This is a genomic window from Agrobacterium sp. DE0009 (assembly GCF_007680755.1).
Lineage (GTDB): Bacteria > Pseudomonadota > Alphaproteobacteria > Rhizobiales > Rhizobiaceae > Agrobacterium > Agrobacterium tumefaciens_B.
Genome location: NZ_VEIU01000007.1, coordinates 115,343 through 230,163, shown reverse-complemented (window position 1 = coordinate 230,163; position 114,821 = coordinate 115,343). Strand labels below are relative to the sequence as shown.

At 57.9% G+C, this 114,821-nt stretch carries 101 protein-coding genes and 2 pseudogenes (1 of these 103 cut by a window edge); 57 read left to right on the top strand and 46 right to left on the bottom strand.

Features of this window, described 5'->3' with window-relative positions:
- The first annotated feature begins 432 nt into the window (after nucleotides 1-432).
- Both FS804_RS21030 and FS804_RS21025 read left to right on the top strand, forming a co-directional pair.
- The gene (locus FS804_RS21030) at nucleotides 433-723 is read left to right on the top strand and encodes a DUF6516 family protein (RefSeq protein ID WP_144578785.1); all 291 of its coding nucleotides are present in this window, start codon (nucleotides 433-435) and stop codon (nucleotides 721-723) included.
- On the top strand, nucleotides 720-1,088 hold the full coding sequence (locus FS804_RS21025; protein ID WP_004444360.1) for a hypothetical protein: 369 nt from the start codon (nucleotides 720-722) through the stop codon (nucleotides 1,086-1,088). Before FS804_RS21030 ends, FS804_RS21025 begins: the two co-directional genes overlap by 4 nt.
- A gap of 117 nt (nucleotides 1,089-1,205) precedes the next feature.
- On the opposite strand, the gene FS804_RS21020 is transcribed toward FS804_RS21025, so the two are convergent.
- From FS804_RS21020 to FS804_RS21000, 5 genes are all read right to left on the bottom strand, one after another.
- Complete coding sequence (locus FS804_RS21020) at nucleotides 1,206-1,472, bottom strand: type II toxin-antitoxin system prevent-host-death family antitoxin (RefSeq protein ID WP_144578798.1); 267 nt, start codon at nucleotides 1,470-1,472, stop codon at nucleotides 1,206-1,208.
- 145 nt (nucleotides 1,473-1,617) lie between these two features.
- Nucleotides 1,618-2,277, bottom strand: coding sequence for a hypothetical protein (locus tag FS804_RS21015; RefSeq protein WP_144578784.1), 660 nt, complete (start codon nucleotides 2,275-2,277; stop codon nucleotides 1,618-1,620).
- A gap of 98 nt (nucleotides 2,278-2,375) precedes the next feature.
- Entirely contained in the window at nucleotides 2,376-2,582 is a 207-nt protein-coding gene (locus FS804_RS25040) for a hypothetical protein (protein WP_155737591.1), read from the bottom strand.
- Between the two features lie 140 nt (nucleotides 2,583-2,722).
- Nucleotides 2,723-3,643: a nucleotidyl transferase AbiEii/AbiGii toxin family protein gene (locus FS804_RS21005; RefSeq protein ID WP_144578797.1), complete on the bottom strand. Its 921-nt coding sequence runs from the start codon at nucleotides 3,641-3,643 to the stop codon at nucleotides 2,723-2,725.
- Nucleotides 3,630-4,460: a type IV toxin-antitoxin system AbiEi family antitoxin domain-containing protein gene (locus FS804_RS21000; protein ID WP_063951797.1), complete on the bottom strand. Its 831-nt coding sequence runs from the start codon at nucleotides 4,458-4,460 to the stop codon at nucleotides 3,630-3,632. The genes FS804_RS21005 and FS804_RS21000 overlap by 14 nt, the downstream gene beginning before the upstream one ends.
- Before the next feature lie 103 nt (nucleotides 4,461-4,563).
- On the opposite strand from FS804_RS21000, the gene FS804_RS20995 reads away from it, so the two are divergent.
- The gene (locus tag FS804_RS20995; RefSeq protein ID WP_186376941.1) at nucleotides 4,564-4,857 is read left to right on the top strand and encodes a hypothetical protein; all 294 of its coding nucleotides are present in this window, start codon (nucleotides 4,564-4,566) and stop codon (nucleotides 4,855-4,857) included.
- Between the two features lie 252 nt (nucleotides 4,858-5,109).
- Here the strand turns inward: FS804_RS20995 and FS804_RS20990 are convergent.
- Nucleotides 5,110-5,559 (bottom strand): annotated as a pseudogene (locus FS804_RS20990) (HEPN domain-containing protein); the annotation flags it as partial.
- Nucleotides 5,511-5,822 carry a dienelactone hydrolase family protein gene (locus FS804_RS20985; protein ID WP_330220097.1) on the bottom strand — a complete coding sequence of 104 codons (312 nt, stop codon included), beginning with the start codon at nucleotides 5,820-5,822 and terminating at the stop codon, nucleotides 5,511-5,513. The gene FS804_RS20985 and the pseudogene FS804_RS20990, both read right to left, overlap by 49 nt.
- A gap of 242 nt (nucleotides 5,823-6,064) precedes the next feature.
- Between FS804_RS20985 and FS804_RS20980 the strand changes: the two genes are divergently transcribed.
- The gene (locus FS804_RS20980; RefSeq protein WP_144578782.1) at nucleotides 6,065-6,487 is read left to right on the top strand and encodes a hypothetical protein; all 423 of its coding nucleotides are present in this window, start codon (nucleotides 6,065-6,067) and stop codon (nucleotides 6,485-6,487) included.
- A 102-nt stretch (nucleotides 6,488-6,589) separates the two neighbouring features.
- Here the strand turns inward: FS804_RS20980 and FS804_RS20975 are convergent, their stop codons facing one another.
- Nucleotides 6,590-6,823, bottom strand: a complete 234-nt coding sequence (locus FS804_RS20975) for a hypothetical protein (RefSeq protein WP_063951794.1) — start codon at nucleotides 6,821-6,823, stop codon at nucleotides 6,590-6,592.
- 465 nt (nucleotides 6,824-7,288) lie between these two features.
- On the opposite strand from FS804_RS20975, the gene FS804_RS20970 reads away from it, so the two are divergent.
- Nucleotides 7,289-7,639, top strand: coding sequence for an MbcA/ParS/Xre antitoxin family protein (locus tag FS804_RS20970; protein WP_022563984.1), 351 nt, complete (start codon nucleotides 7,289-7,291; stop codon nucleotides 7,637-7,639).
- 6 nt (nucleotides 7,640-7,645) lie between these two features.
- Nucleotides 7,646-8,143 (top strand): RES family NAD+ phosphorylase, encoded by a 498-nt coding sequence (locus FS804_RS20965; RefSeq protein ID WP_035210585.1) that lies wholly within the window; start codon nucleotides 7,646-7,648, stop codon nucleotides 8,141-8,143.
- Nucleotides 8,144-8,372: 229 nt separating this feature from the next.
- Here FS804_RS20965 and FS804_RS20960 read toward each other — a convergent pair whose 3' ends face one another.
- The 3 genes from FS804_RS20960 to FS804_RS20945 form a co-directional block, all read right to left on the bottom strand.
- On the bottom strand, nucleotides 8,373-8,750 hold the full coding sequence (locus FS804_RS20960) for a hypothetical protein (protein ID WP_081093215.1): 378 nt from the start codon (nucleotides 8,748-8,750) through the stop codon (nucleotides 8,373-8,375).
- Nucleotides 8,751-9,574: 824 nt separating this feature from the next.
- Nucleotides 9,575-10,024 (bottom strand): hypothetical protein, encoded by a 450-nt coding sequence (locus tag FS804_RS20950; RefSeq protein WP_063951793.1) that lies wholly within the window; start codon nucleotides 10,022-10,024, stop codon nucleotides 9,575-9,577.
- A 50-nt stretch (nucleotides 10,025-10,074) separates the two neighbouring features.
- Nucleotides 10,075-10,713, bottom strand: coding sequence for a hypothetical protein (locus FS804_RS20945; protein ID WP_144578780.1), 639 nt, complete (start codon nucleotides 10,711-10,713; stop codon nucleotides 10,075-10,077).
- A gap of 356 nt (nucleotides 10,714-11,069) precedes the next feature.
- Here FS804_RS20945 and FS804_RS20940 point away from each other — a divergent pair, with 356 nt between their 5' ends.
- On the top strand, nucleotides 11,070-11,348 hold the full coding sequence (locus FS804_RS20940) for a hypothetical protein (protein ID WP_144578779.1): 279 nt from the start codon (nucleotides 11,070-11,072) through the stop codon (nucleotides 11,346-11,348).
- 246 nt (nucleotides 11,349-11,594) lie between these two features.
- On the opposite strand, the gene FS804_RS20935 is transcribed toward FS804_RS20940, so the two are convergent.
- The 5 genes from FS804_RS20935 to FS804_RS20920 form a co-directional block, all read right to left on the bottom strand.
- On the bottom strand, nucleotides 11,595-12,050 hold the full coding sequence (locus tag FS804_RS20935) for a hypothetical protein (RefSeq protein ID WP_246665916.1): 456 nt from the start codon (nucleotides 12,048-12,050) through the stop codon (nucleotides 11,595-11,597).
- A 94-nt stretch (nucleotides 12,051-12,144) separates the two neighbouring features.
- Nucleotides 12,145-12,747 (bottom strand): hypothetical protein, encoded by a 603-nt coding sequence (locus FS804_RS20930; protein WP_246665918.1) that lies wholly within the window; start codon nucleotides 12,745-12,747, stop codon nucleotides 12,145-12,147.
- Nucleotides 12,748-12,814: 67 nt separating this feature from the next.
- The gene (locus tag FS804_RS25235) at nucleotides 12,815-13,072 is read right to left on the bottom strand and encodes a hypothetical protein (RefSeq protein ID WP_246665917.1); all 258 of its coding nucleotides are present in this window, start codon (nucleotides 13,070-13,072) and stop codon (nucleotides 12,815-12,817) included.
- Between the two features lie 59 nt (nucleotides 13,073-13,131).
- Nucleotides 13,132-13,275 carry a hypothetical protein gene (locus tag FS804_RS25230; protein ID WP_246665915.1) on the bottom strand — a complete coding sequence of 48 codons (144 nt, stop codon included), beginning with the start codon at nucleotides 13,273-13,275 and terminating at the stop codon, nucleotides 13,132-13,134.
- Nucleotides 13,272-13,544, bottom strand: coding sequence for a helix-turn-helix domain-containing protein (locus FS804_RS20920; RefSeq protein WP_144578777.1), 273 nt, complete (start codon nucleotides 13,542-13,544; stop codon nucleotides 13,272-13,274). Before FS804_RS20920 ends, FS804_RS25230 begins: the two co-directional genes overlap by 4 nt.
- 417 nt (nucleotides 13,545-13,961) lie before the next feature.
- On the opposite strand from FS804_RS20920, the gene FS804_RS20915 reads away from it, so the two are divergent.
- On the top strand, nucleotides 13,962-14,282 hold the full coding sequence (locus FS804_RS20915) for a hypothetical protein (RefSeq protein WP_144578776.1): 321 nt from the start codon (nucleotides 13,962-13,964) through the stop codon (nucleotides 14,280-14,282).
- Between the two features lie 124 nt (nucleotides 14,283-14,406).
- Nucleotides 14,407-14,535 (top strand): hypothetical protein, encoded by a 129-nt coding sequence (locus tag FS804_RS25405; protein ID WP_022562570.1) that lies wholly within the window; start codon nucleotides 14,407-14,409, stop codon nucleotides 14,533-14,535.
- 102 nt (nucleotides 14,536-14,637) lie between these two features.
- Here FS804_RS25405 and FS804_RS20910 read toward each other — a convergent pair whose 3' ends face one another.
- A complete protein-coding gene (locus FS804_RS20910; protein ID WP_144578775.1) occupies nucleotides 14,638-15,102 on the bottom strand; it encodes a hypothetical protein in 465 nt (154 codons plus the stop codon).
- Nucleotides 15,099-15,404 (bottom strand): hypothetical protein, encoded by a 306-nt coding sequence (locus FS804_RS20905; RefSeq protein WP_144578774.1) that lies wholly within the window; start codon nucleotides 15,402-15,404, stop codon nucleotides 15,099-15,101. Before FS804_RS20905 ends, FS804_RS20910 begins: the two co-directional genes overlap by 4 nt.
- 144 nt (nucleotides 15,405-15,548) lie before the next feature.
- Between FS804_RS20905 and FS804_RS20900 the strand changes: the two genes are divergently transcribed.
- The 6 genes from FS804_RS20900 (at nucleotide 15,549) to traA (ending at nucleotide 22,901) form a co-directional block, all read left to right on the top strand.
- The gene (locus FS804_RS20900; protein WP_186376940.1) at nucleotides 15,549-15,788 is read left to right on the top strand and encodes a helix-turn-helix domain-containing protein; all 240 of its coding nucleotides are present in this window, start codon (nucleotides 15,549-15,551) and stop codon (nucleotides 15,786-15,788) included.
- A 186-nt stretch (nucleotides 15,789-15,974) separates the two neighbouring features.
- Nucleotides 15,975-16,541: an AAA family ATPase gene (locus tag FS804_RS20895; RefSeq protein WP_144578773.1), complete on the top strand. Its 567-nt coding sequence runs from the start codon at nucleotides 15,975-15,977 to the stop codon at nucleotides 16,539-16,541.
- Between the two features lie 23 nt (nucleotides 16,542-16,564).
- A complete protein-coding gene (locus tag FS804_RS20890) occupies nucleotides 16,565-17,176 on the top strand; it encodes a histidine phosphatase family protein (RefSeq protein WP_144578772.1) in 612 nt (203 codons plus the stop codon).
- Between the two features lie 105 nt (nucleotides 17,177-17,281).
- Entirely contained in the window at nucleotides 17,282-17,665 is a 384-nt protein-coding gene (locus FS804_RS20885; RefSeq protein ID WP_144578771.1) for an ester cyclase, read from the top strand.
- 208 nt (nucleotides 17,666-17,873) lie between these two features.
- Complete coding sequence (locus FS804_RS20880) at nucleotides 17,874-18,533, top strand: outer membrane protein (protein ID WP_144578770.1); 660 nt, start codon at nucleotides 17,874-17,876, stop codon at nucleotides 18,531-18,533.
- 1,119 nt (nucleotides 18,534-19,652) lie between these two features.
- Nucleotides 19,653-22,901 carry a Ti-type conjugative transfer relaxase TraA gene (traA, locus tag FS804_RS20875; protein ID WP_144578769.1) on the top strand — a complete coding sequence of 1,083 codons (3,249 nt, stop codon included), beginning with the start codon at nucleotides 19,653-19,655 and terminating at the stop codon, nucleotides 22,899-22,901.
- Between the two features lie 468 nt (nucleotides 22,902-23,369).
- Here traA and FS804_RS20870 read toward each other — a convergent pair whose 3' ends face one another.
- The 5 genes from FS804_RS20870 to arcD form a co-directional block, all read right to left on the bottom strand.
- Nucleotides 23,370-23,873, bottom strand: coding sequence for an Hsp20/alpha crystallin family protein (locus FS804_RS20870; protein WP_144578768.1), 504 nt, complete (start codon nucleotides 23,871-23,873; stop codon nucleotides 23,370-23,372).
- A gap of 120 nt (nucleotides 23,874-23,993) precedes the next feature.
- Nucleotides 23,994-25,232, bottom strand: coding sequence for an arginine deiminase (locus tag FS804_RS20865; RefSeq protein ID WP_144578767.1), 1,239 nt, complete (start codon nucleotides 25,230-25,232; stop codon nucleotides 23,994-23,996).
- On the bottom strand, nucleotides 25,229-26,188 hold the full coding sequence (gene arcC, locus FS804_RS20860) for a carbamate kinase (RefSeq protein WP_144578766.1): 960 nt from the start codon (nucleotides 26,186-26,188) through the stop codon (nucleotides 25,229-25,231). Before arcC ends, FS804_RS20865 begins: the two co-directional genes overlap by 4 nt.
- Before the next feature lie 5 nt (nucleotides 26,189-26,193).
- Entirely contained in the window at nucleotides 26,194-27,198 is a 1,005-nt protein-coding gene (locus FS804_RS20855) for an ornithine carbamoyltransferase (RefSeq protein ID WP_144578765.1), read from the bottom strand.
- A gap of 82 nt (nucleotides 27,199-27,280) precedes the next feature.
- Nucleotides 27,281-28,774, bottom strand: coding sequence for an arginine-ornithine antiporter (gene arcD, locus FS804_RS20850; protein WP_144578764.1), 1,494 nt, complete (start codon nucleotides 28,772-28,774; stop codon nucleotides 27,281-27,283).
- A gap of 222 nt (nucleotides 28,775-28,996) precedes the next feature.
- Here arcD and FS804_RS20845 point away from each other — a divergent pair, with 222 nt between their 5' ends.
- Nucleotides 28,997-31,666 (top strand): HAD-IC family P-type ATPase, encoded by a 2,670-nt coding sequence (locus FS804_RS20845; protein ID WP_144578763.1) that lies wholly within the window; start codon nucleotides 28,997-28,999, stop codon nucleotides 31,664-31,666.
- Nucleotides 31,667-31,728: 62 nt separating this feature from the next.
- On the opposite strand, the gene FS804_RS20840 is transcribed toward FS804_RS20845, so the two are convergent.
- Complete coding sequence (locus FS804_RS20840) at nucleotides 31,729-32,127, bottom strand: hypothetical protein (protein ID WP_144578762.1); 399 nt, start codon at nucleotides 32,125-32,127, stop codon at nucleotides 31,729-31,731.
- Between the two features lie 460 nt (nucleotides 32,128-32,587).
- Here FS804_RS20840 and FS804_RS20835 point away from each other — a divergent pair, with 460 nt between their 5' ends.
- From FS804_RS20835 to FS804_RS20820, 4 genes are all read left to right on the top strand, one after another.
- The gene (locus FS804_RS20835) at nucleotides 32,588-33,802 is read left to right on the top strand and encodes an NAD-dependent epimerase/dehydratase family protein (protein WP_144578761.1); all 1,215 of its coding nucleotides are present in this window, start codon (nucleotides 32,588-32,590) and stop codon (nucleotides 33,800-33,802) included.
- Nucleotides 33,795-35,378, top strand: a complete 1,584-nt coding sequence (locus FS804_RS20830; RefSeq protein ID WP_144578760.1) for a hypothetical protein — start codon at nucleotides 33,795-33,797, stop codon at nucleotides 35,376-35,378. The genes FS804_RS20835 and FS804_RS20830 overlap by 8 nt, the downstream gene beginning before the upstream one ends.
- Nucleotides 35,372-37,210 carry a glycosyltransferase family 2 protein gene (locus FS804_RS20825; protein ID WP_144578759.1) on the top strand — a complete coding sequence of 613 codons (1,839 nt, stop codon included), beginning with the start codon at nucleotides 35,372-35,374 and terminating at the stop codon, nucleotides 37,208-37,210. Before FS804_RS20830 ends, FS804_RS20825 begins: the two co-directional genes overlap by 7 nt.
- Before the next feature lie 230 nt (nucleotides 37,211-37,440).
- Nucleotides 37,441-38,178 carry a response regulator gene (locus tag FS804_RS20820; protein WP_144578793.1) on the top strand — a complete coding sequence of 246 codons (738 nt, stop codon included), beginning with the start codon at nucleotides 37,441-37,443 and terminating at the stop codon, nucleotides 38,176-38,178.
- 12 nt (nucleotides 38,179-38,190) lie between these two features.
- Here FS804_RS20820 and FS804_RS20815 read toward each other — a convergent pair whose 3' ends face one another.
- On the bottom strand, nucleotides 38,191-38,898 hold the full coding sequence (locus FS804_RS20815; protein ID WP_186376939.1) for a helix-turn-helix domain-containing protein: 708 nt from the start codon (nucleotides 38,896-38,898) through the stop codon (nucleotides 38,191-38,193).
- Between the two features lie 329 nt (nucleotides 38,899-39,227).
- Here FS804_RS20815 and aspT point away from each other — a divergent pair, with 329 nt between their 5' ends.
- The 3 genes and pseudogenes from aspT to FS804_RS25225 form a co-directional block, all read left to right on the top strand.
- Nucleotides 39,228-40,910: an aspartate-alanine antiporter gene (aspT, locus tag FS804_RS20810; RefSeq protein WP_144578757.1), complete on the top strand. Its 1,683-nt coding sequence runs from the start codon at nucleotides 39,228-39,230 to the stop codon at nucleotides 40,908-40,910.
- 11 nt (nucleotides 40,911-40,921) lie between these two features.
- Nucleotides 40,922-42,562: a bifunctional aspartate transaminase/aspartate 4-decarboxylase gene (locus FS804_RS20805; protein ID WP_144578756.1), complete on the top strand. Its 1,641-nt coding sequence runs from the start codon at nucleotides 40,922-40,924 to the stop codon at nucleotides 42,560-42,562.
- 243 nt (nucleotides 42,563-42,805) lie between these two features.
- A pseudogene (locus FS804_RS25225) lies at nucleotides 42,806-42,943 on the top strand (TetR family transcriptional regulator); the annotation flags it as partial.
- A gap of 98 nt (nucleotides 42,944-43,041) precedes the next feature.
- Here FS804_RS25225 and FS804_RS20795 read toward each other — a convergent pair.
- Nucleotides 43,042-44,421, bottom strand: coding sequence for a hypothetical protein (locus FS804_RS20795; protein WP_144578792.1), 1,380 nt, complete (start codon nucleotides 44,419-44,421; stop codon nucleotides 43,042-43,044).
- 704 nt (nucleotides 44,422-45,125) lie between these two features.
- Here FS804_RS20795 and ggt point away from each other — a divergent pair.
- Nucleotides 45,126-46,889: a gamma-glutamyltransferase gene (gene ggt, locus FS804_RS20790; protein WP_144578755.1), complete on the top strand. Its 1,764-nt coding sequence runs from the start codon at nucleotides 45,126-45,128 to the stop codon at nucleotides 46,887-46,889.
- A 538-nt stretch (nucleotides 46,890-47,427) separates the two neighbouring features.
- Here ggt and FS804_RS20780 read toward each other — a convergent pair.
- Nucleotides 47,428-49,779, bottom strand: a complete 2,352-nt coding sequence (locus FS804_RS20780; RefSeq protein WP_186376937.1) for a LuxR C-terminal-related transcriptional regulator — start codon at nucleotides 49,777-49,779, stop codon at nucleotides 47,428-47,430.
- 135 nt (nucleotides 49,780-49,914) lie between these two features.
- Between FS804_RS20780 and FS804_RS20775 the strand changes: the two genes are divergently transcribed.
- The 10 genes from FS804_RS20775 (at nucleotide 49,915) to FS804_RS20730 (ending at nucleotide 62,618) form a co-directional block, all read left to right on the top strand.
- Nucleotides 49,915-50,943 carry an ABC transporter permease gene (locus FS804_RS20775; protein WP_144578754.1) on the top strand — a complete coding sequence of 343 codons (1,029 nt, stop codon included), beginning with the start codon at nucleotides 49,915-49,917 and terminating at the stop codon, nucleotides 50,941-50,943.
- Complete coding sequence (locus FS804_RS20770) at nucleotides 50,943-51,824, top strand: ABC transporter permease (protein WP_006698626.1); 882 nt, start codon at nucleotides 50,943-50,945, stop codon at nucleotides 51,822-51,824. Before FS804_RS20775 ends, FS804_RS20770 begins: the two co-directional genes overlap by 1 nt.
- A 4-nt stretch (nucleotides 51,825-51,828) precedes the next feature.
- Entirely contained in the window at nucleotides 51,829-53,478 is a 1,650-nt protein-coding gene (nikE, locus tag FS804_RS20765; protein ID WP_144578753.1) for an ABC transporter ATP-binding protein, read from the top strand.
- Between the two features lie 14 nt (nucleotides 53,479-53,492).
- A complete protein-coding gene (locus tag FS804_RS20760; protein ID WP_144578752.1) occupies nucleotides 53,493-55,049 on the top strand; it encodes a hydantoinase/oxoprolinase N-terminal domain-containing protein in 1,557 nt (518 codons plus the stop codon).
- Nucleotides 55,042-56,175, top strand: coding sequence for a DUF917 domain-containing protein (locus FS804_RS20755; protein WP_144578751.1), 1,134 nt, complete (start codon nucleotides 55,042-55,044; stop codon nucleotides 56,173-56,175). Before FS804_RS20760 ends, FS804_RS20755 begins: the two co-directional genes overlap by 8 nt.
- Nucleotides 56,176-56,217: 42 nt before the next feature.
- Nucleotides 56,218-57,813, top strand: coding sequence for an ABC transporter substrate-binding protein (locus FS804_RS20750; RefSeq protein WP_186376936.1), 1,596 nt, complete (start codon nucleotides 56,218-56,220; stop codon nucleotides 57,811-57,813).
- 117 nt (nucleotides 57,814-57,930) lie between these two features.
- Nucleotides 57,931-59,007, top strand: a complete 1,077-nt coding sequence (locus tag FS804_RS20745; protein ID WP_003524597.1) for a DUF917 domain-containing protein — start codon at nucleotides 57,931-57,933, stop codon at nucleotides 59,005-59,007.
- On the top strand, nucleotides 59,004-60,542 hold the full coding sequence (locus FS804_RS20740) for a hydantoinase/oxoprolinase N-terminal domain-containing protein (protein ID WP_144578749.1): 1,539 nt from the start codon (nucleotides 59,004-59,006) through the stop codon (nucleotides 60,540-60,542). The genes FS804_RS20745 and FS804_RS20740 overlap by 4 nt, the downstream gene beginning before the upstream one ends.
- A 45-nt stretch (nucleotides 60,543-60,587) precedes the next feature.
- On the top strand, nucleotides 60,588-61,532 hold the full coding sequence (locus tag FS804_RS20735) for an isoaspartyl peptidase/L-asparaginase family protein (RefSeq protein WP_144578748.1): 945 nt from the start codon (nucleotides 60,588-60,590) through the stop codon (nucleotides 61,530-61,532).
- A gap of 195 nt (nucleotides 61,533-61,727) precedes the next feature.
- Complete coding sequence (locus FS804_RS20730; RefSeq protein ID WP_144578747.1) at nucleotides 61,728-62,618, top strand: LysR substrate-binding domain-containing protein; 891 nt, start codon at nucleotides 61,728-61,730, stop codon at nucleotides 62,616-62,618.
- A gap of 7 nt (nucleotides 62,619-62,625) precedes the next feature.
- Here the strand turns inward: FS804_RS20730 and FS804_RS20725 are convergent, their stop codons facing one another.
- Nucleotides 62,626-62,892 carry a cyclic nucleotide-binding protein gene (locus tag FS804_RS20725; RefSeq protein ID WP_144578746.1) on the bottom strand — a complete coding sequence of 89 codons (267 nt, stop codon included), beginning with the start codon at nucleotides 62,890-62,892 and terminating at the stop codon, nucleotides 62,626-62,628.
- Between the two features lie 232 nt (nucleotides 62,893-63,124).
- Between FS804_RS20725 and FS804_RS20720 the strand changes: the two genes are divergently transcribed.
- The 5 genes from FS804_RS20720 to FS804_RS20700 all read left to right on the top strand — a co-directional run bounded on the left by FS804_RS20720 (nucleotide 63,125) and on the right by FS804_RS20700 (nucleotide 70,166).
- Entirely contained in the window at nucleotides 63,125-64,687 is a 1,563-nt protein-coding gene (locus FS804_RS20720; protein ID WP_144578745.1) for an ABC transporter substrate-binding protein, read from the top strand.
- A complete protein-coding gene (locus tag FS804_RS20715; protein WP_144578744.1) occupies nucleotides 64,687-65,634 on the top strand; it encodes an ABC transporter permease in 948 nt (315 codons plus the stop codon). Before FS804_RS20720 ends, FS804_RS20715 begins: the two co-directional genes overlap by 1 nt.
- Nucleotides 65,631-66,455: an ABC transporter permease gene (locus FS804_RS20710; protein ID WP_063951786.1), complete on the top strand. Its 825-nt coding sequence runs from the start codon at nucleotides 65,631-65,633 to the stop codon at nucleotides 66,453-66,455. The genes FS804_RS20715 and FS804_RS20710 overlap by 4 nt, the downstream gene beginning before the upstream one ends.
- Nucleotides 66,452-68,065, top strand: a complete 1,614-nt coding sequence (locus FS804_RS20705; protein WP_144578743.1) for an ABC transporter ATP-binding protein — start codon at nucleotides 66,452-66,454, stop codon at nucleotides 68,063-68,065. The genes FS804_RS20710 and FS804_RS20705 overlap by 4 nt, the downstream gene beginning before the upstream one ends.
- 97 nt (nucleotides 68,066-68,162) lie before the next feature.
- On the top strand, nucleotides 68,163-70,166 hold the full coding sequence (locus FS804_RS20700) for a CocE/NonD family hydrolase (protein WP_144578742.1): 2,004 nt from the start codon (nucleotides 68,163-68,165) through the stop codon (nucleotides 70,164-70,166).
- A 137-nt stretch (nucleotides 70,167-70,303) separates the two neighbouring features.
- Here the strand turns inward: FS804_RS20700 and FS804_RS20695 are convergent, their stop codons facing one another.
- Entirely contained in the window at nucleotides 70,304-71,053 is a 750-nt protein-coding gene (locus FS804_RS20695) for a GlxA family transcriptional regulator (protein WP_246665914.1), read from the bottom strand.
- A gap of 478 nt (nucleotides 71,054-71,531) precedes the next feature.
- Between FS804_RS20695 and FS804_RS20690 the strand changes: the two genes are divergently transcribed.
- Complete coding sequence (locus FS804_RS20690) at nucleotides 71,532-72,368, top strand: alpha/beta fold hydrolase (RefSeq protein WP_144578741.1); 837 nt, start codon at nucleotides 71,532-71,534, stop codon at nucleotides 72,366-72,368.
- A 105-nt stretch (nucleotides 72,369-72,473) separates the two neighbouring features.
- Here FS804_RS20690 and FS804_RS20685 read toward each other — a convergent pair whose 3' ends face one another.
- Together FS804_RS20685 and FS804_RS20680 are read right to left on the bottom strand one after the other, a co-directional pair.
- A complete protein-coding gene (locus FS804_RS20685; protein WP_144578740.1) occupies nucleotides 72,474-73,424 on the bottom strand; it encodes a D-2-hydroxyacid dehydrogenase family protein in 951 nt (316 codons plus the stop codon).
- Nucleotides 73,421-74,446 (bottom strand): NADP-dependent oxidoreductase, encoded by a 1,026-nt coding sequence (locus tag FS804_RS20680; RefSeq protein ID WP_144578739.1) that lies wholly within the window; start codon nucleotides 74,444-74,446, stop codon nucleotides 73,421-73,423. The genes FS804_RS20685 and FS804_RS20680 overlap by 4 nt, the downstream gene beginning before the upstream one ends.
- Nucleotides 74,447-74,825: 379 nt before the next feature.
- Here FS804_RS20680 and FS804_RS20675 point away from each other — a divergent pair, with 379 nt between their 5' ends.
- On the top strand, nucleotides 74,826-75,344 hold the full coding sequence (locus FS804_RS20675; protein WP_063951779.1) for a hypothetical protein: 519 nt from the start codon (nucleotides 74,826-74,828) through the stop codon (nucleotides 75,342-75,344).
- A 24-nt stretch (nucleotides 75,345-75,368) separates the two neighbouring features.
- On the opposite strand, the gene FS804_RS20670 is transcribed toward FS804_RS20675, so the two are convergent.
- From FS804_RS20670 to FS804_RS20650, 5 genes are all read right to left on the bottom strand, one after another.
- Nucleotides 75,369-76,730: an FAD-containing oxidoreductase gene (locus FS804_RS20670; RefSeq protein ID WP_063951778.1), complete on the bottom strand. Its 1,362-nt coding sequence runs from the start codon at nucleotides 76,728-76,730 to the stop codon at nucleotides 75,369-75,371.
- Nucleotides 76,727-77,188, bottom strand: a complete 462-nt coding sequence (locus FS804_RS20665) for a DUF4126 family protein (RefSeq protein ID WP_063951777.1) — start codon at nucleotides 77,186-77,188, stop codon at nucleotides 76,727-76,729. The genes FS804_RS20670 and FS804_RS20665 overlap by 4 nt, the downstream gene beginning before the upstream one ends.
- Nucleotides 77,189-77,365: 177 nt before the next feature.
- A complete protein-coding gene (gene fhuF, locus FS804_RS20660; protein ID WP_246665913.1) occupies nucleotides 77,366-77,980 on the bottom strand; it encodes a siderophore-iron reductase FhuF in 615 nt (204 codons plus the stop codon).
- Between the two features lie 140 nt (nucleotides 77,981-78,120).
- On the bottom strand, nucleotides 78,121-78,954 hold the full coding sequence (locus FS804_RS20655; protein ID WP_063951775.1) for an iron-siderophore ABC transporter substrate-binding protein: 834 nt from the start codon (nucleotides 78,952-78,954) through the stop codon (nucleotides 78,121-78,123).
- Nucleotides 78,955-78,989: 35 nt separating this feature from the next.
- Nucleotides 78,990-81,185, bottom strand: coding sequence for a TonB-dependent siderophore receptor (locus FS804_RS20650; protein WP_063951774.1), 2,196 nt, complete (start codon nucleotides 81,183-81,185; stop codon nucleotides 78,990-78,992).
- Nucleotides 81,186-81,468: 283 nt separating this feature from the next.
- On the opposite strand from FS804_RS20650, the gene FS804_RS20645 reads away from it, so the two are divergent.
- The 5 genes from FS804_RS20645 (at nucleotide 81,469) to FS804_RS20625 (ending at nucleotide 87,750) form a co-directional block, all read left to right on the top strand.
- Nucleotides 81,469-82,215 carry a helix-turn-helix domain-containing protein gene (locus FS804_RS20645; protein ID WP_063951773.1) on the top strand — a complete coding sequence of 249 codons (747 nt, stop codon included), beginning with the start codon at nucleotides 81,469-81,471 and terminating at the stop codon, nucleotides 82,213-82,215.
- Entirely contained in the window at nucleotides 82,212-83,069 is an 858-nt protein-coding gene (locus FS804_RS20640) for an ABC transporter ATP-binding protein (RefSeq protein WP_144578737.1), read from the top strand. Before FS804_RS20645 ends, FS804_RS20640 begins: the two co-directional genes overlap by 4 nt.
- Nucleotides 83,066-85,045, top strand: a complete 1,980-nt coding sequence (locus FS804_RS20635; protein ID WP_144578736.1) for an iron ABC transporter permease — start codon at nucleotides 83,066-83,068, stop codon at nucleotides 85,043-85,045. Before FS804_RS20640 ends, FS804_RS20635 begins: the two co-directional genes overlap by 4 nt.
- A 169-nt stretch (nucleotides 85,046-85,214) precedes the next feature.
- Entirely contained in the window at nucleotides 85,215-86,051 is an 837-nt protein-coding gene (locus FS804_RS20630) for a DUF1206 domain-containing protein (protein WP_144578735.1), read from the top strand.
- Between the two features lie 115 nt (nucleotides 86,052-86,166).
- Nucleotides 86,167-87,750, top strand: a complete 1,584-nt coding sequence (locus FS804_RS20625) for a Na+/H+ antiporter (protein ID WP_144578734.1) — start codon at nucleotides 86,167-86,169, stop codon at nucleotides 87,748-87,750.
- A 76-nt stretch (nucleotides 87,751-87,826) separates the two neighbouring features.
- On the opposite strand, the gene FS804_RS20620 is transcribed toward FS804_RS20625, so the two are convergent.
- The 3 genes from FS804_RS20620 to gnd form a co-directional block, all read right to left on the bottom strand.
- Nucleotides 87,827-89,230: an O-antigen ligase gene (locus FS804_RS20620; protein ID WP_144578733.1), complete on the bottom strand. Its 1,404-nt coding sequence runs from the start codon at nucleotides 89,228-89,230 to the stop codon at nucleotides 87,827-87,829.
- Nucleotides 89,231-89,377: 147 nt separating this feature from the next.
- Nucleotides 89,378-90,748: a glucose-6-phosphate dehydrogenase gene (gene zwf / locus FS804_RS20615; protein WP_186376935.1), complete on the bottom strand. Its 1,371-nt coding sequence runs from the start codon at nucleotides 90,746-90,748 to the stop codon at nucleotides 89,378-89,380.
- An 11-nt stretch (nucleotides 90,749-90,759) separates the two neighbouring features.
- Nucleotides 90,760-91,764 (bottom strand): phosphogluconate dehydrogenase (NAD(+)-dependent, decarboxylating), encoded by a 1,005-nt coding sequence (gene gnd, locus FS804_RS20610; protein WP_144578731.1) that lies wholly within the window; start codon nucleotides 91,762-91,764, stop codon nucleotides 90,760-90,762.
- A 439-nt stretch (nucleotides 91,765-92,203) separates the two neighbouring features.
- Here gnd and FS804_RS20605 point away from each other — a divergent pair, with 439 nt between their 5' ends.
- On the top strand, nucleotides 92,204-93,973 hold the full coding sequence (locus tag FS804_RS20605) for a diguanylate cyclase (protein WP_144578790.1): 1,770 nt from the start codon (nucleotides 92,204-92,206) through the stop codon (nucleotides 93,971-93,973).
- Between the two features lie 40 nt (nucleotides 93,974-94,013).
- Here FS804_RS20605 and FS804_RS20600 read toward each other — a convergent pair whose 3' ends face one another.
- The gene (locus tag FS804_RS20600; protein ID WP_144578730.1) at nucleotides 94,014-95,957 is read right to left on the bottom strand and encodes an ABC transporter ATP-binding protein/permease; all 1,944 of its coding nucleotides are present in this window, start codon (nucleotides 95,955-95,957) and stop codon (nucleotides 94,014-94,016) included.
- A 224-nt stretch (nucleotides 95,958-96,181) separates the two neighbouring features.
- Between FS804_RS20600 and FS804_RS20595 the strand changes: the two genes are divergently transcribed.
- Nucleotides 96,182-97,390 carry an MFS transporter gene (locus FS804_RS20595; RefSeq protein WP_063951765.1) on the top strand — a complete coding sequence of 403 codons (1,209 nt, stop codon included), beginning with the start codon at nucleotides 96,182-96,184 and terminating at the stop codon, nucleotides 97,388-97,390.
- Between the two features lie 46 nt (nucleotides 97,391-97,436).
- Here FS804_RS20595 and FS804_RS20590 read toward each other — a convergent pair whose 3' ends face one another.
- The 5 genes from FS804_RS20590 to FS804_RS20570 all read right to left on the bottom strand — a co-directional run bounded on the left by FS804_RS20590 (nucleotide 97,437) and on the right by FS804_RS20570 (nucleotide 103,822).
- Nucleotides 97,437-98,246: an inositol monophosphatase family protein gene (locus FS804_RS20590; protein WP_144578729.1), complete on the bottom strand. Its 810-nt coding sequence runs from the start codon at nucleotides 98,244-98,246 to the stop codon at nucleotides 97,437-97,439.
- Between the two features lie 26 nt (nucleotides 98,247-98,272).
- Nucleotides 98,273-99,334, bottom strand: a complete 1,062-nt coding sequence (locus FS804_RS20585; protein ID WP_063951764.1) for an ABC transporter ATP-binding protein — start codon at nucleotides 99,332-99,334, stop codon at nucleotides 98,273-98,275.
- Nucleotides 99,331-101,562, bottom strand: a complete 2,232-nt coding sequence (locus FS804_RS20580) for an iron ABC transporter permease (protein ID WP_144578728.1) — start codon at nucleotides 101,560-101,562, stop codon at nucleotides 99,331-99,333. Before FS804_RS20580 ends, FS804_RS20585 begins: the two co-directional genes overlap by 4 nt.
- Before the next feature lie 77 nt (nucleotides 101,563-101,639).
- Nucleotides 101,640-102,665 carry an ABC transporter substrate-binding protein gene (locus FS804_RS20575; protein ID WP_063951816.1) on the bottom strand — a complete coding sequence of 342 codons (1,026 nt, stop codon included), beginning with the start codon at nucleotides 102,663-102,665 and terminating at the stop codon, nucleotides 101,640-101,642.
- A 98-nt stretch (nucleotides 102,666-102,763) separates the two neighbouring features.
- Nucleotides 102,764-103,822, bottom strand: a complete 1,059-nt coding sequence (locus FS804_RS20570; protein WP_186376934.1) for an ABC transporter substrate-binding protein — start codon at nucleotides 103,820-103,822, stop codon at nucleotides 102,764-102,766.
- A gap of 183 nt (nucleotides 103,823-104,005) precedes the next feature.
- On the opposite strand from FS804_RS20570, the gene FS804_RS20565 reads away from it, so the two are divergent.
- Nucleotides 104,006-104,755: a response regulator transcription factor gene (locus FS804_RS20565; protein WP_371417897.1), complete on the top strand. Its 750-nt coding sequence runs from the start codon at nucleotides 104,006-104,008 to the stop codon at nucleotides 104,753-104,755.
- Nucleotides 104,752-106,848: an ATP-binding protein gene (locus FS804_RS20560; RefSeq protein WP_144578726.1), complete on the top strand. Its 2,097-nt coding sequence runs from the start codon at nucleotides 104,752-104,754 to the stop codon at nucleotides 106,846-106,848. Before FS804_RS20565 ends, FS804_RS20560 begins: the two co-directional genes overlap by 4 nt.
- Nucleotides 106,849-106,967: 119 nt before the next feature.
- On the opposite strand, the gene FS804_RS20555 is transcribed toward FS804_RS20560, so the two are convergent.
- A complete protein-coding gene (locus FS804_RS20555; RefSeq protein WP_063951759.1) occupies nucleotides 106,968-108,056 on the bottom strand; it encodes a hypothetical protein in 1,089 nt (362 codons plus the stop codon).
- A gap of 511 nt (nucleotides 108,057-108,567) precedes the next feature.
- Between FS804_RS20555 and FS804_RS20550 the strand changes: the two genes are divergently transcribed.
- The 7 genes from FS804_RS20550 to FS804_RS20520 all read left to right on the top strand — a co-directional run.
- The gene (locus FS804_RS20550; protein WP_144578725.1) at nucleotides 108,568-109,008 is read left to right on the top strand and encodes a hypothetical protein; all 441 of its coding nucleotides are present in this window, start codon (nucleotides 108,568-108,570) and stop codon (nucleotides 109,006-109,008) included.
- A 139-nt stretch (nucleotides 109,009-109,147) separates the two neighbouring features.
- Nucleotides 109,148-109,657, top strand: a complete 510-nt coding sequence (locus tag FS804_RS20545) for a cytochrome P460 family protein (RefSeq protein ID WP_144578724.1) — start codon at nucleotides 109,148-109,150, stop codon at nucleotides 109,655-109,657.
- A gap of 152 nt (nucleotides 109,658-109,809) precedes the next feature.
- Nucleotides 109,810-111,585, top strand: a complete 1,776-nt coding sequence (locus tag FS804_RS20540; RefSeq protein ID WP_186376933.1) for a cytochrome c biogenesis protein DipZ — start codon at nucleotides 109,810-109,812, stop codon at nucleotides 111,583-111,585.
- Nucleotides 111,586-111,630: 45 nt separating this feature from the next.
- On the top strand, nucleotides 111,631-112,389 hold the full coding sequence (locus FS804_RS20535) for an alpha/beta fold hydrolase (protein ID WP_144578722.1): 759 nt from the start codon (nucleotides 111,631-111,633) through the stop codon (nucleotides 112,387-112,389).
- Between the two features lie 204 nt (nucleotides 112,390-112,593).
- Complete coding sequence (locus tag FS804_RS20530; protein ID WP_144578721.1) at nucleotides 112,594-113,640, top strand: alpha/beta fold hydrolase; 1,047 nt, start codon at nucleotides 112,594-112,596, stop codon at nucleotides 113,638-113,640.
- A 95-nt stretch (nucleotides 113,641-113,735) separates the two neighbouring features.
- Nucleotides 113,736-114,476: a response regulator gene (locus tag FS804_RS20525; RefSeq protein ID WP_144578720.1), complete on the top strand. Its 741-nt coding sequence runs from the start codon at nucleotides 113,736-113,738 to the stop codon at nucleotides 114,474-114,476.
- On the top strand, nucleotides 114,473-114,821 hold the start of the coding sequence (locus FS804_RS20520; protein ID WP_144578719.1) for a HAMP domain-containing sensor histidine kinase. 968 nt of this gene lie beyond the right edge of the window; 349 of the gene's 1,317 nt are visible here — the first part of the coding sequence; its start codon is at nucleotides 114,473-114,475; the stop codon falls past the right edge of the window. The genes FS804_RS20525 and FS804_RS20520 overlap by 4 nt, the downstream gene beginning before the upstream one ends.

Below are 114,821 nucleotides of genomic sequence, written 5' to 3'. Positions count from 1 at the left end.
ATCAGATTCCCTCTCTGCTCCACCAATAAATAATTCATCCTTCATGCAAAAACCTATATAAATCACTTGATTGCAGGCAGTTCAAATTGCCCGCCCGTACAACAAGCCAAATCCGCCAATCAAACTCCCCACTTTTCACAGCAACAGTCTACTTAAACTATTTATATGTTTTAGCGCCACGCCTACATAAATTATATGTTTGCGAGTGACACTCCCCTGCCTCAAACCAATAGCGCGCCGCGATCGTTCACATAAGTTAATAACGGTAATTTATTCCTTGCATCAAGTATAAAAATAATCATATATGTATTTAAAGCCGATAAATCAGTAAAATATTCCAAGCATAAACATCCTGCAACCTGCCGCCAAAACAACCTCAAAGCTGCGTTGGCATCCTTGACAACAGCGTGTTGTGATGGCATAAACGACAACATGATTGCCGCGGTACTTGTGGAACGTTCGAAAACTGTTTTGCCAGATGGTGCGATTGTCGAGATCGTCGTGTGGAAGGTGCCAGAACCCGTTCCCGGTAGCGCGCACCTGTTCAAGTATCGACTGTTTTTTGGCAAGGATGGTCGGCGCATCGTCGGTTTCGACAACGAACGCGGCAAAGGCGATCATTGCAATCTCGACGGCGACGAGCATCCTTACATGTTTACAACGACCGATGCCCTCCTGTCCGACTTTCGGAAGGAGATAATCAAGAGGAGGAAGAAGCCATGAGAGAAGCCTTGATTCAAATCAGAGCAGACAGCGAAGCTGCCCTCAATGAGGTTTTTGAAAGGGCAACGAACGCCATGCGTTCAGGCAATCCCTCAGAACCCGTGGCAGTCTTCACCTTTTCGTCGCCCGCACAGCTTTTTTCTGTCATCACCCCCAAAAGGTGGGAATTGATTGAACATCTTCAGAAGATCGGTCCATCGAGCATACGCGGACTTGCCCGATCCGTCGAACGTGACGTTAAGCGTGTCCACGAGGACGTGTCCGCATTGTCGGACTGGGGTATATTCGAACAAACCGAAGACGGAAAGGTTCACGTACCCTACGAAGTCATCCACGCGAATTTCGACCTCAGAGCGGCAGCCTGATCAGGGGCCGCAACGCAAACCATCACCGCTTCGAGCCTTCAGTTTCACCGCGGGAAGCCTCCCTCCACAGATAGGGGTAGCGGATTACGCCTGCAGTCTCGATCTTATCGAAACCGTTCACCGAACCGTCTCTTCAGTTTCCGCATAAGTGTCGGCTGCGGCCTCAAATTCCTCTAGCAAAGCGTCAGACATATTATCAATAGTGCCAACCGCACGCAGATCAGACTGCCGCATCAAACGTTCATAATCCTCGATATTAAGAAGAACCAGACGAGGCTTGTTGCGCTGGGTGACCGTCACCGGATGACGAAGCGCCTCAGCGATAATATCACCCGACTTCCTGGAAAGATCACTCGTGGTGTAGGAATTACCTGAACCTGCTATCAAACACACTCCCGTCTTGAATCGCGAGGATAGACGGTCACAAAAGTAAATCCATAAAATACAGCAATCCTGTAAATGCTGAATTAATTGAGCGCTGTGATAAATTTCACCCCTTTCACTGAATCTCAGCCCACAGGTCTTCCCTCTATGGTCTGACAGGTGAAGCTGTACCCTCCAACGCCCGGAGAAAAGCATTTGCAGCCTTGTGCTTGTACACCGGCTTCAATGCCGTAAAATCCTTACGTCGCAATCCGAAAAGGGCATCTTCCTCAATCCTCATACCAATCGTCAGCCATTCAAGCCCGCTCCACTCCACCTTGCGGAGCGCTACCAGATCCATAAGCGCACGAAGAGGCCTAGCAACGAACGCAATCGATCCGTTGAGCGGGACACGGTCAACACTCGTCATGAACCGATAATCGTTGATCGCCAGAGGATGATAGCTGAAGGACCCGAACCCGGGCGTCGAAAAATCCTGGCTTTTCCGTCCAGGTGAAACACTGGACGTAACAAACACCGCCTCTGGAATCCATCCATGAAATGACAGTGCTGTTTCGAAAGAGATATAGCTGCCCGGCACGAGGTTTTGGGCGACGGCAAACGGATGAACCGGGTCACGTCGATAGCGTCGCGCCAGCACATAACAACCACGCTTCAGGCGGATGAGGGACCCGTCTTTCAAAGCGCGGTTGACAAGGCCATAACGGCGCGCGCCACTGCCGCCCAGCAACTCGGCGAGTTGCCGGTGATTCAGAAAACGATCAGCCAATCCGGCTGCAGAAATCTGGTCAACCAACGAAGACATAATTCTTGATCCTTCCAATTCATGAAAGTTTCAGGATTTTTTATACAGGTGCCGGAACCCGTTCGCGGTAGGACGCACCTGTTCGAGTATCGAGTGTTTTATGGCAAGGACGGCAGGCGTATCGTCGGTTTCGACACGAACGCGGCAAAGGCGATCATCGTCATCTTCACCTTTTCGTCGCCCGCACAGCTTTTTTTGTCATCACCCCCTAAAGGTGGGAATTGATTGAACATCTTGAGAAGATCGGTCCATCGAGCATACGCGGATTTGCCCGATCCGTCGAACGTGACGTCAAGCGTGTCCACGAGGACGTGTCCGCATTGTCGGGCTGGGGTATCTTCGAACAAACCGAAGACGGAAAGGTTCATGTCCCCTACGACGTGATCCACGCGAATTTCGACCTCAGAGCGGCAGCCTGATCAGGGACCATACCGCAAAGCTCCTATCACTTTGTGCGCCTTTCAAGGGAGGCCCGCAGCAATTCAACCAGGTCGGATCGTTGGTCGGGATTGAGTTTATCCAGATTGCGCTGCCGCCAGCGTATCGCCGGAAGTTCCGCGACATAGCTGATCCTCAATAATGACCAGTCCGGTTCACCGAGCTCAAAGCCGATCAAAAATGCGCGGTGATGATCAGGCATTCCTCCGATCAGTGTCTCTATCATTTCATGCTGCGTCTCGATAAGTTCTTCTATGGCAATAACCTCCTCGGTCATGCCCTCAAAGCCGTTGCGGTATTCATTCGCAAGGTCTTTGACGCGGCCCGACAGCACTTCACCCATCGGGCGATTGTGGCTAAGCAGATAAATAATGAACGCTTCGCGAAGTTCATCGCTCAGGCCCTCATGGGTAAGCAAACCCCGCACATCGAAAAGGTCGCGCGGATGTTGGCGGTCCAGCGCGGCAACAAGCTTGCCCGCAAAAAGGTCTTCGAATGAAACGACATTGGTTTCCGCAAAGCCGAACACCTCTTCAACGGCTTCGGTGACGGGGGCGATGAACGGTTCGTGAACGACACCCCGCAGGACGGGTGAGACTTCGATCTTCACCTGCGTTCCCTCTGCCATCACAAGAAGCCGCAAGACAGCGCCATCATGCACGTTTTCGGTGACGCGTGCGCCGCGCAGATCTGTCAATGCGGAAGTCTTGATGCGTTTCATGGCAGCGTCGATTTCCACCAGCGCCTCAGACCTTTCGTGCATGGGCAAATACATTAGATCGATATCAACGGAGAGACGCGGCAGGTCTCGCACAAACAGATTGATCGCCGTACCGCCCTTTAGAGCAAAGCATGTTTCACGGGCAACGATGGGAATGAGGCGCATCAGCAGCCGGACCTGGGCTTGGTACTGGTCACGAAACGGCATCGAGATCCTCTGGTACGGTGATGAGATAGGCCGAATCAAGCTTGCCGCCAGGGACAAGCATACGTTTACCCTTGCCCAGATCGATTGCCGTCTTATCCAGACGCTTGAGCCAGGCATGGCTGTGGCGATCAGCAAAGAAGAAGAAAAGCCGCTTGACCTTCACGCTGTCGCAATCCTTCAGCAGTTTTTGCAGCCGCCTTGGACTGAAATTTGCAGCATTTTGCATGATCATGTCGGCCTGATGAAAACTCTCGTGGCGCGGCAGTTCGTCGAGCATTTCGAGATAGGCCCGTTCGGGCCGTGAAAGCATCAGCGGCCAGTCCCAATGCCCCCACCCAACAGTGGTCAGGCCACTTCCTTGTCCATCGGCGGTATGCCATGCAAGGCCGCCTGGCCCTTGGCTGGTCGGATCGTTGGGGAACAAGGTCGCGCTGTTGTGATAAACAAAGCGCTGGGAAAGGTTCAGCTTGCCCAGCCAGGCAGGTGGCTTTTCAATACCGTAAAGGTGGACAGTCTTCATCTCATAAGAGAGGTAATGCGCATAGCCCTGTAGCTCCAGCGCAGTGCGGCCGCCAACGTGAAGCGGCATTCTCGAAAGCAGAGTCTGGAGCGATATGACCACCTGCTGCCAGTTCAGTTCGCCGCGCGGTTTTCTATAAACGCTGCGCACTGGCTGTTCCAACCAATCGTTCTTGACATAATAAGCGCGCAGATTGCTGGCTATGCCACGCTCCTCAAGCCATGCGGCATCTACGACCAGTCCCTCGGGAAGATCTCGTTCAAGCCGGTTTAAAAGTGACGTGCGTTGCTCAGCCATACTGAGCATAATAATGCATATTCAAACCTGATTCAAGTTTACAAAAAACATCATAAACTCAGTCAAACTGACTTAATAACCAAAATGTCAAACTGATTTGTCTTTGTCTCGCACTGCGGCGGACAAGAGTGGTGATCCGTATATCGCAAACGAGAAATCCACACTGACCTTCAGCAGGACGAAGGATTTCACCGGTTTCACAACGGACGAGCTGGCACATCTATCCGCAAAAGCCAACCTGGCCAAGAGGCTCGTCCTCGACACCGCCAACGAAACCGTTGCTCTATTCATGGAAAGATGGGAGACCGAAAAGACCAATCTTCCCATGCACAATGATGTTGTCGGGGCCATCGACAGGCATCTTACGACTTTACCGATTGTCACCGGCAAAGAGTGAAACGATCCCGCCTAACGCGCCTTCGATCTCATTCAGAATGCCTACTCATTGTGCCGTCACAGCAAGAATCACGCCTGTCCTTCCGCTCACTTCGGCGCTATAGGGGAGCGCGTTCCCGTCCAGACAGGCTCGACCATCACGTCCCATATTCCATTGCAGTGGTTGTCTATTCCCGGGGCTTGCTGACCCTATGGTTCAGGACGCTGCGGTGGCTGCTGCGTGAGCTCAGGATTATTCTGCCACCCGTGAACCTCAGTCGCTGGAAATTGCGGCTTGTTCCGCGGCGTGTTTGAGCTTTTCTATGTGCTCACGGCAGAGCGTCTCAACCAGCCTGTGAAGTTCCGCCGTCCGCACCTGAAGCCAGGTCAGCGCCTCTTCAGAAACTTCGAAACGCTTCGAATAGCGTGCCTTGACGTAGGCCTCATTCAGGATGTTGTACCATGTGGTAAATCGCTGACGGTCGCGCGGCCAGATGTCGATCAAACGGTGATCCCGATCCTCTGAAAGTCCACGCAGGAATTTGAGGTTGTGTGAGGCCGGCGTGTAATTTGTGTGTGTCAGCAGATAGCAGGAGTAGGCTGTTTCGACTGATTGATGGAGATTGAATGTTGCGAGGTTGATGTTTTCTTCCTGCACAAAGAACTTCGAACCTTTCAGAAAATCGACTGCGTTCCTAAACTGCTTTTCAAAATGCTCTTCGGCAAACTGTCGACCGCAAGGACCACGTAGCCATGCGAGACCAGGCGACCCGCAACATCGTTCTTCAGCCTTGGTCCAAGTCCACCGCACCCGTGCAGGACCACTATCGCCGGGAAGGGACCCGCGCCTTTAGGCCGGCTCAGATAGCCCACCAGCGGAGTGCCTGCTTGGGACGGAATAGCTTCCCCCCTTTGCTCGGCAAGCCTTTCACGTAAGGCGCTGAGCTTCACCGGTTCACTTGAAAAGTGGACCTCTTCAGCGGCCATGGCAGAGACATGAGCCATCACGATCAGGTTCGCAGCCGCCATCAACGCGGTGAAGGCCTTGGAAAACAATGATCCTACCTCCGGACTGAAGAGATACTAAGTAAATGCGATCAGATCGACAATGGACCGTTTTTGGCGCATTTGCGTCCTAACGACCTCCGGCCCCTTATCTCAGTTCTTTCATCACTTTGAGTTCTCTCCGGCGACTTTTCGGGAGTTAGAATGTCAGCTAGAAAGGTAACATGAGCGCATCAGAAGCCATCCACCCTACATTGGACGATCTCAAGTTCGAGATTGGACAGGTGCTGGTTTGCTGGTGTTTCCTCGAAAACAAGATTAGAGAACACTTGAAGCGAGCTGGACCTCAAAACCAGATCTTGAAGGGCCCGGTGTTTTCCCACTGGCGGACATACATTCAGTCTAATTATCCAGAGCGAGCCCATGAGCTCCTCGAACCAATCGAAAAAGTCGCTCGCGTCCGAAACCTTCTCGCGCACTGTATCTATTCGCTGCACGCGGATCCATGGACCGAGGGCAGTGCGGTGATCGCTTGTGAAGCTCCTGACGGCACACGCCATTCTTTCAGCATTGCCGATCTTCGGGCCACGTGCACCGAACTTTCGAAGCTCAAGGTGATACCGGTCCGCTTGTCTGCCGCTCGTTGACGCTGATTGCAAGCTCTTCACGACCGCTGTTGGCGCGAAGCGGAAGACGCCTCTCGGCCCTAAGCGGCCATCCCCGCAATTTGAGGGATGGCCGAAAGGAGTTCAGCGCAAGGGATGCCGATTGGTAAGTCGCTCCCTGTCGACACAGAAAGTTTTTCCGTCAAATAGACCAAAAGATTCCCACCCATCATCAGTAATCTCGCCGTATAAAATACGGACAAGAACGGAGCCGTTACCAAAATCCTGAATGATAGATACAGTAAAGATTCCGCCCCTGTCGGAACTGACGTCAAAGACGTCTCCGCCGACAAGCGGCGTGATCGCGATAGCTCGCATAAGTGCTCCAAATGCTCGATAAACTTCGGGCTTGGCGCACAAGCGAAAGGATAAACTCGCGCTTATGCGCTTAGAGTTCGATCTGCCCCATAATGTTCCTCCTTTAGAAGTAGCGGCCGGATACCGGCTAATTTTTCGTGGCACAACTATTAGGTTTCGTCAATTGATTGGTAGGACAGAGCCCAAGGGTCGGCCTGACCGCTTGTGGCGCAAAAATGATCATCGGGCATCGCCGAAAATCCTGTTCGTTGCCACTTTCGACCGCATGGCGGGGGCTTCCTACTGCGGCTGCGGAACACGGTTTCGTCCCGGTGCCCTACTTGGAGGCAACCGCTGCACGAACGTTCATGGCGACGGCATCCAGCATGAAGATATAGCGACTTGCAGCTATAAGGGACACCTTGAATGCCTGTAATTTTGACGCTATATTGCGTCAGTATCTTTGGTAAATTTGAGGAGGCGAACATGGCTCTCGCACAATATGCTGACAACGGGCTGTTCGCGCCGGGAAAAATCGCCGACGTTCTTCATACAACAAGCGACGATATCGCGCGCAGTGCCGGGTTGGGCAAAGATGCGGTACAGCGCAAAGAACGCATCAAGTCGGACAAAACCCAACGGCGACTGCGCGAAATGATCGAAGTCATCAACAAGGTTGAGGCCCGTTTCGGTTCTGCGCTCATGGCATATGCCTGGTATCGTTCAGAGCCTCTCTCAGGCTTTTCTGGCCACACAGCAATGCAGCTTGTTCGAGACGGGCGCGCTCACGAAGTACTCGAATACATCGACGCGATCGACGCTGGCGTACATGCATGACCCTTGATGAAGTACCAGGGCAAGCTCTACCGAGCCCTTAATCCGGTTTACGCTCGTGAGCCGCTCTCCGGGCGAGGTGCCGAGCTTTATGGCGGCAGATTCAATCCAAAAGGCATGCCTGCACTCTACACGTCAGTGACAGTCATCACGGCATTGAAGGAAGCAAATCAGGCAGGCAGCTTACAGCCCACAACTCTCGTCTCCTACGATGCGGACATCACACCGCTGTTTGATACTCGCGATGGCGCCCTGCTTCATGATCATGGTATTGACGCTCAAACTCTCAGCACCCCGACTTGGCGAGACGACATGAATGTGTTCGGTGAAGCCCCCACACAACGTCTTGCCCGGTCTCTGAAAAACGAGGGCTTTTGCGGTTTGATCGTCAGGAGCTTTGCTCCGGGGGCGACTGATATCGACCTCAACGTCGTCCTTTGGACATGGGGAGACACCGTCCCACATCAGTTGATCCTGATTGATGATGAGCAGCGCTTGTCACGCTGAAACCGCTGTGAAATCTCCGCGGGCGGCAAGAATGCGTCTAAAACACCCATTATAATGGGTCAATTAATTGAAAATCCGCCGTAAATGACCCACTGAAATGGGCCAATATAGGCAGGCTGACGCTCATGCTGCGCGACGGCGGACATCTAGTCCGGCTCGCCACTGCATCCAATGACAGGAGCGAAGATGACGGCGCGGAAACGAGTCTGGCGCCGCCTTGCCCGTTCTATCAAGACTTCATATTCAATAATTCAGGAAACTCGTAATACCTCAGCCGCTTGTCACGGCAGCGGTAATCGTTCTTTGAGGAGTCCACGCTCACGTTGTGTTTTAAGGCTACGCCGATATAGGACCAATCCGGGTTGGAACGTTCTGCCGTCCGAGTACAAAAAGCATAAATCCGCCTCTCAGGATCGAGTAGCACCACACTTGAAATCTGGGCTTTCGTGAAATCTCCAGGTTTGATGGTTCCGCGCAGCGCGTCCACATAGTCGCGTTTAATCGATCTGGACGGAGGACGCTGCGTGTCCAAAACCGATTGGGGCGCCGAAGTCTGGCAGCCAGCCAACGCCATCGCGGCGGCACAAAGAAGCAAAGCCGTCTTCATTCAATTCAATCCCCAAAATCAAAGCACAACACGAACAATGTATCTTGCAACCATTGAGATAAATACGCGTAAAGCAAATGTATCCACAGCCCAAAATCGCACGGTCACCTTTCGATAAACCGTGCAAACGGGTTGGGGCACATTTTTCGGCAGATGCCGGATCAAACCTACTCCAGTTCACTGGCATCAATGATGGTCATTGCATACCTCCGTGGGTGGGCAGCCGAGCCGAAAGAAATCAAACTAGTCGGCCAGACCGTCAAGCGTCGATCCGCGTCGCTCGTTGCGCACCAGTCGCGATTTCAAGGCAAAGCCAAAGGAGATCGAAACCCTTCGCAATTTCGAGGCAAACCCATTCTCGTATATGATAGAAGGCACGGCGGCTCGCCGGGTAATCGGTGACAAACGAGAACTCATGGCCCGAATGCGGAGCACTACGTTCGCAGTATCCGCTCACCTTCGGCATCGAGCTCATCATGCCGCGCCGGTAAGTGAGCGAGTTGGGCGAGAATTTCGCGGTCTTCAACGTTCAGTTCTCGCTATCATTTCCCCACCGGCCCGCCGTCGTCGCACTTCAATCGTCCAAGGCACGCAGGTCAGAACCTCGTTGGATTGGGTCTCCCGTGTGCCGCCAATGACTCTTTCACACGGAGCATGCGGGTATTCCCGTCACCGACCACGATGTGTCCCGAACATCTTTGCGAAAAGAGAATGCCGCGGCGCGCAGCGTATGCGTTGAGACCGCGAACCGCGTCAACCATTGAACCGAGCGCACATGCCAGGGATTACCGGGGTCTTAACCTCGAACTTGCGCAGCCAGCTGTTCAGGCGAACTCGAAATTCAGATCTGCCCAATAGTCGAATAAAGCCCTGACCTGCCTCTTAGGTTCGACTGTGCCGCTGCGCACGAGGGAAGAATATGTCTTCCCGCCGGGGGCCGATTTTTCAGTGATCAACGTTGCAAGACGCTCGCTCGATGCGGCAACGAGGTAAACATCGCGATCATCGCTTACATAAACAAACGCGTCATTAGGTGAGAGAATATACTTGTCGCCATCGACAAATTCACTCTCCAGTTTCACAGCCTCGGAAAACGAGGAGGCGGGTGATTGCTCAAGTGGTTTATCCCCGCTTGAGACGAACAATTGACGCGAGCCGAAAAATGCCTTGAAGGCTTCAAATTCGGCGTCATCCAGCCAATCCACCCCAAAGAAGATCCTAAAACCGTTCCTGCGGCAGAATTCTTTGTCTATTCCATATCGATCGGATTTCATCGTTGCCTCATGTCGACGGCCTGCCGGGATATGGGAAGACATATTCGTTTTTATTTCGGCTCTTTGATCACCGCACGGTCTATTTGACTATCACTGAGCCGATGTACGACAAATCCCTCACCCACGATTCTGTCGGCGCCAATATTCATTATTTCGTTGGATGACATTCTGACCGATCGGCTAAAACTCTCATCAACGTCCGACCCATAGATGTGGATCGTTGAAACTTCGCCCCAGTCCCCCCGCGTTCCTGTCTTTTGATCGGTATAATATCCGCTGCCCACCAAAATGCGCTTCGTGCGCAGGGCAGACGGCCTAGTGTTATCGCCGGGAACCAGATTAAACCCGTAAGTCCCATCGGCTGGATAATCGAACTCAACAACGGAAACCTTACTGGAGACCCTCACCTCCAGCAATCTATCCTCGTCCCCGATCACCCGAGATTTCGGATTATTCCGAAGCAGAGAATTTTCCGGTCGCTTGGGCAGTCTATCCCAAGCGTCCCGGGAGACTTTTTGGGGCACCACGAGAACCGTTCCGCCGGTTTGAAGCACAGCATTATCGACGATTATCGTGACATGAGTTTTTACTAGCTTTATTACCTCAACATTCGCCGCTGCCCCGGACGTCTCCAAAAAAGCAGACAATGCAGCCGCAAGTATTACTACTCTAACAAACACGCCAATCATATTAAATTCATTTCTATTTTTGCTGATAAAATCCCGATTTTCTCGTCTTCCTCGACGAAAATTTTCTGATCTTTGCTTTTACAGTTCCGTCTACCTCCTTCAGGCGCAATCCGATGCTCTCATATACAACGTCACATGACAGTTTATTCCTGTGTCCGCAGCGAGCTCGTGGAAGCCCATCTTCCGCCTGTCCGAAATACAACGCCACATCATTGTCAGATACTGGACGAAAAAATCGACATTGCTTAGTTTTTAAAGACAACTGCATCCATTGAAGCGGTTTGGCACTTCGTCTCCCACGTTTAGATTCAAACCCGGATAGGTCGCCGTTTCAACAGATCGCACAGGAGAAACGCTTGCTGATACTCAAGATAGTCATTTTTTCTGCGGCTCTTATCGCGGTTGGCCTTCTGGCTGTGCAACAGATTATCGCGCAGGTTCGGGAGTATAATTTCTACAAGAAGAATGGTGGTGATTTTTCTGTCGATAGCGAAATGGATCACGTCAAACTTGACAGGTCAATACACTACAACGACCTCCGCCTCACGAACTGGCAGCGATTTTATCTCTTCCGCCCGGCCTGCATCGCCATGCTCGTCTTTTTTTGGGCCATGATGATTGTCTCTCTGCTTTAACTGAAGCGCCGAGCTTCTATGTCAGCGGAATGGCGAACAAGCCTTCTTCTGCGGAGGTGTCGCTTGATGCAGACCAGCTCACGCTGGTCGAACATCTCAAAATATGCATTCAGGCACAACACGATTGGATAGTTAGGCGTCGCCTTCAAAAATGTTGTGCTTTGGTTACCCTTGTGCCGGCCAGCGAACATATTCCCGGACCCTTCCAGCGCATCCATGAGCCGCCCTCAGCGGGCTCGCCCGCAATTACCCGATCGTATAGTTCGATGCTACGCCGCGAAGATGTGTGACTGTCGCTTGCGACAACAATCCACTGCCCAGATATTCAGCAAAGCTGTATGAGAATATGTCACTTCGTTCTATCGCCTGGACCGAATTGCTATCACCAAAGACAACGAGGTATTCGTGATCCTCCGGCGCCCAGATCCAGAGATCATGACCTGAAAAATGGATCAGAAGGTTATAGGGCGAATTTTCAAATAGCGCATCAAGCACCGACCCGACCGGTTGCGGTGAAAATTGGCACGCAGGCTGACCGAACTCGTAAGCAGCGAAATCAATTTCGTCACTACCGATACGCGCGGCGACAAGGGCGACTTCCTCCCCACTTGGAAATTCGGGATAAATCCTCGCCGCAAAATTCCTGTTTCGGATGGCCAGATGGTCGAGCGTGCAATCTTTCCCAATGAACTCTGAAATCACGAGAATCCTCTTCAATCGCCCTGGAGGCCAGTACCACCCAGACCAATATCTCTCCTATTGAGACGAAATGACAGCGTCACCGGGAGCAACTGGCTCATTTGGAATCCCTCACAAAGGTTTCGATCGCGCTCCGGGATAACGATGAAACACGGCCCGCAGGGAAACGCTCGATGGAAACGGCAGCTTTATCCTCGCTATTGAAAGCCAGATCGAAAGTGGAAGCGAATATCCGCGCCCATCCCTCATTATAGGTGGCACCTTCAACATAAATGACGCTCATCGAGGGCCAACTCACCCGCTCTTTGGTTTCCGGATCGGCTACCTCAGCGCTGCCAGTTAAAACCTCCCGAGTTTTAAGGGGCGGTGCGTTGCTGCCAGGAGGAGATTGAAACTTAAAACTGTAGGTTCCGCTCTCAGGGTAAACAAAATCCACGATAGAGGCAGGCGACGACACGCTTATATGGAACGCCTTTTCGCTTGCCTCCCCAGGTGCCGAATCCGCAGCTAGGGCGCGCCATTCATCATCAGGCACCTGACGACCAGATATGATTACCGCCCCACCTTCTTTATTCAGCGGCTCATCAACGGATATAATCAAACGAGTCGAGAATTTCGGCGCCTTCGCCTGGCTTGAAGGCGATGATACAGCCAAAGCAAAAAAGACGGCTAACCTGATAGCATTCTTCACGATTCTCATCCCTTTTTGCGCAGCAGTGGGGAACACGAAATACCACCTGCCTTCATGGGGAAAGAGACTACATCTCTCAAGCCCTCAATAAAAAGCAGTCTCTGTGGCCATTCCCTTTCTGTTGCACAAGCATCGACACCGCGCTCTCCGACCAGAAAAGGTTTGGCAGGAAGTTCATCGAGAATACGCTCCAGCGCCTGCTCATCCGGCACGGGCTGGAGGTTGACACCCGCTTTCCGCGGTTCGCCGATAAACAGCGCCCCGCCGTGTCACGTCCGATATGACCAAGCAGACCGACAATGTCCTGCGGAGAAACCTTGAGGCGCTGTCCGATCTCGGCAAAATGTGTTTCCGGAAGCAGATTGGCAAGCCAGGGTAGCAGCTTGGCAGCACCTACGGCCCCAGCGCAGCGGCATGGTGAGCGACACCGGAAAAGGGCGTGCGGCGTGCTTCCCAGCCCGGATCATAGTCCAACGTCCATTCGCCATCAAAAGTCAGATGGGCGACAGGCACGGTCTCGTAGTAGATCGTTGTCATCGATCAGCACCAAACATCGGCAAAAAGCCAAGGTCATCGTCCGGCGCGGCTGGCACAGCCTGGACCGTATTGAGATCGCCGATCTCAATGCCGACGGTGCGCGCGACGATCAGGGCTTTTTCGAGCTGGCAACTCGGCTTGCCCGATTCAAGCTCGACGATGAAGCGTTCACCCGTTCCGGAACGGGCAGCAAGCCCGGTTTGCGTCCAGCCAAGAGATTTGCGTTTCTCCCTGATAGCGGCGCCGAAATCGCGTGCGGACCTGAACATCGTCAACCTCCATCTCTTGACTAACCGTATCGGAAGTTTTCAAAAAAACCAGGCATCACTTCCCGATCGGTAAGTCCTCACTCGATCGCACCAAATCATCCCGATCGGGAATTTATCTAGGATCTCACCAGCAGGAGCAAATGTCTTTTCCTCGTACAAGGAGGCTATTGTTTCATCAACATTGCCAGATAAATTACTACACCGGCACCCACAATAGGATTAATTTTATACATTAGAAATATAACATAAACCTATGATATTTATAAATATTGTATCACAATGTCGCGGAATAATATTGTTCACCGCGCGTACCGCCCTGATGCACCGGCATCACAGTAACGCCCCAAAACCGCAGTCCAAAGGCCGCGCTGCCGGGCTTCCATTGACGCCCGTTAGCCGATCCGGCAACCTCATACAATGACCGTGACCAACAGTTTCATTGCCGAACTCGTCCGCGACGCCAACAAGCTCGACCATCTCGATGACTATCAGAAGCGGCGAATGCTCGAACGGGCCGTCACAACAATCCGCAACATGCGCGAAACAATCGGAATTCCACCCGGCCCCGGTCGTGACAGTCTCCTCGACATCCACACCGTTGCCCTTTCTATCGAACGGGGATGGCATAGCGATGGAGAGATCCGAAACGCTCTGCTGCTCGCGGCCGGCATGATCCGCGACCTGCATATCGTCCTCGACAGCAAAACCGACATCAGCATCGTCAGACCTGCCGGTTGACGGTCGACGCCTTCTTCGGAAGGCCAAATGCCAAATCATACCGACAACTTTCCCACTGCGCAGATTAGTACTTCATTAACCATACGGGACCACCCTTCTCTCACAGCAACGATGGAGGTTGGCTTTGGCTTACGACTGGGACCGCAATGAACGCGACGGCCGGTTCGATGAACTGGCGGCAGGACTGATATTCTTCACAATAATCACCCTGCTTCTGCTGTCGGCTTATCTGGTAACGGGCCTTGCCGCATAGGCAGGGCGTGCTTCTGTCTCGCCGTCACAGGGCGGCGAAGACCTGGCGACGAACCTGTTCACCAAAGACCGTTGCCGCGCCCTACCGAGCCCTTCACGCCGCTTACACGGCGATCCTGCCCCTTTCCTCCTGAAACGGTGTTTCGCGCGTCTTCGGCCGCAGCAGGCGGATACGCGACTGCGGCTCAATCACAGACCAGTAAGGCTGGATCAGTTCACGCAGCATGCGTCGCAGTTCCGGCCAGGGGGTCTCTTCCTTGCGAAGCTTCGGATCGTACATCACCAGCATGCAATGAAGCTTGGCGGCGATATCGTGGATGTAATAGGGCTGCAGCGAAATCAGGACGCGCCCGGCAATGCCCTCGAACCGGGCAAGATCCTGCGCCTTCGCAAGGCTTGCGCTGGAGCCGATACGACGGTCGGCCGCATTCCATCTCCGTCTCAGCCTCAGCAACTCCAGACGTGCGCTCTCTGCCGCATCGGCGCCAATCCGCGGCGCCAGTTCCCTGATCTCCTCGAAAGAGGATACGGTACCGACCGACGTCCCGCCATCGTCGACGGTTATCACGACGGAAGGACGACCACCGGTTTCTTCCAGCAGTCGCGCCTCGAGTTCCTGGCATTCGCGTTAGGCGGCAAGGCGCTGCCGATACATGTGTACCAGTCCGGCCACAGCTCCTTGGCATGCACCGGTGCGGCAATGGTGCGCGAGGGAAGATCGTTAAGCAGCATCGGCAGGATCCGTGCCGCCAGCGGCAAAAGATTGCGCCGGTTGATCACGCTTGGCAGGTTGTCGACAAACGTCTCATTGGGGAATGCATTTGCGCACGAAATTTTAGGTAAAGTTCTGCTATTCTCAGAATCAGCCATGATCCAAGCTCCAGCTAGCTAGATTGTGGTCAGGTCGAGTGAGGCGGTAGGACGCCTGACTCCGCCGCCCGCATAACGCAGACATCTGATAGTAACTGGAATTGATAGCGAAGCAATATTTTTCGCTAAATTATGGCGATTTTCATGTTTTCTGTTCAAGTGAGGATGGCGCGTGCCGCTTTAGGATGGGGAATTGTCGAACTTGCGGAACATGCCGGAATATCGACAAACACCCTAGTCCGCCTAGAAAAAGGTGAGGACCTCAAGCAATCAACGATCGAGAATATACGCTTTGTTTTAGAGCAAGCCGGCGTGAAGTTCGTCGACAACGACGCCACGTTTGGTGTTCTCGTCAACAAAGACGATTACATTCCGTTGTCGTAAATCGCCTACACCTATAACAGCGAGTTACGGTACCCAGCGAGCATCGTCGCTAAAGATCGAAATCGCACCTGATCCTTTCCCAAAATTGCGCAATATCAGACTTTCGAGCGCAGCTCTTTATCACGCGAACAGCGAGATCGGCAGCAGGCGGTTGACGATCGATCCGGCAGCATGAACGATTGTGCCATGACCATTCATGACAACCATTCCGGCCACATACTCCTTCTCTCCGGCCATCCCGGCTCCGGCAAATCGACCGTCGCCGAAGCGCTCGCGCATTTGCCTGGTGTGCCAAAAGTGCATTTCCACAGCGATGACCTATGGGGATATATCAAGCATGTCCGCATCGATCCATGGCTACCGCAATCCCATCAGCAGAACCGCATGATCATGCAAATTGCCGCCGACGTTGCCGGTCGTTACGCCAAAGAAGGCTACTTCGTCATCCTTGACGGCGTCGTGCGACCAGACTGGCTTCCGGCCTTCACGGCACTTGCCCGGCCACTACATTACATCGTTCTGCGCACAACACCGGCAGAGGCAATCGAACGCTGTGTGGCCCGGGGTGGCGACAGCCTGAGCGACCCCAATGTCGTGGCCGATCTCCACTCGCAGTTTGCCGATCTCGGCGCCTTTGAGCACCACGTCCTACAAGTATCAGGCATGGACAAGGATCAGACTTTGCAGTCGGTCATCAATGCGCTGCAATCGGGACGTTTCCGTATCGATGCTTTGAATGAAAGCAATCGATAACGAACGTGCAGGATGAAACAAGCGTGGCTCTACCGACCATCTACCTCCTTCGTCACGGCGAAACCGTCTGGAACTCTCTTGGCCGGTTTCAAGGGCAACTGGATTCACCGCTCACGCAGCGTGGCATCGAGCAGGCGGATCATGTAGCTCACCTGCTCCGCGACACGCTCTGCAACGATGACCAGTTGTTCCAGATGCAGATCAGTCCGCTTGGGCGCGTGCGCCAGACCGCGGACCGCGTACAGGCCAAGGTGCCGCTCCCGTATATAGAAGATGACCGACTGGTTGAGGTTACGACCGGCTCCTGGGACGGGATGACGCGATTTGAGATCGACAACGAATTTCCCGGCCATCTTAACGGGTCAAACGCGTTCGACTGGTATTTCAGGGCGCCAGACGGCGAAAGTTTCGATGACGCCTGCAAGCGCGCGACATCATGGATCTCGGATATCCGGCATCCGACAATTGTCATTTCCCATGGTCTGTTCGGGCGGATCCTTCGCGGCGTGTTTCTCGGACTTTCAAAGCGGGAGATGCTCGCACTTCCCGTTCCCCAGGACGGCTTCTGGCGACTGCATGACAGCAGTTGCGAACTCGTTACCGTTTCCCCGTCCATAGCTGCGCCTGATCAGTGACGAGGCACAGTTCGCTGTCGTAACGGACCGCGAGCTTCGCGCAAACTGCTGACTTCGACCCCGGCGCCGAAACACGCTTAACCCTCGATCGATACGGAGAAACACATGCCGACACTTCAGGACATCTATCTGGCTTACCTCGACTGCCTCAACCGACAGGCTTTCGATGAACTCGGCACCTTCGTCGCCGACAATGTCGAACACAATGGCCGGCCCTTCGGGCTGTCGGGCTATCGCGACATGCTGGTGAACGACTTTACCGACATTCCCGACCTGCGGTTCGAGGCAGAGATCCTTGTCAGCGACGCGACACGGGTTGCCGCCCGGCTTTCGTTCGATTGCACGCCCAAATCCACCTTCATGAGCCTTGCGGTCAATGGCAGGAGGCTTCAGTTCTGCGAGCATGTGTTCTACGAATTTGAGCACATGAAAATCCGCAGGGTCTGGTCGGTCATCGACAAGCCCGCAATCGAACGTCAGCTTGGCTGAGAGCCCTCGCTTTGCAAAGACATCGGCGGCCGGGAAAGGTCCGTAAAATTACCCTGACGCGCGCGAGCGCAAGCGACTTCCCACCGCGCCCGGGCAGCCTCGAATTTATGCAGACCGCTGCACGGATCGCAGCCGTTGCACAAAGGTTACATCATTTTTGAGGCAAAAGGCATATGAATGATCTCTCATGTAAGGGAGTTCAGAGACTATGAAGAAAATCGTATCGACTATCGCATTCGTGCTCGCGGCATCGACTGCAATGGCGGCCGATGCCGTATCAGAAGTTCCTGCAGCCCCGGCAGCAGAGGTTGCGCCGCTGTTCAGCTGGACTGGATTTACCGCCGGTGTGCAGGCTGGTTACGGTTGGAACAACAATGACGCTTCGATCGTCGGCTTTCCCGGCGAAACGTCCGCAGACTTCGACGGCGCTCTCGCCGGCGGTTTCGTCGGCTTCAACTATGACCTTGGCAACAGCTGGGTCGTTGGCCTTGAGGCTGACTTCGAAAAGAACTGGGGCGATGATTCCGCCACCATTCTCGGCACGGGCTTTGACTACGGGTTTGACTGGCAGGGTTCGGTTCGTGGCCGCGTCGGCTACGCATTTGACCGTGCCCTGGTATACGGTACCGCAGGCTGGGCCTATGCTCGCGGCTACGCGGAAGTTCCGGGCATTGCCGACGTGAAGGAAACCTTCAACGGCTACACCGTCGGCGTTGGTCTCGACTATGCATTTACCGACATGGTATTCGGACGCGTCGAGTACCGTTACACCGACTTCGGCGACAAGGATTTCAGCTTCGGTGGCTCTGCTATCAATGCGGATGTCGACCAGCATGCAATCCGCGTCGGCCTCGGCGTGAAGTTCTGATCCAACGGACAGCAACAGCAAAAGCCCGGCCATCGTGCCGGGCTTTTTCGTCATGGACGATGACTTATCATGCAGGTCAGGTCAGGTCAGGTCTGGTCTGGTCTGGTCAGCTCAGGACCGGACCCGGCCTGACACGTTCCTTCTGCCGCTTGCAACGCTCAACCAGTCTCATCCGTGGTTCTCCCGTTGAGCAACTCCTCAAGCAGTATTCGATCGTCACGTAGCGCCATCTCTGACAGGTGACGCCCCAAGAGATCCCGCAGAACCTGCGCGTCCGGTTCCGCGATTGCTTTCCGAAGTTCGCTGATCACCCACGTGCCCGGCAGCATCTTGCGTCGCACATTAAGCCGTTGTTCCTGAGCCCCAGGCCTTGCAGCGAACGCTTGCATGCCTCCAGTGCCTCGATCCGAAGGGCAACCGGTTTACGCGCCATCACGGGTTTCTTCGTACGCGGCGCTGCCATTCTTCTTCGCCTGCCTCACGCTCACCAGATGACCGCCCCCGCCACAGCGCCTGAGGTTGACGACCGGGCAAGCCTCAACGAAACCGCCTGGTCGTGCAAAACCGAAGTGGCGCGGATCAAGGCCCGGCTCATGAGGCACGCCAGAGACCGACCTTTGCCCAAGGCGACCAGCCATCCTCTTCATTGCCGGCAGCCATAGCCTCTTCCATCGTCACCTGCATTGCCTTGAGGCATCGTCGGAGACATCTGTTTCCCTGCCGGCGGTTTGCTCTGCCTGTACTATTGTGGCGACGATCGGCATTGCTAGCCTTGGGCTTTCACAGCCCCTGATACTGACGGAGTTTGTGTGCCCCGGCCTGGCTCCCGCTCTTGCCTTCACCCTTCCAAACCTGCCCGCATGCATCACGCTGTCCAACGCTCTCTTGCCTTCGAGACAGGGTAGCGAAGATCAATTCGCGGCACGTCCCGGTGCAGATCTGCAGATAGCCAGCCGTCACCGTCCCGCTAGACTGAATTCGATAAGGGCGCACTTACGAGTTGCACCCTCGTTGCAAGCAAAACCGCCTCCTTGCGGGAGGGATCTGCGCCGAAGTTGGCGACCGAGCCCCGGCTCCAGCGCAGGGTTCTTTTGCCGGCGCATTTTATCTGGAGACGGCATGGCGATCTATCACTTCAGTGTAAAACCGATTGGCCGCAATGCCGGCAAAAGTGCGGTCGCCGCCATCGCCTATCGCACCGCCAGCAGGATCCTCAATGAACGTGAATGCATTACGCACGACTTCACCGCAAAGAAGGGCGTCGTTCATGCGGAAATCGTCCTGCCCGATGGTCTCGATGCCCCCTGGGCGCGGGATCGTGCCCTGCTCTGGAACGCGGCAGAATTTGCCGAACGCCGCTGCGATGCCCGTGTCGCCCGCGAGTTCGAGATCGCCCTTCCATATGAACTGTCCGATGCCGGACGGCTGGCGCTGACACGGGCCTTTGCCACCGATCTTTCCAATCGTTTCGGCGCTGCCGTCGACTTCGCCATTCACGTGCCGCAGGGCAAGAGCGACGAGCGCAACATCCACGCCCATGTCGTCATGACCACCCGGGCGATCGCGGCTGACGGCCTTGGAGAAAAGACCTTGATCGAGCGCGAGAACAGATGGCTGCTCGACCGGAGCCTGCCGACCACACAGATGCAGGTCAAACAGATCCGCGAGGCCTTTGCCCGTCTCGTCAACCGTCATCTCCTGCATGCCGGTCTCGACCGCCGTGTCGATCACCGTTCGCATCTGTCGCGCGGTCTTGCCATAGAGCCGACTGGCCATATGGGCGTGCATGCCGCGCAGATGAAGCAGCGTGGTGTCGATGTCTCCCGCAGCCGCATCGACGACGACGCGGCACGGCGGAACGCCGAACTCATCCGCCGTCGTCCCGAACAGGTGCTTGCCCTCATCACATCGGGACAGAGCGTCTTTACCCGTCACGATATCGCCAGAACGATCGGCCGCTACATCACCGATACGGCTGCCTTCCACAATGCCCTTGCAGCCGTCATGGCATCACCGCAACTCGTCCTTTTGCAGCAGGAACAGAAACACCGGCCGGCCCGCTATTCCACACGGGAAACGATCGAACTCGAACAGCTGATGGCACAGAGCGCGATCAGGATGGCGGAGCGATCGGCTCATGCTGTGAGAGCGGCGACGGTCACAGACGCCATGGCAAGGCAGGACAGGGAATTGTCCGGACAAGGCCTCAGTGACGAGCAGATACGCGCCGTCCTGCATGTCACCGGACCCGAACAGATTGCAGCCGTGACCGGCTTTGCCGGTGCCGGCAAGTCGACCATGCTGACGGCCGCACGGCGGGCATGGGAAGCCGACGGTTATCGTGTCCACGGTGCTGCCCTTGCCGGCAAGGCGGCGGAGGGATTATCCGCGTCCTCGGGCATTGCCTCGCGCACGCTGGCGTCGTGGGAGCTTGGCTGGGAGAATGGCAGATCGATGCTCGGCCGGAAGGACATTCTCGTCATCGACGAGGCCGGCATGATCGGCAGCCGGCAGCTTTGCCGTTTCGTGAAAGAGGTCGAGGCACGCGGCGCCAAGCTGGTGCTGGTCGGCGATCACGAGCAGCTGCAGGCGATCGGTGCGGGCTCGCCCTTTCGTGCCATTGCCGAGCGGACCGGCGCCATCGAACTGACCGAAATCCGTCGCCAGCAACACGACTGGCAACGACAGGCCTCGATCGCCCTTGCCACCCGCCGCACCTCTGAAGCACTGGCACGATATCATGAACAGAGCGCCATCCGCTTTGCCGACGATCGACAACAGGCATTTGCCGATCTCGTGCGCGATTATCTCGCTGACCGGCGCGACAATCCGCACCGGTCCCGCATCGCCCTGGCCCATCGCCGTGTCGATGTCCGCGCCATCAACGACGCCATCCGCGAAGGCCTTCAGGCCGAGGGTATTCTTGCAAAAGGCAGCAGCCAGTCCGTCACACGGGACGCGACATCTGTCCCCGAGGACGAGGTGGGGCGGACGGGTGGAGAGATCGTCTATCGGACCGTCAACGGCGCCCGTGCCTTTGCCGCCGGTGACCGTATCGTCCTGCTGCAGAACGACCGCGACCTCGGGGTAAAGAACGGCATGCTGGGGACGGTGGAGGCCGTCGAACCGGACGCAATACATTTGCGGCTCGACGGCAGTTCAGGCGGACAGGAAACCGGCCGCAGGCTCACTATCCCCCCGAAACATTACCATTCCCTCGATCACGGTTACGCCACCACCATTCACAAGGCGCAAGGCGCCACCGTCGACCGGTCCTTCGTCATGGCGTCCGCCACCATGGACCGGCATCTCACCTATGTCGCCATGACCCGTCATCGTCATCAGGCAATGCTTTATGCCGCTCGTGACGAGTTCAGGGATATCAGCGCCCTCACCGCCAGCCTCGGCCGCTCCGGGCTCAAGGAAACCACGCTCGACTATACCGATACCTTTGCCGAACGGCGCGGGCTGAACGAACCCCGGGACGAAGATATCCGCCAGCAGCGGGCGATGAGACAATCTGCTCCGCGACAGACGATGGAGGGACAGCGACAACGCATGGAGGCTGGCGGGATGGTATCGGGCAAACTGCACCATCAACAGGAGGCGCCCGTCGTCCCTCCACCGCTTATCCCCGCCGTCGTCAGCTACGACAGGACGATCGAGGAGATCGCCCGCAAGAATGCCCGGCCGGAACTGGAGCGCGGCATGGAGGAACTACGAGGCGTTGCAAACCTTGTCTATCACGATGCCCGCGCAGCCTGTGACGCGATAAAGCAGCATGTTGTCGATCCCGGTACGGATCCCGCCATTCTGGCAAGGGCGATCCGCGAGCGTCCCGACCAGTTCGGAGCGTTACGCGGCAAGTCCGGCATCCTCGGTGACAACAGGGAGAGGAAAGAGGCGCTGCACTACGCCCGGTCGGTCGCATCGCTGGCCCAGACGGCCGCCAGAACATGGGAACGGCAGTTGGAGCGCGAACGCAACTCCGAAACATGGAAGCGTGAGAGATGCGATGTCGTCGAGGTCCCCGCCCTCACAGTGCGCAGCCAGGAAATCCTCGCGCACCTCGACGCCCTGCCATATAGCGAAAAGCCAGGTTACGTGAAGCAGATGATGAACTCTGCAGAAGGCCGCAAGGCGCTGGAGGAAGCGCAAGATATCGACAACGCCCTGCAAACACGGTTCGGAACGGCAAACCTGCGCAACGAGCATCTGGACAGGCTCCGAATTACGGCAGACGCGCATGTCTCCGTCGAACGGATCAAACAGGTGGCCGGACTGGTGGAGCGGGCGCATCGCGCTGCACTGGTCGAAAGGCAGACCCTCATCCTTGGCCAGACGCAAAGGCTCGGCCTGCGGATGTGAAAAACGTCACTCGCAAGCGAAAAAACAGGGACCATGGAGGATGGCGCAGCCTGTCCTCACGATCTGCTGACAGGGGATCAAAAACAGCGTGAGAATGCAGATCCCTGCGAATATTCCGGACCGTCGTGGAACCGTTCCCCCCTGCTGGCATTGAATGAGCGGACGGACCTTTCCCCTCCGCCCATCCCTCCTCGCAGCCCTGTGAGGTCGGCACCACTCGAACCCTCTCCGCCTGAGGGTTTCTTTTTGCCGGAACATCGTGGTCGCCGAATTCGCTGAGATGTACATAGACCCTGTCCAAGGTGATGAGAGATCCCGCCTAATCCAAGCTCGCCGTCGTTACGTGTGGCTGGATAAGCGATTGCGATCTCAGTGATGATGATTGCGAACGCGAAGCCACCGACCCCTGCACCCGATGCCACGCCCTCAAAGTATTGCGAGCAGCAGGGCGGTAGTCTTTCTACGCCGTCAAGTCCGTATGCTGATCCGCTTTGTCTGTGTCACGGCGTTCTCCATCTTCGGCAAGACGATTTTAAGCACGCCGTTGTCAAAATGAGCATCGATTGCGTCCTCTTTCAATTCGTAGCCAATCGGGATCTGCCGTTCGAACCGACCAAAAAAGCGCTCGGAAACGCCGGCGTCCTTGTCTTCGACTTCGGACCGCTTTTCCCCTTTTATCGTGAGGATGCCATTATCGATGGAAAGATCAATGTCGCCCTGATCCATGCCGGGCAGGTCTGCAACGACGCGCACTTCTTTCTCATCATCCGCAACGTCAATCCTTGGCCAGATTTCCGGGCTGCCTTCAAGCCATCGCGATCCAGGACCGTTCCAGTGGAAGACTTCGTCGAACATCCGATCAACTTCGTTATGGAGCGCCTGAAGCGTATCCCGCGGGCTTTCTAACGACGACGCAACAGGGACGTAAGTCCGGTTCGGGCGATGCCAGGGGATCAGATTGCGAATACTCATTGTCTTTTCCTTTCCAAGGGCGATTGCTGTTGTACTGTTATAGCCTCCGCCTGCCGCGATCGCGCGCGACTGGCCTTCGGGATGTTAACCCACGGAGCGATTGCGAAATTGCTCGCAGCTTCAGAGTGGGTCGCGCAAGATCGGGCAGGTCATGCAATGTCCGCCACCCCGTCCTCGACCGAGTTCATCACCCTCAACGGTAATCACCTCGACACCCGCCTTGCGCAGCTTCGTATTCGTGAAAGAATTCCGCTCATAGCCAATAACGACACCGGGCGAGAGGGCGACAACATTGTTGCCGTCATCCCATTGCTCGCGCTCCTGCTCGTAATAATCGCCACCGGTGGTAATCACGTTGAGGCGCTGGAAACCCATGGCTTCGGCGGCGACACCGGTTCCGTCTTCAGTCAGGAACGGCTGGTTTTCGACGGTGTAATCAATCCCGCCTTTCCTGTCTCCCGGCCTCAGGCTGTAGCATCTTATCTGGCTGCAGACTTCGAGGAAGATATTGGCGATCTCTCGGTCACAAAGGGTAAAGACAGTATCGAGATGCATCGTTGCCCGGGCGCGAGGCATCTGACATGCGACGACGCGCGTTGCCACCTCTTCCTTGAACAGGGCAGCGGCAAGCTGGCCGACCGCCTGCGGCGTGCTTCGCTCCCCCATACCAACAAAAACAGTCCCGTTGCCGACCGGCATGACGTCACCGCCCTCCAGTGTGGAGGGACCGAAGTCCTGGTCCGGATCACCCCACCAGATCTTGAAATCGCCGTCGGCGAATTCCGGATGGAAGCGGTAGACTGCGGCTGTCAGCAGCGTTTCGGGACGTCGCGCCTGGAAATACATGGGATTGAGGCTCACGCCACCGTAAATCCAGCAGGAATTGTCCCGGGTGAAAATCGTATTGGGCAAAGGCGGTATGATGAAACCCTGAGCCTCGACATAATGGCCGAACATGGCGTGGGTATCGAAGGGTAGCTCGAAGCGGGCGATGCCGCCGATCAGATGCTCGGCAAGCTTTTGCGCCGGCATCTCGTCAAGCCATTGCCGCACCTCGGCCAACATTCCCGGACCGACGTGGTTGACCGTAACCCTCCTGTCCAGAACCCAATCTCGCGCCTGTTTATCCTGGAGCGTCGTTGCAAGCAGATCATGCAATTCAAGCACCTCCACCCCGACATCCCGCATCTTGTTGCAGAAATTGAAATGTTCCTTCTGCGCCTCCTGCACCCAGAGCACATCATCGAACAGCAACTCGCGGCAATTGCCGGGGGTTAGGCGCTTATGGGCCAGGCCCGGTCGACACACCATTACTGTCCGCAAGATACCGGCTTCCGAACTGACGCCAAACTTTCTCATGATTTTTCTCCCTGCCGCGCCGGCGCATACGTTATGCCAGCGACCTCCTCGGTAACCGTCGTGCCCGCCGTGCCTTCGATCATGGCTGCAAGATCTTTGAGCGATCCGATACAGGCGCGATTTCCGGTCGCGCGAACGAAACGGCACGCCGCCTCAACTTTCGGGCCCATGGACCCGGCCGGAAATTGAATCTCCTCGAGCGCATCAGGAGAGGCCGTTCTGATGGCGCGTTGATGCGGCGTTCCCCAACCCACATAAACGGAATCCACATCGGTAAGAATTGCGAGGAAGTCTGCTTCGAGTTCCCGGGCCATCAGCTCCGCAGCCAGATCCTTGTCGATCACACATTCAACGCCGACAAGCATTTTCTTATCCTCGCCCGTGTACATGGTCGGTATGCCGCCACCGCCTGCGGCAATCACAACGGTGTTCTGATCGAGCAGCCACCGGATGGGCCTGAGTTCGAAAATCCGCCTTGGCTTTGGGGAGGCAACGACGCGGCGATAGGACTGGCCATCCATCTTGAAGGTCCAACCCTTCTCAGCTCTGATAAGGTCGGCCTCGGCTTTGGTCAGGACCGGCCCTATGAATTTGGTTGGATTGGCAAAAGCAGGGTCAGCACCGTCAACCTCGACCATGGTGAGCAGGGTCGCGATCGGTCGATGAAACGGCAGAAGATTGCCGAGCTCCTGCTCGATCATGTACCCGATCATGCCTTCAGTCTGCGCGCCAAGCACGTCAAATGGGTAAGGTTCAACCTCACCGTAAGCGGCGCTCTGAAGCGCAAGCAGACCAACCTGCGGTCCGTTTCCGTGACCGATCACGAGTTTATGCGCCATCGCGACGGGTGCGAGCGAGCGCGCGGCGATGGCAACATTCTCACGTTGGTTTTTTGCCGAAAGCGGTTGCCCGCGTCGCAAGAGGGCGTTTCCGCCCAAGGCCGTGACGATCAGCATCGCCGTCACTCTCCTATTGTCGCGACGAGCAGCGCCTTGATCGTATGGAGACGGTTTTCCGCCTGTTCGAAAGCCACATTTATCTCACTCTCGAAAACCTCATCCGTCACCTCAAGACCATCATGAATGTCGAAGCGTTCCGCGATTTCCCTGCCAACCGTCGTTTCTGCGTCATGAAACGCGGGCAGGCAGTGCATGAATTTCACGCGCGGGTTTCCCGTTGCCTGCATGAGGTCGCGATTCACCTGGTAGGGCTTGAGAAGCTTGATCCTCTGCGCCCAGACATCTTTCGGTTCACCCATGGAGACCCAGACATCGGTGTGGACAAAATCGACGTTATTGACCGCAGCCTCGACATCATCGGTAATCATCAGCTTGGCGCCATATCCGCTCTGGAGCTCGCGTGCGATCGAGGTGAACTCATCGGATGGCCACAGTTCTTTTGGCCCGGCAATTCGCACATCCATGCCCATAAGACAGCCCGCTATCATGAGGGAGTGCCCCATGTTGGAGCGTGTGTCCCCGACATAGGCGTATTTTATATCGTGAACGGGCCGGTCCGAGTGCTCACGCATGGTCATCAAATCCGCAAGCATCTGCGTCGGATGATAGTCATCGGTCAGCCCATTATAGACGGGGACGCCGGCATATTTTGCAAGCTGCTCAACACCGAATTGCGAGGCGCCACGATATTCAATCGCGTCGAACATCCTGCCAAGAACACGCGCCGTATCCTTGAAAGATTCCTTGTGACCGATCTGCGAACCCGCCGGATCCAGATAGGTCACGTGGGCTCCCTGGTCATGGCAGGCAACCTCGAAGGCGCACCGTGTGCGGGTGCTTGTCTTTTCAAAGATCAGCACCACTTCGCGACCCTTCAGATGTTCCTGTTCTGTGCCCGCATATTTTGCGCGTTTCAGGTCTCTCGCAAGATCAAGCAGATACTGGAACTCCCGCTGAGTGTAATCCTGAGCCGTAAGCAGCGAGCGGTTTCTGAGATTGAATGACATTTCATGCTCTCCCTTGAGGGTTTGGGGCAATGCGAGTGCTTGAGCGTGTTTTGAGACCACGGTCGACCGGCCTCCCAATCAATCAAAACGGGCTGATTGCTCCGGTCAAAATCAGGTAAAGCGCCAAAATCGCGAGGATCACGATCGCCAGCGCCAGGACAAGGTCAACGCCTGTAAAGGGTCTTTTCCCCTGCTGACGGCAGGCGACGGCGTAAACGAAAAGGCCTGGGGCAAATAGCAACATCGCCATTAACAGGAACTCGAGGCCGGCTGCATAGACAAGCCAGAGCCCGTAGAGCGTCGCCAACGCACCAACGACGATGTCGCGGCGGCGTTGTTTTGCCTGTCCCACATAACTTTCACCGCTGAGGGCCAGTTTCAATGCATATGCGCCAGAAAAAACATAGGGCGGGAGGATCGCGACGGAAGCGATGAAATAGAAGAAATTATATGCGTCCTGCGCCAGATAGGTCATCAGCAGGAACAGTTGTATCGCGATGTTCGTGACCCACAGCGAGTGAGCAGGTGCCCCCTTGCTGTTCTCGGTGGCGAACCATTTTGGAAAGGTGCCGTCCTTGCCGCAGGTGTACGGAATTTCCGCGCAAAGAAGCGTCCAGCTCAAAAAGGCGCCGCCAACGGAGATGACCAGGCCAAGGTTGATCAACCCTGCGCCCCAAGGCCCGACGACGTGCGCGAGCACACCTGCCATCGAAGGAACTTTCTGCGCGGCAAGATCAGCTTGGTTCATGATGCCTATGGAAAGCAGCGAGACCAGAATATAGATGACCAGTGCGCCCATGAAACCGATAACCGTCGCCCGGCCGACGTCTTCGCGATTGGCGGCTCGACCTGAATAAACGCTCGCGCCCTCGATGCCGATGAACACCCACAGCGTCACCAGCATGGTGCTTTTCACCTGCTCGATAAGGTTTCCACGACCGACGCTCTCACCCGTCTGCCAACCAATATTGTCAAAGGCGGCAAGAAACACATCGAAGTTGAAAGCAACAAGAACCACTAGAATGAAAACAGTGAGAGGAATCAGTTTCGCAATAGTGGTGATGAGATTGAAGAATGCGGCCTGTTTGACACCTCTCAAAACAAGAAAGTGCACGGCCCATAGCGCTATCGATGCACCGACTATCGAGACGATGTTGTTGCCGTCGCCAAAGACGGGCGCGAAGTACGATAGCGCGGAAAAAATGGCCACGGCATAGGCAACATTTCCCAGAAACGCGCTGACCCAATACCCCCAGGCGCTATTGAATCCTATAAAATCGCCGAAGCCGGCTTTGGCATAAGCATAGGGCCCGGCATCTAGACCCGGTTTTCGAACGGATAGGCCTTGATAGACGAAAGCAAGCATTAACATGCCAATGCCCGTGATTAGCCACCCCAAGATGATCGCAACCGGTGAGGCACCCCGAGACATATCGCTGGGAAGGTTGAACACGCCCCCGCCGATCATCGAGCCTAAAACAAGCCCAATCAGCGGAATGAGCGTGAGATTTCCGGCACGAGCCGTTATCGTAGCGCTTGCGGTTTTTGACGTAATATCGGCAGGCACGTCGGACATAACTGGCTCCGATTGCTGGATGTATTCTCGCGATATCCAGGTAATCGTGCCCTAATATTCCCCCCCTGTAATTGATTCTCCTCAATACGCCGAACATTGATCAGTGTTAGCAGTAATACAGTGCTTGTTATTTGATTAGAGCTCCCGATAAACGGTGCGAAGGAGCGTCATCGAAAAAGGCCAGACTGCAACAGCCATCTGAATGTGCACCAGAGGTTCGTTATGAGACAATCTGCTCCGCAGGCTCTCACCTCAAAACAGCCAGGCCTTGCCGGCCTGTCGATGCAAGACGCGCACGCGCGTCTCGATCAATACGGTCCGAATCTTCTGCCCGAGCCACGCGCTCCATCTGCATTTGCAATTTTCATTCGGCAGTTTCGAAGCCCGTTAATCTATATTCTGCTGTTCGCCGCCGTCGTCTCACTGTTTGTCAGTGACGTCCAGGACGCAATTTTCATCAGCATCGTACTGCTCGTTAATGGTGTGATCGGCACTGTGCAGGAATATAGTGCAGCCCGAGCCGCTTCTGCACTTCGCAAACTTGAGCAACCGCACGCCACCGTCCTCAGAGACGGCGCAGCGCTCGAAATCGAATCCCGCGACGTCGTGCCCGGAGATATCATTATGCTTGAAGCCGGCAGTCGCATCCCGGCTGATCTTGTGCTTCTGGAAGCCACCGATCTCGAATGCGACGAATCTCTTCTGACCGGTGAGCCGCTGCCTGTGCGCAAGTCAGCGGGAACTGAACCGTTGGAAGCTGACAATCATCCTGAAGACCGGGCGTTCGCTGGCACGCTTATCACCCGTGGTCGCGGCATTGGCCGCGCGACGGCGACCGGACCCTTCACGCAAATGGGCCAGATTGCCGCGGCGATTGCCGAGCCCTCTGTTTCCCAGCCACCTCTCATGGTTCGCCTATCACGCTTTTCCACGATCATTGCATGGTCGGTCGGAATTGCGCTGATCCTCCTTGTGTGTGTCGGCCTGATACGGGGCATAGGCTGGGACGAACTGTTCTTGATGTCGGTGGGGCTTGCCGTCAGTGCCATTCCCGAAGGCCTGCCAATCGCGATTTCCATTGCTTTGGCGATCAGCATGCGGCGTCTGGCCAAGCATAATGTCATCGTTCGAAGCATGCCCGCGGTGGAGTCACTCGGCTCTTGCACGATGATCGCGACCGACAAGACGGGCACGCTGACGTTGAACGAACTCACTGTCACAGACCTCCGCTTGCCAGACGGTACGGAAGTATCGCTGAGAGCAGGTGCCAATCCAGATACTTCCACGCCGCCAGAGACGCGGGAGAAAATATCCCGGCTGATGAGGGCCGCCGCTCTTCCGAATGGGGCTGTCCTCATTCAAGAGGGCGATGAGTTGAAAGGTCTCGGTGACGCGGTCGACATCGCCTTGCTGGCAGCCGCGCAGACAATCGGTCTTTCGCCAAGGTCGCTGAAGGACGATTACCCGCTCATCAACAGAATTCCGTATGAACCGGATCGCAAATACGCGGCGTCTTTCCATCGAGAGCATGGTCATATCCGCGTCTTTGTGAAAGGGGCGCCGGAAACGCTGGTCGACATGGCCGACCGGATGGAGACTGGCGCGGCAACGGCACAAATCGACCGTGGCCTGCTCCTCGCTCAAAAGGAAGAAATGGCGGCCAGGGGTTTGAAGGTCCTCGCTTTTGCGGAGGGTGAAATCAGCACCGGGATCAATGGGCCATTCGGCCACCAGCACCTGAAAAATCTGGTAATCCTTGGCTTGATCGGAATGCAGGACCCGCTCCGGCCTGAAGTCAAACCGGCTATCCGCAGATGCATCGCAGCAGGCGTCGCAGTTGCCATGGTAACGGGTGACGATCCCAAAACGGCTGCTACCATAGCGGCGGAAGCGGGATTGACGCTCGAGCCCGAACAGATCGTCACGGGCGACGAGGTACGCAATGCCGAAGCCGTAGGACCGGACGAATTGGACAAATTGACGAGATTTGCGAAAATTTACGCCCGCGTCGCACCGGCGCAAAAACTTGCAATTGTACTCTCCATGACCCGCAACGGACACTTTGTTGCGGTCACAGGCGATGGTATTAACGATGCCCCCGCGTTAAGACATGCTCACGTGGGAGTTGCGATGGGCCGCAGGGGAACCGATGTCGCAAAGGAAAGCGCCGACATTGTCATTACCGATGACAATTTCGCTTCCATCGTCAGTGGCATAAGCGAAGGTCGGACCGCCTATGCCAATATTCGCAAGGTCATCCTTATGGTTGTTTCGACCGGAGCGGCAGAAGTGCTGCTCTTCCTACTGGCTCTGCCGCTTGGCCTGCCGATGCCGCTTTTACCCGTGCAGCTCTTGTGGCTGAATCTTGTGACAAATGGAATTCAAGACGTCGCCCTTGCCGGAGAGAAGCCGGAAGGAAACGAACTCATACACGCACCCCGGCGCCCGGGCGAGCCGATCTTCGACAGGCTCATGATCCGCCGTGTCATCCAGTCAGCCACGATTATCGGCTGTGGGGGCGTAGCCGCGTTTTATTGGCTGCTTTCTCAAGGGTATGAGGTGTCGCAGGCCCGCAATCTTCTGCTTCTTCTTTTTGTCACTTTCGAAAATGTCCAGACCTTCACCAGCCGCTCGGAGCATCGCTCCATTTTCTCTCTGTCTCCATTCGGAAATCCGCTTCTCCTCGCAAGCATCGCCGGGGCGCAGTTCCTGCACATAAGCGCAATGCACATCCCCTGGTTGAGCGGGACGTTGCAGCTTGCACCGATATCGCTGCTTGAATGGGTGCTTACCCTCGCTGCGGCGTCGTCGATCATCATTGTTACGGAAGTAGACAAGCTTTACAGCCGCCACAGAAATGGTTTCGGAAACTCAAGCCGCGCGACCTCATAAGACTGGCCTCACCAACAACGCGACTTGCGGACTTTTATAGCCATGAAGCCCGAGCGACCTTCTCAGTTCGGATGATGTTTGAACCACACGTAAGAAAACTGTCCCGGCCGCTTGTAATTATGGTTGCGCCTGATCGTAATTGTCTGGACAACCCCTGCCGGGTTGCGTTTGGTCTGCAATGTCGCAACGTGAGCCGTCGGCACCGTAATCCGCGCCTGCCTCCATATCTTGGCACCAGCACCGCCTGGCAGCAGCCTCGGGCATTTCCCGACCCCCCAGGCACTGCGATTGCCGTTGGCTTTATTTTCCCGGACGATCACTTCGCCATTATAGCTAAGGACGCGGCAACGCCGGTCGCCCTCCAGCGCGGAGAGCGCAAAGCCGGTGTGTGGCTCAACGGTCGTGCAGCTAGATGCCAGACCGAAAAGTAAACCTGCCAACAATGTGGAAAACGTATTCACCCTAACCTCCATCAGCATCGCCCGCCTTAAGATAAGAGTATTACAAGATCAGTGTCTGTCGTTGACCTTCGTCAACCGCCGTACGGGAGTGTGTGGGAGTTTCGGATCGCAAATCCTGAGTAAAAATTTCTTATTCCGACAAAAATAACCGACCTTGATATTCCTCAATGCAGCATGAAATCTGTGCGATAAGATCATCTAACGTCTCAGAGATATTATTTTCCTTCCCGATAACTTCAGAAGGGCGAGTTTTCGGGGATGTTATGGACGCCTCGCTTGCAAACCGAGCATTGGTTGAAGCTCCCGTCCATTTCGAGAATCTCATCCGCGTGGAAGGCTTCGGCGAACGGCGGAGGAGCGGCGTAAGAAAATCCGCCATGCAGCCCCTCAATCCCTTTGCCACCACCCAACCGCGAAATCGCGGCGGGCCACTGTGACTCAACCGACTATAGGAAATGACATGGAATCTGTACTTGTGTTGGGGGGTGACGGCTTTTGCGGCTGGCCAACCGCTCTATATCTCTCCGCCCGGGGATATCGCGTCGGCATCCTCGACAACCTCTCGCGCCGTCGTATCGACATGGAACTTAAGGCTGACAGTCTCACGCCGATAGCCTCCATGTCCGACCGGCTTGCGATTTGGGCACGCCTCGGACATGGCGATATGCCCTTCTTCGAACTCGACATAGCAAGGGACTATGACGGCTTGCGACGTGTGTTACGAGAATTCAAACCGACGGCGATTGTTCATTTTGCCGAACAGCGCTCGGCCCCGTACTCGATGGCCGGCAGTACACATAAAAGGTATACGGTCGACAACAACATTTCCGGTACTCACAATCTACTGGTAGCGTTGGTGGAACTGGATATGGACGCGCACATTGTCCACCTTGGCACTGTGGGCGTCTACGGCTACGACGGCTCAGAAGTTCCCATGCCGGAAGGCTACATCGATGTGGAGGTCATCGGCCCTGATGGGACTCGATACCCACGATCCATATTGTATCCCACTGAGCCGGGCTCGATCTACCACATGACGAAGTCCATGGACCAACTAATGTTCCAGTTCTTCGCCCATAATGACCGTCTTCGGATCACGGATTTACACCAGGGCATCGTTTGGGGAATTCAGACCCACGAGACGCGCCTTCATGATATGTTGATCAACCGGTTCGATTACGATGGTGACTACGGCACGGTACTCAACCGATTCCTCGTACAAGCTGTCATGAGGCACCCGTTGACCGTGCATGGAACTGGTGGGCAGACACGCGGCTTCATCAACATCAACGATACCGTCAGGTGTCTGCATCTCGCGCTCCAAAATCCCCCAAAGAAGGGAGATCGCGTAAAGATCTTCAATCAGGTCGCTGAAACGAAGCGCGTCATCGACGTCGCACAGATGGTGGCGCGTCACACCGATGCCCAGATTGCATTTGTGGACAATCCCCGCAAGGAGGCAGCAGAGAACGATCTTGCGGTTACAAACGCCGGTTTCCAAGGGCTTGGCTGGGAACCTGTCCTGCTGCATCACGAACAGCTCCGTGAGACATTGGAAATCGTAAGGCGTTTTCGGTTCCGCTACGCGCCGGAAACGGTGGCAGCCCGCTCGCTATGGACGCGCGAACAGAAGCCTGGCGTGGTGAGGAAAAAAGTGGGGAACCGACATGCGTGAAATCCTGCGCCTTGTGACCCTCGCCGTCGTGACAATTATTGTCGTGGTCGCGGCACTTTTCATCAGCGGGCGAACGCCCACGCTTCACACCGACGGGATGTCCGGACTGGTGGATGGCGAAGCGGCCCGTTATCCCGCCCGCCTTGAAGAGGGTGCGTCACATCTCAAGGTACCGATGCCATTCATGGATCGTTGGCACGGGCTTCAGGGGTTTCCTTCTCAAACCACCTTGCGTTTTCGCGTTCCCGACGACGCAACTGCCGCGCAACTTCAGCTCGAAGTGGAGAGCTGGCTTGTGGACGCCGGCAACGGCCTGCTGCGCGTGTACATCAATGACGTTCAGCGGGATTCCGTGCCGCTCGCAGCGGGCAGGCACAGACACGCCCTCACTTATAATCTTTCTCCTGCAGATTATCCGGCAGGATGGCTTGTGCTGCGTCTGGAAGATGAGGGAACCACGGGAAATGGTTCGATCTGCCCGACGAACAGTGTCAACATGGGGTCTGCAGTCGAAGTGCTTCCCGAGACTGCGCTCGTCGTAGAATTTGATAAAGCGCCCAATGATCCCAATATCATCGCGGCAGGGCTTGCGGAACCCCTGCTCATCCGCGCCGAATCCGACGCGATGCTAACTGCCTGGACATCGCAATGGCTCTCCCGTCAGGGCGTCGATGCCAAAGCTTCCGCCGAGAATGACTTCAATGTCGCTCTGAAGCCGCACAACGACGCGCATCTTTTGGCCGCCGACCCCGGCAGGCTGGATGTTTTCGGCTTACGCGGGATAACCGAACTGGCCCGTCTGCGGGGCGCGGCAACGCCGTCGACTGAAGCGCAGACGTGGCCCCTTCCAGTCTCTGCTCTGACACCGGATCTCGCTACGCACACATTTAGAGGTTCGACGCGCTGGCTTCTTGACTATAAGCTGTCTGACCTCCCCAACGGACGCGCACCGGGTGCGCTCAGTCTCAGGCTCAAGCCGGCGCAGCTTCAGCCCGGAGGCCTCTGGGCCCTGCGCGTCACTCTCAACGGAGATTTGCTTGAGGCCAGGAATTTTGACGGCGACATCGAGATGATGGATGCATTGATCGCTCTGCCGGTCGCTCGCCAAAAATCCCGGAATCTCATCACAATCACACTGGTAGACCAGACACCGAACCGATCCATTTGTCGCGCAGGGCCGGAGGCTGCCGCACAATTGGTGGCATCAAGCTTTTTGCTGCCCTCCTCGGGACCCGTAACAGACGAGCAGACCTTGATTGAGATGCTCGCGGCCGAAAAAACGGTCACCCTGAACGCGAGCGGCGAACCGGGCCCCGGCACGCTCTCGGAAATAGCCGGCATGCTGGAACTGCTCTTACCGCTGTCAGTCAAACCTGCGCAGCCGCAAGATACACCCCGCCTGTCCATTTCCGCTTTCGATTTTAACCAGACGCCATCGCAACAGGTCGCCGGCACGACGAAAGAGGGCTTTGTCGTCTTCAAGAATCCACGCTCCACTTCCGGAGACTTGAGCGTCATGCGGCTCGGCGCACAAAGCGACGCAAAGCCCGGCAGGGGGTTGATTGTCACGTGGTGAACGAGGCCAAAATCAACTCCTTGCGGCGCATTTTGTGGGCGTCGGAATATCGCTCAGCAGATTCGAGCCCTGCCCTCTACGCCCACACGCTGCCCGTCCATTGCGCGCCCCAGGCTATCGGTCTTTGTACCTTGTCCTCAGTTCTTCTTTTTGCGCTCTTCGCTCAATCGCGCCACCTGCGCGAGGTGTTTCCGCAGGGCGACATTCTCTTTTCGAATTATGCTGGAAACTACAGCATCCCATTGCGTGTGTTTTTTATCGGCTTCTTCACCGGCTTCGCGTCCGCGATAGATGCGCCGTGGAGGGCCAGACTGAGGTTCGGATTGCACCTCATTTTTTCCTTCGTGCTATTCTGCGCGGTGTTCGATTTGTGTCATTCCCTCATTGGCTTTCTCGCGCCCGTGCAGGCGTCTCATTTTGTGGCCCAACTCGCGACAGCTCTTGCGGGCTTTTTGCTGTTTTCCTTGTTTCTATTGGAAAATGCAGATCTCCCGCCATTGGCGGATGCGCCCGTCAGCAACAGGTATGAAATCTCGTCAGTCATCATCGTGCTGTCGGTACTACTTCTATCAGGAGCTGTCTCACTGGCGGTTGCAAACGCGGACCTGACGATCATCGAGAAGATGCGTAGCCTCGCACTTCTGGGCGGTGTCAACATTGGCATATTCCTGCTCGTGCCACTCGCCTTCTTCATCCTCAACATTATTGCTGCCGTGCAGGCTTTATTCTCCCCAACGCCTGCCGATAATCCAGACGTGACGTTGATCATTCCGGCTTTTAATGAAGCGCATCTGATCGAAGCCCTTGTCGCCAACACAGCGGAAGCTGCTGCAGAATATAGCGGTGGTGTAAATGTCATTTTAGTAGACAACAACTCTACAGACGAAACAGCGGCCCTGGCGACCGCCTCTTTTGAGAAAACCAACGGCATTCGATGGAAAGTCCTGAGCGAACCCCGCCAAGGCAAAGCCTTCGCTCTCAATCGAGCTCTTGCCATGGTGGAAACAGACTATTTTGCGCGTCTGGATGCCGATACCCTCGTCTCGGCCGACACACTCCAAAGAACATTCTCATTACTTTGCAAAAAAAACACAGGCGTGGTGGGGGCGCTCGCTCTGCCTCCTGGCGGCGGCCTATTTGATGGCTCCCGAGAAATCGAGGTCCTGTTGAAGATGGGTTACGATCAAGTCGCACTCGGCGCCATCGACGCAGTTTTCGGAATTCCGGGAATGTTTGCTTGCTATTTGACCAAGGCAGCGCGCGATGTTGGAGGCTTCGCCACGGGAATCAACGGAGAGGACACCGATATCGCCCTTCGGATCGGCGAATCCGGCTATCATCTCGTTGTTGACCCCGAAGCAACCTACATATCCGAGGTTCCGAGAACCTTCCGCCACCTGCGTGAGCAGCGGCATCGGTGGTTCAGATCCGTGTTCCATGTGGCAGCCCGCAACCGCAATTGCCTCTTCCCTCGCCGACCAAGTTCGAGGGGGTGGCTTGTATTGCCGTATATGTTAATCAACTCGGCGCGCCGAGCAATGGCATTACCACTTTTGCTTTTCGCGTCTCTTTATCTCGCCTTTCTACCTCATGAGCGGGAAAGTACGATCACGGCCGCCGCGGTCATCGCACTGTTGCTGGGTGCTCCTTTTCTAAACGCGATCGTCGCCATCATCGTGAACCACAGGCTTAAAGCGGCAGCCTTCTTGGGGCCGTATATTTTCTTCAGAATGCTGCGGTCCTATTTCACCCTCGAGGCGCTTCTCTCATTAAATTTCAATACTTATGCGGAACGACAGGGTCCGCGGTCGGCAGATCATATCCAGAATTAACATTGATCAATTTTCTCTCCCACAGGTAGAAAAATTGAGGTATTACTATTTATACTTGATAGTGGTGCTTTTTTCTCATCTATTGGGACAGCGAGTTAAAACCGACTTACACCGATCAGGCTGGCAGTGGTCACCTGGTTGCAGGGCGGCCTGCTTTATTTTTTTTCGAGGTCTGGTCGGAGAGAGATAACGCATTGATCGACAAGAGCCCGATCATCAGGACGCAAGCCATGGCCTTGAAAAACGAGTACTCCGCTAAACTTCTAGTCGTAGACGACGATCCTGATATTCGTCACATCTTGAAGGAATTTTTTCAGGACGAGGGATACGAAGTTTGGACCGCCGCTGACAGCCTTCAAATGCGAAATATGCTCACAGGGAACCAGTTTGATGCCATACTGCTTGATCTGACCTTTCCGGGGAAGGATGACGGCATCGATCTCGTCAGGGAAATCCGGAACAAGTCGAACGTACCAATTCTCATTATCTCGGGAAGAGGTGACCTGACGAATAAGATCGTCGCCCTTGAAGTCGGTGCGGATGACTACATTACCAAGCCGTTCGACTTGCAGGAAATATATTCCCGTGTAAGGGCAGTCCTGCGACGAACAAAGACGGCAGCAGAAGAAAGCGGCAGTCATGTCTATCGCTTTCACAATCTCCAGCTCGATCCGGATACGAGAACCCTCCTCAAAAATACAGAGGCGGTCCCTTTAACGACGGGCGAATTCAACATGTTGATGGCGCTCGTTTCCCACTCCGGTCGCGTTTTGAGCCGCGACTTTTTGATGGTCGAAACCAGGTCGCGACGTTTCGAAGGAATGGATAGAAGCATTGACGCGCAGATCATGCGGCTACGGCGAAAGATCGAGAACGACATCCACAATCCCCAGATCGTCAAATCCGTGCACGGAATTGGATACTCACTCGGTGTTCCCGTCAGAAAGACAAGAAAGACGGGTGAATGACAGCTCGAAATTTCATTCAGGATCATAGGCTGCGAGACGAGCGAGCAGTGCCGGCTTTTTAATGACGATCGTTTTTCGTCCGCGGCAGTTCTCCAATTTTAACGCTCCGCTCGAGATCAGTTTGGTGAAGGTTCGCGAAACAGTCTCGATAGTCATGCCTAGATGATCGGCTATGTCCCTGCGGCACATCGGCAACTCGAGACACACGTCGTTTTGGACAGACAAATGGTTGCGAATGACAAAGTCGATTAAGAAAGAACAAAGTCGCTCTTGCGCGGTCTTGCATGCGAGCAGCAACATATGGTCGAGGCTTGAGGTGATCTCACAGCTTCTCCATTGCGCAACCTGCGATCGAAGTTGAGGGTTTTCCTCACTATACCTTTCGATTGCCGTTCGCCCCACCCTGCTGATGCGCGTTGGGCTCGCCGCCTCGACCATACAAGGCCCGATTCTGTCAGGAGAGATATCAAGAACTTCTCCTTGGTAGGAAAAACGGGTCACCGTCCGACGCCCGTCTGCCAATAAAATAACGCATCTCAACGCACCATTCAGGACGAGCACCGACTGATTGCTTTCAGGACCGCTGGGCAGAAGGGGCTGTTCGTATCGCAAGTGTTCGACGGGTCTGTTTGCAAAGAGACGCAGAAGCAGGGGTGCAGTTCCAGGAACTGTCCCCGTAAAAGCGGTGTCATGACCATTGGCGTTAAACGTTTCATTCATCTCGAGCTCCTCCATACAAACTGCTAAATTAACCTAGGCGTGTAATTTTTGGATGCCCATGCAGTAACAGCGCGTGACAAAGAATGACGCGCCCGCCACGAAAGACGCGAGTTATGAAGGCGCACGATTGCCGATGCAGGCTATTTGAATTTGCCGGTCGGTCAGGACGCTTTTTCCGAGGAATCCGCCGTGCATTGACTCTGGTCATCGCGAATAACACCGAGACCGCTATGCTGGAGCACGAATGTAGACCTTAAGCTCGTGTTGTTCGCGAGCGTCATGCGTCCACTAACTGGACGAGCATCGATCGCGACCTGGGAGTTAGTCGTATGTCGTACCTGCATTCGATTTTCGCCCAGTCCCCGGAGATCGCACTCTTTCTTTCCCTTGCGTGCGGTTACTGGCTAGGCAAAGTTTACTTCGGTAAATTTCAACTGGGCGGTGTCGCTGGCTCCCTGCTCGTCGCGGTGCTTATCAGTCAAGCCGGGGTAGCCATCGACAACGGCATCAAATCCGTGTTGTTTGCATTGTTCATTTACGCGGTGGGTTTCGAAAGCGGCCCGCAATTTTTCCGTTCGCTTGGGCGCCATTCGCTGAAAGAAATTGCAATGGCGGCTGTGCTGGCAGCGTCTGGCCTAGCAACCGTCATTGTCCTGGCCCGTCTCACCGGTTTGGACAAAGGCCTTGCCGCCGGTATCGCCGCGGGCGCGCTGACGCAATCAGCCATTATCGGAACCGCGAGCGCCGCAATCGCGAAGCTCCAGCTCGCACCCGCCGAAATTCAAACGCTGCAGGCCAATGTCGCGGTCGGCTATGCCGTCACATATATTTTTGGTTCGTTGGGCGCCATCATCGTCTGCGTTAATGTTCTGCCCTGGTTTACGGGACGCAGCATACGGGACGATGCTATGAAGGCAGAGGCCGTTCTGCTGGCGGGCAGCCGGATTTATGGCGTGGGTGAACAACCAGCCGCACCCGATCTCGTGGGGCGGCTCTATCGCGTGAATGCTCTCGCGGGAAAGACCGTCAGCGAAATCGAGAGGCTCGTTCCCGGCCTGACGGTTGAACGCCTTAAACGTGGCGGTTCGATTATTGGCCTTAACCCGAACGAGATCCTCCAGCTGGACGACGTCATCCTCGTCGTCGGACGACGCGCTGCGATCGTAGGCGCCGTCCCATCCCTTGGCACGGAAATAGAGACATCTGATGGGATGGACCTCGTCATGGTAAAACGGGACGCTGCCATTACCAACGGCGAAATCATTGGCCACGGCGTCAAAGACATAGCAGACCGTACGACGAATGGTGTCCGTCATGGCGTTTATGTTCTCGGATTAAACCGCACAGGAAAGCCGCTCCCGCTCGAACCGGACACCGTCATAAAGGCCGGCGACGTGGTGACGTTGTACGGTACCGCCGACGATGTTCAGCGCGCCGCAAAGATCGTCGGCCCCTTCATCTTGCCCAGTGACAAAACCGACTTTGTTTACCACGGAGCCGGCATCGTCGCGGGGTTGCTTCTGGGTCTCCTGGTCGTTCGCATTGGCTCTGTGCCGCTCACCCTTGGCAGCGGTGGTGGCGCTCTTTTGGCGGGATTGGCTTTCGGATGGTATCGCACCCGCAGACTGACGATCGGCAACATGCCCACCGGAGCGTCAACGCTGCTCAGAGACCTCGGTCTGGCGGGTTTTGTCGCCGTCGTCGGCCTTCAATCAGGACAACAAGCGGTCAGCACTATCGTCGACAGCGGGCTCACACTGTTTTTCGTGGGTGTACTCGTAACAACCGTGCCGCTTCTCATCACCATGATCTTTGGCCGTTACGTGCTGCGCTATGACAACACCGCAGTATTTGCGGGCGCTTTGTCGGGATCGCGAAGCGCCAATCCGGCATTTGGTGAAGTTCTTGAGAAGGCTGGCAATTCGGTCCCCACCACATCCTTCGCCATAACCTACGCTCTGGCGAATGTTTTTCTCACTTTGCTCGGCCCGCTCGTGGTCGCTTTGGCTTGAAGGAGAAGTCCATGATATCCGATTACAGCCAGTATTCGAAGCTCAGCCCTTTCGAGCTAAAGGACGAATTGATCAGGCTCGCATCAGGCAAAACAAACCGCATCATGCTCAATGCGGGGCGTGGAAATCCCAATTTTCTGGCAACTTTGCCGCGACGGGCCTTTTTCCAACTGGGCCTGTTTGCTGTCTCAGAAGCTGAGCTTTCCTACTCCTACATGCCCTATGGCGTTGGTGGTCTCCCCAGAATCGAGGGGATCGAGTCGCGTTTCGAGCGTTACACTTCGGAACACCGGGAACAGCCAGGCGTACTATTTTTGGCGCGCTCGCTCAGTTACGTTCGTGATCAGCTAGGACTATCTGATTCCGCATTCCTTCATGAAATGGTCGAAGGCGTATTGGGGTGCAACTATCCCGTCCCGCCCCGCATGTTATCCGTCAGCGAACAGATTGTCCGTCAGTACATCGTCAAGGAAATGATCGGCGGCGATTTGTCCTCGGACGAGATAGACCTTTTCGCGGTGGAAGGCGGAACGGCAGCAATGGCCTACATCTTCGATACATTGAAGAAAAATAACTTGATTGCACAAGGCGACAAAGTCGCAATCGGCATACCGGTATTCACACCCTATATCGAGATACCCAAGCTTTCAGAATATGGGCTTGATCTCATTGAGATCGAAGCTGATCCCTTGGCTGGCTGGCAATATCCGGACCACGAGCTGGAGAAGTTACGGGATCCTGCCATCAAAGTTGTCTTTTGCGTCAATCCGAGCAATCCTCCATCGGTTAAAATAGATGATCGAAGCCTCAACAAGATCGCTGAAATCGTGGCCGAGCGGCCGGACCTGTTCATTCTGACAGATGATGTCTATGGCACCTTCGCAGAAGATTTCCGGTCCCTGTTTGCAATCTGCCCCCGTAACACAATACTGGTTTATTCGTTCTCCAAATATTTTGGCGCCACTGGATGGCGGCTTGGCGTCATCGCAACACACAAGCAAAACTGTTTCGACGAACGCATAGCGGCGCTACCTGAGGACATCACCGATGCTCTCAGTCGCCGATACGGGACGCTATTGCCGGACGTGAAGAACCTCAAGTTCATTGATCGCCTGGTTGCAGACAGTCGTGCTGTTGCCCTGAACCACACTGCTGGCCTATCGACCCCACAGCAGGTACAGATGGTCCTGTTCTCCTTATTCTGCCTCATGGATGACAGCGACGGTTACAAAGCCGAATTGAAGAAGCTCATCCATCGCAGGGAGGCGGCGCTCTTCCGGGAGCTCGGTGTACCGCCACACGCCGATTCTCTGTCGGTCGACTATTATACACTGCTCGATCTGGAGGATATCGCGTCTAAACTCCATGGCGAAGATTTTGCAGCCTGGGTGAGAGAGCGATACGTCGCTATGGATCTGCTATTTCGCATTGCGGATGAGACCGGCATCGTGCTGCTCCCCGGAAGTGGATTCGGGACTCGACAACCAGCAGGCCGGGTCAGTTTAGCAAATCTGAACGAATATCAATATTCTATCATAGGGAAGGCTCTCAGAAGCATGGCGGATCAAGAATATCATCTGTATCTAAAAGAGAGGAATTTGAATTCGCGCGACAATGATCAAGTAGGGTTCGGACCTGAAGGCAAGGATTAAATCCGCTCTTGCTCTCAGCACAGATCAGAGCACCCGTGGCAAAACGAGCCTGAATGAAGGCTCCGTCGCATGGGCGATCGACATCGCCAAGAGTTCCGGCGCATTTATAGCGCCCTGGCAAAGCGTTCCAGTTTACCCAGCGTTTGTGACCCAGCTCCACGGCACCGAACCCTTCACCTGCTGGAACCCGGCGTCCGCGCTGAACACCATGCACAGCATATCGCGGGAATGAAACGCCGGGGCAAAGGATCCGATCTCCTGATTATCGCTCGCTTCGATCAGGCGAGAGCGGAGAACCACAACGAAATCGAATCCTATTGCCGGTGGGTCGTCATCATGGTCATCGCCGCACGCGATGACGTCGACCACGCTCTCGGATAGCCTGGCAGCACTTGCAGGATATAATGAGGGCTTTTCTCGTCACCAGTTCGTCGCTTCATGCTCAAAACACCCAGCTTTGAAGTTAAGCTTGGAAGCCTTCACGCCATCTCAACGTGTGAGGGTTCCATTCCCTGTGCGACGAGCGGCGCGGGAGACTTCGAATGCGGGTGGGAAGCGTTAAGGCGCCGAGCCACGATATCATGGTTGAGCCACAGGACGGGACCGGAGGGTTCGGACGATTCGCCGAAAATTAGCTGCCCGGTTGCCTTCACAACGAGACCGCTCAGGAGGTCGCTGATCATTACCTTGCCATCCCGATGCATCTGGGTGATCTCGTTTGACGTGCCAATGGTCAGATCGGCCTGCGCCTGGCTGTTTGCCATGGGCCAGGCCGAAAAATCATAGAACGGACGCATGACCTCGCTGGCCTGCATGTCGGTGATCTTCCGGAAAACATCGTTCATGGTAAAACCGTCTGCCAGAAGCCGCTGGCAGGCTTGCCACTGTTCGTCCGCCCACGGACCACCGTTTTCTTTCTTCAACGCAAGCAGCAGCGGTATCAGGGGCAGCTCGATACCCGTGAACACATCGGATGAATTGGTCCGGATTTCGGGGCAGTTATAGACAGTTGCCTTTACCCCTGTCGCCCAGGCTTGCTCTGCAATGCCTTCGAGCCGCATCTTCGCGTAACCCTGGGTGTAATTGGTGTAGGTCTGCCAACGATAGCTTCCGTCAATGAGGACTGCCGATCCGTGGTAACCATAGGCCGTATATCGTACCTGACCACCCGAAGCTTCCACGCGCTCGCGGATCGCCGCGCTGAAATCAATGAGATAGCGAAAGGTGTTTGCGGAGACATCCTCAAAATTCTGTAGAATGAGTTTTCCCATGTCACTGTCGAGCAAGGTCTGCGATGACATGTGGCGAGCGCCAGTTCCCTTGTAGATTCGATTGGCGACGACCAGGAATACCTTCGCCTTCGGAATGCCCCCGGCCATTGTGTGGGCGAAGAAAACATTGCGGCCATCGTCGATCATTCCATCAAGAACGGCCATGACCTTTGAAAGCGACTCCGTAAAACGCGCCGTGGCGATGTCGCGGCATTGCCCGACATAGTCCCAGTCGAGCTTGTCGTGTTCCCAGCTCTCAAGCGTCATCTTTGCCAGGAGATCTGTGGGAGTTGGGCCGCCTGCCGGCGCGTCGAGATCGAACCCCGCCATAAGAGGTATATTGATAATCCTGCCGCCCAACTGGGCCTCCGCCGAAGAAAGTTCCTCGGCGTTAAGCGGCCGCAACGCGTTACTCCCGTCGCGACGCCCCACGGTAACCCCCACGATCTCCATTTCAGCCCGTCTGGCTTCGTCCAGCAAGCCGGTAGCGTATCCGCGACCGAACAGCTCGCCGAAGAGTACGAAAACATCGCCTTTACGGAAGACGGTGTTTTCGGAGAGACGATTCAGTGCAAACGGATTTTCCATGCCGTCAACTCTTTGATTCGTGTGCAGTCGAACACTGCTCATACAAGCTTTCCCGAATACATGACCGCGATGGCACAAAATGGGAACTCATTTTCGGTGACCGTTCATTTCAAAACGTGAAATCGGCCTGCACCCGCACCCGGCTTTCGACCCTCGCCTTCAATTCCAGCGGTATTCTCCCGCGAGAAATTGGAAGCTATTGCGTCTCGAGTTTTGAGGCGGGCTGTCGGATTACGCGACAGTTTATCTAAGGTCTACGCCACAACCGCTGACCTGAACCCCGATATAATGACGGCGGAGGAGCCGCCCTGGGCAGAAGAATACTCGACCGCACTCCAAAGAACGATATCACGCCATGCTGGACGCGCCAGCGCATAACTTAAATCGAACTGTCTCCCGATCCCATTCAAAATGATCTCCGGTTCGCTGCGAAACTCGCAAGCCGAAAAAGCCGCCTCTTGCCTCGACTAATCTCTGGATCGCCTCCACTCGTCGCTCACCAAGGCGCGATAGCCGTTGGCGTGACAATTTCATGGCATTGCGCTATCTCAGATGGTCTGCGCGCATACACTGGCCTTATTTAAATTACGGTCGCGCTTTGTCCGCCAACGAAAAGATTTGGGGGAATGCTATGATTGAGCTCGATCAGATGAAACTGCATTCTGTCATGCATTAACGGCTCATGCCCTCTGGAGGATAAAACCATGACAATGAGAATTCTCGGTGAAGCGGTTCTCGCCTTGGTGCTCTCCACCGCAATCGCCGTCGCCCAGCAGGCCTCTGATACGGTGGCCCCCGAGAAAGCAACTGACGTTACGACAGCCAAACGTGTCGAGGAAAAAGGCTTCATGGTCGCAGCGGCCAATCCGCTGGCGGCAGAGGCGGGGCGCGACGTGATCGCCGCAGGCGGCAACGCCATAGATGCGATGGTGGCGGTGCAGACCGTGCTGGGCCTCGTTGAGCCGCAGAGTTCCGGGCTCGGCGGGGGCGCCTTCCTCGTCTATTACAATGCAAAAACCGGCAAGCTGACGACTTTGGACGGCCGCGAGACCGCGCCGAGCGATGCCACACCCAAACTCTTTCTGGATGGAGCCGGTCAGCCGCTTAAATTTATGGAAGCCGTGGTAGGCGGCCGCTCCGTTGGTACCCCCGGAACGGTGCGACTTCTCGAGGAAGCCCACACACGCTATGGACAGGCAGAGTGGGCAAGCCTGCTGAAGCCGGCGGAAAGGCTGGCGACCGAGGGCTTCAAAGTGTCGCCGCGCCTTGCGTCACTGATCGCCTCGGAGGGCGACCGGTTGAAGAAATATCCAGAGGTGCGGTCTTATTTCTTTGACACCTCCGGCGCGGCCCTGCAAACCGGTGCCCTGTTGAAAAACCCTGCCTATGCCGAGACGCTTTCGGCCCTCGCCAAAGGCGGCGCAGACGCCTTCTACAAGGGGAGAATTGCCGAGGAGATCGTCAAGACTGTGCGCGAGGCCACCGACAATCCCGGCGTGCTGTCGCTTTCCGATCTTTCCAACTATCGCGTCATCGAGCGCGACCCGGTCTGCTTTCTCTATCGTGGCCTTGATGTTTGCGGCATGGCGCCGCCATCGTCAGGCGCCGTCGCCATCGGCCAGATGCTCGGCCTGGTGGAGAATTTCGATCTCAAGTCCCTGGGGCCGAAAAACGTCGAAAGCTGGCGAATTATCGGCGACGCGCAACGTCTCGCCTTCGCCGACCGCGAGCGTTACGTCGCTGATACCGGTTTCGTGCCGCTTCCGGTCAAGGGCCTGCTGGACAAGTCGTATCTGGGCGAAAGGGCAAAGCTGCTCGACGGCGACAAGGCACTGCCCAAGGAAGCCGTTAAGGCCGGCCAGCCGGAGTGGGACCACGCGCAGCTTTTCGGCCGGGATGCAGCGCTCGAATTGCCCTCCACCAGCCATTTTGTCATTGTCGACAGGCAGGGCAATGTGGTCTCGATGACGACGACGATCGAAAACGGCTTCGGCTCGCGTCTGATGACGAACGGCTTCCTGCTCAATAACGAGTTGACCGACTTTTCCTTCAAAACCCATGATGGCGGCCTGCCGATCGCCAACCGCGTAGAACCCGGCAAACGGCCGCGCTCCTCCATGGCCCCGACCATCGTGATGAAGGACGGCAAGCCACTGCTCGCCATCGGTTCGCCGGGCGGCAGCCAGATCATCGGCTATGTGGCACAGGCGCTGATCGCGTATGTCGACTGGGGCATGCCGGTCGAAGCGATCGTCGCCCAGCCGCACCTGATCAACCGGTTCGGCACCTACGACATCGAGGCAGGCACCAGCGCGGAAGAACTGGCCGGGCCGCTGAAGGCACTGGGTTACGAGGTGAAACCGGGTGAGATGAATTCCGGTTTGCATGCGATCGAGATAAATGCCCAGGGTTTGGCGGGCAGCGCCGATCCACGACGCGAGGGGGCGGTTATAGGGGGAGGAATGTGAAGTGCGGCTCCAGGGCTTTGACGCTGACGGCGGCAATCCATGCAACTGCCAATTTCGGACCGCATAAACTGGCAACCGAAAGATCGCTCTCTGCGCATTAAGGAACCTTGGCACCGATATGCCAAGGATCGAAGCCGTTCTGGCAGCACGGGCCGAAGCCCTTGGCGTTGAGACGGCGCGGATTTGCACTGGAGAATTTGAGAATTCCGCTGAGGACATCAGCGTGCAAGCAGGCGGCAGGTTGTTTCGAGGGCGCTGGCTTGCGGGTGCGGACGCAGCGCGCAGCGTGGTGCGCAAAGCGGCGGGCATTGCCATTGCCGGCACGAGCCCGAATTTACCGGCTATTCCCTTCGTGGAGCTGGCTCCGGAGCGCGCCCATCACCCGCGCGCATGTCGAGGCGGTGCTGCTCAGGGTCTCGGGAACAGGTGTTTCGGCGGCTACGCTGGTGCCTGCCACGACGTGGACCGACCGTGCCTTCATGGCGCACGTGCTCCCAATGTGGCTGAGCGCGCGCGGCATCTCAGAGTCGCAGACGTCTTAAAGCCAGTCCAGAGCCTTTGCTGCACGAATGGCTTCTGAGCGCCGCTTGCAATCAAGCTTGCGGAAAAGGTTCCCCAGGTGAAACTTTACCGTCACTTCCGAGATGTTCAACGTCTGGGCAATCTTCTTGTTCGACATGCCGCCGGCAAGCAGCTGAAGCATCTGCGCTTCCCGCTGGGAAAGCCCGCCATGCATGGCGCGTGCCTGCGGGGAGTTTACCGAGTCGGCAAATATCGACAGCGCGGTACGGACATCGGAAGAGGTCTCGATGAAACTCCTGATGCGACGATTGTTCAAAAGCGGAGACAGGAAGATGCGCTCCTCTGACAATACACCTCTGCAACCAAGGCGGGTCGCCGATTCTAGAGCTGTGAGAATATGCGCGCGGGCGGCAGCATTGTCGCGGCGCTGGTGGGCGGCGTAGCCCTGCCAGATCCTGAGTGCCACTTTTTCCCGGTTGGTCACTTTGGGATTGGCGATCATCGCATCAATCTGGCGAGAGAGATAAGCACGCGGCGTGAAAAGATGCACGGCGTCGCGCAGCCAAGCCATGACGTAAGCGATTTCGTCGCGGCGCGTCAGTCTTGACAGGTCCTCATGCGCACTTTCTACCCAGTTGCGGCCCATCGGCATACGGATTGCCGAAAGAGTGGCGGCAGCATCCGCCCAGCGATTGGCATTCTGGTAGGCGATAGCGGTTCTGATCTCCATCATCGCATGGAACTGGAGCCCTTCCGAGAGGTGGATCCAGAGACCGTCCAGAAAACCCGCACGAACGGTCATCGGGAAATGGTCGATCAGCACCTGCGAGGCGTAAAACATCGCAAACTGCATCAAGCTTGGCCAGATTTCAGCGGCGGCGAAGTGATCGAATTCGTGCTCAACGAAATGCAGCAAATCGCGCGGCTTCCCCGCTTCATAGGCGAGACAGGCTTCTGCAAGCCGCAACATCCGGAATTCCTGGGCGGCATCGTGTGGCACCTGTTCCAGCCTTGCGCGCGCTTCTTGCGCGGCTCGGCGCGCCAGGAGCACGTCACCGCTCATCAGCCGCAGCACGATCTGATGCAGATGAATGAAGAATTCGAGCAAAGGCTGGCCGCCCATCTTGCGCAGATAGATGAGCGCGCGGGCGGCAGCCGCCTCCGCCTCGCGAAAATTGCGGCGGCGGATTTCGAATTCAAGCAACGCATTGTAGTATGAAGCCCACTTGCCGTGATCGTCCAATGGATAATCAGCCATGAACTCGCCGAGACGCGCTATCATCGCGTCGTTTGGCGTCAAGTCCTCGGCGATCATCAGGTTCAGCCGGAAGGTTCGGGCGGCAAAAGAGAATCGCGAGTCCCGCGCAAGCACCTTCAGCGGATCGAGATAATCCGATCCAAGGCTTTTGCCGACGAGATGCCGCACGCGCTGCAACTCGCCCTGTTTCAGCAGGGCGCGGGTCACCGCAAAAAGGACGGTTTCATTCGTCGCAATCATCTCCTGTGAAAACCGCATGATGGTCTCGCGAAACCTGTCGATGCTGCTTCGGTAGATGAGTTCACGACCGTGAGCGCGTTCAAGGATTTGTGCGGCGTGGGTCTCATAACCCCGGTCGAGCAACATCGCCATCGCCGCTAGCGAATGCCCTGCCCTTTCAAAAGCGGACGCGACCTCCACCACCGCGTTGCCGGCCTGCAAAATCGCGAGGCGTTCCCGTGCGGCCAAGGTCAAAAGTCGGATGAGCGTTGGATGTTGCTCTGGATGTCCGGTGAGGAAAGGTGGGAGCAGGTCCCTCCACTCCGCCTTGGGTTCCGCAGACGGTTTTTCGAGCCAGAAGCAGAGCTCGGCCGTCTGGCCAGGAGAAAGATGCGACAGATAGTTTTCCCGCAGATACTCTGCACACAGGCTGTCATCCGGCTGCCGCGCCAACGCCAGGAAGGCCGGCCATCCCGCAAAATCCTCAAGGGCGATGCGTCGCTGTTCAAACGGAAGGCTTTTGGCTTCATCGTTCCCCAGTGCCAGTTCATCCGGCCCAACGGTGAGCGAACCGCGATGCAGGATCTGTCGCGCCAGCCCGCTGATCCGTTGATCCGGCCGGCACGCAATGATCAAAACCCGCACCGATCCCAGAATACTCGCAGGCATACGCACGGCCCGCGCAACGACCGGCACATCCCATAGAAGGCAGCCATCGGCCACCTCATCGCTTCGCGGCTGGTGCGTGCAGCATATGGTGGCACCCAGTTCCTTCGCGATCATCTCCAGCAGCACGCTTTTCCCCGCTCCCGCTGGCGCACGCAGAAAAACGACACCGGCGGCTTGGCGGGCGATGCGACGGCAAAGGCGGGTTCGAGGTAACAGCGTCATTCGCAAGGAATAGGAGATTTAATCACTAAAACCTATACCAATGTTTCAAAAAACTATACCTTTTGGAGATTGTTGAAATGCGTTGACGATGAAAACTTGTGCTCAGCCAACCGATGCACAAGGAACGTTCCACGGATGCAGCAACACCCGCTGATCGCGATTTTGAACAGGCTCGGCACCTTCGCGCTGGTCATGATTGCGCTGTCCATCATGATTTTCGTGCTCGCCCGCGTGGTGCCCGGAGATCCGGCCCGCATGGCGCTGGGGCCGGCGGCAACGCAGGAGCAGGTGGATGCGCTGCGCGGGCAGATGGGCCTCGATAAGCCGCTCGCCGTTCAATATCTCGACTACATCGGCAAGGCGCTACACGGTGATCTTGGTTTTTCGCTGGTGTCGCAGCGTCCGGTTACGACCGATCTCGCGCAGACCGTTCCCGCCACCGTCGAACTGGTGCTGGTCTCGGTCATCTTCATGTTCCTCGTCGCCATCCCGCTCGGCGTCATCACGGCGCATTACCGCGACCGGCCGCTGGATCATATCGGCCGCATCCTGTCGCTCACCGGGGTCACGATCCCAAGCTTCCTGTTCGCCATCACGCTGCAATTGCTGGCAGCGCGCTTTCTCTCCGGCTGGCCGATCATCGGCAGGCTGGATCATTCACTCGGCTGGCAGGGCGGCCCGACGGGTTTCATCCTGATCGACGGCGTGCTTGCCGGACGTTTCGACGTCGTGCTCGATGCGTTGAAACATCTCGCGCTGCCGGCCTTTGCGCTCTCCATGGCCGGCATCGGCCAGATCACCCGCATCACGCGCTCCTCGATGATCGAGAACCAGCGCAAGGACCATGTGCTGACCCTGCAAAGCTTCGGCGTGCCGGAGCGAGTGATCATCTTCCGTTACCTGCTGAAGCTTTCTTCCATCGCGCCGCTGACGATCATGGGTCTCGAATTCGCGTCGCTGATCGGCAATGCCTTCGTGATCGAGATGGTCTTCGCCTGGGGCGGTTTCGCATCCTACGGGCTCAACGCCATCCTTCAGAAAGACCTCAACGCCGTGACCGCCGTGGTGCTGGTGGCCGGCCTGTTCTTCATCGTTGCGAACCTGATCGTGGATGTTCTGATCTCGATCATCGACCCGCGCCTGCGCCGTAAGGAGGCTCGCTGATGGCCGATATGAAAATGCTCGAACCCACCGATCGGGGCTTAAGCGCCGGTTACATGATGTGGTATCGCTTCAGCCGAAATCCGGCGGCGGTCATCGGTTCGCTGATCCTTCTGTCGGTGCTGGTACTGGCAGTCTTTGCGCCCTGGCTTACACCCTATCCGAAACATATCGGCGCGGTTGTCGATTTCCGCGCCCGCCACATGCCGCCGGATCTCGAACACTGGTTCGGCACCGACAAGGCGGGACGCGATATCTTTTCCCGCACCATCTTCGGGCTCCGCGTTTCTCTGCTTCTCGTCATCGGCGTGCTCGGCATTTCCGTTCCGGTCGGAACTGTGCTTGGCCTGATCGCCGGATATTTCGGCGGCTGGACCGAAAAACTCATCAGCGGCCTGACGAATGTGATGCTGGCCATGCCGCCGCTGGTCATGGCACTCGCAGTGTCCAACCTCCTGGAACCGACGCTGACGAACGCCATGATCGCGATCACGCTGCTATGGTGGACCTGGCATGCGCGGCTGATCTATTCGGTGTCGAAGTCTATCGCCTCGGAAGACTATATCGAAGCGGCACGTCTTGCCGGTGCAGGCCCGTTGCACATCCTCTTCCGCGAAATCCTGCCCAATTGTGTTTCGGTCATTTCGGTCAAGACGACGCTCGATGCCGCCTTCGTCATCCTGTTCGGCGCGACGTTGAGCTTCCTGGGTTTCGGCGTCAAGCCGCCGACGCCTGACCTTGGATCGATGGTCGCCGACGGGCGCCAGTTCATGCCGGATTTCTGGTGGGAAGTGCTCTGCCCCGGCGCGGCCGTGCTTTACGTGACGCTGGGTTTTAATCTGCTGGGCGACGGCCTGCGCGACATGTTCGACGTGGAAAGCTAAGACCATGACTGAACCGCTTCTCAAGGTCGAAAATCTCAACGTCACCTTCACCAATTATGGCCGTACCCGGCAGGTGCTGCGCGATGTCGCCTTCACGGTTGCCGCCGGCGAACGCGTAGCATTGATCGGCGAAACCGGGTCCGGCAAGTCAGTCACCGCGAAGGCTATCATCGGTACCCTGCCGAAAAACGCCGCGATCACCTCAGGTGCCATCGTCATCGATGGCCGGGACGTGCTGTCCATGCCACGCAGGGAGCGTGAGGCCCTGAAGGGGACCGCGTTTTCGCTGATCATGCAGGACCCGCTCTCCTCCTTCAATCCGGTCTTCAAGATCGGCACGCATCTCGATGATGTCATGCGTTTTGCCGACAAGCGCGATGGAATCAATTCCTCCAAGGCCGAGCGTCGCAACCGCATTGCTGCCGTTCTGCGCCGGGTGCAGCTTGCCGACACCGAGCGAGTGATGAACGCCTATCCCTCCGAGCTGTCGGGCGGCATGCGTCAGCGCGTGCTGATTGGGCTCGCCCTGCTACACCAGCCGAAGCTCCTCATCGCGGACGAGCCGGGGACGGCGCTAGACGTGACGACGCAGGACGAAATCCTCAATCTCATCAACCAGCTGGTCGCCGAAGAAAACATGGCGCTTTTGATGATAACCCACAATCTCGGCGTCGTGCGCAAGGTGGCGGACCGGGTCGTGGTCATGCATCATGGCGATATCGTCGAGACCGGACCCTGCACGCAAATCCTCCATAGCCCCGCCGAGGATTACACGCGCTCGCTTCTGGATGCCGTGCCGCCGCTTTATGGCCCGCGCGTCACCGATCTGGTGCAGAGCACGCGGCAGCCGATCATCACCATTGAAGGGCTGAACAAGATTTATGGCCGCCGCAATGGCTACCATGCCGTGCGGGATGTGAACCTGACGCTGAAGCAGGGCGAGGTTTTTGGCCTTGCGGGCGAATCCGGTTCTGGCAAGACCTCGGTCGCGCGCATGATCATGGGCCTTTCGCACCCGACCTCCGGCAATCTTGTCATCGACGCCCCCGCGCCTGCGCGCGGCAAGCGACTGACGCAGATCGTCTATCAAAACCCGGGCACTTCGCTTAATCCGAAACGCACGGTGAAACAGACGCTTGCCCTGCCGCTGAAATCCATCGGCATGGATGGGCAGGCGCGTGAAAACCGCATGCAGGAACTCATGGGGCTGGTGCGGCTGCCGCAATCCTACCTCGGCAAATATCCGCACGAGCTGTCCGGTGGTCAGAAGCAGCGTGTGGCGATTGCCCGGGCGTTGGCGGCCGAGCCGAAAATTCTCATCCTTGATGAGCCGACGGCCGCACTCGATGTCTCCGTGCAGAAGACGGTTATCGACCTTTTGCTGCAGCTGCGCGAGGAGCTTGGCCTGACCTATCTCATGATCTCGCACGACCTGTCGCTGATGCGCAATTTCTGTTCGCGCATCGCCATCATGCTGCGGGGCGAGATCGTCGAAGAGGGCGTGACGTCGGCGGTCTTCGCAGAACCGGCCCATCCTTATACCCGCGCCCTGATCGCGGCCATCCCCGTCGTCACCGACGAGGAAGAACATCTCAAACCCACGGTGACCGAGGAGGAGCGCATGCGCTTCCTCGTTAAATCGACCGATTTATGAAAGAGGAGCCTGACGTGTATCGCGTTGGAATTGACGTCGGCGGCACGAATACCGATGCCGTTGTGTTGCAGGATAAAACCGTTCTGGCGGGGGTGAAGGCCTCCACGACAGAGGATGTGACGTCAGGCGTCATCGAAGCCCTTGAAAAAGTCATCGAGGCATCGGGCATAGACAGGGCGCGCATCGGTGCCGTGATGATCGGCACCACGCATTTCACCAATGCGGTGATCGAGCGCCGGAATATGGACGAGGTTGCAGCCATCCGGCTCGGCCTGCCGTCCGGCGCTGGCCTGCCGCCCATGGTCGACTGGCCGGATGACCTGCGGGAAATCGTCGGCAATCACGGTTATCAGGTGCGCGGCGGTTATGAATTCGACGGTCGCGAAATTTCGCCGCTCGATGAGGACGAGATCGTTCGCATCGCCGCCGATATCCGCGCCAAGGGCCTGAAGGCGGCTGCCGTCACCTGCGTTTTCAGCGGCATCAACGATGCGATGGAGCTGCGAGCGAAGGAAATCCTGCAGGAACGCTGCCCCGGTCTGCCGGTGGTGATGTCCAAGGATATTGGCCGCCATGGCCTGCTTGCACGGGAAAGTGCGGCGATCATGAATGCCAGCCTGCTGTCGCTTGCCGACCGCACGGTTGCGGCTTTCGGCGAGGCACTGAAGGCTGCGGGCATCACCTGCCCGTTTTATATCACCCAGAACGACGGCACGCTGATGGCGGCTGACGTGGTGCGCGGTTTCCCCGTGCTCACCTTTGCTTCCGGTCCGACGAACTCCATGCGTGGTGCGGCCTTCCTCACCGGTCTCAAGGATGCCGTCGTCGTGGATGTGGGGGGCACCACCTCCGATGTCGGCTCGCTGTCGCACGGTTTCCCGCGTCAGGCCTCGACCACGGTGGATATCGGCGGCGTACGCACCAATTTCCGCATGCCTGACGTCTTTTCCATCGGTCTCGGCGGTGGCTCGCTGGTGGTCAATGGCGATCACGGCCTGACCGTCGGCCCGAAATCCGTCGGTTACCGCGTCCGCCGCGAGGCGCTCTGCTTCGGTGGCTCGACCCTGACGGCGACCGATATCGCCGTTGCCTCCGGCAAGGCGGATGTGGGCGAGAAGGCGCTGGTCTCCAGCCTTGATAAAAGACTGGTGGATGCTGCCGTCAGCAAGATCAACGACATGCTTGAAGCCTGCGTGGAGCGCAGCCGCATCTCGTCGTCACCGGTGCCGGTTATCGCCGTTGGCGGCGGTTCCATCCTGATGCCGGATCGCATCGGTGATCTTGAGGTTATTCGGCCTGAGAATTTTTCGGTGGCCAATGCCGTTGGCGCGGCCATTGCGCAGATCAGCGGTGAGACAGACCGGGTCTTCTCACTCGTCGATGGACGCACGCGCGAGAGCGCACTGGCTGAGGCAGAAGCGGAGGCCCGCGAAAAGGCCATTGCCGCCGGCGCGATTGCCGAAACGCTCGAAGTGATCGAGCGCGAGGATATGCCGCTGGCTTACCTGCCCGGCAACGCCACCCGCATTCATGTGAAAGTTGTTGGAGAAATGGGAGCCAATCATGGCTGAGACACGCAAGCTGAAATATGACGAAGCGGCATTGCGGACGCTGACCCGTGAGGACCTGGACGCATTGGAAATCGGCGCCGGCATTCTCGGCACGGGCGGCGGCGGCAACCCCTATCTCGGCAAGCTGCTGGCGCTGGAGGCCATGAAGGCCGGTTACGAGATGAAGATCCTCGCAACCGACGCCATCGAGCCGGACGCGCTCTGCATGTCCATCGGCGGCATCGGCGCGCCTGTTGTCGGTGTGGAGCGCATCCGCGAAGGCCGCGAAGGCCTGCGCTGCCTGCGCGCGATGGAAGAGCTGATCCGCACGCCAGTTGACGCCATCGTCTGCGAGGAAATCGGCGGTTCCAATTCCATGAACCCGCTGGTGACGGCGGCGCTGGGTGGCCTGCCGATCCTCGATTGCGACGGCATGGGCCGGGCATTCCCTGAAATGCAGATGACCACATTCTCCATCTACGGCCATAGTTCCACACCATCGGTGATGTGCGATCTGCACGGCAATGCCGTCATCTTCAGCCATGCCGTTTCCGAAGTCTGGCATGAGCGCATGGCGCGCGCCTGCGTCGTCTCGCAGGGGGGCGGCGCAATGCTGGCGACGGCTCCGATGCAGGCACATTACGTGCACCAGTATGGCATTCCGAAAACCTATACCAAGGCGATCGCCATCGGTGAGGCGGTGATCCGTGCCCGCAAACAGCAGGAAGACCCGATTGCCGCAGTCTGCGCGCTCGAAGGCGGGCGGCGAATCTTCAACGGCAAGATCACCGATCTGAAGCGCCATCTTCGCGGCGGTTTTGCGGTCGGCGATCTCACGCTGTCAGGCTTCGACGACTGCGTCGGACAGACGGCGGGCGTCGCCATCCAGAACGAATTCCTGCTGTTTTCCCGTGACGGCAAGGTGGAAGTGACGGTGCCTGATTTGATCGTCCTGCTCGATGTCGACACCGGTTATCCGATCACCACCGAAGTGTTGCGCTATGGCCAGCGTGTGGCCGTCATCGCCATCCCCTGCCACGACCTGCTGCGCAGCGCCCGCGCTCTAGAGGTCGTCGGGCCGGCGGCATTCGGTTACTCGGATATTCCTTTCTCACCGCTGCCCGTTCCGGTCAGCAAGGCTGCCTAACCATAAGCGGGCCGATGACCCGCAATAAAGAGGAGAACGATAATGAAAATGCCTGTACTTTCTTCCCGTCTCGCCGCACTGGCGCTCGGCACGGCGCTCGCGTTGCCGCTTGTTTCTTCTGCAGCCCTTGCGGAAGACAAGGTGTCGGTCGCGGTCAACACCATGCAAATATTCAGCTCGCTCGACCCGGCGAAAGTGACTGACTACACCGGCTACATGGCCATCGTGAACATGTATGACGGTCTGACCACCGTGAACGCCAAGGGCGAAATCGTGCCGCATCTGGCGAAATCCTGGGAGATTTCCGAGGACGGACTGACCTACACCTTCCACCTGCGCAACGATGCGAAATTCCAGGACGGCACGGCGGTAAAGGCTGCCGATCTTGCCTGGTCGATCCAGCGCCTGCTCGGCATCAACAAGGGCCCGTCGAACCTCATCGTCGGCGTGCTGAAGCCTGAAAACGTCACCGCGCCTGACGATGCCACACTGGTCATGAAGATCGAGCGCCAGTTCTCGCCCTTCATGGCGGCAACGCCGCTGATGATGGCGATGAACAAGACGCTGATCGAAGCCAATGCCAAGCCCGAAGACAAATGGGGCGAGGCTTACGTCGGCGAACATTCCGCCGGTTCCGGCCCCTACAAGCTCGTCAGCTACAACCGTTCCGCCGACATGGTCATCGCCCGCAATGCCGATTATTTCCTAGGCTGGACGAAGGGCAAGCCGATCGATGAAGTGCGCTTCGTGCAGACCAGTGACGACGCCACCGTGAAGGCGCTGGCGGAAAAGGGTGAACTAGGACTTTCCTCGCACGGGCTTGGTAATGACACCTATGAATCCATCGGCCGGATGAAGGGTTACAAGCTGATCCAGACCCGCACCGCCGGCGGCTTCGTCATCAAGCTCAACACCAAGGTCTATCCGACCGACGACGTCCACGTCCGCCGCGCCATCGCCTATGCGACCGACTACAAGACGATCCAGGAAGTGATCTATCCGGGCTTCGATATGAAGGGCCCGCTCTCTGACGCGTTTAAGGATGCGCATAACGGCGATATCCAGCCGGGCGTCTACGATCTGGAAAAGGCCAAGGAAGAACTGGCGAAGTCGAAATATGCCGGCCAGAAGATCACGCTGGTCAACAGCTATGTCGCGTCGCTCGCCTTCGAGGCGGAAGTGGCGTTGCTTCTGCAATCGAGCCTCGAGCAGATCGGCATCACGCTCGATATCAAGCCCGAGCCTTGGAACCGTATCGTCGAGCTTTCTTCCAAGCCCGAAACAACGCCGGCATCGACGCAGGTGAACATCTCGCCGACCTATCCGTCGCCGGATTCGATGTTCTACAACCAGTATCATTCCAAGGCGTCCGGTACCTGGATGTCGATGGAATGGTTGCAGAATGCGGAGATCGACGGGCTGATCGACAAGGTTCGCGCCACAACCGATGTCAACGAGCAGAACGCCACCTACAAGGAGCTGCAGACGAAGATCGTTGACCTTCAGCCTGACGTCTGGGCGGTTGCGCCGAACCGCCGTTATGCGGCGAACAAGTGCCTTCAGGGTTACGAGTTCATTCCCATGCAAAGCTGGGACCTGAACTTCTCCAACTTCCATTGGGACTGCAAGGCGGAGTGAGCTCCGCCTGATGAAAACTGGCCCCGCCACAAAGGCGGGGTTGGCCAGACTTGGAACTTCAAAGGGAAGGAGCATCGCCTGCAGCCGGAAGGGCTGAGGCATGCCCGAGGATGACGCATGATCCAGGAATTTTCCGAAGACGATATCGAACCTTTGGCTACCGGCGCCTGGATTCTGGGAACCGGCGGTGGAGGCAATCCCTATATCTCGACGCTCAATCTGCGGCGTCTCTATGCCGAGGGCAGACGGGTGAAGGTCATGGATCCCATGGCGCTTGCCGATGACGACATGGTCGCCGTCGTCTCCAAGATGGGTGCGCCGCTTGTCGGTCAGGAGCGGCTGGGAGACCCCGTGCATCTCGCCCGCGCTGTTGAGGTCATGGAGGATTATCTCGGCAAGCCGTTCCGGGCGATCATGAGCGTGGAAATCGGCGGTTCGAATGCGCTTTCCTCCTTCCTCGCCGCCGCCGTACTCGACCGGCCGGTCGTTAACGCGGACGCCATGGGACGGGCCTATCCGGAAGCGCAGATGACGTCCTTCGCCATCGGCAACCTGCCGATGTTTCCGCTGTCGCTGGTCGATGTGCGCGACAATGAGGTAATCGTGACGCGCGCCGCTTCATGGAAATGGATGGAGCGCATTTCGCGCAAGGTCTGCACCGAGGTCGGTTCCACCGCCGCCACGTGCAAGGCCCCGCGCACCGGCAAGGAAGTGAAGGAGTGGGGCATTCACTACACCGTCACCAAGGCGACCGAACTCGGGCGCGCTGTGATGGCAGCACGTGCGCGCCATGACGATCCGGTTCAGGCGGTTCTCGACCACGAGGGCGGCAAGCAGCTGTTCCGGGGCAAGGTGGTGGACGTGGCCCGCGAGACCACAGGTGGTTTCCTGCGCGGCAGTACGACCATTGAAGGCATTGATGCCGACCGTGGCTCGCGCATGGAACTCGCATTCCAGAATGAGTGGGCCGTTGCCTTCCGCGATGGCCAGCCGGTCGCCATGACGCCGGACCTGCTCTGCCTTCTCGATACGGTTTCCGGTGGCGCCATCGGTACGGAATCGGTGCGTTACGGTCAGCGCGTGACGGTTGTCGCCCTGCCAGCACCAGAGCTTTTGACGACGCCTGCCGGCATCGCTGCGGTCGGCCCGCGCGCCTTCGGTTATGACATTGACTTCAGATCGGTATTCCCATGAAACGCATCGGTATTGACGTTGGCGGCACCAATACGGATGCCGTTTTGATCGATGGAGACACCATTGTCGCCTCCATCAAGGTTCCGACTACGCAGGATGTTCTGTCGGGCGTAAAGGCCGCGCTCGCCCATGTGTCTGGCCATGTCGGCGCGACGGATCGACCGATCGACGCTGTGATGATCGGCACCACCCATTTCACCAATGCGGTGGTGGAGCGCGCCCGGCTGGAGCGTGTTGCCGCCATCCGCATCGCGCTACCAACAGGTTCGTCGCTGCCGCCCATGTGCGACTGGCCAAAAGATTTATACGACGCTGTCGATCCGTTGATCTTCATGGTCCATGGTGGCCATGAATATGACGGCAGCCCGTTGGTGCCGATGATTCCCGATGAAATTCGGGAGGCCGCGATGAAAATCCGCGATGCGGGCATCACATCCATCGCCATTTCGGCAACCTTCTCGCCGCTGACAACCGAATGCGAAGTGCGGGCAGCGGAAATCGTTCGTTCGGTCATCCCCGACGCACGTATCACGCTCTCCCATACGCTTGGCCGCATCGGGCTTCTGGAGCGGGAAAATGTCGCCCTGCTGAACGCGGCACTGCAAACACTGGGCAGGACAACCGTTCGGGCATTTTCGGATGCGTTGCGCGAAGCCGGTGTGAAGGCGCCGTTCTATCTGACCCAGAATGACGGCACCGTGGCGCTCGCGGATGTCGCCGCTGCCAACCCGGTGCACAGCTTCGCCTCCGGCCCAACCAATTCGATGCGCGGTGCGGCCTTCCTCACCGGGCTTTCCGATGCCATGGTGGTGGATGTGGGCGGCACCACTTCCGATATTGGCTGCCTTGTCGGCGGATTTCCGCGGGAGGCGAACAATATCGTCCATATTGGCGGGGTACGCACGCTCTTCCGCATGCCCGATCTTCTGCCGGTTGCGCTCGGCGGCGGCACCATCGTCGACCCTGAGACGGGCAAGATCGGTCCGCGCTCGGTCGGCTATCGCATCCTGAAGGAAGCCCGTGTTTTCGGCGGCGATACACTGACGACATCGGATATTGCCGTTGCCGCCGGCCTTATCGAGATGGGCGACCGCGATCGCGTGAAAGGCCTCGATCCGGCTTTCGTGCAGGCCACACTCCAGCGCATCCGTGACATGGTGGCGGACAGTTTCGATCAGATGAAGACCTCGGCCGAAGATGTTCCGCTGGTTGCCGTCGGCGGCGGGGCGTTCCTGATCCCCGAGACGGTTCCGGGTGCGTCGGACGTCCTGCGTGTGGAAAATGCCGGCGTCGCCAATGCACTCGGTGCAGCGATGGCGCAGGTTTCAGGCGAGGTCGATCAGGTGTTTTCCGGACTGAGCCGCGATGAGGCTCTTGCGAAAGCCGAGACCGAGGCGCAGAACGCGGCGGTTTGTTCAGGCGCGGAGCGGGCGAGCCTCAAGACGCTTGAGGTGGAGGACATCCCGATTGCCTATCTGCCTGGCGGTGCACGGCGGGTTCGCGTGCGGGTCATCGGCGATATCGCCTTTCATTGATTGTAAGAGGCACTGCCGGCGGCAGGGCAACGAGGGAGTGAGCATATGACGAAGATCGCACTGGCCATTCACGGTGGTTGTGGCGTGATGCCGGAAGACAGCATGACTTCAGAGGAATGGGCTGCGGCCCGCGATGATCTTGCAGCGGCATTACGCGCCGGTTATGGCGTGCTGAAGGCGGGCGGCACCGCGCTCGACGCCGTTGAGGCGGCGGTCGTCGTCATGGAGGACAGCCCGCATTTCAATGCCGGCCATGGGGCGGCACTCAACGAAAACGGGATTCATGAGCTGGATGCCTCGATCATGGACGGTGCAACGCTGGCGGCAGGTGCGATCAGCGCATCCCGCGCCATTCGCAACCCGGTAAAGGCGGCCCGTGCGCTGATGACCGACGAACGTGCCGTCTATCTGACAGGTGAAGCAGCAGATCGCTTCGCCGAGGAAAAAGGTCTGGCCACGGAAGCTCAATCCTATTTCACCACGCAAAAACGCCTTGAAGCGCTCGCGGCGATGAAGCGCCATGCTGTGGCCGGCACGGAAGCGACGGAAAACGAAAAACACGGCACCGTCGGTGCAGTTGCACTCGATGCCGCGGGACATCTCGCCGCGGCCACCTCCACGGGCGGCTATACCAACAAGCCCGATGGCCGGGTCGGAGATAGCCCGGTAATCGGCGCCGGCACCTATGCACGCGATGGCGCCTGCGCCGTTTCCGGCACCGGCAAGGGAGAATTTTTCATCCGTTACGTCGTGGGCCACGAGATCGCATCCCGCGTCGCTTATCTCGGACAGGAGCTGGAAAACGCTGCCGGCGATCTCGTGTACAGGGATCTGGCTCCCTATGACATCGGCGCCGGCCTTGTCGCCATTGATACGGCGGGCCACATCGCCGCTCCGTACAACACCGCGGGCATGTTCCGCGGCTGGGTGACCGCGTCTGGGGAAGCGGTTGTTGCCACGCATGGGGAAGTTTATCCTATCGAACTTTGAGCCCGCTCTAACGGGGTGGATTTGGACTGAGGAACGTAATGCGACCTGCGACAAGCTCCAGGCAAAAGGTTTGACCGCCCTCACCCGGTTCAGCTTCCATCGTCTTCCGCCCGCAGCCCCGGGTATCGCCTCTGAAAAATTTGAACTGCTCGGTGCGGCGGTGTACGGATCACGGAAACTGTCGCAGGAACTGGAATGCAACCATCATATAGATTGCCGCCGCTGGAGGCGCTTGTGGTTTTCGAGGCTGCATCCCGTCTGGGAAGCTTCTCTCGCGCCGGCAGCGAGCTTGGCCTGACGCAAAGCGCGGTCAGCAGGCAGATCGGCAAGCTGGAAGCATTCATCGGTTCCAAGCTGTTTGAACGCGTGCCGACGGGCGTGCGACTGACGACCATAGGAGAGAATTACTCGATCGACATATCGCGGCTGATTCTCGATATCGCAAGCGTGACGGACGGTGTGCGGTCTTGGACCGGGGCAAGCCAGATCACCATAGCCTGCTCTCGCGGCATTGCCGATCAATGGTTCATGCCCCGTTTGCAAAGGCTGAAACGGGATATTCCCGGCATCGAGTTGCGGGTGCGGGTGACAGATGACGTGGCGCATCTTCGCCTGGACGAATTCGATCTCGCCATTTTTTATCGCAAGGAGAGACCGATCGGCGTGTGGCTTTCGGAGCTCGGTCAGGAAGAGGTGGTTCCCGTGTCTGCGCGCGGCATGGGCGATCTCATGGACCAGAAAGCACCGGTTTTGATCTCCATCGAGGATTCGATGCGGGAATGGCAGGATTGGAGCGACTGGTGGCGCTCAGCACAATTGCTGCCGCCAAAGGATGCAATCCAGTGGAAACTTGGAGATTATGGTCTCTGTGTTGCGGCAGCGTCGCAGGGGCTCGGCGCAACGCTTGGCTGGACCTGGCTCATCCGCGATCAGCTGGATAGCGGCGCGCTTGTGCCTGTCCATGCCCACGCCATGCGCTCGGAGGGCAAATTTTACCTGATGCGCCCGGCCGATCGCCACCAGCGCAAGATCGTGCGTGAGGTTTCAGATTGGCTGATCGCAGACAATCATAAAACCGCACGCTAAGATCTTGTCAGGCACTGATGGACAGCGTCTTGCGGCGGCGGTCCAGCAGGAACCGGGCATAGCCGATGACGGTGAAGAGCAGCCATGCGACTTGCGAGATGAGCGAGCCGAGATTAAAATTCCAGATCAACGAATAGATCAGGAACACACCGCCCAGAACGTTCAAGAGAGTGTATCGCCAGTCTTCTATCGTTAGAAATCGAAGCTGCAACAGGGCATAGGCGAAGAGATAGAAAAAGGCTCCTGCAAGGCCGACAATATCCGCTAGCCCCATTTGTATTCACTCCATGAACGCTCTCGCCGCGCGAGAATTGCAACACCGGATCGGCTCCGGCGCCTCCCTTTACTGCGCTTCGCAAAGAAGTGGATGCGCTCAGATTTCATGACCCCATGCGCAAAAATCATACCCCCCTTTGCTGGTCTCTATCTAGTGCCGAACCGCCGAGTACGATACCCCACAGCGAGCTGAGCCTTGACCGGCTAGATAAAAAACAGGGAACCCAGATATGACCTCCTCCCCCTTTTCCTTCTCACTCGATCGCCGGCACTTCCTCGCCGGTGCGGCGAGCCTTGCGGCGCTTTCCGCCGGTTTCATCACGAATGCCAGTGCGCAAAGCACGGACACGCCCAAGAAGGGTGGAGTGCTGAAACTGGGCATCGGCGGCGGCAGCACCACTGATAATCTCGACCCCCGCATTCTGAAGGACTGGGTGCCGGTCAATCAGGCCTTCATGATCATGAATGGCCTCGTGGAGATCGACGCCAACAATCACGCCGTGCCGGAACTGTTCGAGAGCTGGGAAGCTCAACCGGGCGCGGTGGAGTGGGTCTTCAAGCTGCGCCAGGGCGTCACGTTCCATAACGGCAAGAATTTGACGGTAGAAGACGTCATCTACTCCATCAACCTGCACCGCGGGGAAACCACCTCTGCAGCGCGCTCGGTTGCCTCCGCCTTGAAAAGCGTCGACAAGCTTTCCGACACCGAGGTCAAGATCGTCCTCGAAAGCGGCAACGCCGATCTGCCTTACATCCTTTCTGACTATCATTTCCTCGTCGTTCCCGAAGGCTGGACGGATTTCAACAAGCCTGTCGGCACCGGGCCGTTTGTGTTCGAAAGCTACGATCCGGGCGTACGTTCCCGATTCACCCGTAATTCCAATTACTGGAAGCCGAATGCGGCCCATGTCGACGCGGTGGAGGTCATCGTCATCAACGATATTTCTGCCCGCACCAACGCCATGATGTCGGGCCAGGTCCACGCCATCAACCAGCTGGATTTCAAGACGGTCGATCTGCTTCGCCGCAATCCCAACCTCAATATCGTTCAGTCGGCTGGCGGCCAGCACTTCACCTTCCTGATGGATTGCACACAGGCGCCCTATACGGACAACAATATCAGGCTCGCCATCAAACACGCCATCGACCGCGAGCAACTTCTGAAAACCGCATTGCGCGGCTATGGGCGCCTCGGCAACGACCACCCGATCCCCAGCTCAGACCGCTTTTATGCGGCAGACCTGCCACAAAGGCCATACGACCCCGAAAAGGCAAAGTTCTATCTGAGGCAGGCAGGACTTGATGCCCTCAAGATCGAGATTTCTGCTTCAGACGCCGCCTTCTCCGGTGCAGTGGATGCAGCAGCGATCTTCCGCACCAGCGCGGCTAAGGGCGGGATCGACGTTTCGATCAAGCGCGAGCCGGCTGACGGCTATTGGGACAACGTATGGATGAAAGCGCCATTCTGCATGTCCTATTGGGGTGGTCGTCCCACGGCGGACCAGATGCTGACCATCGCATACCAGTCGACGTCGGCGCAGAACGACACGCACTGGAAGAACGAGACATTCGACAAAAAGCTGATCGAAGCGCGTGCGCTTCTCGACGACGCCAAGCGAAAGGAAATCTACGCCGAACTTCAGTCGCTCATTTCCAATGAAGGCGGAGCGATGATCCCGATGTTTGGCGACTATCTCGACGCCACATCCAAGAAACTCAAGGGCGTGACGACCCATCCCATGTTCAATTTCATGGGCGCCCGTCTCGCTGAAAAAGTCTGGTTGGACGCATAATGACTACACTTATCCTGAAGCGCGTTGCTTTGGGTATTTTGACGCTTCTGCTGGTGTCGGCGCTTATTTTCGCCGGCACTCAGCTTCTTCCCGGTGATGTGGCGTCGGCAATACTCGGACAAAATGCGACGCCCGAATCCCTCGCCGTGCTTCGCGCCGATCTCGGTCTCGACCAGCCCCTCCTGCATCGTTACTTCTCCTGGCTCGGCGGTTTCGTGACCGGCGACCTCGGAAATTCTTTGGCAAACCACCAGCCCGTTGCCGATCTTCTGTGGCCACGCTTCTGGAACACCATGGCGCTCGCGCTTTATGCGGCCGTCGTTTCCGTTCCTGTCGCTGTCACACTTGGGCTGTTCAGCGCAATCCTGCGCGGCAGCCTGTTCGATCGTGCGGTGAACATTGTGGCTCTCGCCTTCGTTTCCCTGCCGGAATATTTTCTCGGCCTGCTGCTGATCCTGTTCGTGTCCGTGCAGTACAATCTCCTGCCGAGCCTTGCGGACACCTATCCCGGCATGGGTTTTGCGGACTGGCTTAAGGCGACCACGCTGCCGGCCCTGACGCTTGTTCTTGTGACCGTTGCGCAGATGCTGCGTATGACCCGAACCGCCGTGCTGGCTGTCATGGATCAGGCCTATGTCGAAACCGCCTATCTCAAGGGGCTTCGCACCCGGCGCGCGGTTCTTCGTCACGCCCTTCCCAATGCGGCTGCGCCCATCGTCAATGTCGTGTCTTTCAACGTTGCCTATCTGATCACGGGCGTTGTGCTGGTGGAGGCCGTGTTCAATTACAATGGGCTTGGTCGCTTCATGGTCGATGCAGTTTCCAAGCGCGACCTGCCGCTCGTGCAGGCTGCGGCCCTCGTTTTTGGCGCCGCCTACGTCATCTTGAACATCATTGCAGATATTTCGGCAATCGCGCTTAATCCGCGCCTGAGGCATCCCCGATGAAAATTCTCCGTTCCATCACACCGACCGCGTGGATCGGTCTTTTCATCATCTCGCTCAATATCGTCCTGTTCGTCGCCGGCCCGCACATAGCGCCTTTCGCACAGGAAGAGATCGTCGGATCACCTTTTGATCCGCCTTCGGCCGCGCACTGGTTTGGACTCGATCAGAATGGTCGCGATATGCTGTCGCGTCTTCTAGCTGGCGCACAAATGTCCATCGGCGTTTCACTGGCCGCATCGGTGCTGTCCTTCACGATCGGGATAACACTCGGGTTCATCGCGGCCATTTTCGGCGGCTGGCTGGACACGGTTCTGTCGCGCATTGTCGACACGGTCATGTGTATTCCGGTGCTGATCTCTGCTCTTGTGGTGTTGCAGGCACTTGGCTCGTCCATTCCCGTGCTCATCGTCACAATCGCCCTTCTGGATTCCACACGCGTCTTTCGCCTAGCGCGTATCGTTGCGCAGGGTATCAATGTTCTCGAATATGCCGAAACGGCGCGTCTTCGTGGTGAAGGCCTGTTGTGGCTGGTGTTTAAGGAAATTTTGCCCAATGCCCTGCCGCCACTGATTGCGGAGTTCGGTCTTCGCTTCTGCTTCACCTTCCTCTTCGTTGCAGGCCTTTCCTTCCTTGGCCTTGGCATCCAGCCGCCCTTCGCGGACTGGGGCGGCATGGTGAAAGATAACCAGCAGGCGATCCTTTACGGGCTCTACGCTCCGCTTTATCCGGCTGCCGCCATCGCCATCCTTACCATTGGCGTCAACCTCGTCGTGGATTGGCTGCTTGCCGGCCGCAGCGCAATTCAGGGAGCGGACCGATGAACGAGAGCAAGGTTTTGCAAATTCGCGGGCTCAAGGTTGCCGCACCGAATGGCGCCATCCTTGTTGACAATGTCGATCTCGACCTGAAGCGCGGTGAGGTCAAAGGGCTCATCGGCGAATCCGGTGCGGGCAAGTCCACGATTGGCCTTGCTGCCATGGGGTACGGCCGCAACGGGTGCCGCATCGTTGGTGGCGAGATCATCGTAAACGGTGTCTCGCTGATGACGATCGATCGCGCCGGACGTGAGGCGGTGCGTGGTGCGGGCATCGCGTATGTAGCGCAAAGCGCAGCCGCCGCCTTCAATCCGGCGATGAAGATCGGCGAACAGATCATGGAAGGCCCGCTCTATCACGGCATCATGAACCGGCAGGAAGCGGAAGCCTGGATGCTGGAACTTCTGCAGGCGCTGCAGCTTCCCGATTATCAGAATTTCGGCAGCCGTTACCCGCATCAGGTATCCGGCGGCCAGTTGCAGCGTGCGATGGTGGCCATGGCCATGTCCTGCCGTCCCGATATTCTGGTTTTGGACGAACCGACCACGGCTCTCGATGTCACGACGCAGATTGAGGTTCTCGCTCTCCTGCGCAGCCTCATCCAGCGTCATGATACGGCTGCGCTCTACATTACTCACGACCTTGCAGTGGTGGCGCAGATTGCCGACAGCATCCTGGTGTTGCGTCATGGCAAAGAGGTTGAGGCCGGCTCCGCCGAACAGATCCTCGAACAGCCGCAGCAGGACTATACGCGTCGGCTCGTTTCCGAACGCAAGGCCAGCATGTCGGGAGAAGGCGTCCACCATAAAAATGGTGAGGTTCTACTCGAAGCGCGCGATGTCACCGCCTATTACGGGCGTAAGAAGGTGCTCGATAACGTGCAGTGCCTGTTGCGCAAGGGTGAGACACTCGCCGTTGTGGGTGAATCCGGTTCAGGAAAATCCACCCTCGCCCGGGTCATTGCCGGTTTGCCGCCCCATTCCTCCGGCGTCGTTACCCTCGCCGGACACAGGCTGGCCGATAAATACACGCAGCGAAGCCGTGAAGAACTGCGGCGTATACAGCTCGTCTATCAGCTTCCAGATGTGGCGCTGAACCCGCGCCACACAGTCGGCGAGATCATCGGCCGTCCAATGTCGTTCTACTTCGGCATGAACGACGAGCAGCGCGCATCTGAGGTGAACCGCCTGCTGGATCTCATCGGTCTGCCGCGCGACTTTGCCGAGCGCCTTCCAAAAGCTCTGTCGGGTGGACAGAAGCAGCGGGTGTGCATTGCCCGCGCCCTTGCGGCCCGTCCCGACCTCATCATTTGCGACGAGGTCACTTCGGCGCTTGACCCTTTGGTGGCCGACGAGATCCTCACATTGTTGCAATCATTGCAGAATGAACTGGGTGTCTCTTATCTGTTCATCACCCATGATCTCGGTGTCGTTCGCAGGATTGCTGACAGGACCATGGTGATGCAGCACGGTCGTATTGTCGAAACCGGCACCACCGAAGAGGTGTTCGCCCCGCCGTACCAGCCCTATACGGAGCAGCTTATCACCTCGGTTCCCGAATTGCGGCGCGACTGGCTGGACGGCGTTCTTGCAAAACGCGGCCTCCCGGTCGCCTGAGTTCAGCGACGGCGAACATGGTTGAGCCGCCGTCACTCCTTCATCTCCAATAGCCTGCTGCATTGCCAGCAGCCGATGAATTGACTGGAATACCCAAATGACCGTGCGTGTAGAAGAACATATCTGGATCCCCATGAGCGACGGCGTGCGCCTTGGAGCGCGCCTCTGGCTGCCGGAAGGCGCGGAGCAATCGCCGGTTCCTGCCATTCTCGAATATATCCCCTATCGCAAACGCGACGGAACGCGCGGGCGCGACGAGCCGATGCACGGCTATTTCGCCAGCCAGGGCTATGCGGCGATCCGCGTGGATATGCGCGGCACCGGCGAATCCGACGGCCACATGGCAGACGAATATCTGCATCAGGAACAGGACGACGCCCTGGAAGTGATCGACTGGATTTCCCGCCAGCCATGGTGCAGCGGCAATGTCGGCATGATGGGCAAGAGCTGGGGCGGTTTCAACGGCCTGCAGGTCGCCGCCCGCCGTCCACCGGCGTTGAAAGCCATCATCACCGCCTATTCCACGGACAATCGCTATACGGATGATATCCATTACATGGGCGGGTTATTGCTGAACGACAATCTCTGGTGGGGCACGATCATGCTTGCCTATCAGAGCCGCCCGCTCGACCCGGAGATCGTCGGCGAGGAATGGCGTGATCGCTGGCTTGAGCGACTGGACCAGCTGCCCTTTTTCCCCGGACTGTGGCTCGCCCATCAGCGTTACGACGCCTACTGGAAACACGGTTCGGTCTGTGAGGACTGGAGCGCCATCCAGTGCCCGGTTCTTGCCATCGGCGCGTGGGCGGACAGCTATACCAATGCGGTCCCACGGCTTCTGGAAAAGCTTCAGGTACCCCGTCGCGGCATTATCGGCCCCTGGGGGCACATCTATCCTCAGGATGGTGTACCCGGCCCGGCAATCGGCTTCCTTCAGGAGGCGACGCGCTGGTGGGACCATTGGCTGAAGGGCAAGGAAACCGGCGTCATGGACGAGCCGATGTTGCGCGCCTTCGTCAGTGACACGATCGAACCGACAGGTACGCGCACGGCGACGCAGGGCCGATGGGTCGGGGAAGCGGCATGGCCTTCGCCTGAAATCTCGACCCGATCACTCTATCTCGGCGGGGCTCGGGACCTGCGCGACGCGGTGAGTGATCCCGCGATCATTGCTATCCGTTCTCCCCAGAGCCATGGCAAAGCGGGCGGCGAATGGATGGCGACCGGGTGCCCGGGCGAACATCCGACCGATCAGCGGCTCGACAATGGTGGCGCGCTGGTTTTCGAAACCGCCTTGCTGGAAGACGATTTCGATGTCCTCGGTGCACCTGTTGCGCGTCTGCGCATTGCCGCTGATTGCCCCGTGGCCCAGATATCGCTGCGCCTCAACGATGTGCTTCCCGATGGTCGCGTCACACGCATCAGCTACCAGGTTTTCAACCTCACCCACCGTGACAGCCACGAGAATCCCGAAGCCCTGGAACCCGGCAAATTCTACGACGTCGCGATCAAGCTCAACGATTGCGGATATCGCTTCGCCAAAGGCCACAAACTGCAACTCGCGATCGCCACGGCCTATTGGCCGATGGTGTGGACATCGCCTTACGATGCGACGATCAGCCTTTCCGTTGCGGAGAGTGCGCTCGACCTGCCAGTCCGTGCTATAGATGACAGCAAGCAGGTTCGCTTCGAACCGCCCGCCCATGGCCCATTGACACCGATGACACAGATCGACCCCGGCACTGTTCGTCGCTGGACGGAACAGGACCACGAAACCGGTTTCAACACCTATATCACGGAAGGTGTGGGTGGCTTGTTCGGCGAGGGTGTGCTGCGCTTTGACGAGATCGATACCGAACTTAGCCATAGTCTGCGCCGTGAACTGCGCATTCGCGACGACGATCCCCTCTCCGCACGCTACGTGCTCACCCAGACTTACGAAATCGGACGGAACGGGTGGCGGATCAAGATCGAGAGCCGGACTGAAATGCGCTCCGATGAACGATACTTCTATTTAGTCGGAGAACTCTCGGCTTTCGAGAATGGTAATATCGTCAAGACGCGACAATGGGACGAGCGCTACAAACGAGATCTTATCTGACACTTCTAATCACTGCTGCCGCGGAAAGATGAGACCTGCCAGAACTGTATATGGCTGACGCCGAAACGAAAGGTTTCGGCGTCAGCGGGATGTTGACCTCCGCCCGCAACAGCAAGGTCAGTCGCCCACAAACGTAATCACAGTCGAACATCGCCGCGATAAACGTTCGGCGTCGCTCCCGTTAACCTGCCAAATATCTTGCGGAACGCTGCCGGATCCGCATAGCCGACAGCCCATGCAATGCTTTCGACCGACCCATTCGTCGTCTCCAGCAATTGCCGCGCCTTCATGATGCGCACGTTCTGAAGATATTCCGTCAGCTTCAGTCCTGTCGCGCGTAAAAAGCGACGCTGAAGCGTCCTTTCTGAAAGATGGACGCTGTCTGCCAGTTCACCGATCGATTTTTGCACCTCTGGCGCTGCGTGGAATTGATGCTGGATTTGCCGCACTTCTTTGTCGCCGTGATCAAATCGCGGAATGAAAGTCCTGTATTGGCTCTGGCTGCGCCGTGGCGGATCAACGACCAGAAAGCGAGCCGTCTCCAGCATTACGGTCTGCCCAAGAAGCTTTTCAACGAGAACCAGGCCGAGATCGGCCCAGGCCAGAATGCCTCCGGCGGTGATCACGTCACCATCGTCGATGATCATGTTATCGGACGAAACGTCTATTTTGGGAAACAGCTCGGCAAGTCTCTCGGCAAAGGCCCAGTGGGTCGTAGCGCGCCGGCCATTGATGAGTCCCGTTTCAGCGAGAACGAATGCGCCGGCGCAGATCGAGCAGACAGTCACACCGAGCGCATGCTGCGATGAAAGCCATTTTGACGCAGGCCGCATACTTTGCATCTTTTCAGGCATGACGATGCTCGGTGGCGCGATGATGTAGCTCAACGAATGCGATGCTCCCGTGTGCGAATCCCAGGTGCAAGAAACCGCGCCATCCTCAACCGTCCAGTGACTGACACGGATTTTGCGGAGGCTTGTTGGCTCCTGCAGATCCGTCGACCAATCGCTGGCGACCCGAAATAAGTCCGTCAGTCCGTAAACCGCAGCCAGCTGACAATCCGGATAGATCAGCAATCCTATCTCGATAAAGTCAGCCGGGTCAGGATTTGTCACTTTTGCCTCGTATAAAGTCATTTGCGCCACGTGCGTGTCATAGCGGATGGCGCTAGCTTCTTCAAGTCAACCAAGGACATTCGAAGATAAGGCTCGACAGGAGATATGTATGATGTCTGACGCAGATCGGTTTTTCGTGTCGAGACGCAGCGTTTTGATCGGGAGCATCGCGCTGGCCAGCGTAAGCATTCCGAGGATCGCCTTCTCACAAACCCCTTCCGGCAACCATTCAGCACAAGGAGAAATCGACATGGGTTTCGTAACAACCAGGGACGGCACTGAAATTTTCTACAAGGACTGGGGCCCGAAGGATGCCCAGCCGATCGTTTTCCACCACGGCTGGCCGCTCTCTTCCGATGACTGGGATGCGCAGATGCTGTTCTTCCTCTCCAAGGGATATCGCGTCGTCGCCCATGACCGCCGTGGCCACGGCCGCTCGGCGCAGGTCTCGGAGGGGCACGACATGGATCATTATGCCTCCGACGCCTTTGCGGTCGTCGAAGCGCTGGACCTGAAGAACGCAGTCCATATCGGTCACTCCACCGGCGGCGGCGAGGTTGCCCGTTATGTCGCAAAGCATGGTGAGCCCGCCGGCCGTGTCGCCAAGGCCGTTCTCGTTTCCGCCGTACCCCCGATCATGGTCAAGACCGAAGCCAATCCGGAAGGCCTGCCGATGGAGGTTTTTGACGGCTTCCGCTCGGCGCTTGCCGCAAACCGCGCGCAGTTCTTCCGCGATGTCCCGGCCGGCCCGTTCTATGGTTTCAACCGCGATGGCGCGACCGTTCATGAAGGCGTGATCCAGAACTGGTGGCGTCAGGGCATGATGGGCAGCGCAAAGGCCCACTACGACGGCATCAAGGCCTTTTCTGAAACCGACCAGACCGAAGACCTGAAGAATATCAGCGTTCCGACGCTGGTGCTACACGGCGAAGACGACCAGATCGTGCCGATCGCCGACTCGGCTCACAAATCGATCAAGCTGCTGAAAAACGGCACCTTGAAGACCTATCCCGGCTTCTCGCACGGCATGCTGACAGTCAATGCCGATGTGCTGAACTCCGACCTGCTCGCGTTCATCAAGGGCTGAGGCTTCTGCAGAACGGGAATGCGGCCGGTTACTCGGCCGCATTTTTTTGGGCGAGGTTAATGGCCTCGCTTGCCCGTGGGTGGAAGCAAGGATCGCGTCGGAAATTCACAAAACCCGCAGTGGCGCGCCGTTCAGCCAGGCGACAAGATTGTCGACGGTATCTCGATAGAAAATCCGGTAGGAGTTTTCAGTGACAAACCCAATGTGTGGCGTCGCGATCACATTGCCCAAAGTCCGAAGCGGATGATCACCTGGCAAAGGCTCATCATCGAACACGTCAACTGCAAAACCTGCGATGGTCTTGGTTTCCAGCGCCGTGATCAAAGCATCTTCATCGACGAGCGGACCTCGTGACGTATTCACGAGCCATGCTGTTGGCTTCATCAATGCCAGCTCGTCCTGACCGATTATGCCCTTCGTCCGCTCCGACAGGACAAGATGCAACGTTACCCAGTCGGACCCGCGAAGAAGTGTCTCTTTCTCAACCCGCCTCACACCGGCAGCCTCTGCCGCCTCATCCGTCAGATTCTGGCTCCAGGCGATCACCTCCATACCGAAAGCAAGGCCGACCTTTGCCATCTGGCGGCCGATCCTGCCCAGACCGATGACACCCAGCGTACTGCCACGAAGGTCGCGTCCGACCGTGGTTTGCCAGCCCCCGCTCCGAAACGAGGCGATCTCTGTGGGAACATGGCGTGCCGCCGCAAGGATCAGTGCCCAGGTCAGCTCCGGGGCACCCGATCCGTTTGCGCCGGTCGCCGAAACAACGATGCCGAGATCACGGGCCGCGGCAAGGTCGATTGAGGCGTTGCGCCCTCCAGTCGTTGCGATGAACCGCAGGTTCGGCAGGCGCTCGAGTATCCGTCGCGGCAGCGGCGTCCGTTCGCGCATGACGCAGACGGCATCGAACGGCAAGAGACGGTCAACCAGGCGTCCTTCGTCCGCGATATGGTCATTGAAGACCGTGATTTCCGCACGGTCGTTCAAGGGCGACCAGTCGGCGCTGGTGATCGAGACTTTCTGGTAATCATCCAGAACGGCGATATGACGTTTCATGAGACGACGCCGTCGATTTTGACGATAAGCTTGCCGAAATTCTTGCCTTTCAGCATGCCGATAAAGGCGTCGGGAGCGTTCTCCAATCCGTCAACAACATCCTCGCGGTACCTGATCTCGCCGCTAGCGACCTTTGGGCCGATCTGCGAGAGAAAGTCATTGAAATGATCGGCCGCAAATTCAGTCTGGATGAAGCCTCGAACAAGAAGGCTCTGTCTCAGGATCGCCGACATCGTTGCCGGAAGACGGTCTGCCTCCGACGAGTTTGCACCGTTATATTGAGAAACGAGGCCGCAAACGGGAACGCGGCCGAACTGGTTGAGAAGGGGCAGTACCGCATCCCAGACGCGTCCTCCAACATTCTCGAAATAGACATCAATCCCGTTTGGGGAGGCCGCGGTCAGATCGCTGACAAAATTCTCCGAGCGATGATTAACCACGCTGTCGAAGCCAAGTTCACCTTTCACAAATGCACATTTGTCGGGTCCACCGGCTATACCAACTGCCCTCGCCCCGTAAAGCTTTGCAAGCTGTCCGACCATCGAACCAACGGGCCCAGAGGCTGCTGCGACTGCAACCGTCTCACCCTGCCCTGGCTTGCCGATAAACTTCAGACCACTCCACGCAGTAAATCCCGGCATGCCAAGGACGCCAATCGCGGTCGTGACCGGCGCGCCGTGCGTCTCGATCTTTCGTAGCAAGTCCCCATTTATCACCGCCCCCGTACACCAACCGGTCCGCCCGCGCACGATGTCGCCGGGCACAAAACCATTGTGCCGTGACTTCACCACCTCGCAGATCGTCTCGCCCTCCATGATACCGTCAACGGGTACAGGCGCCGCGTATGATTTGGCGTCGCTCATACGCCCACGCATGTAAGGGTCCAGCGAAAGATAGAGAACGCGGACCGTGACATCGCCCTCGGCAGCCTCGCGCAACTCGGCTTCCTCAAGGCGGAAATTTTCATGTGATGGCTCTGCCAAGGGGCGGCTTGCCAGCACAATGCGTTTGATCGTCGTCATAAGGCGCGTTCCTCGTTGATTAGCCCGAGTTTTGGGCCGCCCTCGGGTTGGATATTCTCCCACTTCTCGAACTCGACGGGCGGAGGCATCCTGTTCCTGATGTGCTTTGCGTTTTGGTTGTAGATCATTTTGATGTGCTGGAACACGTCCAGAACGACGTAATCGCATGAGCGATTGCCCGAAACTGTGAGGACCGCTCCGAGACACGTCATCATCACGCAGGTTGGCCGGGCCCTCGGCGGCCCCGATCTCAGTAAGAATCCATCTACAAATCGGGGCAAGCCAGGCTTCGCAGGGACTCTCATCGGCGGAAGACGAAGACTAACGCTTGAAAGAACCGCAATTCTCCAGAAGGCCCGGGAACAAGAGCGCGAGAAGCATGTTCGGCGACGACTGCGACCACTTTGCGGCTTACCAAGCAAGGCAGAAACAAATGACCATACCGAAATCGTCTGAAGCCCGCGAATTTGACCATCAGCCAGCCATCGAGCACCCACCCGGTTCCGGTGTTTCGCAACCAGACCCTGAAGCGACCGCGCCACTCCAGGATAGCGACGCTTCTGCTGCACCATCAAGGCTACCCGAGAGCACCGCATCATCCGCTTTGAATGATCGGGTAGATACTGATGCGCCATTGGTAGACGTGGCCTTGGCGAGCGTTAGAAGCCAAACCGCTAGCGCAGCCAGCCCGACACCTACCGAAGAGTTGGCCGCCATTCGAGCGGAGTTCCATAGGCTGAGCGACAATGTGACTGAGATCGGATCGGCATCGGTTCGTGTCCTGCGAGCGGAAAGCCAGGGTATCGCCGAGGGCCTGCGTGTCCGCATTCGGGCACAGCCGGCCAGGGCTATGCTTTTAGGCTTGCTCGCCGGCTTCATATTTGGCGCAACCCGCTGAGGCGCATGGCAGGCCGGGTGGACGTCAGGTCTCGCTAAGGTCACCGATGAGAGTGGGCACCAATTCGCCCACTGTCGGATGGATTGGCACCGCCCAGCGCAGTTCTTCAGTTGTGGCCCCAAGGTTGATGGCGTCGAGCACGCCGTAGATTGCTTCGTCAGCTCCAACGCCGAGGAAGGCAGCGCCGAGTATCCGGTCGGTGTCGGCGTCGACGACGAGTTTCAGGAGGCCGAGCGTCTCGCCTTTCTCCACCGCCCGGCCTACGCGGCTCATCGGGCGAGTGGAGACCTTGATCCGGTGCCCGGCTTCCTTTGCCTGACTCTCCGTCATGCCTGCGCGCCCGAGCGGCGGATCAATGTAGAGCCCGTAACTGAGGATGCGGTCTGAAACTTTTCGGTTGCCGCCATCAAGAAGGTTTGCCGCCACAATCTCGAAATCGTTGTAGGACGTATGCGTGAATGCGCCTCGCCCGTTGCAGTCCCCAAGGGCCCAAACGCCTTCTGCGGTTGTCTGCAAGCGCTCATCCACCGTAATGAAACCGTGCCGGTCAGTCTCGATCCCAGCAAGATCGAGACCGAGATCATCGGTGTTCGGCCGCCGTCCGAGGGCGACCAGGACATGGCTCCCACGGACTTCTCCCTGGTCGGTCCGTATGACGACGCCCGCTTCTTCCTTGGTGATGGATAGAAGGTTGTGGTTCATAAGAACCTTGATGCCATCGCCGCTCAGGATATTGGCGATGGCGTCAGAAATATCAGCATCCTCCTTGGGCGCCAGTTGCTGCCCTCGCTCGATGACCGTAACCTCCGCACCAAAGCGCCGATACATCTGGGCGAATTCCAGTCCGATGTAACTGCCACCGAGAACAATCAGATGTCTCGGCAATTCCTCAAGCGCGATCACGGAAGTGCTCGTGAGATAGGGCACATCCTTCAACCCGGGAATATCCGGTATGTGAGGCCGCGCGCCCACATTTATGAAAATCTGCGGTGCGGTGTAGCTTGTCTCGCCCACCGTCACGGTCTTCTTACCAGTGAACCTGGCTTGGGCGTGTATCACATCCATCGTCTCCAGACTGTCAAACCAGGATGCAAGACCGTCTCTCGCATCAAGAGTCACCTTTCTGGCGCGGGCCGCTACGGCCGGCATGTGCACTTTCGGCTCGCCGTTGATGGTGACGCCGAATTCAGAGGCACGCCGCGCAACCTCCACGGTCTTGGCGCTCGCGACCAACGCCTTGGTGGGCATGCATCCGGCGTTGACGCAGGTGCCCCCAAGATATTTGCGTTCGATCAGGATCACCTTGCGGCCCATCGCCGCCATGCGGGCGGCGAGGAATGGTCCGGACTGACCGGCCCCAATGAAGATCGCGTCATACTCCCTCATGACACGGACACCACAACGATCAATGCGAGTACCACGGCAACCGCATCCTCAACCAAGGCGGCAGGCATGTCGCGGCCGAAACGCTTGGCGAGGTTAGCGCGGACGGATGCACCGCCGAAGGTTCCCAAGACAGCGCCGACGCCCCCCGCGAGAAGCCCTGGAACCACCATTCCTGTTGTTGCGCCGATCGTCGCGCCGCTGAGAGCGCCCATTACAACCCGTGCTCCGAACTGAACGGGCACCTTGCGCGATGGCGTGCCGGGAAGCTGGTCGGCAATAAGTTCTAGGATGGCAAAAACAGTGAAAATCGCGACCGCCCAGAGCGAGTCCATGAAGGAGAGAAGGCTCGCGGAAATATCAAACCACCCAAGATAAGCGGCCCAGGAGACGGCGGCCGGGGCAGTCATGGTGCGAAGACCGGCGACAAGCCCTATCAGCATTGCGAGAAGAATGAGCATTCAGATCCCCTAAGCTAGATCGTGCCGCGGCGCACCGTTGATAAGCGCTTGCCAGTCCAATGCCCCGTCTGACCCATTCTCAATCGTTACTTTCAAACGAAGGCCGCAGATCGCCAGCAACGGCGTGCCTTATTGACCCTCGACTTGCCGTAACCCGTCGGACAGATCGCAACGGTATCATGGCACGGCAGATTGGTCGACAGGCACCGGACAGGGGCACGTCTTGCAGTAATCCAGTCCATCAATCAGATACCGGATGCAACAGACGCGGCGGAGCCGCTCCGGCTGCCCGTCGGCTTGAGGGTAGACGATAGGTCTGAAAAGCGGATTGCGCGAGCCATCGGCCATATGAGGCGATTCCAGCAACTCCAACGCATCCGCCACCCCTGCACCGGCGCAACGATCGTCCCTCGCGTAATTGCGCGCGATTCCCTCGAAAGCGTTGCCGGCGTTTGACCATAGAACGTTGCGCGAAAGGCCGCTCACCTCAGAAACCGCTCGGATAAGGCTTTCGATATTACCGCTGACCAAAAAGGCGAAACGGTCCTCAGCGGACTTCGCTCGAACAGGGCGACCGAAATCAGACAGCCCGAGCGAAACGATCTCCCCTTCAGTGCTTAAGTCGATGCTCAAGTCTGCCGGTGTCAGAGGTACGCGCCAATCCAGCAACATGGCGGCGGTAGCGATCGGTCTCATCACCTTTGCGAAATACCGCTTTGACCACTCACCAGCAACGGCGGCAATGGGCGCGTCCGACCCGTGGCGGCGACCGTAACCATTTAGGACCGCCAAAAGACAATCGGGCTCCAGAAATTCAGTGAAAGCCAGATCGGTCGGCCGTCTGCGCCGGAAAAACTCTCGCCACCCCGAATACGCCGACTGCCCGAGCAATTCGCCAAGAACCGCTGACCTTCGCATACGCTTCCGCCAGTCTAAACGAGCCGCGCGACGATCTGGCGAGCGAGATGCTGCAACGAGGCCGTGGAACCGAACGGCCAGAATGGCGTCCCTGTTAAACGGACATTTCCCTGCGCAACGACCGGCAACATAGGCCAGAGCGAAGCATTGAGGAGCTCAGCCGGAACGGAATCGCCAAGGATGAACAAGGTGCTGTCGTTTTCAACAGAAGCAAGTCCCTCAAGATCGATTGTTGTGAAACCAAAGGGTTGAGCTGACATCGAAATGCCATCGGCAGAACCGATTTTCCGCAGAAGGCCGGAAATTGCGGCATTGGGAGCAAAGACCCGCAACCGCGGAATGCCCGGCAACGGTTGCGCAACGACCAGCTTGCGGCCTGCCACCTGCCCGGCATGGCGTAATCTCAAGTTTTCGATCTCACCGTCAAAACTAGCGAGCAGCCTTTCGGCATCATCCGATCTGGACAGGGCAGCGCCCGACTGACGGGCGCTCTGATAGACACTCGCCAGCATATCACCGTCGCTTTCCTGATCGTCAATCAGATGGACCGGAGCGATCTCACCCAGCGCATCGGCGATGGACGCGTGCCGGTAACGCGACGTCAAGATGACGTCAGGCTGCAGTTTGCGGATCGCTTCAAGGCTGGGCTGCTGTCGTCTTCCGACATCAGCGGCACCGGAAAGGCCTTCAGTTGCGACATCGACCCATGTTCTATAGCCGGCAATTTCCGCACACCCGACCGGTGACATGCCAAGCGAAAGAGCAATCTCGGTCGCCGTCCAATCGAGCGTCACCAGGCGCGACGCTCCTGAAGCGGCGAGCGCCGTTCTCGCGGCGAGCAAAGCCACCGTGCCACCTAGAAACGATCGTCTCCCAATACTCGCTACCACTTAACACTCACTGTTCCCACGACAGTCAAACCCTGCCCGTAATAGCATTGCGTGGGGGTGTTGCAACCGGCGACGTAGGTCTTGTCTCCGAGATTGTAACCGTTGAGCTGGAAGGAGTAGCGATCGTGTTCGTACCTGGCGAAGGCATCGACCAGCGTGTAACCGGGAACGAAAAATGAGTTGGCCGTGTCCCCTGCACTCTTGCCGACGTGGCGGACCCCAGCGCCGACTGTCAGCTTACCTTCCCAGCTATCCGGCGTCGGAAGATCGTAGCTGACGAACAGTGACTGCTGCTGCTTGGGCACGGTGTAGGGCATTTTCCCGATCTGGGCCGACGTCTGGCTCTCGGTTACCTCAGGATCCTGCCAACTTGCCGCGGCCGTCAGATTGAGGCTGTCCCAAAGCGTTGCATTGGCCTCTAGTTCGATACCGCGCACACGCACTTCGTCCGTCTGGTAATAGACGCCCGCTACACGATTGACGACATTCTGCTGCGTTGCCTCAAAACCGGAAAGGGTAAGGCTGAAATCCTCGCCCTGCGGCGCGTATTTTACGCCGATTTCCTTCAACTCACCTTTGGTGGGCTTGAGCGGCGTCGGCGCCAATGTCAGCACCGGCGAGAAGGATGTCGAATAAAGAGCGTAGGGGACAAAGCCGTTTTCGAAGACATAGGCGGCGCCGACCCTTCCGGTGAAGGCCCGATCGTCTTGCCGATATTGTGTCGTGAGACCGTTCGAAAGAGCGGTGCTGTCGGAATCGTTACTGACATAGTCCTGGCGTCCGCCGAGAGTGAGACGAAGGCCACCAAGCTCCATTTGGTCCTGCAGGTAGAAACCCACCTGACGCTGTGTCTGGTCCAGATGCGTCGTCAATGTTGCTGGCTGGACGCCGATTCCGTAGACAGGATTGAAGAGGTCGAGAGTGGGGCCGCTGCGCGATCCCGTTCGGTTGACCAGGTTTTGCCACTGCACATCGACACCGCCGAGAAGCGTATGGCTGATCGGCCCCGTGTCGACTTTGTATTCGAGATGAGTGTCGAGCGCGACCGCATTGAGCGTTGGCTGCGCGTTGTAAACGAGCCTTGAAAGCGTGCGCTGGTTGGCCGAAAGACCATTGCCGAACAGGTTCTGGTAATTGACGTCGAGGTAGGAGTAGCGAAAATTCTGGCGTAGAACGAGATCGTCGTTAAACGCGTGTTCGAACCTGTATCCGATGTAGGCACTTTCCTTGTCGTAGATCGCAAGCGAGGGATCTCCGTCGGAAAAGCTTCGCGGTATCGTTAAACCGAGACGATTGGGAAAGATGCTTCCCACGGCCGGAATGAGCGAAGGGACCTGGCCTGCATCGTCCTTCATATAGGCGCCGTAAACCGTGAGACTCGTTTCTTCATTCGGCGACCACTTGACCGTCGGGCTGATAGCGACGCGGTCGTTCTTGCCGAAATCATTCATTGCATCGCTGTCGCGGATCATACCTTCCAGGCGATAGGTAAGATCGGAATCAGCACCGACCGGGCCCGTGACGTCGAATCCGGCCTCCTTCTGATTGTAGCTTCCGAAGCGGCTGTAGAGCTCTCCGCCAGCGGTCTCCGATGGATCCTTGCTGATCATGTTGACCACGCCGCCGACATTCGTTTGTCCGAAGAGTGCCGAGCTTGGTCCGCGCAGCACTTCCACACGATTGAGAAAATAGGGCTCCACGCGAAAGCCGGCATAGCCTCCTGTCTGGTTCGCAATCTGTGGCACGCGCAAACCGTCGAGATAAAGATCGGCGCTAAAGCCGCGAATGCTGAAGTAGTCGGAGCGAGGATCGTTACCGTACCTTTGGCCATTGACGTTTGCGCTATAAAGCAGGCTATCCGCCACAGTCTGCACGGCTCGATCCGTCATCGCGCCACGGGTGATGACAGAGATGGATTGCGGTGTCTCGGCAATCGCCGTAGCGGTCTTGGTGGCTGATGCCGATTGCGTCGCCACGTAGCCACGTTGTTCGACACGCGCCCCTTTTGCCGCAGACTTTCCCTGGACGACGATCGGCTCGAGCACGGTGGACCCATTTGACTCTTGCGCTTCGACAACCCGAGGCGACAGGATGAGGGCGCTTAACGCAACGCCTGACACGAAAAACAGGAGCCGCTGTCTGGTGATGTGCCCGGTTGTTGTGCGATGGCGAAGGACGGTGTTCTGCATTCGAGGACCTGTGATAGGAATACTGCGCAAAGGGTACTCCGGACTGTCCGTCGTGTTTCAAATCCCGCACGCTTGGCCGCTTAACTAGACTTTTTTTATCAGCATTGTCAGGTCAAAATCGGGCGTTGTCGGGCCATTTAATGGCCTGATTATCTCATATTCTATTATTTTTCTTCATCGGGCCAACGTTCCCCTTTGAAAAGCTGAAGCCGCGCGACTATGGGTCTCTTCCATGGGCGCCGCCGCGATAGCGCTATGAGGAATTCTATTGCCTGAAAACACGATGAAACAGCCGCAAAGGGCAGCCGACCTTCAACATGTGCAGCGGCCTGTGGCAGCCATGGCGCGGACCTATGAGCAAAGCGTCGATTTTGGCTGGCACAGCCATCGCCGGGGGCAATTGCTGCAGATCATCGACGGCTTCATGACAGCCCGCACCCCTGATAGCTCATTCATCATCCCCTGCGGCTATGGTTTGCTGATACCCCCAGAGCTACCGCATGCCGTCCATTCACACGGGCGGGTCGCCATGCAGTCGGTCTATATCGAGCCGGACCCAGGGATCGCCATGCCGTGGGAGCCGACACGTGTCATCTCGACCTCTACGCTGCTTTCTGCCACGGTTGGAGCGTTTCTGAACGAGCCAACTCTTTATGACGAAAATGGCCGCGGCGGCCATCTGGCAGCGCTGATCCTCGAAGAAATCGCCAATGCGCAGGAGGGTCCTTTTGCGCTGCCAATGCCCAGTGACAAGCGCTTGCAGCGGCTGTGTCGGGATCTTTCGGAGACCCCATCGCTCGATCTTGATATAGATCGCTGGGCAGACAATCTCGGCATGAGCCGGCGCACCATGACCCGGAAATTTCGAGTTCAGACGGGCATGAGTTTTGCCGAATGGCGGCGTCGCTTGCGCATGGCGCATGTCATGCGTCGCCAGGCAGAGGGAGCGCGCCTGGAAGAGGCTGCCGCAGACGTCGGTTACCGCAGCTTGTCCTCTCTGCGCAAAGCCATGCGCGAGGTTGCGGGATGACGGGGCTCGCAAGCAAACAGAAAATTGAGACAATCGCCGCTCAGGCGATTGGTCTCAGCGTCTTCTACGATCAAGCTCAAGCGCTCCGGAAGGTCGATGCAAACGCATTTGAGGGCCGTATTACCGCAATATGCGGCGCGAATGGCTCAGGTAAAAGTACGCTGCTCAAATGCCTTGCCGGGCTGGAGCAGCCGACGGAGGGCGAAGTCCGCTTGTCCGGACAACCGCTCGCGGCATTGTCTCGACGCAACGTGGCGCGCCAGGTTGCCGTCATGAGCCAGACCCCAGAGATTCCAATCGGCCTGAGCGTCGAGGACCTCGTTGAACAGGGCCGCTATCCTCATCGTCCATGGCTGGGACGCCTGTCGTCACGCGACCGCGAAATCATCGAAAGCGCCATTTTTCGCGTCGGTCTTCAAGATCTGCGTGCGCGCCAACTCACGACCCTCTCCGGTGGTGAAAGGCAGCGGGCCTGGTTGGCGATGGCTCTGGCGCAGGAACCGCGTATCCTTTTTCTTGATGAGCCTACGAGTTTTCTCGACATCAGACATCAGGCCGAGCTGCTGACCCTGCTGCGCAAACTCAATTTCGAGGAAGGACTGACGATCATCGCGGTGCTTCACGACCTCAATCAGGTCATGGACATCTCCAGTGACGTCATCCTGATGCGAAAGGGCGAGGTTCTCGCCGCTGGGCCGACGCATCAGGTGCTTCGGGCTGACCTGTTGCAGCAAGCTTTTGAGTGCCACGTCGACCTCGTTCCACATCCCGACGGAAGCGGTCGGACCTATTGCATGGTCGACTGGGTCGGCGCTGGCAACAGGCGGGCCCACCCGTCTTCGGCTCAATCATGAATTTGTCGCACCAAGCCATTTCGCGACCGGTTCCAGCCCTTGTCTGGCCATTCGGCGTGATCCTTCTGCTGCTCCTGGCAGCGCTTGAACTGAGAGCGGGAAGCCGGCTGCTCGGCTGGTGGGATGTGTTTCTTTTTCCGACACGTCCTCCTACGCTGGCGCAGGCAATTCTGGAAACCACCCGGGCGCCCCGCGTGGTTGCAGCAATATTGACTGGCGCGGCCCTTGCGCTGGCAGGTTCGGTTCTTCAAACGGTCCTGAAGAACCCCTTGGCGGCACCTGACATCTTATCCGTCACCAGTGGCGCGCAGCTTTTCCTCATCGTATCGACCCTGCTGCTTCCCTTGGCTCTGCCACCCATCCTTGCAACAAGCGCAGGCGGCCTCGCTGGCGCGGCCGCGTGTCTTGCGCTGGCAGGCGGCTTTCAGGCGCCGCCGGGCCGGCTGGCGCTTTCCGGCGTCGCCGTATCACTCTGTTTTTCCGCCTTATCATCGGCCATCGTGCTTCTTGCCGACGAACGGGCGTCAGGTTTGTTGCTCTGGTCCTCCGGTATCCTGGACCAGACCGGGTGGGCCAAGGTCACAACGACAATCCCCTTCGTGCTCCTGTCCCTCCTGACGCTCATGCTGATGGCGCGCGCGCTGGACTTGCTGGGGTTGGGCGACCAGGCGTCTGCCAGCCTCGGGTTGACACGGACCGTCACGCTTTCGGGTTTGCTCATCGGCGTTCTTCTTTGCGGCTGCGCCGTTACCCTTGCAGGGCCCATCGGCTTCATCGGCCTTGCCGTTCCAAACGTGTTGCGCGCATTGGGTGTAACCCGGCATCATCGCCATCTGCCGCTTTCGATGGTTTGGGGAGCGAACACTTTGCTTCTCGCAGATTTGGCGACACAATCCTTCGCGCGCAATGGCACGACCATACCCACAGGCGTTACGGTTGCCTTCTTCGGCGCACCCGTCATGCTCTTCCTGCTGCGGACGGCAAAAATCGGAGGAGAGCGCCGCATCGGGTTGCCGATCGGCGTTGCGCGTCCGCCTTTTCTCCTCGCCGTTGCAGCCCTTGCCGCCCTGGGCCTGATTGCGATAGTGGCAAGTCTTGCGACAGGCGACGGGGTATCCCTCACAATCGCAGAGGTGAGGGGAAACCTCGACCTGCGAGCCCCTCGCCTTCTGGTCGCGCTCGGCTGCGGCGCATTGCTGGGTGCGGCGGGCACCGTCATTCAGGCGGTCACGCGCAATCCGCTCTGCGGTCCCGAGACGCTGGGCCTGACGCAGGGAGCAGCGCTGTTCAGCCTCGTCGCTCTTCTGTTGGGACTTGCACCCGCAACGCCAGCATTCCAGGTGGTTGCTCTGGCCGGGGCCATCACCGTCCTCCTGCTGCTCCGGATGCTGGCTCCGAAGTATTCGCCGGAGAAACTGGTTCTCGCTGGTGTCGCAATCGCGGCGAGCCTGGGTGCGGCCGCAACGATCATTGTCGTGGAGGCTCGCTTGCAAACGGCTCAGGCGCTTTCGTGGCTCATCGGCTCGACGCACGCCCGTGGCTACGCCGACGCATTCGTGTTGATGCCATGGGTATTCGCGCTGTCGGCTATCGGCCTGCTGTTCAATCGACATCTCGACGCCTTTTTGCTCGGAGACGAAAAGGCCCGCTCACTAGGGCTCTCGACAGGGAACGCGAGCAAATATGCGATGCTCTATGCCGCCAGTGCCGTGGCAATCGCCGTGTCTTCCATCGGGGCCATCAGTTTCGTTGGCTTGCTCGCACCGCACGCGGCTCGACTTCTTACCGGAGCGCGCCATGCCAAAAGCCTGCCTGTCGCGATGGTCCTTGGCGCTGTGATACTGGCCTTCGCCGATATGGTCGGTCGCAGCGTTATCGCACCGCTCGAACTTCCGGCGGGCATCATTACCGCGATTATCGGTGCACCCGCTTTCATGCTGCTGCTCCGTTCCGGATCGCGCTCACGGTCGTCGTGATCTGAACGGAAGGGCTCAACCCGCATCGCCGCGCATTTATCCATCCGGCGTCCTAGCGAAGGCGAGAGACGGGACCTGTTGCGGCAAAGCCATTTTTCAGTGCGGCGTGTAAACTTTTGGGCTTCTCAGGCGTTCAGGGTCGGTCCCTCGAAATCGACTGGCTTACACAATGTCAACGAACACCCACTTTGAACTGCTTGCGAAAATCGGATACGCCGCTCGGGGCATCGTGTTCGTTCTTGTCGCTGGCCTTGCACTGTTTTCCGGGTTTGCGGATCAAAAAGCCGATACGAAGTCGGCGCTAGCAGCGCTTCTCGACCAACCGTTCGGACGGGTGTGGGTTGCGCTGATGGGGATCGGGCTTCTCGGGTTCGTTGCGTGGAGGATCGCCCAGTCCTTTGGCGATAGCGACGGCCACGGAAACTCGGGCAAGGCCATCGTAATACGAGCCGCGCTGTTCGGCAGCGCGATAACCTATCTCGGCCTCGCGGCCTACGCGCTCGGCCATGCCATCTCCGCAGGCGGCGGCGGCGAAGCATCAGGCGAAAAGGGCCTGGCGCAATGGATCATGTCCCAGCCGTTCGGGCCTTACCTTGCGATTGCGGTCGGATTGGGATTCGTCGGCGGCGGCGCGGTCACCGCAACAAAGGGGATCACACGCAGATTCGAGAAGTACCTTCGACTACCGAAGGACAAAAATATCACCAGTTGGGTGTGCGTTTACGGGCTGGTCGCACGTGGCATCGTCTTCGCCGTCACTGGCATCCTTTTCACCTATGCTGGCTTCCGAGTAGATCCTGACCAGGCCGGAAGCATGTCGGATGCCTTGCAATGGCTCCGCCAGCTTCCGTTCGGCTCGCTTGTCTACATGGTCGTCGCCGCGGGCCTTGCGGCATTCGGTGTTTATAATCTTGTGGAAGCGCGATATCGCATCGTCCGCGGCCCCTCCCTTTCTGACATCAAACGGGACGGAAAAGCGGCTGTCTCGGCGGTGAAGCGCCTGTAGATGAACGGGTTCAAGGATTGCCGCAGACACCGTCATACCGGTAATCGCCAGGGCCGTTGCATTTTGACGAAACTGGTCTTTTCATAGCGTTCAGACCTGGTTTTAGGGGACGCATATGGACGGCACGCATCTGTTCGAACTCGTGATAGCAATGTTTCTCGCTATTATCGTGTTGCATTACATTGCACATCGCATGGGCCTGCCGCCCTCCGCAGCGCTAGTGGTGGGCGGAGGGACTTTGGCATTCCTGCCCGGCCTGCCCACGATCTCCGTTAATCCGGAGCTGGTCCTGGTCATATTTCTACCACCCCTGCTGCTCGATGGCGCCTGGTCGATCGCCGTCGATCGGCTCAGGCGGCACGTCTTTGGAATTGCGTCGCTGGCAATAGGCGCTGTGCTGTTCACGACAATAGTCGTCAGCATTGTCGTTCACCTGCTGATGCCTTCCCTCCCGTGGGCCGCCTGCGCGGCTCTTGGGGCAATCGTTTCGCCTCCTGACGCGGTTTCGGCCCGTGCCGTGCTGGAAAGGGTCAAGATACCCAGACGACTCCAGATCCTTCTGGAAGGTGAAAGCCTTCTGAACGACGCAAGCGGGCTTGTGCTGTTCCGCTTTGCGGTGGCGGCGGCAGCCGGCAGTACGTTCAGCACCACGGATGCACTGGCTGCGTTCGTTTTTTTGGCCGTGGGCGGCGCTGCGGTCGGCGCTGTCGTCGGCTTTGCGTGGGTGAAGCTGGTGCGGCATCTGGGAGACGAATATCTGATGATCGCCGCAACCGCCATCCTGTCGTGGGCCGCCTATCTCCTTGCGGAGCAGATGCAAACATCGGGCGTCATCGCCACGGTGACCGCGGGATTAATTGCATCATGGCATCAGCACACCGTCTTGTCTGCCGCGACGCGGATGCGCGGCACGTCATTCTGGAATGTGCTTGTTTTCCTGATGGAAGCGATGGTCTTCATTCTGATTGGACTATCGCTGCGAGCTGTCGTTGAACGTGGAGGCGGGTTTAGCGCCGTTGTCGGCTCCATGGCCCTCCCGGCAGTGACGATCCTCTTGACGCTCGTTGTCGCCCGGTTTGTCTGGATATTCGCGTCCGATTTCGTGATCAGACTATTCCACAGTCTGAAAATCGCTCGCTCGGTGCCGCTTGGAGCAGGAGGCGCAACGGCGCTCGGTTGGGCGGGCATGCGCGGTGTGGTCACGCTGGCGCTTGCTCTCAGCCTGCCCGAAGATTTTCAGGGTCGTGATTTCATTCTTATCACGGCTTTCGCCGTCATTCTGGGAACCGTTCTTATACAGGGAACGACGCTTGAATGGATCATTGCCTGGGCGGGGCTTGGCAATATCGAGCCGGAGCGCGCGCCGATGACGATGAGCGAGGCCGAAGCCTCCATGGCGCAGGTCCAGTTCGATACTGTCCAGGCACTCGCTTATGATGAACACGGAGAACTGATCCACCCGCAACTTTTGAAACGATACGAACATCGGCTGGCCGCAAGCGTCAGATACGCCGAAAGTACCGAAAAGTATTCGCCGCTTCTGCATGCCCACTTCGACGTTGTTCTTCAGGCTGTCGCCGCGGGCAGGCGGGAACTCATTCGCCTCCGCCGCGAAGGCAAGATCGATGACGAAACACTGAGAGAACTCGAGCACGATCTGGATCTCGAAGAACTCAGTGCACTGTCCGCCAAGGCCTAGTGCCCGTCTCACCCTCGCTCAACCTTGAAAAGACCGCCTCGCTCAAAGGCCGGCGGCTCCGGCAAAATTCCAGACTTTATTTTTTCCGCGTCCAGTTGCCCGGTGGCCGCGCATTTTCGAGCGTCTTTCGCGAGATGGGTAATTGGAGGGCCGGTAACAGAGCCCTGCCCGCAGCGCCAGCAACCCCAAAAGACCGTGGCTTTGCCTCGACTTCGACGAGGCTGGCATTCGCCTGCAGACGCAGGCCCATAATCGCCACCACAAGGAAGAACCAGACGAAACCCGCGCTGAGCAGGAAAAGGGTCTCCAGAAAGCCATAGAGCAACACATAGAGCCAGATGCCGACATAAAGCTTTGTCAGCGGGCTTTTGCGGGTATCGCCATCCATTTTGCCAAGATAATGGAGCGGCAGGATGTAAATCCACACCATCACCAACGCGAGGCCGGGAATACCACCCATGAGAACGAGGTCGAAATATCCATTATGTGCTGATGGCGCGGTCGTTGCCCAGGTGTTCTCTGTCAGGCTTGATAGCAAGGTGTCACTGCGCCAGAAGGCCTGGTAGCCATAACCCAGCATCGGTCGCAGCTTCATATAATCGATCGCGACGTTCCAGACATCCGTTCTGCCGGTGAAGCTCGCGTCGATCCCCATATTCGTCAGCATTTGATTAAACACCGGATCGATCGTTGTACCCATCACGACGACGGTGAAGACAACCAGAAGCAGCGTCACCGTGATGTAGCGCCAGCGGGGCCACCCCACGATGAACCAGCCGGTTCCGACGATGATGGGAACCAGACCGAGCACTGTCTTACCTCCCGATTTGACAAGAAAGATCATCGAGAGGATCAACATCACCACACCGCCGATGAATGACCAGCGTTTGGCGAGATAAATGGCTGCGATGATCAACACTGCCATGACGGAGGCAGCTTCGTTCTTGTGCTGGAAGACGCCGCGCCAGTTACCCGCCAGAAGCGGCTCGAGCGCATCGCTGGCCTGATGGATCGATCGCGATGGCAGGACGAGGACGCCGAAATAACAAAGGAAAAGGATAATCGACACACCGATGGCCAGCAGCGTGGCGAAATGCCTTTCCGTGCGTGGCAACTGCAGAAAGCAGCCCGCAAGCACACATATGATGGCGCACATGACGAGACGCCGCAGAGAGAAAACGGGTGCGTTACCAGTCAACGACGTAAACGCATACCAGCCGAAGATCGCAGCCATAAGCAGACGCGGCGTGAACACCAGGGAGAAGGACTGCTCCTTGATCATAAAGACAAGGAGACTGACGAGGAGGATGACTGCGGTGAGCTGGTTCAGAAGGTTTGAGCCCTCCGCCGCCGCGGTACCCTGGTAAGTCGTCGACAGCGACATATAGGGCGAGAAACCGACCGTGAAATAGAGGAACGTCACGAAAAACAGTGTATTCCGCCAAATTCCACGGGTCGGGTCGTCGTGGGCTGCTTGCATGTCGGGATTCTTCTCTGTCGTGCCGATCATCTATTTCGGTGACATCAATATCCCGGGTAAATCCTATTTTTTAGTTATTCCGAATAAACGGATAGGTGGAAAGGCCATCATGCTTATGATCGAGCGGGTTTAGTGTCTGCCTCGCCGTTACTCCGGATCGACCCAGCCACCCGGGGGAGCAAAATCTGCCATTTCCGCCGGTCCCCAGCTCCCGACATCGTAAAATGGGGGTATGGCGGGATCATCGAGAATGGGCTCGACAATCTTCCATGCCAATTCCGCGGCATCCTGGCGGGTGAAAAGTTGCCGCTCACCGGCCATCGCATCGCCGATCAGCCGCTCATACGGCGCCATGTCGCCAGCGCCGTCATCGACAGCGGCCAGCTCCACTGCCTCGCCTAGCATGCCATCCCCGGCGGCCTTGCGACGGGCGCCGATACCAATTGCGATGTCGGGGCCCAACCGGAAACGGAGGTAATTGGCGGGTGCTGTTTCGACATCATTAAAAAGGGAGATCGGCGGGCGCTTGAACCGGACCACGACTTCGGTTGCGTGGGCAGGCAGATTCTTCCCGGCTCGGATGTAGAATGGCACGCCGTTCCATCGCCACGTCGCCACACGAAACCGGACGGCGGCAAAGGTCTCGCGGCTGGATGTGGGTGCGACACCCGGCTCCTCAAGATACCCCTTGAATTGTCCACGCACGACGTCGGCGGGACCAAGCGGGGGCATGGCCTTCAGGATCTGCACTTTTTCATCGACCAGATCATCTGACGCGCTTGTGGCCGGCGGCTCCATTGCGAGCAAAAGCAGGACATTGATCAGATGGTTCTGTATCACGTCGCGAATACACCCAACCTCGTCATAAAACTTGCCACGCCCCTTGATGCCGAAATCCTCGGCCATGGTGATCTGCACGCTTTCAACGTAATTGCGATTCCAGACCGGCTCCAGAAAGGCATTGGCAAACCGGAAATAAAGAAGGTTCTGAATAGCCTCCTTGCCCAAGAAATGATCGATGCGGAAAATTGCATCCTCGTCGAACACCTTGTGCAACGCCCTGTTCAGCGCCTCAGCTGTGCCGAGGTCGCGGCCAAATGGCTTTTCCACCATCAACCTTGCCGAGGCCGCTATTCCGGCTCGATCGAGGCCTGTCACGACGGTTTCAAACAGCGATGGCGGAATGGCGAGGTAATAAAGTGGGCGATGGTGATCCTTCAGGGCCGACCGCAGCTTTTCGAACGTTGCGTCATTGCGGTAATCGCCAGAGACATAATCCAGTTGCGACGCAAATTCTGCGAAGACAGCCTCATCGATCTTGTCGACATGGCTCGCGACCGCGTCACGCGCACGCTTTAACAGCTGGTCGCGCGACCAGTCATCGAAGGCAACACCGATGATCGGCGTTGCCAGTGCGCCACGTTTGACCATGGCGTAGAGGGAGGGAAAGATCATCTTGTAGGCGAGATCGCCCGTGGCGCCGAACACCACAAGGACGTCAGATCGCTGCTTGTTCATCGCAGGTACTCTCATTTGGATTTTTCGAGATGGCCACCGAAGGCATTGCGCATCGCCGAGAGCACCTTACCAGCAAACTCCGCCTCCCCACGTGACGAAAAGCGTTCAAACAGGGCGGATGCCAGAACGGGCGCCGGCACGCCTGTTTCGACTGCCGCCTGCAATGTCCAGCGCCCCTCGCCTGAATCGGACACCCGGCCGCCGTACTGGTCAAGATGAGGGTCCTGTTTCAGCGCCTCCGCCGTCAGGTCGAGCAGCCAGGAGCTGATGACGGAGCCGTGCCGCCAGACCTCGGTCACGGCGGGAAGATCAAAGTCGAACTGGTAATATTGCGGATGGGCAAGCGGCGCCGTTTCGGCATCCGCCTCACGATGCTGAGTGCCCGCATTGGCAGCCTTCAGGATATTTAGACCTTCCGCATACGCAGCCATGACGCCGTATTCGATACCATTATGGACCATTTTGACGAAATGCCCTGCCCCTGATGGACCGCAATGCAGATAGCCCATCGGCGATGTTCCCGTAATGGGATCGGCTGCGATGCCAAGACCGGCTCCAGGTGCAAGAGAGGCGAATATCGGATCGAGCCGCTTCACCGCATCAACGGGTCCACCGATCATCAGGGAATAACCGCGCTCGAGTCCCCAGACGCCTCCGGATGTGCCGGCATCGATGAAATCGATGCCAATAGGCGCGAACTCAGCGGCAAGATCAATCGCATCGCGGTAAAATGAGTTCCCGCCATCGATGATCGCATCGCCGGCCTGGAGTTTTCCGGCGAAGTCACGGGCAATCTTTGGCGTGATGGCGGCGGGCAGCATTAGCCAGACGGCACGCGGGGAAGACAGCTTGCCGACGAGGTCGCCCGGGGAGGTCGCACCGGTTGCTCCCTCCTTCACCAATGCGTCGACATTCCCGGGATTGACGTCGAAAACCACGCACTCGTGACCCTGCTTCAAAAGGCGGCGCACCATATTTGCGCCCATCCGACCAAGCCCAACCATTCCGATCTGCATGCTGACACTCCTTTTGTGCATTCATTGCTGCTAGTTCATTCGCCGGGGCGAACGCGAAAGTTCTTGACCCTCGACACCTCCGCAATCCGACAGACAAGTTGCGCACAGTTTCGCGGCAAGCAGATTACACGGAAGAAGGTGAAGGCTGTTGCGGAACTGAAAGATCATCTTGCAAATCTCGACCGTGGGAAAGGGTCTATTCGGGACAAGAACAGGAGACGGGCTTGCCGGTTCCTGCCCTTATCTGAAATCGGCTGCGGCCTCACCAACAAGCTAGGTATTCGCGAAAAGACACACAACTAAAGATTTGGTAATTTAAACGGCAGCTTGCGTTGGACTTTTCGGGCTACTCGACTACAACGAACGTTAAGGATCCGACCCTGAAACTGGACCCGCCGCATCCGGTTGCCAAGCCATGCGGCGAGCATTTGGCGCCATCATGCGGCTTAGCACCATCACAAACCTCGCATATGCTGTGACCCTGATACTCACGACAGTGTCGGCGACCACATTCATTCTGTCGGCAAGAAACGCGTCTCAAGAGCGCACGGCAATCGAGGATCATCTTATTTTGGATGATCTCGCTGAAGAGATTGCAATCATAGCGGACGAGCGTACCGAGGAAGCGCGGCTCTACGTCATGCGCGGCGACGAGCGACATCTGGCCAGATTCTACGTCGAGGAAGACCAGGAAAACCACCTCGAAACGGCCCTGGACAAACTCGCCAAGCGCGGTGCGTCGCCTCAGGAGGAGGCTCTTTTCGCGACCATACGAAAAGACGCCGACGCACTGGACAGCAAGGAGCGCGACGCCATCGGCCTTTACCGCTCTGGTCGCCAGGCCGATGCGCAACAGGTCCTTTTCGGTGACGACCATTATCAGCTCCACACCGGCCTTTTGAGAAGCGTTGCAGACCTCAGAGAAGCAGTGTCGGCACGCACGCAGGCAGCGGTTGATGAGGCGAAGAGCCGTAGCGACTTCTACGGATCGATTGCGAAAGTCATGCTGGCGCTGACGGCACTGATGTTTTTGGCCGTGCTCTATTTTGTCTTGAGCAGACGGGTGGCCGCGCCCCTGATCAGGATGAGCAACATCGTCATGCGTCTTGCCAGACAGGATTACAGCATCGATGTGCCCGACGAAGGGCGTCGTGACGAAATTGGCGAGATGAACCAGGCCATCAGGATTTTCCGCAGCAACGGGCTTGAGCGGGCGCGCCTCGACGCGGAACATCGTAAAAACCAACGCATCAAAGACTTGATCCTGCAGATGATGCATCGGATTCAGGCATGCCAGAACCAGGCTGAGCTATCCGATGTGGTGTCGAGGTTCATGCCGCAGATTTTTCCCGCCATCGCCGGACGCCTGCTCGTGTTGAAGGAAAACAGTTCGCTCCTTCAGTCCAGCGGCCAATGGTCCGATCCTGCCTTCTCCGCTCCGGATTTTTTGATCGACGATTGCTGGGCGCTGCGCCGCGGACGACCCCACGTCAGCAATCCCGACGGCGACGATGTCGTCTGCCACCACCTGAAGGAGAATTCCGGCACCGGGCTTTGCATTCCGCTGACGGCGCTCGGCGAAACCGTTGGCCTGCTGTATCTCGAAATCCCGATGCGAAACGATACGCTCGAGACAGAGCGACTATATTTGGAGCTTCTTGCGGAAAATATCGGCCTTGCCGTCGCCAACCTGCAACTGCGACAGCGACTGGTTTCGATGGCCCGACAGGATGCGCTGACAGGGCTTGCAAACCGCCGCTCTCTGGATGAGGCTCTGAACAGGCATGTTGAAAAGCCGGAGGAGCCGATCGCTTGCTTGATGCTCGATATCGATCATTTCAAGCGTTTCAACGACCGCTTCGGCCATGATGCCGGCGACGCCGTGATGCAGTATGTTGCACAGGTTCTCTCCGAAGCTCTGGGCGGCGCGGGAGACCTGTTCCGGTTCGGGGGCGAAGAATTCACGGTGCTGATGCCGGGAGTGGATATTGAGGCCGCGAAAGAGATTGCGGAAAAACTGAGACGCGCCGTCGAGAAAGCGCCGTTCAACTACCGCGGCCGCCTGCTTGACCCCGTCACGATTTCTGTCGGTATCGCAACCGCGCCTGCCGGCGGTACCGTAAGCAGCGTCCTGGAGCGCGCCGACGCTGCCCTGCTGAGCGCTAAACAGGGCGGCCGCAACAAGTGGGTGTCACTCGACACGCTTTGACGTGGTGATCGTCCTCCCTGAATCCTGCGGCAAGCGGCATCTACCTCCGTTTGACCATGCGTCGAAGAAGCGAACCCGACCTGGCCTTCCGGGGAACGAGATCGACATCGCTTACGAGTTTTGCGCCGCCGTCGCGGCGTTCCAGCGTTATCTTGCGGGTGTGAAAAGCCTCAAGTTCGGCGCGATGCGCCACGCTGACGATCGTCGCATCGGGCAATTCGTCGATGACGGTCTGCATCATCTTATCCTGGCTCTTCTCGTCGAGAGCCGCCGTCGCTTCGTCCATCACGATAATATCGGGATCGTTCAGCAATAGCCTCGCGAAGGTAAGCCGCTGCTTTTCGCCGCCTGACAGCGTCTGGTCCCAGGGAGCGTCTTCCTCGACCTTGTCCTTGAGATGACCCAGACCCACCTTTTCGAGGGCGTGTCCGATCTCTTCAAAGGACCAGCTGTCGGCGGCCTGAGGATAGCTGACGGCACGGCGCAACGTGCCAGACGGGATATAAGGCCGTTGCGGTAGCATGAAGAGCCGGCTGTCAGCCCCAAAACTGATGTTGCCGCCGCCCCATGGCCATAGGCCGGCAATGGCCCGCACCAACGTACTTTTGCCGGAGCCGGATTCGCCTGCAACCAGAACCCTCTCTCCCCGGCCGATTTCGACATCGGTTTCCTTGACGACAGCGGTTCCGTCTCCAAGCGAAACGGAGACATCCTTCAGGCTCAGCATCGTTTCGCCTTCGGTCCTGCCGCGCGCAATACGGCCAAGCTTATCGCTCTGCTCGGCGCGCTCCAGACCATCCAGCGACATCATGAGAGAGGCCACACGGCGCGCGCAGGCGTTCCAGTCGGCAAGGCGCGGATAGTTGTCGACAAGCCAGCCAAAGGCGGATTGAACGATGGTGAAGGCGGAGGCGGCCTGCATGACCTGGCCAAGCGACATGCTTCCATCGAGAAATTTGGGAGCACAGAGAAGAACAGGGACCACGGGCGCAATCAACATCGATCCATGCGAGACAACGGTGGTCCGCATATATTGCTGCGCCATCTGCTTCCATTGATACCGGACGTTGCGGAATCTCTTGTCGAGGTCGCTGCGCTCTTCCTCTTCGCCACCAAGAAGCGCAATACTCTCGCCATTTTCCCTGACGCGGGTCAGCGTATAACGGAATTCAGCCTCCAGTTGGTTTTTGACCTCTGAAACCCGGACGAAATTTCTGCCAATCAAAGCGATCGAGGTAGAGGTGATAAAGGCGTATATGACCGCCGCGATCACAAGGAATCCGGGAATCGTAACAGACACTCCGCCGATGGGAAGCGTCAGCGCACCGCCGATAGTCCAAAGGACGACGATGAAGGTGGACGCGGATACAAAGGCAGCGATGACCCCGGCCACGAAATCGACGGGTGCCTCGGTGGCGATCCGCAGATCCTCAGAAAGTCTGGCCTCAGGGTTCTGGTGGTCTCCGTCAATCAGATTGAGCTGGTAATAACGGCCATTGGCGATCCATCGGGACACCATGAGTTTGGTCAACCACGAACGCCAGCGTCGTTGGACCCGCATTCTGACATAGACCTGCGACGTGACGATAAAGACGCTTCCCAGAACAAGCGGCGGGAAAATGGAAGCCAGGAAATAGACAGTCGATGCGTCACGCTTCTCGATCGCGTCGAAGATACCGCGGTTCCAGACGTTGATGCCGTACTGAAACGCGACGTTGATGCCGATCATCGCCAGAAGCCCGATGCAGAAGGGCCAGGCGAGCGCGTCGCCACGTCGGCTCCAGAATCCCCGCGCGCTGATCCAGAAGCGTTTAAGCAGATATTTCTTGCGCGCTTCGGCCGCCTCCTCCGGTGTCAAACCGGGGTCGGGTTTTATCTCCTCCGGCGGAAGAGGCTCTTCAGGGGCATACTCGGAATGATCATTGTTGATGTCATTCTGGTTGGTGTCGTCGGAGGGGTGCGGTTTTGCATCAGGATCGATCATAGCCGCAATAACGATCAGCGATTTGAAAAGTTGCTGGTCCGAAAAAGATTCGCACTCGCCTGAAATTGGCCCCCTCGCCGCTCTTTCCCGCCTGCGCCGTTTGATGCCCTTTCGCCGCTTGTGCGCCGCACAAATTCGGACAAATAGGCATGAAATTCGGATTTTTAGATACATATCATCCAGAGAAAATCGTCTAAAACTCTGCCATCTTAAGGAGAGACACCATGACGGACACGACGACACAGTTTGATGGGCCGGCGATCGCGCTGGAGACGGTAGACGAACCGGCGTGGACCGCCGCCACCTGGTTTGCCGTCCTTTCAATGGCTGCAACCAGCTTTGCGCTGGTATCGGCTGAGTTTTTACCGGCGGGACTGCTAACACCGATGGCACGCGATCTCGGTATCAGTGAGGGCACCGCCGGTCAGGTCGTGACGGCGACTGCCTCCGTCGGAGCCGTGACGGCACTGTTGAGCAACGTCCTCATCGGTAAGCTTAACAGAAAAACGGTCCTCGTCGGCCTCAGCGCGCTCGCTATCGCATCCAACATCCTAGCGGCGTTTGCAGCCGATTTCTGGCTTTTGTTGCTAGGTCGCGCAGGCCTTGGTATCGCGCTCAGCGGTTTTTGGGCGCTTTCGGTTGCCGTCGTGGCGCGCCTCGTCGGTACGAATGCGACAGGCCGCGGCATGGCGATCGTCACCCTCGGCGTGTCGCTGGCGACGATAGCAGCGCCCTCCATGGGCGCCTTGATCAGCGACTGGCTGGGATGGCGCACCGCCATGGCGTTGACGGCGGGACTGGCGGTCATCGCCATGCTTTTACAGATCATCAGCCTCCCCACGTTGCCGGCGAGCACGAGCAACAGTCTGTCGGACGTATTGGGTTTGACCAGGCGGCGTAGCGTTCAGCTGGGGATGCTTGCGATCCTCCTGCTGATGACGGGACATTTTGCCGGCTCGGTCTATGTTCGCCCCTTCCTCGAGAAGGTGACGCTACTCGATACCACGCCAATCGCCCTCGCCTTGCTGGGTTTCGGCGTGGCTTCCGTGATCGGTAACGTCGTGGGCGGCCGGATGGCTGATGCCAGCATTCGCGTCGCCCTCATCGTCACGGCGGCACTGATGGGGTTCGCAACGATCGCCCTCGTCATCTGGGGCGTTCATACCGGCGCTGCTTTTGCACTTGTCGCGCTCTGGGGCCTTGCATTCGGCATGGGTCCGGTCGTTCTGCCGACAAATCTGTCGCGCGGCGCACCCGATGCGCTGGAAGCAGCCGGCAGCCTGATGGTTGTCTCTTTTCAGGTGGCGATCAGCATCGGAGCGGTTCTGGGCGGTTACATCGTCGATTCCTACGGCGCGACCGCGCCGCTGGTACTCACTGCTGTTCTCGCCGGACTGACGGTGGCACTCGCTCTGTCGCAACGCGCTGACTGATCAGCGACACTCTGGCGGCATATCAGCCGCCGGAGTGTCCATTACCTCACGCCGCCAGAGCGGCCTGATGGATGTCGATGAGTTCGTCATAGCAAGAGGTATTCCCAGCCAGAACAGGCTGTCCTTCAAACAGCTTTTCGCCCTCGAGCGAAAACGGCATAAAGCGCCCACCAGCCTCCTTGACGAGGCAAAATCCTGCCATGCAATCCCATGCGCGCATATGCGGCTCATAGTAACCGACAAGACGACCTGCCGCGACATAGGCGAGCATCAACGCACCCGAGCCGTTTCGGATAAAATTGCCGCCGCGCCCCATCACATCGCTGATGATGCGTCCCACCCGCTGCGGCGTGACATAGTTATTGCAGCCGATGCCCGTCAGAGCGTTTTGCAGGTTCCTTGACGGATCGAGTTTCAGGCGGGTCCCATTCAATGTTGCGCCGTGGCCTTCCGCTGAAGCGTAGATTTCCTTCGAACAGGGAACATTGATGATACCGATGACCGGTGCGCCATTACGGACGACGGCAATAGAAACACACCAGCTCGGCATGCCGTTGACAAACGGGGCGGTTCCGTCGATCGGGTCGACGACCCAGGTGTAACCGGAACCTCCGTCCTTGTAGCCATGCTCCTCCCCGAGAAAGCCGTCATCTCCGAAAGCGGCAGCAACGCGCTCGCGCAAAAACGTCTCGACATTGCGGTCTGCGATCGAGACGACGTCCTGAAGATCGCGCTTGGTTTCGATCACGAGGCTGTCGCGCTTGTTGAAATAGTCGAGCGCCATGGCACCGGCCTCCTCCGCCAGGGCCTTTGCCAGTGCGAAGCGTTGTTCAAGGCCGTCATTCATTCCTGTCATTTCCATTTCCTCAAATCTTAGACCCATCAAGCGTCGATGAGGGCTATGCCACGGTTTTTGAAATTGATTGTGACATCGCTCGTTTCAAGTTGCGTATTTTTCATGTCGTGGTCGACAATGAAGAGAGTGCCAACCTCGGTTTCGACTTCGTATTCGATGTGTCCACCAAGATAGGCGGTGTGCAGCACGCGCCCCGGCATGCCGGCGCTGCCAGGCGCGTCGATGGTGATCGCGCCCGGTCTCACCGCGAGCTTTGCAGCGCCAGACCGGACGCCCCTGCTTCGGATCCGATGCTCCATGGCGCCAACCCGAACGACTGACTCGTCACCCGTTTGCGAAACGACTTCACAGGGCACGACATTCGCTTCTCCCATGAAATCGGCGATGAAGGCGGAAGCGGGAGCCTCGTAAAGCTCTCGCGGCGCACCCGACTGGGCGATTTCTCCGTCTTTCATGACAATGATGCGATCAGAAACCGCAAGCGCTTCATCCTGATCGTGCGTCACGTAAACCGCGGTGAAACCGATCCTTTGCTGGAGTTCGCGGATATCGGTGCGCACACGCCGCCGAAGGCGAGCATCAAGGTTAGACAGCGGTTCGTCGAGCAGCAGGACCTGGGGTTCCAGCACCAGCGCGCGGGCGACCGCCACGCGTTGCTGCTGCCCGCCGGATAGCTCCGCTGGCAGTCGATGGCCCATGCCGGAAAGACCGACGAGCTTCAGGCCTTCCTCCGCCTTCTCGCGCGCCTCGGCCTTTTTCAGCCCGGACGATTGCAGCCCGTATGCAACGTTGTCCAAGGCACTCATATGCGGAAACAGCGCATAGGACTGGAAGACCATTGACACGTCGCGCTCATTGGCGGGAAGCATCGTTACGTCTTTGCCACCAATCAGGATCCGACCGGAGTTGGGATGTTCAAGCCCCGCGAGCATGCGAAGTGTCGTCGTCTTTCCGCAGCCTGAGGGGCCAAGAAGCGTGACTAGTGTCCCTGGCTCGATCGTCAATGACAGATCCGGGATGGCGGTAAAAGCGCCGAAGGTCTTGCGAACATTCTGAAAAACAACGGAGCCGGGTTTGACCTTGATCATGCGATTTTCTCCTGGGGATGAGAAACGGGTTTGACGTCGTCGAGCCCGGCGACGCGGTTTTCGCGGCGCAGACGTCGTTCGCCGACGAGGAGCTGGAAGCCCGCGATGACAGTGATCATCACGACGATCAGCATCGAGGAATAAGCGATTGCAACACCATATTCGCCGTTTTCAACGAGGCCGACGATATAGGACGTCGCCATGTTATACTGGGCGCTGACGAGGAAGATCACCGCGCTGATGGATGTGATGGCCCGGACGAACGAATAGACCAGTGCAGCCCTGATCGCCGGGCGCAGGAGCGGCAGCACCACAAGCCTTATGGTACGGAAGCTGTTTGCCCTGAGCGTGAGCGAGGCTTCGTCCAGGCTCTTGTCCAACTGGCTCATGGCCGCGATGCCGCCGCGAACGCCAACGGGCATATTGCGGAACACGAAGCAGGCTATGAGGATCAGCGCCGAGCCCGTCATCTCAAGCGGCGGCAGGTTGAACGCCATGATATAGCTGACACCGATGACCGTACCGGGGATGGCGAAACTCATCATCAAGGCAAACTCGAAAAGATTGCGGCCGGCAAACTTCTGCCTGACGATGATATAGGCTGTCAGCAATCCGACGGCGGCAGTGAGCGGGGCGGAAATCAGAGCGATTTCCATCGTCGTCCAGAAGGAATTCCAGGCAACGCCCGTCCAGGCAATCGAACCGTTGCTGACGCTGACGGAGAAGGCCCGAACATAGTGCTCGATGGTCAGGGTATTATCCAGACCCCACGTCTTCACGAAGCCGCCAACAAGGATCATGCCATAGACGACGATGGTGAAGATCATCCATGGAACAACAAGCGCGTGAACCGCAATCGACATGGATTTCGGAAGAGCGGCGTGCGCACCGCTGTCTCCTTTACCCGTCACCGTCGCAAAATTCTTTCCCGCCAGCCAGAAACGCTGGGCAATAAAGGCCGACAGCGTAAAGCAGAGCAACACGATGGCGAGCACTGCCGCGCGCGAGGGGTCATTCTGCGAGCCGACGACAGCGAAGAATATTTCCGTCGAGAGAACGCCGTGGCTGCCGCCGAGTACCAGAGGATTACCGAAATCCGCCATGCTTTCGATGAAGCCGATCAGGAAGGCATTGGCGAGGCCCGGCTTCATCAGCGGAAGCGAAACGCGCCAGAAGGTGCGCCACCGGTCCGCGCGCAACGTCTGCGACGCTTCTTCCATCGATGGGCTGACACCCTCGACAACACCGATCAGGACGAGAAACGAAATCGGCGTAAAGGACAGGACCTGAGCGATCCATATCCCCGTCAGACCGTAAAGCCAGCGGCCCGGCTCGATGCCAAAGGCGCTCGACATGAATTCGGTCACGACGCCCGCGCGTCCGAAAAGTAACGTCAGGGCAAGGCCAATGACGAATGGCGGTGTGATGATCGGCAGGATTGTCAGCAGACGCAGGCCCTTCTTGAACGGAAAGCGCGTGCGAGTGGCGACAAGTGCAAAAGCGAGGCCAAGAATGGTCGATCCCGCTGCCGTCATGATGGCCAGAAAAAGTGTCCGCCAGGCAACGCCACAGCGGCCGGCACCGACAACACAATCGAGGCTCCAGATGCCCGGATCCTGCATGTTGCGGATGAATCCGTCGGGATTGAAGGAGCCGTCTATATCCTGCACGGCTCCAGCCATCATGCTGCCGATGGGGTAGAAGACGAAGACACAGACGAGGAAGACGAGAAGCGAAATACACGAGACGACGAAGACATCGCCCTTCATGAAGCCGCGCTCTGCCAATCCGAACGAAATATAGAGCACAAAAACGAAAGCCATCGTCACGGCACCGGCGCCCATCGAGGGCTGGCCGTCGGCCATCGGGCCAAAAATGCTCTCGCTCGCCTGCCAGGTCCATCCCGTAAAGCCGATTGCAAGCCCCTGAAGCACGAGAAAGCCAAGGCCAAGAACGCCTGCGGCCACGAGGAGCCGGCCGCGCATTGCAGGGGCAGACAGCGTCCGTGCAAGGGCACCCATCAGGAAGAAAACCATAACACCGGCGAGCCACACGCGACCTTCGGTTGCCATCTGCAGGATGCCGGGCGCAGCTTGCGCCGACATCGGAAAATCCGAAAGCCAGCTCAGGCCAAAAAAACCATTTTCGATGCGGTACCAAGGCACCAGCACCAGGGCTGCGACGCCCAAGGCCAGAACAATGTCCAGCCTGCGATTGCCATGGGTCATGGTCAACCTCACAAGATTTAGGTGTTTCGAAAGAGGTTGCCTTCGTCACCAGGAACGAAGGCAACCGGCAAGGGAGGTTAGTTGGCGACGGCGCCAATCTCCTTGTCCCAGCGCTCCAGCAGGGCTTTGCGCTTGGCTGGATCGCCATAGGTTTTGAAGTCGTAGTTGATCAGCTTGATATCCTCAAAGCGCGGTGCTTCCTTCGGAATCTCCGCCGTCTTGTTGGAGGGTAGCTGGAAGGATTTGGCATCCTTCATCCGCGACTGAACGTCGGGCTGCAAGGCCCAGTCGTACCAGGTCTTGGCGTTCTCGAGATTGCGAGCGCCCTTGACGATGGACATGGAGCCGATTTCGTAGCCGGTGCCTTCGCAAGGCGCGATCGACTTCACCGGAAAGCCTTCTGCCGTCTGCGCCACGGCGTCATGCATGAAGACGATTCCAAGGGCCGTTTCGCCACGAGCCGCCGCCTTGACAGGGGCGGAGCCCGACTTCGTATATTGCGAGATGTTACCGTTCAGCTTCTTCAGATAATCATAGGCCTGATCCTCGCCCATGATCTGGACCAGAGAGGCCAGCGCCGTATAGGCGGTGCCTGACGAGTTCGGGTTGGCGATCTGGATTTCGCCCTTCAACTCGGGCGCCAGCAGGTCTGCCCAGCACTTGGGTTCCTTGTAGCCCTTTTTCTTGAAAATATCGGTATTGTACCCCCAGCCCAGCGCACCGGCATAGACGCCGACAGTCTTGTAACCGGCGCTTTCGGCCTGATTTTTTGCCCAGTCCTGCAACTGGTCGAGCATCTTCGACTTGTACTCCAGCGTCAGGTTCTCGGAAGCTGCCTGAAGATGCGGGTCGCCGGTGCCGGCCCACCATACGTCGGTTTTCGGGTTGCGGGCCTCTGCGCGGATCTTCGCGTAGGCCTCGCCTGAGGACATGCGAACCATGTTGACCTTGATGTCGTGGCTCTTTTCGAAATCGCCTTTCATCTGTTCGCAGATGACCACATCGGCGGCGCAGATGAGGTTGAGATCGCCTGCGGCGTGGGCCGGAACACCAAGAAGAGTGGTGCCTGCCAGAAGCAGGCTGGACATGATCGTCAGTCGCATGATTTCCTCCATTGTTGCGTCTGAATGCGTTTTGCGGACATGGCTTCGCCATTCGACGTGCCGGTGGCCGCCGTCGTGATCCGCTTAGAGCCGAGTTTTCATTGGCTGGGCGGGTGGATGTCCGTGTCAAAACGGCTCAAGAGCCGCCCCCGTTCTTCCGGTTTGCCAAAGGTCGCAAAGTCGTAATCGACCATCTTTATCAGCGAGAGGTCCGGCGCGCCCGAAGGCAACGCTGCCTTCGCATTTGACGGCACCTGATTTTGTCCCGCTGCAGCGCCGGTGGCCTGACCTTCTGGGCTTAGCGCAAAATCCACAAACTTGCGGGCCTCCTCCCGATTTTTCGTACCCCTGATGATGCTGACAGCGCCGATCTCGTAACCCGTCCCTTCGCAAGGTGCGACGATGACGAGGGGAGCACCCGCCTCCTTTTGCGTGACAGCATCATGCATGAAAGAAATGCCGATCATCGCCTCACCTCGTGCAGCTGCCTTGACCGGGGCTGAGCCAGCCTTCGTATACTGCGCAACGTTCTGATCCAGCGCCTTCATGTAGCTGAACGCCTCTTCCTCGCCAAAAAGCTGTACGAGGGTCGCGAGCATGGTGAAGGCAGTCCCGGAAGAATTTGGATTCCCCGCCAGAATCTTTCCGCGGTAAGCCTGACCGATAAGGTCTTTCCAGCAACTGGGGACAGCAAGACCCTGCCGCTGCAAAAGGTCGTTGTTATAGGCGAAGCCCAGGGCCCCTGCATAAATGCCCGCCGATTGGCCGCCCGACAGGGTGAAGAAATTTTGCGCCCAGGGAAGCAGTTCGGCCTCGTTTTTTGAGGCATAGGCCTCCAGCAGCCCCTCGGAGGCGGCTTGCAGATGCGTGTCCCCCGTGCCGCCCCACCAGACATCAACCGTCGGCGCGTCCTTCTCTCTTCTGACCTGCTCGAGAATTTCGCCAGTGCTCTTGCGCACCATGGTGGTCTGCACACCGGATTTGCTCTCGTATGCCAGCTGCATCGCAGCGCACCAGGCGTCATCCGCCGCGCAAAGAATGTTCAGCTTTCCATTCTCCTGCGCCGTGGCAACGGCACAGGGCGCAAGCGCCAAACCGGCGCTGAACGCCGCAAGCCATACTTTCACCGCTTCCTCCCTGGAACCTCCCCGTTCCATTCTTGAGGTCAAGCATGACAGAACTCTTGATTAGAGCAATCCTATGAATGGTTACCGATTTTTCAACGGCAGACGCGCGCGGGCAAGAACGGTTACGAATATTACAAATGTAACGGACTTGGTCATCATCGACCTTTTGAATATTCCGATACTCTTGCATATGATTGTCGACGGGAGGACTTCATGGTGCAAAAACAGAGGATCGGAATACTGATCGTCGAAGACGATCCTGATATGGCTGAGTTGATAGCGGATCTGGTCGAGGCGGAGGGCTGGGCACCCGTAGTCGTGCACTCAGCCGAAGAGGCTGCCGCGAGACTGGCGCAGGAAGACATCCACCTTGTGCTCCTGGACCACAATCTTCCCGGCATCTCCGGCAGAACCTTTGCCCAGCGCATCCGCACGGAACTAGGGCTGAATGTCGGCATCGTCATGGTAACGGCGGCCGGCAGCGCGACCGAGCGGGTGCTGGGCCTTGAAACAGCAGCCGACGACTATGTCGTCAAACCCTTTGAACCCATTGAGCTGACGGCCCGTATGAAGGCGGTTCTGCGGCGCATCGCACCCTCGCTTCGGGTCGAGAAAGAACCAGAACGGGAACACGAAACGAATGCACTGAGGCTTGGAGACTGGGCTGTTGATCTGTCAGCGCGGCGGGCGATCTGCCTTGCCGACCGGAGCAAAACGCTGACAACCGCGGAATTTGCGCTTCTTGAGGTGCTTGCAGAAACGCCGAATAAACCGGTCAGCCGATCCCATATCCTTGATCGCCTCGGCGCGGAAAGCGACCGCTTCATTGACCGCAACGTCGATGTGCTTGTGCTTCGCCTGCGCCGCAAGATAGAGCGCAACCCTGACCTGCCGCAGCACATCCAGACGCGCAGGGGCAAAGGCTACGTCCTTCATACTGACAATGCAGAGCCGCACCTGTGATCAACAGGCTTTTTCTCCAGTCTATTGCGTTCAGGCTGCCATTTGCCATCGTCTTTATCTGCTCGTCAGTCTTTATTCTCTCGGCGGTCGCAATCTATGGCCTGCAGAAGGCCAGAACGGAGATGGCGACCTACAGCCTGCAGGCCTTTTCGAGCCTTGCCCGCGCCTCACTGGTATCGCGGCAGGTCGCCGATCTGGTTTCGAGCGCGCCGCTGCTGATGAACGCGACATCGCCCTATAGAGTGTCGAGCGAAAGTCGCGCCGTCGTTGCGCAGGTGGACAGCCTTCTCGACACGATCGGCCAAGACAAGAACGCGGAAACGCCGAATAATGTGCCGAGCGACGATATCGTGCAGTTGCTCCAGGCCATTCGCCAGCAGACCCTTTCCCTGGCGGCGGACGCGGATGCGGCCCAGCAACACAAGGCAGAGGCCGCAGCGGCATTGGGGGAAATTGCGACAAGCCAGTCCGTTACGGAAGACGCGCTTCGCCAGCGCCTGAATGCTATTGTTCAGGCCGCTGCCAATTCCGCCAGTCTTTTTCAGCTTGGAGAATTGCAACGCCGCTTCACTACGGAAACCGGTTATTTCATGAACGAGGAGGTGGCGCCTGATGACAAGAAGGCGGTCGGTCTGGCACCCTACAAACGCGTATTCGACGCCCAGACGCAATATCTTCTGGAAATGTTCGCCATCCAGTCTTCCGTATCCAAACTTCATACTGTCTCCCGCAACCTTTCCCATGCAACAGAAACCCAGAGCGAGGCGGTCGCCCATCGATTGACGCAGGGCCTTGCCTCCGCCTCGGCTGCACTGACGCGGCTGATCGTGATGGTCGCGATCGCTTTTGTCGTCGTTGTCATTCTCTCGACGCTGTCGATTCGCTCGGTCATGCGTGTTTCGAAAGGCGTGACCGCCCTATCACGCGGCATGAACGCCCTTGCGAACGGGGAGCAGAATGTCAGCCTCCCCACATATCGCGGCTCCGAGACCGAACTCATCCGTCTTTCCGATGCATTTCACGCATTCAAGGAAAGCGTCGACCGGGTTTCACGTCTTCGTCGCACGGCCGAAGCCGCGGCTCGAACGATCCGCTCGACATTCCGAACGATGAACGAGGGAATCGCGCTATTCGACACCCGGGGACAGCCCATTACCATGAACAGGCGCATCATCGAGCTTGTTGGCCGTCGCGGCGGGTCTTCGCGGAAATTGCCGTTACGATCCTTCATTGAAACCATACCGGAAATCGACCCGATCCTTTTGCCTGCGAACGACGAAACCGGTACGCTTGCCAACCGGCTCACGGTGCGCCACCGCACAGCGGATCAGCGGGTCACGGAAATAGCGGTTTCCCGTCAGCCCGACGGAGGGATTGTCCTTCTGGCCCGGGACGTAACAGCTCTCGACCGTCAGGAGGCAGAGTCAGCGAAGGCGCAGCGGCTTGACGGTATCATGCGCATGACGCATCAGCTCAGCCACGAAGTCGGCAACATGATCGGCATCATCACCGGAAGCCTTGGCCTTCTGGAGCGAGAGACAGGCTTCAGCGACCGCCAGCAACGCAATATCAAGCGCATCCGCAAGGCAGCCGATCGCGGCCGCCAGCTTGCCAGCAGCATGCTGTCCATCGGCAGCCAGCAGCCGATACATCCAGCGTCCGTGGATGTGGGTTCTGTGCTGAAGGGCATGGTGGACGTCCTCGAAATTGCCGTTGGTGCGCGCAACCAGATCACATTGCGCGTCGGCAGGGATTTGCCCCGGCTCGCTTTGGATGCGGCCCTTTTCGAGCAATCGATCCTAAACCTGTGCCTCAACGCCGCTGCTGCCATGCCCGTGGGCGGCACAATTATCATCGAGGCCACGCACTCGGAGGGCAGCGTCGAAATCTCGGTCGAAGACACGGGGTGCGGGATGGATCAGGATGCGGTCGACAGGGCATTCGAGCCCTACTTTACCACCCGCAGCCAGCAGGGCGGCACGGGCCTTGGCCTTGCCATTGTCTACGGTTTCATGCGCCAGAGCGGCGGTGACGCCAAGATCACCTCTCAGCCAGGGCGCGGAACCCGTGTTTCCCTGATGTTCCGCACCTGAATCAGGACCGTAAGATGTGTGGAGACGCGGAACTAGAAACTTTCCGACCCAAATGATGTAAAAAGAAACCGCCACCGGAGGGATGGCGGTTTCGAATTCGTGTGAAGCGATCCGGTCGATCACTTGCGGTAGGCAAGTCCACCCCAGATGCGGCCTTCATCTCTGTGGCGACCACCATGCACGGCCCCGATGTAAGCAGCGGCAGCAGAGACAAGTGCGGAAGCAGCGAGCAGGAATGCGCTGAGAATGCCTGCGATACGAGCCTTCTCAGCAGCATCGGCGGCTTTGTTCTTGGCGTCTTCGACTGCCTTCTGGGCTTCAGCCTTCATGGTCTCGACCTGTTTCTGAGCCTCGTCGACCTTCTTCTGAGCTTCTGCCCGGACAGCCTGCACGCGTTCCACCGTCTCGTTTACCCGGTTTTGAGCATCAGTCTGGCTGATGTTCGTGCGGGCAGCAATCTGGTTGGTGAGCCACGTCTTGTCTGCGTCCGAGATTTCGCCAGTCGCAAGCAGGTTACCGAGGATGCCGCTGATCTGCCGCTGATAATCTCCGGCAGTCTGGTCACCCGGAACCGGGGTTGAAGGCGTATCGGTCCGCAGAAGCGTATCGGTGAAGTAGTCGATCGGATTGGACTTCATGCCCTGCGGGAGCATCTGCTCGATGCTGGGAGCCGCCGCCTGACCTGCACCTTGAGCGAGCCCGCCTGCAGCACTGCCAGCGCCGGAAATGATGCCGCCGGCCAACTGGCCAGCACCCTGCACCGCCCCTCCGACAGCAGAACCCGTTGCTTCGACAGCCGTCTGGGCGACGCTACCGACGGCTCTTGCGCCGCCCGAGAGGACACCAAGTGCAAGAAATGCCGAAACGACGGTGCCGAGGCCCCAGACGACGAGGCCGTTAACGCCATCGCGAACTGTCAGTTCGTTGCGGTCAGAAGCACCAGCCGGACGACGCATGCGGCCAGCAATATAGCCACCGAGCATGTAGGAGCCCACCATCGACAGGATGACGAACAGACCGGTGAGGATAAGCCAGACCGTGCTGATCTCGCCTCCATCATCCACGGAAATCGAGCTGAGACCAAGTCCTCCGGCGAAAGCAGTAAGGACGGCCATTGCGCCAGATGCGATCACCGCGCCCGCGAAGATTGCCGGCCAGTCCACGTAGCTGCGGTTAGGATTTGTTTCAATACCTGTCGGATCAACCATCAGCGTAGCCCCAGCAATGAGAGAATGAACAGGACGACGACGACAAGCCCGACAAGATAAATAATGGAATTCATACGGAATCTCCTCCGAAAGGACGACAAATCCTCCGCGTAGCGGCTGATTGCATGCAGTGAGAAATGCGAGCTCGTTGCTCCCTCACCAAACTCGTCTCAGGCGAAAAAGTTTCACGTCTGCTCGATACAGAAGAAAGATACTGCGAGAATCTCTGATTACGCGACAGCTATGGGGAATGCCGCCGCGTGCGCGGCGGCCGTGTCAGTGCACGAAGACTATAGTTCGCATCAGCGGGTGTTTCCGGCACGATCCGGGTCCATTTATTTGTTTGTCATCACTTGATTGCGAAAATCGCGCCAGTCGATATCGACGGATTGAATGAGTTCTCCCCAGAGCCTGGTTCTGGAATGTCCGGACGCGGCTCCGCGAACGCGGGTAATCATGGCAAGCCAGACGCAAGCGACCTACGCCAGATTGCGGGCGAAGGAGATACATCATGTCTAGCATCGATCGCATTGGCTCCCCCGCCATGCTCTATACCCGCGGACGGCCTCAGGACGTTTCTCAACCGACGGTGGGCCAGACACCCCAACGGTCTGTTTCGCTGAACTCGGCGGGGTCTGCACCTTCCATTCCCTCCAACCTGGCCAATGCGCTCTGGTTGCTCCAGAGGCAGCATGGCGGATCCATCGAGGACGCTCCCTTGCAGGGCGGCGGCCCGAGCGCGGAGGAGCAAGAATTGAGCAAGTGGGCTCATATGAGCCTTGGTGAGAAAATCCGGGCGCAATATTTGGAAGCGCGGGGATTGTCGGAAGGCGATCTCGCCGCCATGCCACCCGACGAAAGGAAGGCCATCGAGGACGATATCCAGAAAGCGATCAGGACTGCAATGGAAGCCCCAAAGGACGATGACGTGAGCGGGCTCGCCGGCATCTGAAGACGATGTGGCCCGCCCGAAGCGGAGCGGCAACGCGCCGTGCTACGATCTGATACATAAATGCGGGTTTCACGACATATGCCGGATACCTGCGGCGCAGATCAATGCCTGATCATTTTCGGATCAGGCAGGATTTCTCATGAAGAGCCAGATTTTTTTCGCCGTCGCTCTCTCGGTTGCGGGAGCAGGCTTTGGGGCCGCTTATTCCAGCCATGCGGACACGCGGCCGGAAAACGCCTCTCCCATCTACGGCGTCACGCTTCCCGAAGGATATCGTGACTGGCGGTTCATCGCCCCCGCACAGGAGGCTGCGCCACTCGACGAGCTTCGTGCGGTTCTTGCAAACGATATCGCCGTTAACGCCTACAAGAACGGAACCCTGCCCTTTCCCGATGGCTCGATATTGGTGAAGCTTGCTTACAAGCGGCAGCAATCGACGGAATTTCCCCCGGCCACGGTGCCTGGCGCTGCGACCACCGTGCAGGTGATGGTCAAGGACTTCCAAAAATATCCCGACAGCCATGGCTGGGGTTTCGGGCGGTTCGTCAACGGCAAACCGGTCGATGTCGCGCAGCATGAGACCTGTCTCTCCTGCCACGTGGGCAACGTCAAGGACCACGATTTTGTGTTTACGCGCTACGCGCCCTGACGAATGACAAGGCCCTGCGGCCAGCTTTTACACTCGAATACAAATCCACGGAAGTCCCGACATATCAGGGATACGCGAGGCCGGGAGAATGGCCTCATTACCGGGCCGCCTTACCAACCGCAGCCCGAACTCCCGCCTGAAAGGAAAAGATGATGACGCTGCTGGTCATTGCCTATCTCGGAGGGGTGCTGACGATTCTCAGCCCCTGTATCCTACCCATCCTGCCCTTCGTTTTTGCGCGGGCGGGACAACCGTTCCTGCGCAGCACACTCCCCCTGCTCGTCGGCATGGCGGCAACCTTTTCCGCGGTCGCGACGCTCGCCGCATTTGGCGGCAGCTGGGCCATCAATGCCAATGAATATGGTCGGCTTGCCGCTCTCGCGCTGCTCGCCGTCTTCGGCGTGGGGCTGATCTCGCCGCGCGCGGCCAGCGTCATCAGCCGCCCGGTAGTCGAACTCGGCAACCGCCTTGCCAATGCCGCCGGGAAGCCGGGGGCTGTTCCAACGGTCGTGGGTTCCCTGATGCTCGGCATCGCCACCGGCCTCTTATGGGCGCCCTGCGCCGGACCGATCCTTGGACTGGTGCTGACCGGTGCGGCCCTGAAGGGCGCCAATCTGGGGACCAGCCTGCTGCTTACCGCTTATGCCACGGGTGCCGCGACCTCGCTTGCCGTGGCCCTCCTCGTCGGAAGCCGGGTATTTGCGGCCATGAAGCGGTCTCTCGGTTTCAGCGAGCGGATCCGGCAGGGGCTTGGCGCAGCGGTTCTTGCCGGGGTCGCCGTCATCGCGCTCGGGTTCGATACGGGCTTCCTGTCGCAACTTTCCTATGCGAGTACGGCATCCTTTGAACAGCAGGTCCTTGATCGGCTCCATACCGCCAAAGCCCCTGAACAGAAGATAGCAACGGCGGGCGAAGCCGACGCCCCGGCGGCAGGCGCCAGCGCTGCGCCGTTCAGGTCGGAACTGCCGGCTGAAGGCCGGGCCCCGTCCCTCGATGGCGCCGTCGAATGGCTGAACTCGCCACCGCTCACGCGTGAACAACTGCGTGGCAAGGTCGTGCTCATCGACTTCTGGACCTATTCCTGCATCAATTGCATCCGCACCATTCCTTATGTGCGTGCCTGGGCGGAGAAATACAGGGATCAGGGCCTCGTCGTCATCGGCGTCCACGCGCCCGAATTCGCCTTCGAAAAGAAGATCGACAATGTCAGGCAGGCCGTAGCCGGCTTCAAGATCGACTATCCGGTAGCAATCGACAATGATTACAAAATCTGGCGCGCCTTTGATAACAGCTATTGGCCGGCACATTACCTGATCGATGCCAGGGGTCAGATCCGCTACCACCATTTCGGCGAGGGCAACTACCGGGAGACCGAAGAGGCGATCCAGAATCTGCTGCGCGAGGCCGGCAGCAGCGCTTCCGCCAGCGACACCGTGAGCCCCGAGGCAAACGGCACCGAAGCCGGCGCGGATATCAGGCACATGCTCTCGGGTGAAACCTATATAGGTTACAGGCAGGCGCAGGGCTTTGCGTCAAACGAGGCGATACGCGCAGACACGCCCCGCGATTACTCCGTCAAGACACCGGCCCTGAATGAATGGGGACTCTCCGGAAAATGGACCGTTGGCGCGGAAGCGGCGACCCTTGATGTGGCAGATGGCGGCATAACCTACCGCTTCAGCGCCCGTGACCTGCATCTGGTCCTTGGGCCTGATGGTGCCGGAAAACCGGTCCGTTTCCAGGTGAGCATCGACGGCCACCCGCCAGGCGCGGATCATGGAGCCGATACGGATGCCGATGGCAATGGCGTCGTCACGTCAACCCGCCTTTACCAGCTCGTCCGCCAGTCCGGCACCGTTGAAGCCAGAACCTTCGCCATTCGTTTTCTGGATCCCGGCGTGCAGGCCTATGCCTTCACCTTCGGCTGACCCCGATCTTCGTCCCACCCGCAGGAACACCAAAGGAGAAACACGATGCACCACCGTCTCATGCCAAAATTAGCGCTCGCCGTCGCGACCGCCCTGATCGCATTTGCCGCGCAGGCGGCAGAGGTCAAGAATATCGTCATAGTCCACGGCGCGCTCGCCGATGGCTCGGCCTGGCGCAAGGCGACGGATATCCTCGAAAGCCGGGGGTTCAACGTCACGATCGTGCAGGAGCCCATCACCTCCCTAGCCGATGACGTCGCGGCGACAAACCGCGTCCTTGATCTTCAGCAAGGCCCAAGCCTACTGGTCGGGCACAGCTACAGCGGAATGGTGATCTCGGAAGCCGGTAACCGACCGGATGTGGCAGGTCTCGTTTATGTCGCCGCCTTCCAGCCGGAGAAGGGAGAGAGCCTTCTCGACCTCGCCGGATCGAAACCACCGGCTGGCAAAGGCATCAAGCAGACGAAGGATAACGCATTCCTTTATCTCGATCCGGCCGCCTTTGCCCAAGATTTCGCAGCCGACCTGCCCCGTGAGGAAGCGGCTTTTATGGCAAAAAGCCAGGTATTCGCTGCCAAGGCCGCCTTTGCCGCCAAGGCCGACGAACCAGCCTGGAAAACAAAGAAGAGCTGGTCGATCGTCGCAACGCAGGACCGGTCGATCAACCCCGATCTCGAACGTGACATGGCAAAGCGCGCCGGTAGTGCGGTGACCGAGATTGCGGCGAGCCACGCGGTCTTCGCCTCCCAGCCCGAAAAGGTCGCGAATGTCATTGAACAGGCCGCCCGGCAATCCGCGCAATAAACAGCGCCACTTTTGAGGTTCTGATATAGCCGCTCCCGGCACCGGGGGCGGCTGATTTGCGTTCAGAGGGCAGACCGAATGTATCAGACTGTATCCAGAGCCGTCGCTGCTACAAAACCATTCACATTCGTGCCCCCTCGACACATCGAGGATACACGCACGGCGTTACCTGCCCATCATCCAACATGGACAGGAGAGACTACAATGAATTCCGAGATCAATTTCCAGCGCCGCCGCTTCTTCGGCATTGCCGCAATGACGGTTGCCGCCGTCGAATTTGGTGCGGCAGGCCTGGCGCACGCCAAAGGCGAACCCGCTTCGACTCAACCCTCAGCGCCAAGCGGTGCAGCCACCTCCTTTGGCGCCCTGAAGCAGGTCAAGGCGGGCGTTCTCAATGTCGGTTATGCCGAAGCTGGCCCCGCAGACGGCCCGGTCGCGCTGCTGCTGCACGGCTGGCCGTATGACATCTACAGCTATGTCGATGTCGCGCCCATCCTTGCGTCGGCAGGATATCGGGTGCTTGTCCCCTATTTGCGCGGATATGGCACGACCCGCTTTCTCTCGGACGAAACCGCGCGCAACGGGCAGCAGGCAGCACTTGCGGTCGACATGATCGCCTTTCTCGACGCGCTCGGCGTCAAACAGGCCATAGTGGCTGGATACGACTGGGGCGCACGCACTGCCGACATCATGGCGGCACTCTGGCCAGAGCGTTGCACGGGCCTCGTGTCGGTGAGTGGTTACCTTATCGGCAGTCAGGAAATCAACAGGAAGCCGCTTTCGCCCAAGGCGGAACTCTCCTGGTGGTACCAGTTCTATTTCGCGACTGAACGCGGCCGTGCGGGCTATGCCGCCAACACCCGCGACTTCGTTCGCCTGATCTGGCAGACGGCATCTCCGACCTGGAAATTCAGCGACGAGACCTTTGATCGTTCTGCTCCCGCATTCGACAACCCCGACCATGTGGCGATCACTATCCACAATTACCGCTGGCGGCTGGCACTGGCCGAAGGCGAAGCCAAATATGATGATTATGAGCGCCAGCTTGCAAAACTTCCAGTCATCACCGTTCCGACGATAACGCTGGAAGGTGACGCCAATGGCGCGCCGCATCCGGACCCTTCCGCCTATGCATCGAAGTTTTCCGGCAAGTACCAGCACCGCAATATCAGCGGTGGAATCGGCCATAACCTTGCGCAGGAGGCGCCGGAGGCGTTTGCGAAGGCGGTTCTCGACGTCGCAAAGCTTTAGGCTTGCCGAAGCCCGCGAACCGTTGTCTTACTGCCTGTGACAGCGGATGACGCGGTAGCGGGCCACTCGAACCGTCCGAACGACGAAAGCACCCAATGGAACATATCGATCACATTCTTGTCGTTGACGACGACAGGGAAATCCGGGAACTGGTCTCCAGCTACCTGAAGAAGAACGGCTTGCGCACCACCGTTGCGGCCGACGGACGACAGATGAGAAGTTTTCTCGATGGCAACGCCGTCGATCTGATCGTGCTCGACGTGATGATGCCCGGCGATGACGGGCTGGTCCTATGCCGTGAGCTGCGAGCGGGGAAACACAAAGCCACGCCGGTGCTGATGCTCACCGCACGCGACGACGAGATGGATCGGATCATCGGGCTCGAAATGGGTGCCGACGACTATCTGTCGAAACCCTTCGCGGCCCGGGAGCTTCTTGCGCGGATCAAGGCCATCCTGCGCCGCACGCGGATGCTGCCTCCCAATCTGCAGATCAGCGAGGCCGGGCAGCTCTTGACCTTTGGTGACTGGCGCCTCGACACCGTGGGCCGCCACCTGCTCGACAGGGAGGGCACGACAGTGGCCCTGAGCGGCGCTGAATACCGACTTCTCAGGGTCTTCATCGATCATCCCCAGCGCGTCCTCAACCGCGACCAGCTCTTGAACCTCACCCAGGGGCGCGATGCCGAGATCTTCGACCGGTCGATCGATCTTCTCGTGAGCCGCGTGCGCCAGCGGCTGGGGGATGATGCGCGGGAACCCACCTACATCAAAACGGTGCGGGCGGAGGGTTATGTCTTTTCCGTACCGGTGGAGATTTCGGAGCCAAGGACATGAACGATCGGCACCTGCTTGCCGGCTGGTGGCCACGCTCGTTGCGGTCCAGGCTCTTTCTCATTCTGTTCGCCGGCCTCGCCATCGCCTATGGCCTGTCGTTCAGCATCCTTTTTGCCGAACGATACATGTCGGCCAAGGCGGTCATGCTCGGCACGCTAGAGCAAGACCTTGCGGTTTCGATTGCCATCGTCGACCGCCTGCCTGCGGGTGAGCGGGCCGACTGGGTCAATCGTCTCAGCCGCAGCAACTATCAACTCGTCCTGGGCCCCGGCCTTCCCGGCGTTTCCGACTTGTCCGGACGCGGCGCGGAAATCGCTCAGAGGATCGAAGAAGCCGTAGGACACA

Coding starts and splice junctions, on each gene's coding strand:
- FS804_RS20575 (WP_063951816.1), bottom strand. CDS start 102,665: ATGCGACTGACGATCATGTCCAGCCTGCTTCTGGCAGGCACCACTCTT.
- FS804_RS20550 (WP_144578725.1), top strand. CDS start 108,568: ATGTCTAGCATCGATCGCATTGGCTCCCCCGCCATGCTCTATACCCGC.
- FS804_RS20795 (WP_144578792.1), bottom strand. CDS start 44,421: ATGGAAAATCCGTTTGCACTGAATCGTCTCTCCGAAAACACCGTCTTC.
- FS804_RS20950 (WP_063951793.1), bottom strand. CDS start 10,024: ATGAAATCCGATCGATATGGAATAGACAAAGAATTCTGCCGCAGGAAC.
- FS804_RS20930 (WP_246665918.1), bottom strand. CDS start 12,747: ATGAGAATCGTGAAGAATGCTATCAGGTTAGCCGTCTTTTTTGCTTTG.
- FS804_RS20820 (WP_144578793.1), top strand. CDS start 37,441: ATGGCCTTGAAAAACGAGTACTCCGCTAAACTTCTAGTCGTAGACGAC.
- FS804_RS20600 (WP_144578730.1), bottom strand. CDS start 95,957: ATGATCGATCCTGATGCAAAACCGCACCCCTCCGACGACACCAACCAG.
- FS804_RS20880 (WP_144578770.1), top strand. CDS start 17,874: ATGAAGAAAATCGTATCGACTATCGCATTCGTGCTCGCGGCATCGACT.
- FS804_RS20770 (WP_006698626.1), top strand. CDS start 50,943: ATGGCCGATATGAAAATGCTCGAACCCACCGATCGGGGCTTAAGCGCC.
- FS804_RS20815 (WP_186376939.1), bottom strand. CDS start 38,898: ATGAATGAAACGTTTAACGCCAATGGTCATGACACCGCTTTTACGGGG.
- FS804_RS20775 (WP_144578754.1), top strand. CDS start 49,915: ATGCAGCAACACCCGCTGATCGCGATTTTGAACAGGCTCGGCACCTTC.
- nikE (WP_144578753.1), top strand. CDS start 51,829: ATGACTGAACCGCTTCTCAAGGTCGAAAATCTCAACGTCACCTTCACC.
- FS804_RS20620 (WP_144578733.1), bottom strand. CDS start 89,230: ATGCAAGCAGCCCACGACGACCCGACCCGTGGAATTTGGCGGAATACA.
- FS804_RS20725 (WP_144578746.1), bottom strand. CDS start 62,892: ATGGGGCTAGCGGATATTGTCGGCCTTGCAGGAGCCTTTTTCTATCTC.
- FS804_RS20905 (WP_144578774.1), bottom strand. CDS start 15,404: ATGGCTGATTCTGAGAATAGCAGAACTTTACCTAAAATTTCGTGCGCA.
- FS804_RS20735 (WP_144578748.1), top strand. CDS start 60,588: ATGACGAAGATCGCACTGGCCATTCACGGTGGTTGTGGCGTGATGCCG.
- FS804_RS20985 (WP_330220097.1), bottom strand. CDS start 5,822: ATGGCCGCTGAAGAGGTCCACTTTTCAAGTGAACCGGTGAAGCTCAGC.
- FS804_RS20605 (WP_144578790.1), top strand. CDS start 92,204: ATGCGGCTTAGCACCATCACAAACCTCGCATATGCTGTGACCCTGATA.
- FS804_RS20780 (WP_186376937.1), bottom strand. CDS start 49,779: ATGACGCTGTTACCTCGAACCCGCCTTTGCCGTCGCATCGCCCGCCAA.
- FS804_RS20835 (WP_144578761.1), top strand. CDS start 32,588: ATGGAATCTGTACTTGTGTTGGGGGGTGACGGCTTTTGCGGCTGGCCA.
- FS804_RS20755 (WP_144578751.1), top strand. CDS start 55,042: ATGGCTGAGACACGCAAGCTGAAATATGACGAAGCGGCATTGCGGACG.
- FS804_RS20640 (WP_144578737.1), top strand. CDS start 82,212: ATGACGGGGCTCGCAAGCAAACAGAAAATTGAGACAATCGCCGCTCAG.
- FS804_RS20565 (WP_371417897.1), top strand. CDS start 104,006: ATGGTGCAAAAACAGAGGATCGGAATACTGATCGTCGAAGACGATCCT.
- aspT (WP_144578757.1), top strand. CDS start 39,228: ATGTCGTACCTGCATTCGATTTTCGCCCAGTCCCCGGAGATCGCACTC.
- FS804_RS20595 (WP_063951765.1), top strand. CDS start 96,182: ATGACGGACACGACGACACAGTTTGATGGGCCGGCGATCGCGCTGGAG.
- arcD (WP_144578764.1), bottom strand. CDS start 28,774: ATGTCCGACGTGCCTGCCGATATTACGTCAAAAACCGCAAGCGCTACG.
- FS804_RS20680 (WP_144578739.1), bottom strand. CDS start 74,446: ATGACGACGATCAAACGCATTGTGCTGGCAAGCCGCCCCTTGGCAGAG.
- FS804_RS20750 (WP_186376936.1), top strand. CDS start 56,218: ATGAAAATGCCTGTACTTTCTTCCCGTCTCGCCGCACTGGCGCTCGGC.
- FS804_RS20740 (WP_144578749.1), top strand. CDS start 59,004: ATGAAACGCATCGGTATTGACGTTGGCGGCACCAATACGGATGCCGTT.
- FS804_RS20870 (WP_144578768.1), bottom strand. CDS start 23,873: ATGAGTATTCGCAATCTGATCCCCTGGCATCGCCCGAACCGGACTTAC.
- FS804_RS21005 (WP_144578797.1), bottom strand. CDS start 3,643: ATGCCGTTTCGTGACCAGTACCAAGCCCAGGTCCGGCTGCTGATGCGC.
- arcC (WP_144578766.1), bottom strand. CDS start 26,188: ATGCTGATCGTCACGGCCTTGGGCGGAAACGCCCTCTTGCGACGCGGG.
- traA (WP_144578769.1), top strand. CDS start 19,653: ATGGCGATCTATCACTTCAGTGTAAAACCGATTGGCCGCAATGCCGGC.
- FS804_RS20730 (WP_144578747.1), top strand. CDS start 61,728: ATGCAACCATCATATAGATTGCCGCCGCTGGAGGCGCTTGTGGTTTTC.
- FS804_RS20970 (WP_022563984.1), top strand. CDS start 7,289: ATGGCTCTCGCACAATATGCTGACAACGGGCTGTTCGCGCCGGGAAAA.
- FS804_RS20685 (WP_144578740.1), bottom strand. CDS start 73,424: ATGAAACGTCATATCGCCGTTCTGGATGATTACCAGAAAGTCTCGATC.
- FS804_RS20915 (WP_144578776.1), top strand. CDS start 13,962: ATGACCGTGACCAACAGTTTCATTGCCGAACTCGTCCGCGACGCCAAC.
- FS804_RS20885 (WP_144578771.1), top strand. CDS start 17,282: ATGCCGACACTTCAGGACATCTATCTGGCTTACCTCGACTGCCTCAAC.
- FS804_RS20975 (WP_063951794.1), bottom strand. CDS start 6,823: ATGCGAGCTATCGCGATCACGCCGCTTGTCGGCGGAGACGTCTTTGAC.
- FS804_RS20720 (WP_144578745.1), top strand. CDS start 63,125: ATGACCTCCTCCCCCTTTTCCTTCTCACTCGATCGCCGGCACTTCCTC.
- FS804_RS20555 (WP_063951759.1), bottom strand. CDS start 108,056: ATGGTTGATCCGACAGGTATTGAAACAAATCCTAACCGCAGCTACGTG.
- FS804_RS20570 (WP_186376934.1), bottom strand. CDS start 103,822: ATGGAACGGGGAGGTTCCAGGGAGGAAGCGGTGAAAGTATGGCTTGCG.
- FS804_RS20980 (WP_144578782.1), top strand. CDS start 6,065: ATGAGCGCATCAGAAGCCATCCACCCTACATTGGACGATCTCAAGTTC.
- FS804_RS20830 (WP_144578760.1), top strand. CDS start 33,795: ATGCGTGAAATCCTGCGCCTTGTGACCCTCGCCGTCGTGACAATTATT.
- FS804_RS20865 (WP_144578767.1), bottom strand. CDS start 25,232: ATGAGAAAGTTTGGCGTCAGTTCGGAAGCCGGTATCTTGCGGACAGTA.
- FS804_RS20945 (WP_144578780.1), bottom strand. CDS start 10,713: ATGATTGGCGTGTTTGTTAGAGTAGTAATACTTGCGGCTGCATTGTCT.
- FS804_RS20845 (WP_144578763.1), top strand. CDS start 28,997: ATGAGACAATCTGCTCCGCAGGCTCTCACCTCAAAACAGCCAGGCCTT.
- FS804_RS20580 (WP_144578728.1), bottom strand. CDS start 101,562: ATGACCCATGGCAATCGCAGGCTGGACATTGTTCTGGCCTTGGGCGTC.
- FS804_RS20645 (WP_063951773.1), top strand. CDS start 81,469: ATGAAACAGCCGCAAAGGGCAGCCGACCTTCAACATGTGCAGCGGCCT.
- FS804_RS20705 (WP_144578743.1), top strand. CDS start 66,452: ATGAACGAGAGCAAGGTTTTGCAAATTCGCGGGCTCAAGGTTGCCGCA.
- FS804_RS20625 (WP_144578734.1), top strand. CDS start 86,167: ATGGACGGCACGCATCTGTTCGAACTCGTGATAGCAATGTTTCTCGCT.
- FS804_RS20960 (WP_081093215.1), bottom strand. CDS start 8,750: ATGAAGACGGCTTTGCTTCTTTGTGCCGCCGCGATGGCGTTGGCTGGC.
- FS804_RS20690 (WP_144578741.1), top strand. CDS start 71,532: ATGGGTTTCGTAACAACCAGGGACGGCACTGAAATTTTCTACAAGGAC.
- ggt (WP_144578755.1), top strand. CDS start 45,126: ATGACAATGAGAATTCTCGGTGAAGCGGTTCTCGCCTTGGTGCTCTCC.
- FS804_RS20585 (WP_063951764.1), bottom strand. CDS start 99,334: ATGATCAAGGTCAAACCCGGCTCCGTTGTTTTTCAGAATGTTCGCAAG.
- FS804_RS20805 (WP_144578756.1), top strand. CDS start 40,922: ATGATATCCGATTACAGCCAGTATTCGAAGCTCAGCCCTTTCGAGCTA.
- FS804_RS20590 (WP_144578729.1), bottom strand. CDS start 98,246: ATGACAGGAATGAATGACGGCCTTGAACAACGCTTCGCACTGGCAAAG.
- FS804_RS21000 (WP_063951797.1), bottom strand. CDS start 4,460: ATGGCTGAGCAACGCACGTCACTTTTAAACCGGCTTGAACGAGATCTT.
- FS804_RS20895 (WP_144578773.1), top strand. CDS start 15,975: ATGACCATTCATGACAACCATTCCGGCCACATACTCCTTCTCTCCGGC.
- FS804_RS20535 (WP_144578722.1), top strand. CDS start 111,631: ATGCACCACCGTCTCATGCCAAAATTAGCGCTCGCCGTCGCGACCGCC.
- FS804_RS21030 (WP_144578785.1), top strand. CDS start 433: ATGATTGCCGCGGTACTTGTGGAACGTTCGAAAACTGTTTTGCCAGAT.
- FS804_RS20855 (WP_144578765.1), bottom strand. CDS start 27,198: ATGTCATTCAATCTCAGAAACCGCTCGCTGCTTACGGCTCAGGATTAC.
- FS804_RS20540 (WP_186376933.1), top strand. CDS start 109,810: ATGACGCTGCTGGTCATTGCCTATCTCGGAGGGGTGCTGACGATTCTC.
- FS804_RS20525 (WP_144578720.1), top strand. CDS start 113,736: ATGGAACATATCGATCACATTCTTGTCGTTGACGACGACAGGGAAATC.
- gnd (WP_144578731.1), bottom strand. CDS start 91,764: ATGCAGATCGGAATGGTTGGGCTTGGTCGGATGGGCGCAAATATGGTG.
- FS804_RS20630 (WP_144578735.1), top strand. CDS start 85,215: ATGTCAACGAACACCCACTTTGAACTGCTTGCGAAAATCGGATACGCC.
- FS804_RS20635 (WP_144578736.1), top strand. CDS start 83,066: ATGAATTTGTCGCACCAAGCCATTTCGCGACCGGTTCCAGCCCTTGTC.
- FS804_RS20650 (WP_063951774.1), bottom strand. CDS start 81,185: ATGCAGAACACCGTCCTTCGCCATCGCACAACAACCGGGCACATCACC.
- FS804_RS20920 (WP_144578777.1), bottom strand. CDS start 13,544: ATGTTCAGGTCCGCACGCGATTTCGGCGCCGCTATCAGGGAGAAACGC.
- FS804_RS20700 (WP_144578742.1), top strand. CDS start 68,163: ATGACCGTGCGTGTAGAAGAACATATCTGGATCCCCATGAGCGACGGC.
- FS804_RS20745 (WP_003524597.1), top strand. CDS start 57,931: ATGATCCAGGAATTTTCCGAAGACGATATCGAACCTTTGGCTACCGGC.
- zwf (WP_186376935.1), bottom strand. CDS start 90,748: ATGAACAAGCAGCGATCTGACGTCCTTGTGGTGTTCGGCGCCACGGGC.
- FS804_RS20665 (WP_063951777.1), bottom strand. CDS start 77,188: ATGCTCATTCTTCTCGCAATGCTGATAGGGCTTGTCGCCGGTCTTCGC.
- FS804_RS20545 (WP_144578724.1), top strand. CDS start 109,148: ATGAAGAGCCAGATTTTTTTCGCCGTCGCTCTCTCGGTTGCGGGAGCA.
- FS804_RS20675 (WP_063951779.1), top strand. CDS start 74,826: ATGTTCGGCGACGACTGCGACCACTTTGCGGCTTACCAAGCAAGGCAG.
- FS804_RS21015 (WP_144578784.1), bottom strand. CDS start 2,277: ATGTCTTCGTTGGTTGACCAGATTTCTGCAGCCGGATTGGCTGATCGT.
- FS804_RS20715 (WP_144578744.1), top strand. CDS start 64,687: ATGACTACACTTATCCTGAAGCGCGTTGCTTTGGGTATTTTGACGCTT.
- FS804_RS20670 (WP_063951778.1), bottom strand. CDS start 76,730: ATGAGGGAGTATGACGCGATCTTCATTGGGGCCGGTCAGTCCGGACCA.
- FS804_RS20900 (WP_186376940.1), top strand. CDS start 15,549: ATGTTTTCTGTTCAAGTGAGGATGGCGCGTGCCGCTTTAGGATGGGGA.
- FS804_RS20710 (WP_063951786.1), top strand. CDS start 65,631: ATGAAAATTCTCCGTTCCATCACACCGACCGCGTGGATCGGTCTTTTC.
- FS804_RS20965 (WP_035210585.1), top strand. CDS start 7,646: ATGAAGTACCAGGGCAAGCTCTACCGAGCCCTTAATCCGGTTTACGCT.
- FS804_RS21025 (WP_004444360.1), top strand. CDS start 720: ATGAGAGAAGCCTTGATTCAAATCAGAGCAGACAGCGAAGCTGCCCTC.
- FS804_RS25230 (WP_246665915.1), bottom strand. CDS start 13,275: ATGACAACGATCTACTACGAGACCGTGCCTGTCGCCCATCTGACTTTT.
- FS804_RS20530 (WP_144578721.1), top strand. CDS start 112,594: ATGAATTCCGAGATCAATTTCCAGCGCCGCCGCTTCTTCGGCATTGCC.